This window comes from Streptomyces sp. NPDC085900 (genome assembly GCF_044540925.1).
In the GTDB taxonomy this organism is placed as follows: domain Bacteria; phylum Actinomycetota; class Actinomycetes; order Streptomycetales; family Streptomycetaceae; genus Streptomyces; species Streptomyces gilvifuscus.
The window spans coordinates 283,845-396,628 of record NZ_JBITSP010000007.1 but is presented as its reverse complement, the minus strand read 5'-3'; the positions used below and the strand labels follow the sequence as shown (position 1 = coordinate 396,628).

At 71.7% G+C, this 112,784-nt stretch carries 104 protein-coding genes, 1 pseudogene and 1 riboswitch (1 of these 106 only partly in view); of the genes and pseudogenes, 58 read left to right on the top strand and 47 right to left on the bottom strand.

Annotated elements, in window-relative coordinates; genetic code table 11:
• Positions 1-890, top strand: the 3' portion of a protein-coding gene (locus tag ACIGDI_RS25785; protein ID WP_399900863.1) for a glycosyl hydrolase. 1,744 nt of this gene lie to the left of the window's left edge; only the last 890 of its 2,634 coding nucleotides appear in the window; its start codon lies beyond the left edge, outside the window; it ends in the stop codon at positions 888-890.
• A gap of 86 nt (positions 891-976) precedes the next feature.
• Here the strand turns inward: ACIGDI_RS25785 and ACIGDI_RS25780 are convergent, their stop codons facing one another.
• Together ACIGDI_RS25780 and ACIGDI_RS25775 are read right to left on the bottom strand one after the other, a co-directional pair.
• Entirely contained in the window at positions 977-2,479 is a 1,503-nt protein-coding gene (locus ACIGDI_RS25780) for an MFS transporter (RefSeq protein WP_399900861.1), read from the bottom strand.
• A gap of 56 nt (positions 2,480-2,535) precedes the next feature.
• Positions 2,536-3,504 (bottom strand): zinc-binding dehydrogenase, encoded by a 969-nt coding sequence (locus ACIGDI_RS25775; RefSeq protein WP_399900858.1) that lies wholly within the window; start codon positions 3,502-3,504, stop codon positions 2,536-2,538.
• A 187-nt stretch (positions 3,505-3,691) separates the two neighbouring features.
• Between ACIGDI_RS25775 and ACIGDI_RS25770 the strand changes: the two genes are divergently transcribed.
• Positions 3,692-4,429: a pentapeptide repeat-containing protein gene (locus ACIGDI_RS25770; RefSeq protein ID WP_399900855.1), complete on the top strand. Its 738-nt coding sequence runs from the start codon at positions 3,692-3,694 to the stop codon at positions 4,427-4,429.
• Between the two features lie 4 nt (positions 4,430-4,433).
• Complete coding sequence (locus ACIGDI_RS25765) at positions 4,434-5,054, top strand: hypothetical protein (RefSeq protein WP_399900852.1); 621 nt, start codon at positions 4,434-4,436, stop codon at positions 5,052-5,054.
• Between the two features lie 22 nt (positions 5,055-5,076).
• Here ACIGDI_RS25765 and ACIGDI_RS25760 read toward each other — a convergent pair whose 3' ends face one another.
• Entirely contained in the window at positions 5,077-5,577 is a 501-nt protein-coding gene (locus tag ACIGDI_RS25760; protein ID WP_399900850.1) for a hypothetical protein, read from the bottom strand.
• Positions 5,578-5,615: 38 nt separating this feature from the next.
• Here ACIGDI_RS25760 and ACIGDI_RS25755 point away from each other — a divergent pair, with 38 nt between their 5' ends.
• On the top strand, positions 5,616-7,022 hold the full coding sequence (locus ACIGDI_RS25755) for a M1 family metallopeptidase (protein WP_399900847.1): 1,407 nt from the start codon (positions 5,616-5,618) through the stop codon (positions 7,020-7,022).
• Between the two features lie 37 nt (positions 7,023-7,059).
• On the opposite strand, the gene ACIGDI_RS25750 is transcribed toward ACIGDI_RS25755, so the two are convergent.
• The 4 genes from ACIGDI_RS25750 to ACIGDI_RS25735 form a co-directional block, all read right to left on the bottom strand.
• The gene (locus ACIGDI_RS25750) at positions 7,060-8,607 is read right to left on the bottom strand and encodes a M4 family metallopeptidase (protein ID WP_399901190.1); all 1,548 of its coding nucleotides are present in this window, start codon (positions 8,605-8,607) and stop codon (positions 7,060-7,062) included.
• A 313-nt stretch (positions 8,608-8,920) separates the two neighbouring features.
• Positions 8,921-9,445: a GNAT family N-acetyltransferase gene (locus tag ACIGDI_RS25745; protein ID WP_399900844.1), complete on the bottom strand. Its 525-nt coding sequence runs from the start codon at positions 9,443-9,445 to the stop codon at positions 8,921-8,923.
• 52 nt (positions 9,446-9,497) lie between these two features.
• Positions 9,498-10,085: an FMN-binding protein gene (locus ACIGDI_RS25740; protein ID WP_399900841.1), complete on the bottom strand. Its 588-nt coding sequence runs from the start codon at positions 10,083-10,085 to the stop codon at positions 9,498-9,500.
• A gap of 45 nt (positions 10,086-10,130) precedes the next feature.
• On the bottom strand, positions 10,131-11,462 hold the full coding sequence (locus ACIGDI_RS25735) for a ferric reductase-like transmembrane domain-containing protein (protein ID WP_399901188.1): 1,332 nt from the start codon (positions 11,460-11,462) through the stop codon (positions 10,131-10,133).
• A 399-nt stretch (positions 11,463-11,861) separates the two neighbouring features.
• Between ACIGDI_RS25735 and ACIGDI_RS25730 the strand changes: the two genes are divergently transcribed.
• Positions 11,862-12,266 (top strand): hypothetical protein, encoded by a 405-nt coding sequence (locus tag ACIGDI_RS25730; RefSeq protein WP_399900838.1) that lies wholly within the window; start codon positions 11,862-11,864, stop codon positions 12,264-12,266.
• Here the strand turns inward: ACIGDI_RS25730 and ACIGDI_RS25725 are convergent.
• Positions 12,245-12,718 (bottom strand): ATP-binding protein, encoded by a 474-nt coding sequence (locus tag ACIGDI_RS25725; protein WP_399900835.1) that lies wholly within the window; start codon positions 12,716-12,718, stop codon positions 12,245-12,247. The genes ACIGDI_RS25730 and ACIGDI_RS25725 overlap by 22 nt on opposite strands.
• 155 nt (positions 12,719-12,873) lie before the next feature.
• On the opposite strand from ACIGDI_RS25725, the gene ACIGDI_RS25720 reads away from it, so the two are divergent.
• Together ACIGDI_RS25720 and ACIGDI_RS25715 are read left to right on the top strand one after the other, a co-directional pair.
• Complete coding sequence (locus ACIGDI_RS25720) at positions 12,874-13,749, top strand: helix-turn-helix domain-containing protein (protein WP_399900832.1); 876 nt, start codon at positions 12,874-12,876, stop codon at positions 13,747-13,749.
• Complete coding sequence (locus ACIGDI_RS25715) at positions 13,746-13,949, top strand: DUF397 domain-containing protein (protein WP_399900830.1); 204 nt, start codon at positions 13,746-13,748, stop codon at positions 13,947-13,949. Before ACIGDI_RS25720 ends, ACIGDI_RS25715 begins: the two co-directional genes overlap by 4 nt.
• 51 nt (positions 13,950-14,000) lie before the next feature.
• Here the strand turns inward: ACIGDI_RS25715 and ACIGDI_RS25710 are convergent, their stop codons facing one another.
• Positions 14,001-14,576, bottom strand: a complete 576-nt coding sequence (locus ACIGDI_RS25710; RefSeq protein WP_048459028.1) for a TerD family protein — start codon at positions 14,574-14,576, stop codon at positions 14,001-14,003.
• A gap of 167 nt (positions 14,577-14,743) precedes the next feature.
• Between ACIGDI_RS25710 and arfB the strand changes: the two genes are divergently transcribed.
• Both arfB and ACIGDI_RS25700 read left to right on the top strand, forming a co-directional pair.
• Positions 14,744-15,181: an alternative ribosome rescue aminoacyl-tRNA hydrolase ArfB gene (arfB, locus tag ACIGDI_RS25705; RefSeq protein WP_399900827.1), complete on the top strand. Its 438-nt coding sequence runs from the start codon at positions 14,744-14,746 to the stop codon at positions 15,179-15,181.
• Between the two features lie 57 nt (positions 15,182-15,238).
• The gene (locus tag ACIGDI_RS25700; protein ID WP_399900825.1) at positions 15,239-16,114 is read left to right on the top strand and encodes a sigma-70 family RNA polymerase sigma factor; all 876 of its coding nucleotides are present in this window, start codon (positions 15,239-15,241) and stop codon (positions 16,112-16,114) included.
• Here ACIGDI_RS25700 and ACIGDI_RS25695 read toward each other — a convergent pair.
• Both ACIGDI_RS25695 and ACIGDI_RS25690 read right to left on the bottom strand, forming a co-directional pair.
• Positions 16,111-16,587 (bottom strand): GNAT family N-acetyltransferase, encoded by a 477-nt coding sequence (locus tag ACIGDI_RS25695; RefSeq protein ID WP_399900822.1) that lies wholly within the window; start codon positions 16,585-16,587, stop codon positions 16,111-16,113. The two genes, ACIGDI_RS25700 and ACIGDI_RS25695, sit on opposite strands and share 4 nt — an antisense overlap.
• Positions 16,588-16,658: 71 nt before the next feature.
• Complete coding sequence (locus tag ACIGDI_RS25690; protein ID WP_399900819.1) at positions 16,659-17,243, bottom strand: flavin reductase family protein; 585 nt, start codon at positions 17,241-17,243, stop codon at positions 16,659-16,661.
• 338 nt (positions 17,244-17,581) lie between these two features.
• Here ACIGDI_RS25690 and cdgB point away from each other — a divergent pair, with 338 nt between their 5' ends.
• Both cdgB and ACIGDI_RS25680 read left to right on the top strand, forming a co-directional pair.
• Positions 17,582-19,237 (top strand): diguanylate cyclase CdgB, encoded by a 1,656-nt coding sequence (gene cdgB / locus ACIGDI_RS25685; RefSeq protein WP_200704885.1) that lies wholly within the window; start codon positions 17,582-17,584, stop codon positions 19,235-19,237.
• Positions 19,238-19,368: 131 nt separating this feature from the next.
• Complete coding sequence (locus tag ACIGDI_RS25680) at positions 19,369-20,292, top strand: CBM35 domain-containing protein (protein WP_399900816.1); 924 nt, start codon at positions 19,369-19,371, stop codon at positions 20,290-20,292.
• A 52-nt stretch (positions 20,293-20,344) separates the two neighbouring features.
• Here the strand turns inward: ACIGDI_RS25680 and ACIGDI_RS25675 are convergent, their stop codons facing one another.
• The 3 genes from ACIGDI_RS25675 to ACIGDI_RS25665 form a co-directional block, all read right to left on the bottom strand.
• Positions 20,345-21,268, bottom strand: coding sequence for a 1-phosphofructokinase family hexose kinase (locus ACIGDI_RS25675; RefSeq protein WP_399900813.1), 924 nt, complete (start codon positions 21,266-21,268; stop codon positions 20,345-20,347).
• Between the two features lie 106 nt (positions 21,269-21,374).
• The gene (gene nagA, locus ACIGDI_RS25670; protein ID WP_399900810.1) at positions 21,375-22,520 is read right to left on the bottom strand and encodes an N-acetylglucosamine-6-phosphate deacetylase; all 1,146 of its coding nucleotides are present in this window, start codon (positions 22,518-22,520) and stop codon (positions 21,375-21,377) included.
• A complete protein-coding gene (locus ACIGDI_RS25665) occupies positions 22,520-23,461 on the bottom strand; it encodes an ROK family protein (protein WP_399900807.1) in 942 nt (313 codons plus the stop codon). Before ACIGDI_RS25665 ends, nagA begins: the two co-directional genes overlap by 1 nt.
• A gap of 157 nt (positions 23,462-23,618) precedes the next feature.
• On the opposite strand from ACIGDI_RS25665, the gene ACIGDI_RS25660 reads away from it, so the two are divergent.
• Genes ACIGDI_RS25660 through otsB form a run of 3 tightly spaced genes read left to right on the top strand, consistent with a single transcriptional unit; the run spans position 23,619 to position 25,964 of the window.
• The gene (locus tag ACIGDI_RS25660) at positions 23,619-24,836 is read left to right on the top strand and encodes an extracellular solute-binding protein (RefSeq protein WP_399901185.1); all 1,218 of its coding nucleotides are present in this window, start codon (positions 23,619-23,621) and stop codon (positions 24,834-24,836) included.
• A gap of 30 nt (positions 24,837-24,866) precedes the next feature.
• Positions 24,867-25,100, top strand: a complete 234-nt coding sequence (locus ACIGDI_RS25655) for a DUF3263 domain-containing protein (RefSeq protein ID WP_351560678.1) — start codon at positions 24,867-24,869, stop codon at positions 25,098-25,100.
• Between the two features lie 9 nt (positions 25,101-25,109).
• Positions 25,110-25,964, top strand: coding sequence for a trehalose-phosphatase (otsB, locus tag ACIGDI_RS25650; protein WP_399900804.1), 855 nt, complete (start codon positions 25,110-25,112; stop codon positions 25,962-25,964).
• 16 nt (positions 25,965-25,980) lie between these two features.
• On the opposite strand, the gene ACIGDI_RS25645 is transcribed toward otsB, so the two are convergent.
• Both ACIGDI_RS25645 and ACIGDI_RS25640 read right to left on the bottom strand, forming a co-directional pair.
• Entirely contained in the window at positions 25,981-27,378 is a 1,398-nt protein-coding gene (locus ACIGDI_RS25645; RefSeq protein ID WP_399900801.1) for a trehalose-6-phosphate synthase, read from the bottom strand.
• Between the two features lie 63 nt (positions 27,379-27,441).
• The gene (locus ACIGDI_RS25640) at positions 27,442-28,386 is read right to left on the bottom strand and encodes a glucosyl-3-phosphoglycerate synthase (RefSeq protein ID WP_399900798.1); all 945 of its coding nucleotides are present in this window, start codon (positions 28,384-28,386) and stop codon (positions 27,442-27,444) included.
• A 169-nt stretch (positions 28,387-28,555) separates the two neighbouring features.
• A riboswitch (SAM riboswitch) is annotated at positions 28,556-28,710 on the top strand.
• 18 nt (positions 28,711-28,728) lie between these two features.
• Here ACIGDI_RS25640 and thrC point away from each other — a divergent pair.
• The 6 genes from thrC (at position 28,729) to ACIGDI_RS25610 (ending at position 35,973) form a co-directional block, all read left to right on the top strand.
• The gene (gene thrC, locus ACIGDI_RS25635; protein WP_399900796.1) at positions 28,729-30,015 is read left to right on the top strand and encodes a threonine synthase; all 1,287 of its coding nucleotides are present in this window, start codon (positions 28,729-28,731) and stop codon (positions 30,013-30,015) included.
• Positions 30,016-30,129: 114 nt separating this feature from the next.
• Positions 30,130-30,405 (top strand): MoaD/ThiS family protein, encoded by a 276-nt coding sequence (locus tag ACIGDI_RS25630; protein WP_399900794.1) that lies wholly within the window; start codon positions 30,130-30,132, stop codon positions 30,403-30,405.
• Between the two features lie 442 nt (positions 30,406-30,847).
• Entirely contained in the window at positions 30,848-31,051 is a 204-nt protein-coding gene (locus ACIGDI_RS25625; protein WP_003986833.1) for a cold-shock protein, read from the top strand.
• 358 nt (positions 31,052-31,409) lie between these two features.
• The gene (gene groL / locus ACIGDI_RS25620) at positions 31,410-33,032 is read left to right on the top strand and encodes a chaperonin GroEL (RefSeq protein ID WP_142153018.1); all 1,623 of its coding nucleotides are present in this window, start codon (positions 31,410-31,412) and stop codon (positions 33,030-33,032) included.
• Between the two features lie 173 nt (positions 33,033-33,205).
• The gene (locus tag ACIGDI_RS25615; protein WP_399900789.1) at positions 33,206-34,324 is read left to right on the top strand and encodes an NADH:flavin oxidoreductase; all 1,119 of its coding nucleotides are present in this window, start codon (positions 33,206-33,208) and stop codon (positions 34,322-34,324) included.
• 125 nt (positions 34,325-34,449) lie between these two features.
• Positions 34,450-35,973 carry a carboxylesterase/lipase family protein gene (locus ACIGDI_RS25610; RefSeq protein WP_399900786.1) on the top strand — a complete coding sequence of 508 codons (1,524 nt, stop codon included), beginning with the start codon at positions 34,450-34,452 and terminating at the stop codon, positions 35,971-35,973.
• Between the two features lie 13 nt (positions 35,974-35,986).
• On the opposite strand, the gene ACIGDI_RS25605 is transcribed toward ACIGDI_RS25610, so the two are convergent.
• From ACIGDI_RS25605 to ACIGDI_RS25595, 3 genes are read right to left on the bottom strand one after another with little or no spacing between them, the layout of a single operon-like run.
• Positions 35,987-36,556 carry a hypothetical protein gene (locus ACIGDI_RS25605; RefSeq protein ID WP_399900783.1) on the bottom strand — a complete coding sequence of 190 codons (570 nt, stop codon included), beginning with the start codon at positions 36,554-36,556 and terminating at the stop codon, positions 35,987-35,989.
• Between the two features lie 49 nt (positions 36,557-36,605).
• On the bottom strand, positions 36,606-37,538 hold the full coding sequence (murQ, locus tag ACIGDI_RS25600) for an N-acetylmuramic acid 6-phosphate etherase (RefSeq protein WP_399900780.1): 933 nt from the start codon (positions 37,536-37,538) through the stop codon (positions 36,606-36,608).
• Between the two features lie 60 nt (positions 37,539-37,598).
• Positions 37,599-38,528 (bottom strand): MurR/RpiR family transcriptional regulator, encoded by a 930-nt coding sequence (locus ACIGDI_RS25595; RefSeq protein WP_142153008.1) that lies wholly within the window; start codon positions 38,526-38,528, stop codon positions 37,599-37,601.
• Positions 38,529-38,582: 54 nt separating this feature from the next.
• Between ACIGDI_RS25595 and ACIGDI_RS25590 the strand changes: the two genes are divergently transcribed.
• Both ACIGDI_RS25590 and ACIGDI_RS25585 read left to right on the top strand, forming a co-directional pair.
• Positions 38,583-38,996: a hypothetical protein gene (locus ACIGDI_RS25590; protein WP_399900777.1), complete on the top strand. Its 414-nt coding sequence runs from the start codon at positions 38,583-38,585 to the stop codon at positions 38,994-38,996.
• Complete coding sequence (locus ACIGDI_RS25585; RefSeq protein WP_272178051.1) at positions 38,993-39,271, top strand: DUF4031 domain-containing protein; 279 nt, start codon at positions 38,993-38,995, stop codon at positions 39,269-39,271. The genes ACIGDI_RS25590 and ACIGDI_RS25585 overlap by 4 nt, the downstream gene beginning before the upstream one ends.
• Here the strand turns inward: ACIGDI_RS25585 and ACIGDI_RS25580 are convergent.
• Positions 39,253-40,320, bottom strand: a complete 1,068-nt coding sequence (locus ACIGDI_RS25580; RefSeq protein WP_399900774.1) for a GNAT family N-acetyltransferase — start codon at positions 40,318-40,320, stop codon at positions 39,253-39,255. The genes ACIGDI_RS25585 and ACIGDI_RS25580 overlap by 19 nt on opposite strands.
• A gap of 10 nt (positions 40,321-40,330) precedes the next feature.
• Positions 40,331-40,993, bottom strand: coding sequence for a hypothetical protein (locus ACIGDI_RS25575; RefSeq protein WP_399900771.1), 663 nt, complete (start codon positions 40,991-40,993; stop codon positions 40,331-40,333).
• Between the two features lie 45 nt (positions 40,994-41,038).
• Between ACIGDI_RS25575 and ACIGDI_RS25570 the strand changes: the two genes are divergently transcribed.
• Both ACIGDI_RS25570 and ACIGDI_RS25565 read left to right on the top strand, forming a co-directional pair.
• Positions 41,039-41,713 (top strand): maleylpyruvate isomerase family mycothiol-dependent enzyme, encoded by a 675-nt coding sequence (locus ACIGDI_RS25570; RefSeq protein ID WP_399900768.1) that lies wholly within the window; start codon positions 41,039-41,041, stop codon positions 41,711-41,713.
• Positions 41,714-41,814: 101 nt separating this feature from the next.
• On the top strand, positions 41,815-42,513 hold the full coding sequence (locus ACIGDI_RS25565) for a copper homeostasis protein CutC (RefSeq protein WP_399900765.1): 699 nt from the start codon (positions 41,815-41,817) through the stop codon (positions 42,511-42,513).
• A 4-nt stretch (positions 42,514-42,517) separates the two neighbouring features.
• On the opposite strand, the gene ACIGDI_RS25560 is transcribed toward ACIGDI_RS25565, so the two are convergent.
• Entirely contained in the window at positions 42,518-44,578 is a 2,061-nt protein-coding gene (locus ACIGDI_RS25560; protein WP_399900762.1) for a HelD family protein, read from the bottom strand.
• A gap of 300 nt (positions 44,579-44,878) precedes the next feature.
• On the opposite strand from ACIGDI_RS25560, the gene ACIGDI_RS25555 reads away from it, so the two are divergent.
• The gene (locus ACIGDI_RS25555; RefSeq protein ID WP_200705676.1) at positions 44,879-45,061 is read left to right on the top strand and encodes a hypothetical protein; all 183 of its coding nucleotides are present in this window, start codon (positions 44,879-44,881) and stop codon (positions 45,059-45,061) included.
• A gap of 88 nt (positions 45,062-45,149) precedes the next feature.
• A complete protein-coding gene (locus tag ACIGDI_RS25550; RefSeq protein ID WP_399900759.1) occupies positions 45,150-45,530 on the top strand; it encodes a hypothetical protein in 381 nt (126 codons plus the stop codon).
• Between the two features lie 45 nt (positions 45,531-45,575).
• Here ACIGDI_RS25550 and ACIGDI_RS25545 read toward each other — a convergent pair whose 3' ends face one another.
• From ACIGDI_RS25545 to ACIGDI_RS25535, 3 genes are all read right to left on the bottom strand, one after another.
• Positions 45,576-47,219 (bottom strand): DNA repair helicase XPB, encoded by a 1,644-nt coding sequence (locus ACIGDI_RS25545; RefSeq protein WP_399900756.1) that lies wholly within the window; start codon positions 47,217-47,219, stop codon positions 45,576-45,578.
• Between the two features lie 56 nt (positions 47,220-47,275).
• Positions 47,276-48,175, bottom strand: a complete 900-nt coding sequence (locus ACIGDI_RS25540) for a UTP--glucose-1-phosphate uridylyltransferase (protein ID WP_399900753.1) — start codon at positions 48,173-48,175, stop codon at positions 47,276-47,278.
• An 80-nt stretch (positions 48,176-48,255) separates the two neighbouring features.
• The gene (locus ACIGDI_RS25535; protein WP_399900750.1) at positions 48,256-50,760 is read right to left on the bottom strand and encodes a helicase-associated domain-containing protein; all 2,505 of its coding nucleotides are present in this window, start codon (positions 50,758-50,760) and stop codon (positions 48,256-48,258) included.
• Positions 50,761-50,893: 133 nt separating this feature from the next.
• On the opposite strand from ACIGDI_RS25535, the gene ACIGDI_RS25530 reads away from it, so the two are divergent.
• Entirely contained in the window at positions 50,894-51,925 is a 1,032-nt protein-coding gene (locus ACIGDI_RS25530) for a hypothetical protein (RefSeq protein ID WP_399900747.1), read from the top strand.
• Between the two features lie 75 nt (positions 51,926-52,000).
• Positions 52,001-52,651: an HAD family hydrolase gene (locus ACIGDI_RS25525; protein ID WP_399900745.1), complete on the top strand. Its 651-nt coding sequence runs from the start codon at positions 52,001-52,003 to the stop codon at positions 52,649-52,651.
• On the opposite strand, the gene ACIGDI_RS25520 is transcribed toward ACIGDI_RS25525, so the two are convergent.
• Complete coding sequence (locus ACIGDI_RS25520; RefSeq protein WP_058924653.1) at positions 52,630-52,878, bottom strand: hypothetical protein; 249 nt, start codon at positions 52,876-52,878, stop codon at positions 52,630-52,632. The genes ACIGDI_RS25525 and ACIGDI_RS25520 overlap by 22 nt on opposite strands.
• A gap of 164 nt (positions 52,879-53,042) precedes the next feature.
• Here ACIGDI_RS25520 and ACIGDI_RS25515 point away from each other — a divergent pair, with 164 nt between their 5' ends.
• Both ACIGDI_RS25515 and ACIGDI_RS25510 read left to right on the top strand, forming a co-directional pair.
• Complete coding sequence (locus tag ACIGDI_RS25515) at positions 53,043-53,426, top strand: cold-shock protein (RefSeq protein WP_058924654.1); 384 nt, start codon at positions 53,043-53,045, stop codon at positions 53,424-53,426.
• A gap of 18 nt (positions 53,427-53,444) precedes the next feature.
• Complete coding sequence (locus ACIGDI_RS25510; RefSeq protein WP_399900741.1) at positions 53,445-53,954, top strand: hypothetical protein; 510 nt, start codon at positions 53,445-53,447, stop codon at positions 53,952-53,954.
• Positions 53,955-54,009: 55 nt separating this feature from the next.
• On the opposite strand, the gene ACIGDI_RS25505 is transcribed toward ACIGDI_RS25510, so the two are convergent.
• The 4 genes from ACIGDI_RS25505 to ACIGDI_RS25490 form a co-directional block, all read right to left on the bottom strand.
• A complete protein-coding gene (locus ACIGDI_RS25505) occupies positions 54,010-54,861 on the bottom strand; it encodes a 1,4-dihydroxy-6-naphthoate synthase (RefSeq protein ID WP_399900738.1) in 852 nt (283 codons plus the stop codon).
• Positions 54,851-55,552, bottom strand: a complete 702-nt coding sequence (locus ACIGDI_RS25500; protein ID WP_399900735.1) for a futalosine hydrolase — start codon at positions 55,550-55,552, stop codon at positions 54,851-54,853. The genes ACIGDI_RS25505 and ACIGDI_RS25500 overlap by 11 nt, the downstream gene beginning before the upstream one ends.
• Positions 55,522-56,034, bottom strand: coding sequence for a DUF2771 domain-containing protein (locus ACIGDI_RS25495; protein WP_200705153.1), 513 nt, complete (start codon positions 56,032-56,034; stop codon positions 55,522-55,524). Before ACIGDI_RS25495 ends, ACIGDI_RS25500 begins: the two co-directional genes overlap by 31 nt.
• Before the next feature lie 61 nt (positions 56,035-56,095).
• Complete coding sequence (locus ACIGDI_RS25490) at positions 56,096-57,520, bottom strand: MFS transporter (protein ID WP_399900731.1); 1,425 nt, start codon at positions 57,518-57,520, stop codon at positions 56,096-56,098.
• 334 nt (positions 57,521-57,854) lie between these two features.
• Here ACIGDI_RS25490 and ACIGDI_RS25485 point away from each other — a divergent pair, with 334 nt between their 5' ends.
• The 5 genes from ACIGDI_RS25485 to ACIGDI_RS25465 all read left to right on the top strand — a co-directional run bounded on the left by ACIGDI_RS25485 (position 57,855) and on the right by ACIGDI_RS25465 (position 65,086).
• On the top strand, positions 57,855-58,781 hold the full coding sequence (locus ACIGDI_RS25485) for a DUF3027 domain-containing protein (protein WP_399900728.1): 927 nt from the start codon (positions 57,855-57,857) through the stop codon (positions 58,779-58,781).
• A 177-nt stretch (positions 58,782-58,958) separates the two neighbouring features.
• Positions 58,959-62,078, top strand: a complete 3,120-nt coding sequence (locus ACIGDI_RS25480) for a sacsin N-terminal ATP-binding-like domain-containing protein (protein ID WP_399900725.1) — start codon at positions 58,959-58,961, stop codon at positions 62,076-62,078.
• Positions 62,079-62,264: 186 nt separating this feature from the next.
• Complete coding sequence (locus ACIGDI_RS25475) at positions 62,265-63,044, top strand: calcium-binding protein (RefSeq protein WP_200703451.1); 780 nt, start codon at positions 62,265-62,267, stop codon at positions 63,042-63,044.
• 48 nt (positions 63,045-63,092) lie between these two features.
• The gene (locus ACIGDI_RS25470; RefSeq protein WP_399900722.1) at positions 63,093-64,028 is read left to right on the top strand and encodes a hypothetical protein; all 936 of its coding nucleotides are present in this window, start codon (positions 63,093-63,095) and stop codon (positions 64,026-64,028) included.
• Between the two features lie 185 nt (positions 64,029-64,213).
• The gene (locus ACIGDI_RS25465) at positions 64,214-65,086 is read left to right on the top strand and encodes a hypothetical protein (protein ID WP_399900719.1); all 873 of its coding nucleotides are present in this window, start codon (positions 64,214-64,216) and stop codon (positions 65,084-65,086) included.
• A 16-nt stretch (positions 65,087-65,102) separates the two neighbouring features.
• Here ACIGDI_RS25465 and ACIGDI_RS25460 read toward each other — a convergent pair whose 3' ends face one another.
• Positions 65,103-67,496 (bottom strand): HAD-IC family P-type ATPase, encoded by a 2,394-nt coding sequence (locus tag ACIGDI_RS25460; RefSeq protein ID WP_399900716.1) that lies wholly within the window; start codon positions 67,494-67,496, stop codon positions 65,103-65,105.
• Positions 67,497-67,591: 95 nt separating this feature from the next.
• Entirely contained in the window at positions 67,592-67,858 is a 267-nt protein-coding gene (locus tag ACIGDI_RS25455; protein WP_399900713.1) for a DUF2530 domain-containing protein, read from the bottom strand.
• Positions 67,859-68,001: 143 nt separating this feature from the next.
• Between ACIGDI_RS25455 and ACIGDI_RS25450 the strand changes: the two genes are divergently transcribed.
• Complete coding sequence (locus ACIGDI_RS25450) at positions 68,002-69,453, top strand: NCS2 family permease (RefSeq protein WP_399900711.1); 1,452 nt, start codon at positions 68,002-68,004, stop codon at positions 69,451-69,453.
• Positions 69,454-69,460: 7 nt separating this feature from the next.
• On the opposite strand, the gene ACIGDI_RS25445 is transcribed toward ACIGDI_RS25450, so the two are convergent.
• Positions 69,461-69,643, bottom strand: coding sequence for a ribbon-helix-helix protein, CopG family (locus ACIGDI_RS25445; RefSeq protein ID WP_200703457.1), 183 nt, complete (start codon positions 69,641-69,643; stop codon positions 69,461-69,463).
• A 151-nt stretch (positions 69,644-69,794) separates the two neighbouring features.
• Here ACIGDI_RS25445 and ACIGDI_RS25440 point away from each other — a divergent pair, with 151 nt between their 5' ends.
• The gene (locus tag ACIGDI_RS25440; protein WP_200703458.1) at positions 69,795-70,232 is read left to right on the top strand and encodes a MarR family winged helix-turn-helix transcriptional regulator; all 438 of its coding nucleotides are present in this window, start codon (positions 69,795-69,797) and stop codon (positions 70,230-70,232) included.
• A gap of 27 nt (positions 70,233-70,259) precedes the next feature.
• On the top strand, positions 70,260-71,603 hold the full coding sequence (locus ACIGDI_RS25435) for an MFS transporter (protein WP_399900706.1): 1,344 nt from the start codon (positions 70,260-70,262) through the stop codon (positions 71,601-71,603).
• Positions 71,604-71,621: 18 nt separating this feature from the next.
• On the opposite strand, the gene ACIGDI_RS25430 is transcribed toward ACIGDI_RS25435, so the two are convergent.
• On the bottom strand, positions 71,622-72,140 hold the full coding sequence (locus tag ACIGDI_RS25430; protein WP_399900703.1) for a GNAT family N-acetyltransferase: 519 nt from the start codon (positions 72,138-72,140) through the stop codon (positions 71,622-71,624).
• A 26-nt stretch (positions 72,141-72,166) separates the two neighbouring features.
• Here ACIGDI_RS25430 and thpR point away from each other — a divergent pair, with 26 nt between their 5' ends.
• Entirely contained in the window at positions 72,167-72,739 is a 573-nt protein-coding gene (gene thpR, locus ACIGDI_RS25425; protein WP_399900700.1) for an RNA 2',3'-cyclic phosphodiesterase, read from the top strand.
• A gap of 126 nt (positions 72,740-72,865) precedes the next feature.
• On the opposite strand, the gene ACIGDI_RS25420 is transcribed toward thpR, so the two are convergent.
• From ACIGDI_RS25420 to ACIGDI_RS25405, 4 genes and pseudogenes are all read right to left on the bottom strand, one after another.
• Positions 72,866-73,858: an aldo/keto reductase gene (locus ACIGDI_RS25420; protein WP_399900697.1), complete on the bottom strand. Its 993-nt coding sequence runs from the start codon at positions 73,856-73,858 to the stop codon at positions 72,866-72,868.
• Between the two features lie 170 nt (positions 73,859-74,028).
• Positions 74,029-74,694, bottom strand: coding sequence for a 1,4-alpha-glucan branching protein (locus ACIGDI_RS25415; protein WP_399900695.1), 666 nt, complete (start codon positions 74,692-74,694; stop codon positions 74,029-74,031).
• Between the two features lie 17 nt (positions 74,695-74,711).
• Positions 74,712-75,295: pseudogene (locus tag ACIGDI_RS25410) on the bottom strand (Uma2 family endonuclease).
• A 114-nt stretch (positions 75,296-75,409) separates the two neighbouring features.
• Entirely contained in the window at positions 75,410-76,084 is a 675-nt protein-coding gene (locus ACIGDI_RS25405; protein WP_399900692.1) for an SGNH/GDSL hydrolase family protein, read from the bottom strand.
• Between the two features lie 120 nt (positions 76,085-76,204).
• Here ACIGDI_RS25405 and ACIGDI_RS25400 point away from each other — a divergent pair, with 120 nt between their 5' ends.
• The 3 genes from ACIGDI_RS25400 (at position 76,205) to ACIGDI_RS25390 (ending at position 80,597) form a co-directional block, all read left to right on the top strand.
• On the top strand, positions 76,205-77,185 hold the full coding sequence (locus tag ACIGDI_RS25400) for a WD40 repeat domain-containing protein (protein ID WP_399900689.1): 981 nt from the start codon (positions 76,205-76,207) through the stop codon (positions 77,183-77,185).
• Positions 77,186-77,304: 119 nt separating this feature from the next.
• Entirely contained in the window at positions 77,305-78,831 is a 1,527-nt protein-coding gene (locus ACIGDI_RS25395; RefSeq protein WP_399900687.1) for a cellulase family glycosylhydrolase, read from the top strand.
• Positions 78,832-78,998: 167 nt separating this feature from the next.
• The gene (locus ACIGDI_RS25390; RefSeq protein ID WP_399900684.1) at positions 78,999-80,597 is read left to right on the top strand and encodes an alpha/beta hydrolase; all 1,599 of its coding nucleotides are present in this window, start codon (positions 78,999-79,001) and stop codon (positions 80,595-80,597) included.
• Positions 80,598-80,664: 67 nt separating this feature from the next.
• Here the strand turns inward: ACIGDI_RS25390 and serC are convergent, their stop codons facing one another.
• The 6 genes from serC to ACIGDI_RS25360 all read right to left on the bottom strand — a co-directional run bounded on the left by serC (position 80,665) and on the right by ACIGDI_RS25360 (position 87,047).
• Positions 80,665-81,783, bottom strand: a complete 1,119-nt coding sequence (gene serC / locus ACIGDI_RS25385) for a phosphoserine transaminase (RefSeq protein WP_200703468.1) — start codon at positions 81,781-81,783, stop codon at positions 80,665-80,667.
• A gap of 87 nt (positions 81,784-81,870) precedes the next feature.
• Positions 81,871-83,124, bottom strand: coding sequence for a cytochrome P450 (locus ACIGDI_RS25380; RefSeq protein ID WP_399900680.1), 1,254 nt, complete (start codon positions 83,122-83,124; stop codon positions 81,871-81,873).
• A gap of 75 nt (positions 83,125-83,199) precedes the next feature.
• Positions 83,200-84,444, bottom strand: coding sequence for a cytochrome P450 (locus ACIGDI_RS25375; RefSeq protein WP_399900677.1), 1,245 nt, complete (start codon positions 84,442-84,444; stop codon positions 83,200-83,202).
• Positions 84,425-84,772 carry a DUF742 domain-containing protein gene (locus ACIGDI_RS25370; protein ID WP_399900674.1) on the bottom strand — a complete coding sequence of 116 codons (348 nt, stop codon included), beginning with the start codon at positions 84,770-84,772 and terminating at the stop codon, positions 84,425-84,427. Before ACIGDI_RS25370 ends, ACIGDI_RS25375 begins: the two co-directional genes overlap by 20 nt.
• The gene (locus ACIGDI_RS25365; RefSeq protein WP_200705556.1) at positions 84,769-85,188 is read right to left on the bottom strand and encodes a roadblock/LC7 domain-containing protein; all 420 of its coding nucleotides are present in this window, start codon (positions 85,186-85,188) and stop codon (positions 84,769-84,771) included. The genes ACIGDI_RS25370 and ACIGDI_RS25365 overlap by 4 nt, the downstream gene beginning before the upstream one ends.
• Entirely contained in the window at positions 85,185-87,047 is a 1,863-nt protein-coding gene (locus tag ACIGDI_RS25360; protein WP_399900671.1) for an ATP-binding protein, read from the bottom strand. Before ACIGDI_RS25360 ends, ACIGDI_RS25365 begins: the two co-directional genes overlap by 4 nt.
• A gap of 247 nt (positions 87,048-87,294) precedes the next feature.
• On the opposite strand from ACIGDI_RS25360, the gene ACIGDI_RS25355 reads away from it, so the two are divergent.
• From ACIGDI_RS25355 to ACIGDI_RS25300, 12 genes are all read left to right on the top strand, one after another.
• On the top strand, positions 87,295-90,321 hold the full coding sequence (locus ACIGDI_RS25355) for an FAD-binding and (Fe-S)-binding domain-containing protein (protein WP_399900668.1): 3,027 nt from the start codon (positions 87,295-87,297) through the stop codon (positions 90,319-90,321).
• A gap of 211 nt (positions 90,322-90,532) precedes the next feature.
• On the top strand, positions 90,533-90,664 hold the full coding sequence (locus ACIGDI_RS25350; RefSeq protein WP_272178080.1) for a hypothetical protein: 132 nt from the start codon (positions 90,533-90,535) through the stop codon (positions 90,662-90,664).
• Between the two features lie 104 nt (positions 90,665-90,768).
• The gene (locus tag ACIGDI_RS25345) at positions 90,769-92,802 is read left to right on the top strand and encodes an ABC transporter ATP-binding protein (RefSeq protein ID WP_399900665.1); all 2,034 of its coding nucleotides are present in this window, start codon (positions 90,769-90,771) and stop codon (positions 92,800-92,802) included.
• A gap of 116 nt (positions 92,803-92,918) precedes the next feature.
• Positions 92,919-93,854, top strand: coding sequence for an EamA family transporter (locus tag ACIGDI_RS25340; RefSeq protein WP_399900662.1), 936 nt, complete (start codon positions 92,919-92,921; stop codon positions 93,852-93,854).
• 90 nt (positions 93,855-93,944) lie between these two features.
• Positions 93,945-94,739 carry a TIGR03084 family metal-binding protein gene (locus ACIGDI_RS25335; protein WP_399900659.1) on the top strand — a complete coding sequence of 265 codons (795 nt, stop codon included), beginning with the start codon at positions 93,945-93,947 and terminating at the stop codon, positions 94,737-94,739.
• A complete protein-coding gene (locus ACIGDI_RS25330; RefSeq protein WP_399900656.1) occupies positions 94,736-96,406 on the top strand; it encodes an acyclic terpene utilization AtuA family protein in 1,671 nt (556 codons plus the stop codon). The genes ACIGDI_RS25335 and ACIGDI_RS25330 overlap by 4 nt, the downstream gene beginning before the upstream one ends.
• Positions 96,403-98,001, top strand: coding sequence for an acyl-CoA carboxylase subunit beta (locus tag ACIGDI_RS25325; protein ID WP_399900653.1), 1,599 nt, complete (start codon positions 96,403-96,405; stop codon positions 97,999-98,001). The genes ACIGDI_RS25330 and ACIGDI_RS25325 overlap by 4 nt, the downstream gene beginning before the upstream one ends.
• A gap of 8 nt (positions 98,002-98,009) precedes the next feature.
• Entirely contained in the window at positions 98,010-99,860 is a 1,851-nt protein-coding gene (locus tag ACIGDI_RS25320) for a biotin carboxylase N-terminal domain-containing protein (protein ID WP_399900650.1), read from the top strand.
• An 83-nt stretch (positions 99,861-99,943) separates the two neighbouring features.
• The gene (locus ACIGDI_RS25315; protein ID WP_399900647.1) at positions 99,944-101,074 is read left to right on the top strand and encodes an acyl-CoA dehydrogenase family protein; all 1,131 of its coding nucleotides are present in this window, start codon (positions 99,944-99,946) and stop codon (positions 101,072-101,074) included.
• A gap of 8 nt (positions 101,075-101,082) precedes the next feature.
• Positions 101,083-102,660, top strand: a complete 1,578-nt coding sequence (locus tag ACIGDI_RS25310; RefSeq protein ID WP_399900644.1) for a 4-coumarate--CoA ligase family protein — start codon at positions 101,083-101,085, stop codon at positions 102,658-102,660.
• Positions 102,657-103,391 (top strand): enoyl-CoA hydratase family protein, encoded by a 735-nt coding sequence (locus ACIGDI_RS25305; RefSeq protein WP_399900641.1) that lies wholly within the window; start codon positions 102,657-102,659, stop codon positions 103,389-103,391. Before ACIGDI_RS25310 ends, ACIGDI_RS25305 begins: the two co-directional genes overlap by 4 nt.
• A complete protein-coding gene (locus tag ACIGDI_RS25300; RefSeq protein ID WP_272178088.1) occupies positions 103,379-103,993 on the top strand; it encodes a TetR/AcrR family transcriptional regulator in 615 nt (204 codons plus the stop codon). Before ACIGDI_RS25305 ends, ACIGDI_RS25300 begins: the two co-directional genes overlap by 13 nt.
• Here ACIGDI_RS25300 and pdxH read toward each other — a convergent pair.
• Positions 103,983-104,651, bottom strand: a complete 669-nt coding sequence (gene pdxH, locus ACIGDI_RS25295) for a pyridoxamine 5'-phosphate oxidase (protein WP_399900638.1) — start codon at positions 104,649-104,651, stop codon at positions 103,983-103,985. The genes ACIGDI_RS25300 and pdxH overlap by 11 nt on opposite strands.
• Before the next feature lie 259 nt (positions 104,652-104,910).
• Here pdxH and ACIGDI_RS25290 point away from each other — a divergent pair, with 259 nt between their 5' ends.
• Positions 104,911-106,014, top strand: coding sequence for a citrate synthase 2 (locus ACIGDI_RS25290; RefSeq protein WP_399900635.1), 1,104 nt, complete (start codon positions 104,911-104,913; stop codon positions 106,012-106,014).
• A gap of 286 nt (positions 106,015-106,300) precedes the next feature.
• On the opposite strand, the gene iscB is transcribed toward ACIGDI_RS25290, so the two are convergent.
• Positions 106,301-107,938: an RNA-guided endonuclease IscB gene (iscB, locus tag ACIGDI_RS25285; RefSeq protein WP_399900632.1), complete on the bottom strand. Its 1,638-nt coding sequence runs from the start codon at positions 107,936-107,938 to the stop codon at positions 106,301-106,303.
• 256 nt (positions 107,939-108,194) lie between these two features.
• Between iscB and ACIGDI_RS25280 the strand changes: the two genes are divergently transcribed.
• Positions 108,195-109,016 carry a GNAT family N-acetyltransferase gene (locus ACIGDI_RS25280; protein WP_399900629.1) on the top strand — a complete coding sequence of 274 codons (822 nt, stop codon included), beginning with the start codon at positions 108,195-108,197 and terminating at the stop codon, positions 109,014-109,016.
• 163 nt (positions 109,017-109,179) lie between these two features.
• Positions 109,180-110,586, top strand: coding sequence for a PAS domain-containing protein (locus tag ACIGDI_RS25275; RefSeq protein WP_399900626.1), 1,407 nt, complete (start codon positions 109,180-109,182; stop codon positions 110,584-110,586).
• 43 nt (positions 110,587-110,629) lie between these two features.
• Here ACIGDI_RS25275 and ACIGDI_RS25270 read toward each other — a convergent pair whose 3' ends face one another.
• On the bottom strand, positions 110,630-111,385 hold the full coding sequence (locus tag ACIGDI_RS25270; protein ID WP_399900623.1) for an SIS domain-containing protein: 756 nt from the start codon (positions 111,383-111,385) through the stop codon (positions 110,630-110,632).
• Positions 111,386-111,646: 261 nt separating this feature from the next.
• Here ACIGDI_RS25270 and ACIGDI_RS25265 point away from each other — a divergent pair, with 261 nt between their 5' ends.
• A complete protein-coding gene (locus tag ACIGDI_RS25265) occupies positions 111,647-112,339 on the top strand; it encodes a metal-dependent transcriptional regulator (RefSeq protein ID WP_058924701.1) in 693 nt (230 codons plus the stop codon).
• The last annotated feature ends 445 nt before the right edge of the window (positions 112,340-112,784 follow it).

The following is a 112,784-nucleotide window of genomic DNA, read 5'->3' as shown; positions in this document are numbered from 1 at the left end:
TGGGCTCCAACTTCGGCGGCGACGGCGGCGACACGATCACCGATCCGGCCAACGGGTGCAACATCGCCCAGGAGTACGTCTACCTGGCGGTCTCCGTCACCAACAACTGCGCCGTGAACGACGGAAGCTGGGTCACCGACCCGTCGAAGGCGACGACGTACTCCGTCGCCCCGCCCGACAGCGCCACCGGCGAGGCGCGCTTCATCGCCCCGCTGAACGCCGACATCAAGGACTCGGGCACCTGGGTCGCGGGCGGCCGGCACGTGTGGATCAACACCAAGGGCTACGCGATCCGCAGCGGCACCGAGTGGTTCGGCGCCTACGACCTCGGCGAGGGCCACACGGCCACCGCCGTCGCCTCCTCCGGCGGCAGGGTGTACGCCGCCTGGTGCGGCCCCTGCAACAACCAGGGCTTCACCCGCGGCATCGCGGTGGGCAACGCCGACGGCACCGGCTGGCACCAGCTGAGCCTTCCCGTCGACGGCACGGTCCCCAACCGCTACCTCTCCGGTCTGGCCATCGACCCGAAGAACTCCGACCACGTCCTGCTCGCCGTCAACGGCTTCTCCCGCAAGTGGACCGAGGGCCCGGGCGCGGGCGTCGGCCACCTCTTCGAGACCCGGGACGGCGGAGTCACCTGGAAGGACGTCTCCGGGAACCTGCCGGACGTGCCCGCCAACTCGGTGGCCCTGCTCAGGAGCGGCACGATCGCGCTGGGCACGGACCTCGGGGTGCTGGTGCGCACGCCGGGCTCGAAGACCTGGCGGGTGGCCGGCGACAACCTGCCGACCACCGCGGTCATGCAGCTGCGCACCGGCCCGGACGGACGGCTGTACGCGGCCACGCACGGAAGGGGCATCTGGGCGATCGACACCCGCAAACTGCGGTGAGCCGCTGAGGCGGTGAACGGGAAGGGGAGGGGCCCGCGGTCCGTGCGGCCCCTCCCCGTCTCTGTGCCCCCGGTGCGGCGGTACCTCTATGCCACCGGCTCCGGCACCGGTGCCTCGGCCGGCGCCCCGTGCCTGGGCGCCCTGGCCGTCACCATCAGCCCCGCCAGCAGCCCCGCCAGCAGCATGATCCCGGCGGCGCACCAGATGGCGACCGTGTAGCCGTGCACCACGCCCTCCTTGGCGACCAGGGCCCGCTGGGCCGGGTTGTGCAGATGGGCGGCGATGTAGGTGGCGCTGCTGCTGGTGGCGATCGTGTTCAGCAGGGCCGTACCGATCGAACCGCCCACCTGCTGCGAGGTGTTGACGGTCGCCGAGGTCACCCCGGAGTCCTGCGGGGCGACGCCCGCGGTGGCGGTGGCGAAGACCGGCATGAAGGTCAGGCCCATGCCGAGACCCATCAGGAGCAGGGCGGGCAGGATCTCGGTGGTGTACGACGAGTGGATCGTCATCCGCGTCAGCAGCAGCATGCCGCCCGCCGCGAGGATCATGCCGGGGACCATCAGCATCCGCGGCGGCACGCGGTTCATCAGGCGCGCGGAGATCTGCGTGGAGCCGGTGATGATCGCGGCGGTGAGGGGCAGGAAGGCCAGACCCGTCTTCACGGGCGAGTAGCCGAGGACGACCTGCAGGTAGTACGTCATGAACAGGAACAGCCCGAACATGCCGATGGTCGCGAGCCCCATGGTCAGGAAGCAGCCGGCCCGGTTGCGGTCCTTGACGATGTGCAGCGGCAGCAGCGGCATGGGCGCCCGGGACTGCCACCACACGAAGGTCGCCAGGAGTACGGCGCCCACCGCGAACAGCGTCAGCACCAGCGGGTCGCCCCAGCCGCGCGGCTGGGCCTCGGAGAAGCCGTAGACGATCGCGACCAGTCCGCCGCAGCCCAGCAGTACGCCGGGCACGTCGAGGCGGGCGCCCGTGCGGCCCGGGCGGTCGTGCAGCAGGGCGAAGGCGCCGAAGACGGCGACGATCGCGATCGGGATGTTGACGTAGAGGCACCAGCGCCAGTTCAGGTACTCGGTCAGCAGGCCGCCGACGATGAAGCCGATCGCCGAACCGCTGCCGGCCAGCGCGCCGTAGATGCCGAAGGCCTTGCCGCGCTCCTTCGGGTCGGTGAACGTCGTGGTCAGCAGCGACAGGGCGGAGGGGGCCAGGACCGCGGCGAAGGCGCCCTGGAGCGCGCGGGCGCCGAAGAGCATGCCCGGACCGGTGGCGGCGCCGCCGAGCGCGGAGGCGGCGGCGAAGCCGATGAGCCCGATGATGAAGGTCCGTTTGCGTCCGACTAGGTCGGCGATCCGGCCGCCGAGCAGCAGCAGGCCGCCGAAGGCCAGCGTGTAGGCCGTGATCACCCACTGCCGGTTGGCGTCCGACATGCCCAGGTCGCTCTGTGCGGAAGGCAATGCGATGTTCACGATGGTCGCGTCCAGGACCACCATGAGCTGCGCGAGCGCGATGACCACCAGGCCCCACCAGCGGCGGGGATCGGCGGCCGCGGGGCTGCCGGCCTCCGCTGTTCGGGTGACGCTCATCTGGTCAGAAGACCATGTATCGGGGCGTATCGCATCTGGGAGCGGCTTCTGGCTGGTCATGGCTCCAGGACCACCTTTCCGATCGTGCGGCGTGTTTGCAGTGCGTGATGCGCGGCCGCCGCCTCGGCGAGCGGGAAGCGCGTCACGGCCGGGCTGAGCCGGCCGGCGGCGGCCTCGGCGAGGGCGCGGAGTTCGAGGGTCTGCAGGGAGGCCTTGCGCAGCATCACCGGGCCCAGGACCTGCTCGGAGACGCCGTCGACCAGGTAGGGCGAGCCGTCGCGGATGCCCTCGGCGGACCAGCCGAAGACGAGGTGCCCGCCGCCCGGCCCGAGAAGGCCGACGGCCTGCCGGGCGACCTCGCCGCCGACGCCGTCGAGGACGAGGGTGGCGGGCCGGCCGCCGAGGTGGGCGCGGACCTTGTCCGGCCACTGCGGGTCGCGGTAGTCGACGGCGAGATCGGCGCCGTGGGCCTGGACGCGGGCCGTCTTCTCCGGCCCGCCCGCGAGGCCCACGACGTGGGCCCCGGTATGCTTCGCGTACTGCACGAGCAGGGTTCCGATGCCGCCGGCGGCCGCCGGGATCACGACGACGGCGTCCGGGCCGAGCTCGGCGAACTGCACGATCCCCATCGCCGTACGGCCCGTCCCGATCATGGCGACGGCCTCGGCGAAGTCCAGGTTCCCCGGTATCTCGTGCACCCGGTCGACGTCGGCGACGGCCAGTTCCGCGTAGCCCCCGGGCGCGAAACCGAGGTGGGCGACCACACGCCTGCCCAGCCACAGCCCGGCGACGCCCTCCCCGAGGGACTCCACGACACCGGCGATCTCGCGGCCGGGCACGGTGGGCAGGGCGGGCAGCTCGGGCAGGGGGCCCTGGACGCCCTCGCGCAGGGCGGTGTCGAGCAGATGGACGCCCGCGGCCGCGACCGCGACCCGGACCTGGCCGGGGCCCGGCACCGGGTCGTCGATCTCCTCCAGGGTCAGGTTCCCGGGCGGGCCGAAGGCGTACAGGCGGATGGCGTGCATGACGGACTCCCTGTGTGCGGTGTCGTAGGCATCCGACTCTCCAACCTCGACATTGGTTGAGGTCAAGTGGTGAGCGCGCCGGTGGGGCGTTCTCGATGCATAGGACTCCTCCCGCGCCCGGAATGTGACATGTGGGGTGTCGTCGCAGGTCAGGGCGATTGTCAGTGGCGGGGTGCAGCATGGGGGCATGGTGAGGCGTGCGACGGGCAGGACGGGTGAGGACGGCGGCCCCGGGGGTGGCCCCGGTGGCGGCTTCGGGGGTGCGCGGCGTACGGCGGTGAAGGCGGCGCGCCGGCCCGAACTGCGGCTGTACGATCTACGACCCTTCGACGGCGGGGAGTTGGAGCCGGACGGGGACTACGATGGTCTGGAGTTCCGGGAGTCGGATTTCGCCGGCCAGGACGGCGGAGGCGCCCGGTTCCTGGACTGCGCGCTGACGGGGTGCGCGGTGGACGAGACGCGGTTGCACCAGGCGCGCGTACTCGACTCCGTCCTGACGGGGCTGCGGGGCGTGGGCACGGATCTCGCGGAGTCGACGCTGCGGGATGTGGAGCTGGTCGACGCCCGCCTGGGCGGGGTGCAGATGCACGGCGCCGTGCTGGAACGGGTGCTGGTCCGGGGCGGCAAGATCGACTACCTGAACCTGCGCGCGGCCCGGCTCAAGGACGTCGTCTTCGAGAGCTGTGTCCTGGTCGAGCCGGACTTCGGGGGCGCCCGGCTGGAGCGGGTGGAGTTCGTCGACTGCGTCCTCAAGGGGGCCGACCTGACCGGGGTCGAGCTGAAGGACGTCGATCTGAGAGCGGCGGCCGAGCTGGACATCTCGGCCGGGGTGGAGAGATTGGCCGGGGCGGTGATCAGTCCGTCCCAACTGATGGATCTGGCGCCGGTGCTGGCGGCCCAGATGGGGATCCGGGTGGAAGGCTGACGCAGTGGGGAGCTTCTACGGCAACGTGGTCGTGGCGCGGGCGTGCGACGAGGTGGTGCCGCTGCTCGGCGGGCCGGACGGGAGGGGGATACGGGGGTTCGCGCTGCCGGTCGGCCCCGGCCACACCGCGGTCTACCCCGATCCGGAGACCGACGCGCCGGACCTCGCCGGGCCGCTGAGCCGGCTGCTGGGGGCGCCGGCGCTGGGATCGTACGTCTTCGACTCGGACGTGCTGATCATGCATCTGTACGCGGACGGGGAGCTGAGGCACGCCTACGACTCGTGGCCCGGGTACTTCGACGAACCGGCGACCGACGAGGGCGGGAACCCGGTGGAGGTGGGGGCGTTCGAGTTCCCCGAGCCCGTCGGCGCCGCCCCCGAGGCCTTCGTTCCGCTGGCCTTCGGCCCCGTGGACCGGGAGGCGCTGGAGTCCGTGCTGCGGGGCACCCCCCTGGACCCGGGCGACGGCCAGGACGGACGGTACGTGTTCGCCAACACCCAGCACTACGACGCGATGCTCTGCCTCGGCCTGAACGCCTGCCGGCTGAGCACGGGCTACCACTACCTCTCCCTGGGCGGCCTGCCGCACGAGACGAAGGCGGAGGAACTGCTGGCGATCGGCTAGGAGATCTTCGGGGCCCTCACCGTCAGGAGACCCTCGGGAAGCGGGCCTGCAGGCTCCAGATCGCCGGGTTCTCGCCGAGGTCCTCGTGCAGGTCGACCAGGTCGGCGAGCAGGTCGTGCAGGAAGTCGCGGGCCTCGCGGCGCAGTTCGGCGTGGGAGAAGGTCAGCGGAGCCTCCTCGGCCGGCATCCAGTCGGCCTCGATGTCCACCCAGCCGAAGCGGCGCTCGAAGAGCATGCGGTCGGTGGACTCGGTGAAGTCCAGCTCAGCGCGCTGCGGCCGGGAGGCACGTGAGCCCGCCGGATCCCGGTCCAGCCGTTCCACGATGTCGCACAGGGCCCACGCGAAGTCGAGCACCGGCACCCATCCCCAGGCTGTGGACAGTTCCCGGTCCTGCTTGGTGTCGGCGAGATAGACGTCGCCGCAGAACAGGTCGTGACGCAGGGCGTGGACGTCCACGCGCCGGTAGTCCGTCTGAGGCGGATCCGGGAAGCGGTTGGAGAGGGCGTAACCGATGTCGAGCACGTACGAGATGGTGTCACGCCCCGCATAGGATCTCTGACGTGTCCCGTTTCGCGCCCGTTGTCCCGGCCGCCGTCACCCTCCTGTTGACCGTCACCGCCTGCTCCGGCGGCGTCCACGGCACCCCGGGCGGCTCCGGCGTGCACGACCCGTACTTCCCGAAGGCGGGCAACGGCGGCTACGACGTCGATCACTACGACCTGAAACTCGCCTACACCCCCGTCAAGGGCAGCCGAGGCGGCCGGCTCTCCGGCACCGCGACCGTCACCGCCCGCGCCACCAAGGACCTCACCGCCTTCGACCTCGACCTCAAGGGCATGGACGTCGAGGACGTCACCGTCGAGGGCAGGCGCGCCCGCTTCAACCGCACCGGCCAGGAGCTGACCGTCCGCCCCCACGACGACATCGACGCGGGCGAGACCTTCCGCATCACCGTCCGCTACTCCGGCACCCCCGAGACCGTCACCGACCCCGACGGCTCCCAGGAGGGCTGGCTGCCCACCGCCGACGGCGCCCTCGCCCTGGGCGAGCCGACGGGCTCCATGGCGTGGTTCCCCGGCAACGACCACCCCTCCGACAAGGCGACGTACGACATGGCGATCACCGTGCCGAAGGGCCTGCAGGCCGTCTCCAACGGCGAGCCGACCGGCGAGCGGACCGGCGGGAACCGTACGACCTTCACCTGGCACACCGCCCAGCCGATGGCGAGCTACCTCGCCACGGTCGCCGTCGGCCACTACGACATCACCCGCTCCACCATCGGCAAGGACCGCCTGCCGGTGTACGTCGCCGTCGACCCGACCGAGGCGAAGTCGGCCCGCAAGGTGCTGGCGAAGCTCCCCGAGATCATGGAGTGGGAGGAGTACAACTTCGGCCCGTACCCCTTCTCCTCCACCGGCGCGATCGTCGACCGCCCGCAGGACGCCGGATACGCCCTGGAGACCCAGAACCGGCCCGTCTTCCCCGGCGCCCCCGACACCGGCACCCTCGTCCACGAACTCGCCCACCAGTGGTACGGCGACTCCGTCACGCCGAAGACCTGGCGGGACATGTGGCTCAACGAGGGCTTCGCGACGTACGCGGAATGGCTGTGGGACGAGGACCACGGCGGCGACACCGCCCAGCGGACCTTCGACCACCTCTACGCACACGGCGAGGACGAGTACCCCGACCTCTGGTCCTTCCCGCCGGCCCGACCCAGCAGCGCCGCCCACATCTCCGACGCCCCGGTCTACGTGCGCGGCGCGATGGTCCTCCAGCAGATCCGCCGGACCGTCGGCGACGACACCTTCTACGACATCGTCCAGGGCTGGGCCGCGGCCCACCGCCACGGCAACGCGGACACCGCCGAGTTCACCGCGTACGTCGAGAAGAAGGCCCCGGACAAGGACTTCGGCGCGATCTGGAAGGACTGGCTGTACGGAAAGGGCAGGCCGGACCACCCGTGACGGCGACCCGGCCTGCTCAATACCCAGCTGTGCCGGGTTAGTTGACGTTGACGGCCTTCCAGGCGGCCGCCACCGCGTTGTACTCCGCGCTGCCCGCGCCGTACAGGTCGCTCGCCGCCTTCAGGGTGCCGGTGCGGGCGCCCGCGTAGTCGGTCGAGGACGTGAAGTACGTGCTCAGGGCCCGGTACCAGATCTGGTCGGCCTTGGCGCGGCCGATGCCGGTGACCGTCGAGCCGTCGTAGGTCGGGGAGTTGTACGAGACCCCGTTGACCGTCTTCGCGCCGCTGCCCTCGCTCAGCAGGTAGAAGAAGTGGTTCGCGACGCCGGAGGAGTAGTGCACGTCGAGGCGGCCGACGTTGCGCGACCAGTAGTCGGCGGACTTGCCGTCCTTGCTGGGCTTGTCCATGTAGCGCAGCGGGGTGCCGTTGCCGTTGATGTCGATCTTCTCGCCGATGAGGTAGTCACCGGGGTCGGAGGAGTTGTTGGCGAAGAACTCCACCGAGGTGCCGAAGATGTCGGAGGTGGCCTCGTTCAGGCCGCCCGACTCACGGCTGTACTTCAGCCCCGCCGTGGCCGCGGTCAGCCCGTGGCTCATCTCGTGCCCGGCCACGTCGAGCGAGGTCAGCGGCTTGACGTTGCCCTGGCCGTCGCCGTACGTCATGCAGAAGCAGGTGTCGTCCCAGAAGGCGTTGACGTACGCGTTGCCGTAGTGGACGCGCGAGTACGCGGCCCGGCCGTCGCCCGCGATGCCGTTGCGGTTGAAGGCGGACTTGTAGAAGTCCCAGGTGACGGCGGCGCCGTAGGCCGCGTCGACGGCGGCGGTCTGGCGGTTGGCCGCGGTGCCGTCGCCCCAGGTGTCGTCGGCGTCGTGGAAGAGGGTGCCGGTGCCGGACGTGCCGCCGTTCAGGTCGTACGTCTTGTGCCCGCCGCGTCCGCCGTCGACGAGGTCGTAGCCGCCGGAGGCGGAGGCGGTGGTGCCCAGGGTCACGCTGCCGCTGTACATGGCCGTGCCCGTGCCGGTGTCGACGGCCTGGTAGTCGAAGATCTTCTTTCCGGTGGCGGCGTCCGTGATCACGTGCAGTTCGCTCGGGGTGCCGTCGTCCTGGAGGCCCTTGACGACCGACTCGTACGCGAGGACGGGCTTGGCGCCGGCCGCCCAGATCACCTTGCGGGTGGTGGCGTGCGAGGAGCCGGTGCCCGCGAGGGCGGTCTTCCTGTCGGAGGCGGCGGACACGGAGGCGTCGGTCGACGCCACGGATATCCGGGCCTTGGTCGCCTTCGTGACGCCCTTCAGGGTGCCGTTCCTCGCCACGTGCGTGACCAGGTCGCCGCCGAGGACGGGCAGGCCGGCGTAGGTGCGCTGGTAGCGGGTGTGGACGGTGCCGTTCGCGTCCTTCACCACGTCCTGGACGACGAGCTTCTCCTGCGCGCCGAGCCCGAGCTCCCGGGCGGTCGAACCGGCGGCCTCCTGCGCCGACCTGAGCGCGGCGGCGCGGGCCGAGGCGGTGAGGGGGAGGGCGGTGGCGCCGCTGGAGTGCGCGGGCGCGGCGGTGGCGGCGCCGTTCTGCAGGGCGAGCACGACCATCGCGGCGGAGCCGATCAGGGCGGCGGTGCGGAGCGTACGGGAACGCTGTCTCACTCGGTCTCCTTCGAGCCGGCCTCATGGCTGAGGCACAGGTGTGGCACAGGCGGGGCACAGAGTTGCGGCGAGCGAGGAGAGGTTGCCATCTGAACGATCTGTTTGACAGACCGCCGTCAAGAATTTACGCGTTCGTATCCGAATGGCGTGACGCGGGGTTCGCTATGCGGACGGGGTGGAGGGGTGCAACTCCACTTAGCACAAGCGCAGTTGGCGGCGGGAACGTCACACCTGGGCGCCCCCGGGGACGAGCGCGCGCTCACGCGGGCGGCTGGTTCAGTTCCTTGCGCAACACCGCGCAGGGGCGGCCGAGGTCGCGGTCGGGGCGGTGGGCGATGACCTCGTAGCCGAGGCTGGTCCAGAAGGCGAGGGCCTTGGGGTTGTTCTCCAGGACGGCGAGGCGGACCGCGGTGCGGCCGGCCCTTCGGAAGCCGTCCTCGACGAGCGCGGCGAACCGCCGTCCGTGGCCCCGCCCGTGCAGGGTCGCGTCCACCATCAGCAGGCCGATCCAGGGGTCCGGGTCGGCCGGGTCGGGGTGGTGGGCGAGGGTGATGGCGATGCCGACCAGCCGCCCCTCGCTGCGGGCGAGCAGCACCTCGGCGTCCGGATGCGCCAGGTCGTCGGCCAGTGCGGTCGCCACCTGCTCCGGGCGGATGTCGTCCGGGTCCGGGAACTCGCCGCTGAGCGCGTGGAACGCGTGGTTGGAGGCGTACAGGGCGGTCAGTTCGGTCAGGAGCTCGCCGGGGAGGGCGCCGTCTGTGGGCACGAGCCGTTCGAGGATCATGCGGCGGACGCTACCCGGGCGGGCGGGCACAGAGCGCCCGCTTTACGCGCGCTCAGGCGCCGGCCTTGTCCAACGCGCTCTGCAGCGACTGCTTGTAGCCCCCGCTGGTGTACGTCGCTCCGGACACCGTGTCGATGTTCGCGCTCTGCGCCTGCAGCGTCTCCTGGTTGAGCTTGGGGACGGCCGTCGCGTTGATCTGCTGGCTGCGGCCTGCCCCGTCGGGGTACTGGACCGCGCTCGCCCCGGTGATCCTGCTTCCGGTGAGGGTGATCCGCACCTGGACGGGGCCGTACTGCGTCTGGGCCGTCGCCCCGGTGACGGTGCGCGTCGTGGGCGCGGCCGCGGTGGTCCTCGGGGCGGAGGGAGCGCTGCCGGTTCTGGCGGGGGCGGCCGACGCCGAGTGCGACGGCTTCGCGGAGGACGTCGGGGTGCGCTTCTTCTCGGGCGTCTTCGACGGCGACGGGGACGCCGACGCGGAGTGCGCGGACGCCGAGGCCTGTGCCGTCAGCGTGGGCGCGGGGGTGTCGGCCTTGGCCAGTCCCGGGTCGGTGGTCGGCTTCAGCGCGAGCAGCAGCACGACGCTGGAAACGGCGCCGGCGCCGGCCAGCAGGGCGTGGCGGAACGGATGCTTCTTCCTCACGGCAGCTCCAGCGCGTCAGCGGTAGGACGTGTCACAGGTCGCGCCTCAGAACTCGAAGGACTCGTGGTGGATACGGCGGTGCGGCACACCTGCCTCGCGCAGTGCGGTGTACGACTCCTCGGCCAGCCCCGGCGGCCCGCACAGATACACGTCGTGGCGGGCGATATCCGGCAGAATCCGGCGCAGCATCTTCGCGGTGATCGCCGGCCGCCGTCCGTCCGGGCTGTTGACCGCGTAGAGCAGCTGGGCGCCGCGTTCGTCCGCGATGGCCTCCAGTTCCTCGCGCAGCGCCAGTTCCTCGGCCGTGCGGGCCCGGTAGAGCAGCGTCAGGTCCCCGGCCGCGCCGGGCAGCGTCTCGAACAGGGCGCGCAGCGGGGTGATGCCCGCGCCGCCCGCGAGCAGCAGCACCTTGCCGCGGCTGCGACGGGCCGCCGTCATCGCCCCGTACGGGCCCTCGGCCCACACCCGTGTGCCTGGCCTGAGGCCGGCCAGCGCCGAGCTGTGCCCGCCGACGGCCTTGACGGTGATCCGCAGCAGGTCGGGGCGGGGCGGTGCGGAGAGGGAGTAGGGATTGGCTGTCCACCGCAGGCCCTTGGTGAGGAACCGCCAGCGGAAGAAGTGCCCGGCCTCGGCGCCCAGCCGGTGCAGCCGCCGGCCGCGGATCAGCACCGAGACGATCTCCGGCGCCTCCCGCACCACCGCCTCGACCCGCATCCGGTGCCGGAGGTTGAGCCGCACCGGAGTGAGCACGCGGTACCACAGCACCAGGACGCCGACGGTGACGTACAGGGCGTACCAGGCCGTCCGGGCGGTCGCGTCGCCGACGAACTGGTCGCCCGTCGTCAACTGGTGCCAGAAGGCGAGGTAGACCGCGGCATAGGTGAGCAGGTGCAGGTAGTACCAGGTCTCGTAGCGCATACGGCGCCGTACGGCGCCTGCGGAGACGAAGCCGACGAGGAGCAGCAGCACGGTGCCCACCGTCGCCTCGACCATGTCCGGGTAGCCGGTGACGACGGAGACCGTCTGCGTCACGATGCCGGTGTTCGCCTGGAGGGCGTACCCGTACAGGATCAGCACGACGTGGGCGAGGGTCAGCGAGAGGGCGTAACGGCCGCCGCGGGCGTGCCAGCGCACCACGCGGTCGGAGCCGACGCGGCGTTCCAGCGCGGGGACGCGTGCCATCTGGGCGATCACGAGGGCGATCGCGTATCCGGCGAGCAGTCCGGTGATGCGGCCCGCGTTCACCAGCCGGTCGGCCGTGGTCGCCGCGACGGCCGGGGTGCTCCGCCACCACAGCCACACCACGGCGGCGGCTCCTGCCCAGAAGAGCAGGAGCAGGGGTGCGGCGGGTGAACGCCGGCGGCGGATCCGGCGCATGGTCTGCCGCCGTCCCGCCCGGCTGTGCTGGATGGTCGTCAAGGCCGTCTTTCCTTTGCTCGCCTTGGCCCCCGTCCTTGCTCAGTGCCCGGCACCGTACACCGGCCAGATGGCCGAAAACAGTCGGTGGGGGTGGGGTGCGGCCGCTGTGCCGTCTGCCGTGCGAGGTGCCCAGCGGGCCCGCTTTCCCCGGCGTCCCCCCTGCTCCAGCGCAGCGGAGGAGCCGGGCGTCACCGTCCCCGCGCCTCGACGGCCGCCGCGCGCAGCCCCCGTCCGCCTGTGATCGACGTCACTCGCCGGCTCCTCGTCGCCGTTGCCGCGGGACGGGCCCTAGGTGTGCCGGCCCGACCTGAGCGAAGATGCTCCCAGGAGCCACACCGCATACGGGGACGGAAGCAGATGACCACCCAGCCACCGCCGTACGGAAACCAGCCCGCGTACGGTCAACAGCCCCCGCCCCCGCCGCAGTACCCACCGGCCGCGGCCCCGATGGGCTTCGGCCCACCCCAACCTCCGCCCGAAGGGCCGGAGTTCATGGCGGTCGACGTCCACAACTCGATCGTCGTCGATGTCACGGGCGTCGCGTTCGAGGATCACGGCGCGGCCGTGGAGTTCTCCTGGCCGGAGATCCAGAGCGTCCACTACAAGGCGAGCCCGAACGGCAAGGCGCTGATGATGGCGGTGATCCTGCCGAACGGGCAGTTCTACGAGTGCGTGGTCCAGGCGAAGCCGAGGGCCCAGCTCGGGCAGTGGTTCGCGCAGCTGGCGGCCGTGCTTGGGTACTACCGGCCGATGGGCTGGTAGCGGGTCCTTTCACCGGGTTGTTTCTCGGGGACCCGGTCCGCCGCGCTTCGGTCGATGCGGATCTCCGCCCACACCGTCTTGCGCGGCGGCAGGCCCGGTGCGACTCCCCACTTGTCGGCGAGCGCGTCCACGAGTACGAGGCCGCGGCCCGACTCCGCTTCGGGAGAGGGGAGTTGTGCCCGCGGCGCACTGTCACCCCGCGTGTCCGTGACCTCGATGCGCAGGGTGTCGGCGACCACGTAGAGCGTCAGGCGGAAGTCGCGGCCCGGTACGCGGCCGTGCGTCGCCGCGTTCGCCGCCAGCTCCGCCACGATGTGCTCCGCCGGGTCCAACGGCAGCTCCCAGGCACGGAGTCGCTCCGTGGCCAGCAGCCTCGCCAGCCGTGCTCCCCGCGGAGTGGGGGAGAGCTGCACGCTGAAGTTGCGGATGGGGGTGGAGGTTTCCTCGTTCACGTCACTCAGCGTGGCCGCCCATGTCTACCGTGAGTAGTGACTGCGCCGTTGCGTACGGTGACTGTCCGGAGCTTGTCCGGTGCTGTCCGGACTGTCGGGACGGGCCGTACGGGCAGGGCGTGCGGTAGGGCCAGTACGACGGAGGGGCACGCGGGATGTCGGTGGACGCGGAGGCGGGACGGCTCAGGACCGAGGCGGACGAGCCGGGTTGGGAGGTCGATCCGGACGACGAGTGGGGCGTCGCGGTCATCGCCACGGTCGGGCGGCAGCTCAAGCTGCGGCGAGAGGCGGTGGGGATGCGCGCCGCCGACTTCGGCAAGGCCGTGGGGTACGGCGAGGACCTCGTCTACAAGATCGAGGGAGGGAAGCGGATTCCCCGGCAGGAGTATCTGGACAGGGCCGACGAGGTGTTGGGGGCCGGTGGGCTCGTCTCGGCGACCTGGGAGGACGTGAAGAAGGTCCGGTACCCGAAGAAGGTGCGGGAGCTGGGGAAGATGGAGGCTCAGGCGGTCGAGTGCCAGTTGTACGACCCGCTCAACATCCACGGGCTGTTGCAGACGCCCGAGTACGCGCGCGGGCTGCTGATGATGCGGCGCCCCGCGTACACCGAGGACGAGGTGGAGCGGTTCATCGCCGCTCGCGTGGCCCGCAAGGCCGTGTTCGAGAGGGATCCGGCACCCGAGCTCAGCTTCGTGCTGGAGGAGTGGACGCTACGCCGTCCGCTCGGTGGCCGGGCGGGGCTGCGTCGCGAGCTCGAACACCTCTTGGAGGTGGCGCAGTTGCGGAACGTCGAGCTTCAGGTGATGCCGATGGATCGTGAGGAGCATGCCGGGCTCGCGGGTGGCATCGAGGTGCTGAAGTTCGAGGATGGATCTGCTGTGGGTCGCTCGCCGGCGGTGGCCAACGGGCGGCCGGTCACCGAGCCCAAGCAGCTCCGTATCCTTGAACTGCGTTATGGCATCATCCGGGCGCAGGCGCTCACCCCGCGTGAGTCGACAGCCTTCATCGAGCAACTGCTGGGGGAAACATGATCCGCAACGCCTCTGCCGGAGAGACCTCCGAGCTGGCGTGGTTCAAGAGCAGCTACAGCAGCAGCAGCGAAGGCGACTCGTGCGTCGAGGTCGCCAACACCCCCCGCACGATCCACGTCCGCGACTCCAAGCACGACACCGTCGGCCCCCGCCTGGCCTTCACCCCGGCGACCTGGTCCGTGTTCGTGTCCCAGGCGTGAGCCCCCGGCCGCGGCGCACCGCGGCCAGGGGCCCGCTCAGCGAAGCGTGACTCAGACGTTGACGCCGAAGTCCTGCGCGATGCCGACCAGGCCGGACGCGTAGCCCTGGCCCACGGCGCGGAACTTCCACTCCGCGCCGTTGCGGTACAGCTCGCCGAAGACCATCGCCGTCTCCGTGGCCGCGTCCTCGGAGAGGTCGTAGCGGGCGATCTCGGCGCCGCCGGCCTGGTTGACGATGCGGATGTAGGCGTTGCGGACCTGGCCGAAGTTCTGCGAGCGGTTCTCCGCGTCGTAGATCGAGACCGGGAAGACGATCTTGTCGATGTCGGCCGGGAGGGCCGCCAGGTTGACGTTGATCGCCTCGTCGTCGCCCTCGCCCTCACCGGTGCGGTTGTCGCCGGTGTGGACGATGGTGTTGTCCGGGGTCTGCTTGTTGTTGAAGAACACGAAGTGGGCGTCCGAGTAGACCTTGCCCTGCGTGTTGACCGCGATGGCCGAGGCGTCGAGGTCGAAGTCCGTGCCGGTGGTGGTGCGGACGTCCCAGCCGAGGCCCACGGTGACGGCGGTCAGGCCCGGAGCCTCCTTGGTGAGCGAGACGTTGCCACCCTTGGACAGGCTTACAGCCATGGTTGGGAGTCCTTTCCCTCGTTTATGTACGGCAGTGAACCTACAGCTACCGGTATGAACGCCAAGAGGGGTACCGAAGGTTCCAGCTCTCTTTACTTTCTTTACCAACTTCGGGTGAACGACCGCCGAAGTTAATCGCGTGACGTGTGCGGGTCAGGCGAGAGACGATGGGGGACATGTCCGGTCCCTACCTCATCCGCGGCTCCGTCTCGCTCCCCGAGGCCGAGCTCCTGTGGCGTTTCTCGCGTTCCTCGGGGCCCGGCGGTCAGCACGTCAACACCAGTGACTCACAGGTGGAGCTCCGTTTCGACCTGGCCCGGACCGAGGCGCTGCCGGAGGTGTGGAAGGCGCGGGCGCTGGAGCGGCTCGCCGGGCGGCTCGTCGACGGTGTGATCGCCGTCCGCGCGTCCGAGCACCGCTCGCAGTGGCGCAACCGCGAGGCCGCGGCCGTACGCCTTGCCGCGCTGCTGGCCGAGGCGACCGCGCCGCCGCCCAAGCCGCGCCGCCCGACCCGTATCCCGCGGGGGATCAACGAGCGCCGGCTGCGGGAGAAGAAGCAGCGCTCCGACACGAAGCGGGGGCGTACGGGCCGCGACTGGTCGTAGGGCGACCCCGGCCGGGATCGTCTGTCACATCGGCGTCGCGCCGTCCGTCATACGACCATGAGCGACAACCTGATTCCCTCGGACGACGAACTCCTCGCCCGGCGCTTCGAGGCGCACCGCCCGCACTTGCGTGCCGTCGCCTACCGCATGCTCGGCTCCGCCGCCGAGGCCGACGACGCGGTGCAGGAGACGTGGTTCCGGCTGAGCCGTTCCGACACGGGCGCGGTGGAGAACCTCGGGGGATGGCTGACGACCGTCGTCGGACGGGTGTGTCTCGACATGCTCCGCTCGCGCAGGTCGCGCGCGGAGGAGCCGCTGGAGCCGCTGGCGGGGCACGCGCGCGTGGCGGACGTCTCCGGCGGGGCCGACCCCGAGCAGCACGCGGTGCTCGCCGACTCGGTGGGCGTGGCGCTGCTGGTCGTACTGGAGACGCTGACGCCCGCCGAGCGGCTGGCGTTCGTGCTGCACGACCTGTTCGCGGTGCCGTACGAGGAGGTCGGGGAGATCGTGGGGCGCAGCCCCGTGGCGGCCAGGCAGTTGGCGAGCCGGGCGCGGCGGCGGGTGCAGGGGGCCGACCGGGTACGGGACGGCGATCCCGGGCGGCGACGGGCCGTCGTGGACGCCTTCCTCGCCGCCGCGCGGGAGGGCGACTTCGAGGGGCTGGTGGCGCTGCTGGACCCGGATGTCGTCGCCCGCAGCGATGCCGGTGTGAACACGGGAGCGATGGCGGTCGCGAAGGGCGCCTCCAGCTTCCGGCACTTCGCGGCCATGGCGCGGCCCGCGCTGGTCGACGGTGCCACCGGGCTGGCCGTGTTCGTCGACGGCCGCCTGGACCGGACGCTGGCCTTCACGTTCGTCGGGGACAAGATCGCCGCCATCGACATCGTGACCGCCCCGGAGCGCGTCGCCGAGCGTGAGGTGACCCTCGTCTAGAGGTCCAGGACGCCGACCGTCTCGCCGCCGCTCGTCTCTCCCGTGGTGCGGAAGCCGAGGCCCAGGTAGAAGTTCTCGGGGCCGTCCGGGCCGGGATGCCAGGTGACGTGGCACTGCTTCCCGCCGCGGCGGCGGATCTCCGCGGCCACGGCCTCGACGGCGAAGCGGCCGTAGCCGCGGCCCTGTTCCGCCGCCGCGATGTTCAGCCGCCACAGCCCGGAGCGGAAGAGGCTGCCGTCCTCGTTCCAGTCGATGTCGAGGAAGGCCATCAGGAAGCCGACCGGGCGGTCGCCGTCGACGATCAGGCGGGGCCAGGCGACGCCAGGGGGATGCACGTACGCCTCCGCCAGCGAGTGCGCGACCGGCTCGACCGCGTGCTCCTGGTCCGGGCGGACGCGGACGCCGAGGGCGGCCTCGAGATTGCCGGGGGTGATCTCCACAAGGCGGGGGCCGGGCGGCTCGGGCGTCGTCATGCGCCGACCTTAAGAAGCACCCACGCGCGCGTGCCACGCAATTACGCGGCCTGACCACCGCGTGACGGCTCTCACCCCAACTGCCGGTACCGCCCCCGGAAGTACGCCAGCGGGCCGCCGGTCGCGCTCGGTACGTCGGCCGTGAGGACGCGGCCGATCACCAGGGTGTGGTCCCCGGCGATCACCCGCTGCTCGGTGCGGCACTCCAGGGTGGCCAGCGCGCCGCCCACCAGGGGGGCGTTCGTGGCCTTTCCGCGGATGTACGGGATGTCGTCGAACAGGAGGCGGTCGCTGATGCGGCCCTTCATGGCGAAGCGGCCGGCGATGTGGCGCTGGCTCTCCGAGAGGACCGAGACCGCCCACAGGGGCTGCTCGTCGAGGAGGTCGTCCATGCGGGAGCCGTTGCGCAGGCTGACCAGGACCAGGGGCGGGTCCAGGGAGACCGAGAGGAACGCCGTGGCCGTCATGCCGACGTCCTCGCCGGCCGGCGCCGACGGGTCGTCGGGGTCCAGCGGCGGCTCCTGCGCGGTCACCAGGACCACGCCGGCGGCCAGCCGGGACATGGCGGCGCGGAACTCGTCGTTGCTCACCCCCTCAGCATGCCCGGAGGCGGGCTCGGCAGTGATCGGGGATGCGGCAAGGGGAGTCTTCAGCACACCGGGAACGCTAATCTCCGGCCCTCGCGGGCCGCATCGGGCGGGGGTCCGAGAACGGACCTAGGTCCTTCGGCGGACGGCGGGCGGCCCGATCACGTACGCTTCTGCGTCATCTCCACATACGCACAAAGTTTGCGTTCAGTAAACGCACAGGGAAAACGCAGAAACACCACTCAATTGTTCATCTTTCGCTGTGACTTGAGTCACAAGGGCCATGAATTGTTGACCCTGTGTACCGAGTGGGCAGCGCGCTGTGATTCAGTGGCTGGGAAGCTGCCAGAACGATACGCCGATGAGAACCCTTGATTCGCTGCGAGGTCTCGGGGGGAGGGCGAGCAATGGAGACCGAGTCGGAGCCCTACGTCCGCCTTGCGACCCTGCGGCAACTGCACCAGGTCATGGCCGACATGAACACCGCACGCAGTCTCGCGGACACACTGCAGACCGTCGCCGACGGCGTGGTCACCGGGCTCGGCTACGAGCTGGCGTGCGTCAACCTGGTCCGCCCCGACGGCGACCTCGTCGTCGCCGCGTTCGCCGGTAATCCCGCGGCCGAGGCGCTGATCACCGGCCGGGTCGGCTCCCGCGAGTCCTGGGAGCGCCGGCTGAGCATGGGCGAACACTGGGGCGACCTGGTCTTCATATCGCACACCGAGGGCTGGGTCCTCGACGACGACGACGTACCGCAGTGGTACACCGACGGGCCCGCGCCCCGCTTCGAGGACGAGTGGCACCCCTCCGACCGGCTCTTCGCCCCGATGTACACGCCCGCGGCGCCCGGCGGCTCCTGCGGTGAGCTGATCGGCGTGCTGTCCGTGGACCGGCCGCGCAACGGCCGCCGACCGGGCGCATGGGGACGCGAAGCGCTCCAGATGTACGCGTTCCAGGCCGCCATCGCGATCAGCAACGCGCGTCTTCGCTCCAACATGCAGCGGGCACTCGTCAGGCTCGAAAGGGAGCAGCAGGCGCTCAGGGCCAGCGAGGAGAGCTTCCGGCAGGCCTTCGAGTACGCCCCCTCCGGCATGGCCATCGCCGAGATGGGCGGCGACCAGCACGGCCGAATACTGCGGACCAACGACGCCCTGTGCCGGCTGCTCGGCCGACCCGCCTCCGCGATGCGCCGCTACTCCTTCTCCGACCTCGTCCACCCCGAGGACATCGGCACCCTGCTCAGGACCTCGGCGGAGGGCGGACGCGCGGAACTGCGCCTCGGCCGCCGCGACGGCACGTACGTGTGGGTCTCCCTGCGCAACAGCGTCGTCGCGGACGCCGCCGACGGGCCGCGCTTCCTGCTCACCCACGTCGAGGACATCGAGGAGCGCAAGCGCCGCGAGCTGCAGCTCGCCCACCGCGCCTCCCACGACTCCCTCACCGGCCTGCCGAACTCCGCCGAGCTGCGCTCGCGCCTGTCCTCGCGGCTGTGCCGGCGCGCCACCCACCCCGGCGCCCTGGAGTCCCTGGACGCGGCCTACGGACACCCCGCCTACGACGTCAACGGCCACGGCTTCGACCTCCTGCCGGGCGGCACCGAGGCCTACGACGCCTTCGACCACCATGTGCACACCGTCGCCCCCGAGGGCGAGCGCGACGACGGCACCAAGGGGCTCGCGGTCCTCTTCTGCGACCTCGACGGGTTCAAGTCGATCAACGACCGGTTCGGGCACAACGCCGGTGACGCGGTCCTCATCGAGGTCGCCCGGCGGCTGACCCGGGGCGTGCGCGACGGCGACACCGTGGCCCGGCTCGGCGGTGACGAGTTCGTCGTCCTCGCCGACGGCCTCGGCCGCGCCGACGCGCAGGACCTGGCCGTACGGCTGCGGAACGAGATCATCCAGCCCATCCGGGTCGACGGGCGGGCCATGCGGGTCGGCGCCAGCTTCGGCATCGGGTGGGCGCACTGCGGAATGACTGCGGACGAAGTGTTGAAGTCTGCCGACGAGCGGATGTACGTAGAGAAACGATCTCGTCCCAAACAGCACAGACGGGCGGGGTGAACCGCAGGTCAGGGCCGGGGTGGCGGAACGGTGCGATCCGAGTCACCCGTTTGGGGCACGGGGAGCGGGTAGGCTCGCAAGTCTGACCCCCCGAATCGCGATCGACCCGCACCGCTGAGGAGTACCCAGGGATGACGTCCGGCAACAACGGCGCCAGCACGCCCGAGGACGACGACCCGTTCGGCTACCTCTACGCCGATGGGCAGGCCAATGGCGCCCAGCCGCCGTCCGGTGGTTACGGCTACCCGAACTCGGTCAACCGTGTGCGTGCCGTCGGTCAGCGGCAGTACGGCCAGCCGGCCCAGGGGCAGCAGCAGACCGCCGCCTACGGACAGATGCCGCAGCAGCAGGGCGCGTACGGCCAGTCGAACGCCCACTACGCGGCGCCGGAGACCTTTCCCGGCGGCGGCGCTCCCACGGCACCGCAGCAGCCGGCGCGCGGCGGCGGCAGCGGCCGGCGCGGTCCCAACACCAAGGGTCTGCTGATCGGCGCGATCGCCGTGGTCGCCGCGGTCGTCATCGGCATCGGCGTGGCCATGATGAACGGCAACTCGGACGACAAGGCGGGCGGCAACGCCTCCCCGACCCCGACGACGTCCCAGAACACCAAGCCCAGCAAGTCCCCGACGGGCGCGTCCTCGACGGACCTGCCGAAGACCGACGCGAAGGACCTCCAGCTGGGAGGCGGCGCGACCACGGCCTCGGACATCAAGGGCGCCAAGGCGGACGGCGGGACCTATGTGACGGGGTTCAACAACGTCGGCGCCTCGATGACCTGGACCGTCGACATGCCGAAGGCCGGCTCCTACCGCCTTTACGTGCACTACAGCATTCCCGCGGCGGACGCCAACGCGACGCTGACGGTCAACGGCAAGTCCAACCAGCAGCCGCTGGGCATGAAGAACTTCATCAAGTCGTCCGACACCGACTTCGCGAAGAACTGGCAGTCGACCTGGGCCCCGGTGACCCTGACCAAGGGCACCAACACCCTGACCCTCTCCTGCGGCCAGGGCAACCAGTGCAACGCCCTCATCGACCAGCTCTGGGTGCAGTAGTAGGCCGACTCGGGCCGAGGCGGTTGTCGTCAGGCGTGCGGCTGTGCCGCCGTCAGGCCGCCGTCACCGACTTCGACACCGGTGTCAGGAGTTCCTCGTAGGTCGCCCGGTCGAATTCCCCCGCTGCGCGGGCGTGGACCGTCGCCGCCGACAGGGCCACCGCTCGGGACAGGCGGTCGGGCCAGGGGAGGTGTTCCACCAGGCCCGAGAGCAGGCCCGCTACCGCTGAGTCGCCCGCGCCTGTGGGGTTGCCGTGGATGTGGGTGGGTGGGGTGGCGCGCCAGCGGCCCTCCGGGGTGACCGCGAGGAGGCCGTCCCGGCCGAGGGAGGTGACGACCGCCCGCGCCCCGCGCCTGCGGGCGTCCTGCGTGGCGCGCAACGGCTCGTGGGAGCCGGTGAGTTCGGCCAGTTCCTCGGCGTTGGGCTTGATCAGGTCGGGGCGCGCGGCGACCCCGCGGCGCAGCGGTTCCCCGCTGGTGTCGAGGAGTACGGGGACGCCGGCCGCCTTCGCCGCGCGGACCAGACCCGCGTACGCGCCCACCGGCACCCCCGGCGGCAGGCTGCCGCACAGGGCCACCGCCGACATCGACGGCAGCAGGTCCTCGTAGACCTCCTGGAAGGCCGCCCACTCGGCGGGTGCGACCGTGGGGCCTGGTTCGTTGAGCTGGGTCGTGTCGCCGGTGCGCTCGTCGACCACGGCGATCGTGCGCCGGGTCGAGCCGCCGACCGGGACGAGCGCGTCCACCACCCCGGGCGTGCCGGTGAGCTGCTCCTGGACGCTGCGGCCGGTCGCGCCGCCCGTGAAGCCGGTGACCGTCACCTCGTGGCCGAGGGCCGCGAGCACGCGGGCCACGTTCAGGCCCTTGCCGCCCGGTCGTTCCGTGACCTCGGAGACCCGGTGGGAGGCGTGCGGGCGCAGGCCCCGTACCCGATAGGTGATGTCGAGAGCGGTGTTCAGCGTGACCGTGAGGATCACCTGGGCCGACCTCCCCCGAAGACAGTTGCCGATGCGTGAGCCGGCCGGACGGACGGCGGCCGTCATATTTTCGCAGGACGACCGCCGTACTCAACAGCCGGACACATCACCCCAGTTGTGGATCGACCACCCATTCACCCCGGCGCATCACGCCCTTGAGGTCGAATTGATGGTCCAGCAGCACCAGGTCGGCGTCCTTGCCGGGCTCCAGGGAGCCGATCCGGTCGTCCATGCCGAGCAGCCGGGCGGGGTTGGCGGAGATCGCGGCGACCACGTCCTCGACGGGGAGCCGGTCGACGGTCACCGCACGTTTGAACGCGCGGTCCAGGGTGAGGGTGGACCCGGCGATCGAACCGCCCTCCACCAGGCGTGCGACGCCCTCGCTGACCTCCACCTCCAGCGGGCCGAGCATGTACCTGCCGTCGCCGAAGCCGGCCGCGTCCATGGCGTCCGTGATGAACGCCACCCGTCCCGCGCCCGCGCGGTGGAACGCCAACTGGAGCGCGGCCGGGTGCAGATGCGTGCCGTCGTCGATGAGCTCGACCGTGATCCGCTCGTCCTCCAGGAGGGCGGCGATCGGGCCGGGGGTGCGGTGGCCGAGGGTCGGCATGGCGTTGAAGAGGTGCGTGGCGACCGTGGCGCCGGCGTCGATGGCCTGGACCGTCTGCTCGTAGGTGGCATCGGTGTGCCCGACCGCCGCGATGACGCCGTGCTCGACGAGGAGGCGTACGGAGTCGATGCCGCCCGGCAGTTCGGTGGCGAGGGTGACCATCCTGGCCCTGCCGCGCGCCGCGTCGATCAGCTTGCGCACGTCGGCGGGGTCGGGGTCGCGCAGGAGTTCCTCGGAGTGCGCGCCCTTGCGGCAGGGCGAGATGAAGGGGCCCTCGAAGTGGATGCCGGCGATGTCGCCCTGCTCGGCGAGTTCGCTGAGCAGCCCGGCGCGCTGGGCGAGGAAGTCCATGTCGCCGGTGACGGTCGAGGCGACGAGGGTGGTGGTGCCGTGCAGGCGGTGGGTGTGGATGCCGTGGAGGACGTCCTCGACCGTGCCGGAGGTGAAGGAGGCTCCGCCGCCCCCGTGGTTGTGGATGTCGACGAAGCCGGGCACCAGCCAGTGGCCGGTCACGTCGACGACGTCGGCGTCTTCGGGAGCCGCGCCGAGGATCCGCGTGCCGTCGACGATGACGCGGCCGTCGTGCACGACCCCGGTGGGAAGCACCACCCGGGCACCGGCGAGAACCTTGCGAGAACCCATCAGGTGGTTACCTCCGTACGGTCGGTTGTGGTCAGCAGGTCCCAGGCCAGCAGCCCGGCACCGAGACAGCCCGCCGTGTCCCCCAGTGCCGCGGGGACGATCGACGGGAGTTTCTGGAAGGTCACCCGGCGTTCGACGGCCTCCCGCAGCGGTGTGAACAAGGTTTCCCCCGCCTCGGCCAGGCCGCCACCGACGATCAGGGTGCGCGGGTCCAGCAGGGTGAGGGCGGTCAGCAGGCCGTCGGCGAGGGCGTCGATCGCGCCCTGCCAGATCCGGACGGCGTTCGGGTCGCCGGACGTGACGGCCCGCGCGCAGCCGGCGGCGTCCGCGTCCGGGTCGCCGCACGCCTTCGCCCACGCCTCGCCGACGGCCGCCGCGGAGGCGTACCGCTCCAGGCAGCCGGCCTGGCCGCACGGACAGGGGGTCCCCCCGGGCCGTACGACGATGTGGCCGATCTCTCCCGCGAAGCCGTGCGCGCCCGACTCCACCCGGCCCGCCATGCCGATCGCGCCCGCGATGCCGGTGCCCAGGGCGACGAACAGGAAGCGGTCGGCGCCCCGGCCCGCGCCGATCCGGCCCTCGGCGAGCCCGCCGGTGCGCACGTCGTGGCCGAGGGCCACGGGCGCGCCGAGCCGGTGCGACAGCAGGTCGCGCAGGGGGACGTCGCGCCAGCCGAGGTTGGCGGAGTAGGCGGCCAGGCCCAGCGGTTCGTCGACGATGCCGGGGACGGCGACCCCGGCGGCCGAGGCGGGCTCGCCGAAGTGCTCGATGCCGTACCCGCGCAGCTCGGCGGCGAAGTCGAGGATGCCCTCGACGACGGCGTCCGGCCCGCGCTCGCGTCCGGTCGCGCGGCGGGCCCGGTGCAGCAGTTCGCCGCCCGCGCCGACGAGGGCGGCCTTCATCCCGGTGCCGCCCACATCGAGGGCGATGACATGTCTCACGGAGGACAGTGTGACCCCACTACCCTTGAGAGGTCTAGTCCACTTGCGTGGTGTAGACCTTAGAGAGTCCACATATTGAACGGCGAGACAGTTGGAGCGTGGCGTAGCAGTGCAGCGGCGCAAGGCGGGAACGGTCGCGGCGGTCGCCGCGCTGGGGATGACGGCGGTCCTGGGGGGCTGTGGTGTCACCGGCGGTTCGGGAGATGTCACGCTGAGACTGGTCGCGGCGGACTACGGAGACTCCGCCGCCAACAGCTCCCAGAAGTACTGGGACAGGCTGGTGAAGGAGTACGAGAGCAAGCACTCCGGCGTGAAGGTCGACGTCACCGTCTACTCCTGGAACGACGTCGACCGCAAGGTCAAGGAGATGGTCGACGCCGGCAAGGCCCCCGACATGGCGCAGATCGGCGCGTACGCCGACTACGCCGCGAAGGACGAGCTCTACACGGCCGACGACCTGCTCTCCATCAGCACCCAGGCCGACTTCGCCTCCCAGCTGGCCACCGCGGGACAGGTCAAGGGCGTGCAGTACGGGATGCCGTTCGCGGCCTCCACGCGGCTGCTCTTCTACAACAAGACCCTCTTCGCGAACGCCGGCCTCACCCCGCCGAAGACGTGGAAGCAGCTCGCCGCCGACGCCGCGGCGCTCAAGGCGCGCGGCGTGAAGTACCCGTACGCGCTGCCGCTCGGCCCGGAGGAGGCGCAGGCCGAGACCATGCAGTGGATGCTCAGCGGTGGCGGCGGCTACACCGACACCGTCGGGTCCTACGGAATCGATTCGGCACAGAACGTCGCCACCTTCGACTGGCTCAAGGACGACCTGGTCGGCAAGGGGCTGACCGGGCCGGTCGCGCCGGGCAACCTCAACCGCGCCGCCGCGTTCTCCGCCTTCGCCAAGGGCGAGGTGGGCATGCTCAACGGCCACCCCTCGCTGATGAAGATCGCCGCGAAGAAGGGCGTGAAGTTCGGCATGGTGCCGATGCCCGGCTCGGGCGGCCGGAGCAGCACCTCGATGGGCGTGGCCGACTGGATGATGGCCTTCAAGAAGAACGGCCACGCGCAGCAGGTCGGCGACTTCCTCGACTTCGTCTACGACGAGAAGAACGTCCTCGACTTCTCGCGCGAGTACGACCTGCTGCCGGTCACCAACTCGGCGTCCGAGGTGATGAGCTCGGACGAGCGGGACGCCGACCTCAAGCCGTTCCTGGACGAGCTTCCGCAGTCGGAGCTGTACCCGGTCGGCAAGACGTCGTGGGCGGCGGTCAGCGCGGCGGTGAAGAAGCGGATAGGCCAGGCGGTCGGCGCGAACGGCAGCCCCGCCGCGACCCTCTCCCAGCTCCAGGCGACGGCCTCGACGGCGGAGAGCGCGGACTGACTGTCAGTGGCGGGGGCTACGGTTCGCCGTATGGAACCGGAGCAGCTGGGGGAGCGTGAGCGGGCCGTCCTCGCCCTGGAGCGCCGGGGCTTTCCCGGCCCCGGCGCCAAGGAGCGCGCCATACGGGAGGAGCTGGGCCTGGCCCCCGTCCGCTACTACCAGCTCCTGAACGCCCTCCTGGACGACGAGCGGGCCCTCGCCCACGACCCGGTGACGGTGAACAGGCTGAGACGGGTGCGGGAGCGGCGCCGAGGCGAACGTTAGGGTCGCGGTATGGGTACCCACACGGACATGGACTCCTTGCCCGTTCCGGTCACGCGGGCCGGGCGGGAGGGGCTCGCCGCGATTCTCGACGATCCCGGGAAGGCGGTGCTGGCCTTCGACTTCGACGGCACGCTCGCGCCGATCGTTCCCGACCCCGAACAGGCCCGCGCCCACCCGGACGCCGTTCCCGCGCTGGCCGCCCTCGCCCCGAAGGTCGCCTCCGTCGCGGTGGTCACCGGACGGCCGGCCGAGGTCGCCGTCCGCCACGGCGGTTTCGCGGGCGTCCCGGGCCTGGAGCACCTGGTCGTCCTCGGCCACTACGGCGCCGAGCGCTGGGACGCCGTCAGCGGCGAGGTCAGCGCGCCCGCACCGCACCCCGGTGTCGCCGCCGTCCGCGCCGAACTGCCGGGCCTGCTGGAGCGGTCCGGCGCCGGAGAGGGCGCGTGGATCGAGGAGAAGGGCGGGTTCGCGGTCGCCGTGCACACCCGCCGTGCCGCGGACCCCCAGGCCGCCTTCGAGGCCCTGCGTGAGCCGCTGACCGGCCTGGCCACCCGCCACGGGCTGATCGTCGAGCCGGGGCGTCTCGTCCTGGAGCTGCGCCCGCCGGGCATGGACAAGGGCGTGGCGCTCACCCGGTACGTCCGCGAGACCGGCGCGTCGGCGGTTCTGTACGCGGGCGACGACCTGGGCGACCTGCCGGCCTACGCGGCGGTGGACGGACTGCGCTCCGAGGGCACGCCGGGGCTGCTGGTGTGCAGTGGCAGCGACGAGGTGACGGAGCTGAGCCGGAGGGCGGACCTGGTGGTCGACGGACCGGCCGGGGTGGTCCGTCTGCTGTCCGCCCTCACCGCTCAACTCGGCTGACAAGCGTCCCCGCGGTTCAACTCGACTGATCGAGAAGCGCGTTCAGCTGGTCGAGGAACCACTGCGCCGGGGGCAGCGCGGTCGCCGAGGCGGCCAGCCGCTTGCTGCGCTCGGCGCGTTCCCCGGCCGGCATGGTCAGCGCGGTGTGCAGGGCGCGCGCCGTGCCGATCACGTCGTAGGGGTTCACCGTCACCGAGTCCTCGCCCAGCTCCTCGTACGCCCCCGCCTCCCGGGAGAGCACCAGCACGCACCCCTCGTCGGAGACGACCGGGACCTCCTTGGCGACCAGGTTCATGCCGTCCCGGATGGGGTTGACCAGGGCCACGTCGGCCAGCCGGTAGGCGGCCAGGGAGCGCGCGAAGTCGTCCATCACGTGGAGCACGACCGGGGTCCAGCCGGGCGTCCCGTACCGGGAGTTGATCTCGTCCGCCACGCGCTGCACCTCGGCCGTGTAGTCCCGGTAGACCGCCAGGTCCTGCCGGGAGGGGTAGGCGAAGGCCACGTGCACCACCCGCTCGCGCCACTCGGGGTGGTCCTCCAGCAGCTGCCGGTAGGCCAACAGACCGCGCACGATGTTCTTCGACAGCTCGGTCCGGTCGACGCGCACGATCGCCTTGCGGCCCGCCCCGATCTGCTCCCGCAGCGAGGCCATCCGCTCGTCGACGTCCGCCTCGCGCGAGCGGCGGCGCAGGAAGTCGGCGTCCGCGCCGAGGCCGTGCACCCCGACGCGGGTGTCCCCGAGGCCGCCCACGAGCGCCGTGCAGGCCGTGAACGCCTCCGCCCAGCGGCGGGTCAGGAAGCCCAGCCGGTCGGCGCCGAGCATGCCGCGCAGCAGCTGCTCGGCGATGTCGTCGGGCAGCATCCGGAAGTACTCCACCGGCGCCCACGGCGTGTGCGAGAAGTGCGCGATCCGGAGGTCCGGCCGCAGCTCCCGCAGCATCCCCGGCACCAGGCACAGGTGGTAGTCCTGCACCAGCACCGCGGCGCCCTCGCCCGCCTCCTCCGCCAGCGCCTCGGCGAAGGCCTGGTTGTACGTCTCGTACGACGCCCACTGGCGCCGGAACTCCGCGTCGAAGACCGGCTCCAGCGGCGTCTGGTACAGCATGTGGTGGACGAACCAGAGCACGGAGTTGGCGATGCCGTTGTACGCGTCCGCGTGCACGTCCGCCGGGACGTCGAGCATGCGCACGCCGGACTCGCCCTCCCCGCGCCGCACCGCCTCCCGGTCGCCGTCGGACAGCGCCGAGCACACCCACAGCGCGCCCGCGTCCGGCCCGATCGCCGACAGACCTGAGACGAGCCCGCCGCCGCCCCGCTTGGCGGCCAGCGAGCCGTCCTGCTGGAGTTCGTACGAGACCGGGCCGCGATTGGACGCGACCAGCACCTGATGGGCAGCGCCGTGCGAGGAAGCCATACGCCTCAACGTAGCCCGGTCCGGAAACGCATAAACGTACGGACCCCCCGGTCCACGTATGCCCTACGCCACCTTGCGGCTCGCGTACTCCGCGATCTCCGCCATCGGCGGCCGCTCCTCGGTGTCCACGGAGTAGGTGCGCGGCTCGAAGCCGTCGGTGCTCCGTTCGAACTGGGTGAGTGAGGGGCGGACGAGGTGGCCGCGGGCCAGGCGGAGCTGGGCCGTGCGGTAGATGGCCGCCGCCATCCGGCCGAGGGCCTGGCCGTCCTGGTGACGGTGTTTGCGGACACCGACGTCGACCTGGGCGAGCGCGTCGAGGCCCACCAGATGCAGGGCGTCGACCAGCATGCCCAGCTCGATCCCGTACCCGACGGGGAACGGCAGCTGTTCCAGCAGGCTGCGCCGGGCCGCGTACTCGCCGCCCAGCGGCTGTACGAAGCCGGCCAGCTGCGGCCAGTGCATGTTGAGCAGGGGGCGGGCCATCAGCTCGGTGACCCGGCCGCCCTGTCCCTGCGCTCCGCCGAGGGGGCGGTCGTACATGCCCTTGACCAGGTCGATCCCGGGGTCGGTGAGCAGCGGGCCGACGATCCCGGAGACGAAGTCGGAGGAGAACTCCTTCAGGTCGGCGTCGATGAAGCAGACGACGTCCCCGGTCGTGACCAGCAGCGAGCGCCACAGGACCTCGCCCTTGCCGGGGACCGTCGGGATGCGGGGCAGGATGTCGTCGCGGTGCACGACCCGCGCGCCGGCCGCCGCGGCGACCTCGGACGTGCGGTCGGTGGAACCTGAGTCGACGACCACGATCTCGTCGACGAGCGGGACCTGCTGCATCAGGTCGTGGCGGATGATCGCGACGATGTCGCCGACCGTCTCCTCCTCGTTGAGCGCGGGCAGCACGACACTGACCGACTGGCCCGTGCGGTGTTTCGCGGCGAGGATCTGGTGCAGCGGGCGGTCGGTGACGGACCAGGAGTGGGTGCTCAGCCAGCGCTCGACTTCTTCCAGCACGTAGGCGGCTCCTCTGCGTTCTCTCGGCGAAAGGACCGGATTGTGATCCATCTCGCGGTTCGGACGGCTATCTCAACTGTCCTGGCCTTCGGTTACAGTCTTGAACAACGCTGATGACCATCGCATGTCGGGGGTCGTCTCGCGTTCAACGAGTTCAACAACCACATACCGCTCATCCAGAGGGGCAGAGGGATACGGCCCGATGAAGCCCCGGCAACCCTCCAGCCGGTCTCGTAGATCAGTGTTGATCATTCCGCGAGGCTCCCGGCTAGGGAAGGTGCCAAATCCGTCTCACGGCGAGATGCGTCGTGAGGAAGATGAGGAGAAAGGGCCTCGCCTCACATGGCTGCGCAGACTGTTGCAAGCACCACCGACCCCACGACCGTGGACCTCGGCCCCGCCTCGGCGCTTTCCTGCCGCGAGTGCGGTCACCGGGTGCCGCTCGGCCCGGTCTTCGCCTGCGAGGAGTGTTTCGGCCCGCTCGAGATCGCGTACGACTTCTCGGCCTACGACACCGAGGAACTCCGCAAGCGCATCGAGGCGGGACCCGCGAACATCTGGCGCTACGCGCCGCTGCTGCCCGTCCCGGCGGACGTGGCGGACAAGCCGAACATCAACCCCGGCTGGACCAAGCTCGTCAAGGCCGACAACCTCGCACGCGAGCTGGGCGTCACCGGCGGACTGTATGTGAAGGACGACTCCGGCAACCCGACGCACTCCTTCAAGGACCGCGTCGTCGCCCAGGCCCTGGAGGCCGCGCGCGCCTTCGGCTTCACCACGCTCTCCTGCTCCTCCACCGGCAACCTCGCGGGTGCCGTCGGCGCCGCCGCGGCCCGCGCCGGCTTCCGGTCCTGCGTGTTCATCCCGCACGACCTGGAGCAGGGCAAGGTCGTCATGGCCGCGGTCTACGGCGGCGAGCTCGTCGGTATCGAGGGCAACTACGACGACGTGAACCGCTTCTGCTCCGAGCTGATCGGCGACCCGGCCGGCGAGGGCTGGGGCTTCGTCAACGTCAACCTGCGGCCCTACTACGCGGAAGGGTCCAAGACCCTGGCGTACGAGATCTGCGAGCAGCTCGGCTGGAAGCTGCCGGACCAGATCGTCGTGCCGATCGCCTCCGGCTCGCAGCTGACGAAGATCGACAAGGGGCTGCAGGAGCTGATCAAGCTCGGGCTCGTCGAGGACCGGCCGTACAAGATCTTCGGCGCGCAGGCCGAGGGCTGCTCGCCGGTGTCAGTCGCCTACAAGGCGGGCCACGACGTGGTCCGGCCGCAGAAGCCGAACACCATCGCCAAGTCCCTCGCCATCGGCAACCCGGCCGACGGGCCGTACGTCCTGGACATCGCGCGCCGCACGGGCGGTGCCGTGGAGGACGTGAACGACGAGCAGGTCGTCGACGCCATCAAGCTGCTGGCCCGCACCGAGGGCATCTTCGCCGAGACCGCCGGCGGCGTGACCGTGGGCGTGACGCGCAAGCTCATCGAGAACGGCGTGCTGGACCCGGCCCTGACCACGGTCGTGCTCAACACCGGCGACGGCCTCAAGACGCTGGACGCGGTGGCGGGCACGGGGCTGACCGCGACCATTCGCCCCAACCTCGACTCGTTCCGTGAGGCCGGGCTCGCCTAGCCGATCTTGTCGTCCGCGGGCTGGCGGGGGCTGGTCGCGCCCACGCGGCGGCAGCCGCACATCGAACACAGCCCCGCGCCCCTCGGGGCGACTACCCGACCGGAGGTCCTGAACATGAGCGTGTCCGTCCGTATCCCCACCATCCTGCGCACCTACACCGGCGGCCGGGCCGAGGTGAGCGCCGAGGGCGCCACCCTCGCCGAGGTCATCGCCGACCTGGAGAAGAACCACACCGGCATCGCCGCGCGCGTGCTGGACGACCAGGGCAAGCTGCGCCGCTTCGTCAACGTGTACGTCAACGACGACGACGTGCGGTTCGAGCAGGGACTGGAGACGGCGACCCCGGACGGCGCGGGCGTGTCGATCATCCCGGCCGTCGCCGGCGGCTGACCGAATGACCGATCATTACCTTCGGTAACGCCGGTTACGAAGAGTTCATCGAATTGCCCCCTCCGTGAGAGAAGCGGAGGGGGCAATTCAGTGTGGTTGAGCGCGGTACAGTTGGGGAACGCGCTGCTGATCCCCGGATCGGAAGCCCGGAATTCCTGCCGAGTGCCCGTCGAGATGTAGCCAAAGTGCGCATGTCTTTCGCGGCATTTGTTCCTTTTATGGGGCCCGAATTGCCCTGAATTCGGGCGAATTCTCACTACATTCCGGACCCCTTCCGTCCAGAATTCTCGTCCGATTGACCTGTTGCAGACGGCAGTTGGACAGATACATTCAGCCGCGGTCGACGCGTTCCGGCGCACGCCCCCAAACCGTGGGGGGTGAGGTCTGACCCGGATCCGCGAAGTGCGGATCCGCGCAAGGGCCAGTAATAGGGGAGTTAGGCATGGCTCAGGGCACCGTCAAGTGGTTCAACGCGGAGAAGGGGTACGGCTTCATCGCGGTCGACGGTGGTGCGGATGTTTTCGTCCACTACAGCGCCATCCAGATGGACGGGTACCGCACCCTGGAAGAGGGCCAGCGGGTCGAGTTCGAGATCTCGCAGGGCCAGAAGGGGCCGCAGGCGGACATGGTCCGCGTGGCCGGCTGAAGCACGCGCCGGGTAATCGCAGCGTCGTTCTTCTTTTCTTCGGAGGGCTCGTACCCCATGGGGAGTCATGGGTGCGGGCCCTTCGGCATGCCCGCACGCCACACCGCCCCGCGCGCCCCGTCGGCGCCCCCGCGCCCGGCGCCCCCGGCGCCCAGTCCACGGGAGGCGCTTGCACTCGGCAGGGGCGAGTGCTAATCATTGGCGTTAGCACTCTGAAGGTGAGAGTGACAAAGAAGGACCGGGTCGGTGAGGCCCGCAGGCCGGGTGGGGCAAGGAACCCACGGGTCGGCGAGCCGTCCGTCGCGGGCGCGGGCGCGGTCCGAAGGAATCACCCCCAGTCCTGGAGGGACCACTTCACATGGCCAAGATCATCGCGTTCGACGAGGAGGCGCGGCGCGGCCTCGAGCGCGGCATGAACCAGCTCGCGGACGCCGTGAAGGTGACGCTCGGCCCCAAGGGCCGCAACGTCGTCCTCGAGAAGAAGTGGGGCGCCCCCACGATCACCAACGATGGTGTCTCCATCGCCAAGGAGATCGAGCTCGAGGACCCGTACGAGAAGATCGGCGCCGAGCTGGTCAAGGAAGTCGCCAAGAAGACGGACGACGTCGCCGGTGACGGTACGACCACCGCGACCGTTCTCGCCCAGGCCCTGGTCAAGGAGGGCCTGCGCAACGTAGCCGCCGGCGCCAACCCGATGGCCCTCAAGCGCGGTATCGAGAAGGCCGTCGAGGCCGTCTCCGGTGCCCTGCTGGAGCAGGCGAAGGATGTCGAGACCAAGGAGCAGATCGCTTCGACGGCCTCCATCTCCGCCGCCGACACCCAGATCGGCGAGCTCATCGCCGAGGCCATGGACAAGGTCGGCAAGGAAGGCGTCATCACCGTCGAGGAGTCCCAGACCTTCGGTCTGGAGCTGGAGCTCACCGAGGGTATGCGCTTCGACAAGGGCTACATCTCGGCGTACTTCGCCACCGACATGGAGCGTATGGAGGCCGTCCTCGACGACCCGTACATCCTGATCGCCAACTCCAAGATCTCCTCGGTCAAGGACCTGCTCCCGCTGCTGGAGAAGGTCATGCAGTCGGGCAAGCCGCTGCTGATCATCGCCGAGGACGTCGAGGGCGAGGCCCTGTCGACCCTGGTCGTCAACAAGATCCGCGGCACCTTCAAGTCCGTCGCCGTCAAGGCCCCGGGCTTCGGCGACCGCCGCAAGGCCATGCTCGGCGACATCGCCATCCTCACGGGCGGCGAGGTCATCTCCGAGGAGGTCGGCCTCAAGCTGGAGAACGCCACCCTCGACCTGCTGGGCAAGGCCCGCAAGGTGGTCATCACCAAGGACGAGACCACCATCGTCGACGGTGCCGGCGCCAGCGACCAGGTCGCGGGCCGCGTGAACCAGATCCGCGCCGAGATCGAGAACAGCGACTCGGACTACGACCGCGAGAAGCTGCAGGAGCGCCTGGCGAAGCTCGCCGGCGGTGTCGCGGTCATCAAGGCCGGTGCCGCCACCGAGGTGGAGCTCAAGGAGCGCAAGCACCGCATCGAGGACGCCGTCCGCAACGCCAAGGCCGCCGTCGAGGAGGGCATCGTCGCCGGTGGTGGCGTGGCGCTCATCCAGGCGTCCTCGGTCTTCGAGAAGCTGGACCTGGAGGGTGACGAGGCGACCGGCGCCAACGCCGTGCGCATCGCGCTCGAGGCCCCGCTGAAGCAGATCGCCGTCAACGCCGGCCTCGAGGGCGGCGTCGTGGTGGAGAAGGTCCGCAACCTCACCCCGGGTCACGGCCTCAACGCCGCGACCGGCGAGTACGTCGACCTGGTCAAGGAAGGCATCATCGACCCGGCGAAGGTGACCCGCTCTGCCCTGCAGAACGCCGCCTCCATCGCCGCGCTCTTCCTCACCACCGAGGCCGTCATCGCCGACAAGCCGGAGAAGGCCGCCGCGCCCGCCGGTGGCGGCATGCCGGGCGGTGACATGGACTTCTGATCCGCCTGACGGCTGATCAACGTCCTTACTGAGGGCGGCACTTCCTGCTCGCAGGAGGTGCCGCCCTTCGGCGTGTCCGGTGTCACAGGGCGGGCCGGAAATGCGGTGGCGCGTGTGTCGGTTGACGTTGACGCAGTGTCTATGCGTATGCACATACCGAGGAGTTTCCCCACGTGACCGCCACCACCTCCCGCGCCGCCGAGATCCTGTCCCGGCCCACCGCGATCAATGGCCTGACCGTCCCCAACCGCATCGTGATGGCGCCGATGACCCGCCAGTTCTCCCCGGGCGGCATCCCCGGCGAGGACGTGGTCTCGTACTACGCCCGCCGTGCCGCCGCCGGGGTCGGCCTGATCGTCACCGAGGGCACCTACGTCGGCCACGAGTCGGCCGGGCAGAGCGACCGCGTCCCGCGGTTCCACGGCGAGGAGCAGCTGGCGGGCTGGCAGAAGGTCGCCGAGGCCGTGCACGCGGCGGGCGGCACGATCGTGCCGCAGCTGTGGCACATCGGCATGGTGCGCGAGCAGGGCCAGCCGCCCTTCCCCGACGCCCCCGCCGTCGGCCCCTCCGGCCTGGTCACCGCCGGTGCCGAACCGACCGGCCGGGCGATGACCCAGCGCGACGTGGACGACGTCATCGGCGCGTTCGCCGAGGCCGCCGCGGCCGCCGAGCGCATCGGCTTCGACGGCGTGGAGATCCACGGCGCGCACGGCTACCTGGTCGACCAGTTCCTGTGGGCGGGGACGAACCGCCGCACGGACGCGTACGGCGGTGACCTCGTCGCCCGTACGAAGTTCGCGGCGGAGATCGTCGCGGCCGTGCGGGAGACCGTGTCGCCCGAGTTCCCGATCATCTTCCGCTACTCGCAGTGGAAGCAGCAGGACTACACCGCGCGGCTAGCCGAGACCCCCGAGCAGCTGGAGGCGATCCTCGCCCCGCTGGCGGCGGCGGGCGTCGACGCCTTCCACGCCTCCACCCGGCGGTACTGGCTGCCCGAGTTCGACGGCGCCGACCTGAACCTGGCCGGCTGGACGAAGAAGCTGACCGGCAAGCAGGTGATCACGGTCGGGTCCGTAGGGCTCGACGGCGACTTCATCCGCGGGTTCGCGGGCGAGGGATCGCCGGTGCGGGGCATCGACGACCTGCTCGACCGGCTGGAGAGCGACGAGTACGACCTCGTGGCCGTGGGACGGGCCCTGCTGCAGGACCCGGAGTGGGCCGCGAAGGTGCTGGCCGGCCGCTTCGACGAGCTGAAGCCCTACGACGCGGCGGCGCTGAAGTCCCTGAGCTGACCGGCGAGTCCGCACCGTCCGCCGACCGCGGGCGGCGCGGAGTCCGCTGGTTTGCTTGATTCCAGCAGGCTTGTTCGTTTGAGTGGATCGGCAGCCCTCCATCCCCCATGCGTGAGGAGCCCACGATGACGACAGCGGAAGGTCCGGTCGTACGCACCGGAGCCGGTGCGGTGCGCGGACGTCAGGAGGGCGGGCTGACCGTCTTCCGGGGCGTCCCGTTCGCCGAACCGCCGGTGGGCGAGCTCCGGTTCCAGGCGCCGCGGCCCGTGCGGGCCTGGGACGGGGTGCGGGAGGCGTACGCGTTCGGGCCGCCGCCCCCGCAGGATCTCGGCATCCAGGGCCGCAGGGGCGTGCTGGACACGCCCGACGGCGACGACTGGCTCACCGTCAACGTCTGGACACCGCAGGCCGATCCGGCCGCGCTCCGCCCGGTAATGGTGTGGATCTACGGCGGCGCCTACAAGCTGGGCCACTCCGGCAGCCCCGGCTACGACGCCCGACGCATCGCACGCGACGGCGACCTGGTCGTCGTCACCCTCAACTACCGGGTCGGCATCGAGGGGTTCGCGAGCATCGAGGGCGCGCCCCCCAACCGGGGCCTGCTCGACCAGGTCGCCGCCCTGGAGTGGGTACGGGACAACATCACGGCGTTCGGCGGCGACCCCGGCCGGGTGACCGTGTTCGGGGAGTCGGCGGGCGCGGGATCGGTGGCGGCGCTGCTGGCGATGCCGAGTGCGCGGGGTCTGTTCGGGCGGGCGATCGCCCAGAGCGTGCCGGGCACCTTCTTCACCGACGAACTCGCCCGGGACATCGCCGCCGAGATCGCCAAGGAGGCCGGCCTGCCGCCGACGGCGGCCGCGCTGTCCGCCGTGGACCCCCGGCTGCTCACCTCGGCGGGCGAGGCGCTGAGCGCCAAGATGCGGCAGTACGAGGACCGGTGGGGGCGGGCGGCGCCCACGGTCACGCCCTTCTCGCCGGTCGTCGACGGCGAGGTGCTGCCCGTCACTCCCTGGCAGGCGCTGGCCGCGGGCGCGGCCCGGGACGTGGATCTGCTCGTCGGGCACAACCGCGACGAGTGGCGGCTGTTCCTCGTCATGGGCGAACTGCTCGGCAAGGTCACCGAGGAGCAGGCGGCCTGGGCACTGCGGACGTTCGGGCCCGGCCCCGACGCGGAGCGGGCCTATCGCGCCGCCCACCCCGACGCGACCCCGAGCGACCTGTACGAACGCGTCCAGACGGACTGGCTGTTCAACATGCCGAGCCTGCGGCTGGCGGAGGCGCAGGTGGCGGGCGGCGGCCGCGCCCACTTCTACGAACTGACCTGGCCCGCGCCCGGCGCCGGCGGCGTCCTCGGCGCCTGCCACGGCCTGGACATCCCTCTGCTGTTCGGCACGTTCGAGGCCGACCTCGGCAACCTGCTCTTCGCGGGGAGCGGTGTGCCGGCGGAGGCGGAGGAGCTGTCGGCGCGCTTCCGCGCGTCGTGGACGGCGTTCGCGCGCACCGGCGACCCGGGCTGGCCGGCGTACGGGGAGGCGGACCGCCCGGTCCAGGTACTGGACGTCCGGCCCGAGGTGCGGGCGTACCCCGAGGAGGCCACACGGCGGCTGTGGGAGGGCTACGAGTTCACGGCGCTGCCGCTGCTTCCCTAGGGCCCCTCGTCGCTCAGAGGTTGCCCAGGGGCTCGATGTCGACCTTCACCGGGGTGCCCCACACCCGCAGCACCTCGTAGTCGGTGAACTCGTGCACCAGCCGGTAGGCCATGGCGGCGCGGGGGCCGCGGCGCTGGGCGGCGAGATACAGCTCCGCCTCGCGCCGGTCCCTTCTCGGCGTACCGCACAGCTGCCACTCCTGCCCCGTCCACAGCTCCGGCAGCCAGCGCTGCTGGGGCTGGGGGCGGTCGCCCCGGACGCCGTAGCGGGAGGGCGCGGACTCGGTGGGGTGCACGGGCAGGGGTCCGCCGTTGAACTCGGCGCGGCGGGCCGCCCGGCGCCGGGTCTCGCAGAGCAGGCAGCGGTCGGGGGCGCTCTCGTCGACCGGGCCGTTCGGGTGCTCGGCGCAGCGGGTCGCGGGGGCGGCCGTGGAGACGCTCTCGTCAAGGAGGTCCAGGGCGCGCCGCAGGTCGGCCCTGACCTCGTGCAACCTGGCGTCCGGGGTGTCGGCGCCGAGGGCCTCGCCGTGCTCGCCGAGGAGGCGGAGGGCTCGGCCCAGGGCGGTGAGCTGGGCGTGGTTCATGGGTATCAGTCTGCACCGACAACGGCTGCCGGCGTCCGGCGCCGGTCTCTCAGCGGGCCGCCGCCAAAGCCGCCCGCAGGTGTCCGCCCGACTCCTCCAGCAGCCGGGCCGCCGTGTGGCCGTCCACGTCCGCCAGGAGGGTGAGGATCGCGTTCTTCACCTCGCCGTCCGTGGCCGCCAGCGCCCGCTCGATCTCCTCGTCCGGCGCCCCCGTGGCGAGGGCGACGATACGGCGGGAACGGGCCCGCAGCTTCTCGTTCGAGGCGCGTACGTCGACCATCAGGTTCCCGTACGTCTTGCCCAGCCGGATCATCGTGATCGTCGAGAGCATGTTGAGGACCAGCTTCTGCGCGGTGCCCGCCTTGAGCCGGGTGGATCCGGTGATCAGTTCGGGTCCGACGACGATCTCGATGCCGTGCTCGGCGGCCGCGGCGAGCGCGCTGTCGGCGTTGCAGGCGAGCCCGACGGTCAACGCGCCCTGCCGGCGGGCGTGTTCGACGGCCGCGATGGCGTACGGGGTGCGGCCGGAGGCGGAGATGCCGACCACCGTGTCGGCGGAGGTGAGGGCGAGGGCGTCCAGGTCGGCGCGGGCGAGGTCGGCGGAGTCCTCGGCGCCCTCGACTGAGGTGACCATGGCGGCGGGACCGCCCGCGATGAGCCCCACCACCTGCTCCGGATCGGTGTTGAAGGTCGGCGGGCATTCGGAGGCGTCCAGCACGCCGAGCCGGCCGGCGGTCCCGGCACCGGCGTAGATCAGCCGCCCGCCGCGGGCCATGCGGTCGGCGATGGCGTCGATGGCGGCGGCGATCGCCGGCAGTCGTGCGGCGACGGCAGCGGGGACGGTGGCGTCCTCGCCGTTCATGAGCCGGGCGATCTCCAGGGTGGGCAGCCGGTCGATGTCGGCGAGGTCGGGACGGAAGGCCTCGGTGGTGAGCGATTCCAACTCGGCGCGCAGATCACGGGGGTTGGAGGTGGAGGTCATGGCGGAGCGGCTCTTTCGTGAAGTGCGGCCGGAGAACGTGAGAGAAGGGAGGTGCGGGGTCTACCGCCGGTGCCGGTGGGCGAGCGCCTCGTACGACGCGGCCAGCGAGGGCGCCGCCGTCTCGTACGTCTTCTGCGCCACTCCCACGAACAGGCAGTCCACGACCAGCAGTTGACTGGTCCGGGACGACATCGCGGCCGGCCGCAGCTCGCTCTCCCGGGCGATGGACGTGGTCAGCACGTGATCGGCGTACTGCGCGACCGCCCCGTCCGGCCGCCCGGTGATCGCCACGGTCGTCGCCCCGCGTTCGAAGGCCACCCTCAGCGGCTCCACGACGTCCCCCGTCGACCCGGAGTGCGTGATGGCGATGGCGACGTCACCCGCCCGCAGCTGCACCGCGTTCGTCACGGCCAGGTGCGGGTCGCTGTGCGCGTGGGCTATCAGCCCTATGCGCAGCAGCTTCTGCGTGAGGTCCTGGGCGACCAGCCCCGACGCGCCCACCCCGTACACGTCGATGCGCCGCGCGACGGCGGCCGCGGCGACCGCGGCCCCCAGCTGCACGGTGTCGAGTCCGGCCGCCGTGTCGGCGAGCGTCTGCTGCTCGTCGTAGGCGAGTTTGGCAACGACGTCGGCGATGGGGTCGTCGACGGCGATGTCGGTGGTGATGGCGGGCGCGCGCCCCGACTGCTGCTGCGCCGCGAGTCCGGCGAGGGCGAGCCGCAGATCCCGGTACCCCGGGTAGCCGAGCAGCCGGGCGGTGCGGACCACCGTCGCCTCGCTGGTGCCGGTGAGCTCGGCGAGCCCGGTGACCGTGAGGGCGGCGCAGCCGGCCGGGTCGCCCGCGACCGCCTCGGCGACGCGCTGCATGGAACGTGTCATGGAGGGGGCGAGCGTGCGCACCTTGGCGGCGAGGGCCGCGGGGGCGGGAGGTGCGGTGCCCGGCGTCCCCGCACCATGGCCGGCGAAAATTTCCTTCACGTTCTGGGTCACGTATGAAAGATATTTTCGGCCGGGGCACCGGTCAAGAGTGCGCACAATGGGTGCATGGATCCCTCCGACACCCCTGAAACCCCGGGCCCCCCGGTCACCCCTCTGGAGCGGGCGCTGCACGTGGCGCGCGCCCTCGTGCTCGCCGACCTGGCCGCGGGGCGGGTCGCCGCGGCGGACGTGGTGTCCATGGTCGAGGACTCCGTCGCCGAGCGGCGCTGGTGGGTCGAGCAGTGGCCGCAGGGCGCGGAGTTCGTGACGGGGCTGGTCGCCCAGGACGTCCAGGACGCCCTGCTGGAGACCTACGGCCGCTGGCCGCTGTGCCCGGTCTGCGGCTCCGGCGACCCGCACGCGCTGGAGGTCGAGCCCGAACTGGGCGCCGACCCGCACTGGGTCTGCCACAAGGCGGGCGTGCGGGTCGCGGCCGTCGGGGCGCTGGACACGGCGACGGGCGGGACGCCCGCGCCGTGACCGTCTACATCGACCCGCCGGACTGGCCCGGCCACGGCCGCATGTGGTCCCACCTCATCAGCGACGTCTCCTACGACGAACTGCGGCTGTTCGCCGACCGGCTGGGCGTGCCGCGGCGCGCCTTCGAGCGCGACCACTACGACATCCCCTCGCACCGGTACGCGGACGCGGTGGCCGCCGGGGCCGTGCAGGTCAGCAGCCGTGAGGTGGTGCGGCTGCTGACGGAGGCGGGGCTGCGACGGCCCAAGGGCCGCGTTCAGCGCCCGAGTTCGTAGGCGAACGTCTCCTCTTCCTCGCTCACCTTGCGGAACCCGGCGCGGGTGACGACCGCCTGGGAGGGGAGGTTGTCGCGGTCGACCGTCGCGAACAGCGCGCGGACGTCGTCCCGGGCGAACGCCCAGTCGGCGAGGGCACGCAGTGCCTCGGTCGCGTAGCCGTGGCCGCGGGCGGCCTCGACCAGGTCGTAGCCGACCTCCGCCCGCCCCTCCTCGTCCGGGACGCCGTGGAAGCCCATGCCGCCGATCGCCCGGCCGTCCTCCCGGCGGACGAGGACGAAGACGCCGAACTCCGGCCGGTGGACGCCCTCCTCGTAGGCCTTCAGCAGGAAGCCGGCGGCCTCCCGCGTGCCCGCGAACGGGCCGTCGGCGAGCCAGTCGAAGCCGCCGTCCCCACCGAGGACCAGGTCGCGTGCGGACGCCGGCGTGATCCCCTCCAGGGTGAGGCGGTCCGTGGTGTGGACGAGGTTGTTGTTCCAGCGCCACTCGGTGACCGGGGTCCGGCCGGACAGTTCGCCGCGCCCGGTGGCCCACAGCAGGGTGCGCCAGGCGTCCGCGTCGGGCCGGACGTGCGGGAAGATCGTGGCGAGGACGAACTCCGCCAGGGCGGACGGCGGTTCGTAGGCCATTCCCAGGGCGCCCGCGATGTCGTACGTGTGCAGCAGTACCTCGGCGACGCCCATCGCGGCGAAGCCCTCGCGGTTCGCGCTGCGGAAGGGATAGGGGTGGAAGGCGCGGGCGTCGCGCGGGGCGGTGCGGACCGCCGCGGCGAGCAGGGCGCCCATCGACTCGACGAGGTGCAGCAGGCCCGTGTTGTCGGTGCCCTCGTCGAGCGTGATCTCGAAGGGGACGTAGCCGTCGCGGGCGCGTCCGGCGAGGTTCGCCCCGTACCCGACGAGGCACTCCGCGATGTGGAACGCCGTCTCGTGGGCGGTCCAGTCCATCCCGGCTGCCCGCACCGCCGTCCAGTCCCGGTCCACCGCAGGCCGCAGTGCCGCGAGACAGCTCGCGACGGCCTCTTCCACCTGATCCCCGCCCAATGCACGCATGGGCCGAAGGCTATTCGGCCCCCTCCGCGGCGGTCGACAGGATTTCCAGCTCGGAGGAGAGGTTGTAACGGGCCGTCGCCTCCCACTTCCGTCGTCCGTACGGCGTCCTGAACAGCTGTGGCAGTGCGAGGAGCTGACGCAGGACGTCGGCCCGTCCCGCGCGGAAGGCGTCGTTCGGCACGAAGTGGTACTCCTCGCGCACGGCCGCGGTGTAGGCGGCGTACGCGGCGGGCGGCGAGGCGAGGATCGCGAGGTCGGCGTCGCACAGGACCTGGCCGTCGCGGTCGTCGTCGGCGGGGTCGTGGGTGACGGTGAGCCGGACGAGCCGGGCGACCTCGGCGGTGGTGTCGTCGGGGACGCCGGCCTCGGTCAGGGCGCGTTCGGCGAGGCGGGCGGAGCGCTCCTCGTTCTCGGACCGGTCCGGGAGGTAGACGGCGTCGTGGAACCAGGCCGCCAGCCGCACCGCGTCCGGATCGTCCGCGTACTCCGCCAGCGTGTCGACGTGGTCGAGGACGGCGACCAGGTGGGCGAGCGTGTGGTACCGGCGCTGCGGCTCCTGCCAGCGGGCCAGCAGGTTGTCGGCGTACGGCACCGGGTCGGGGCCGGCGGCGGAGCCTCGGGCTCCGGCCAGGGCGCGGGTCCAGCGGGAACGCAGGGCGTCGAGATCGGCCATGCGCCCATTCTCCCGCCGATCACCTCCCGCCCCTAGCGTGACCCCATGACTACTACGACTCCCGAAGCACGCGACCCCGAACTTCCCGGACGTCTCCTGGTCGCCGAGCGCGACGCCCTCGTACCGCTGCTGCGGGCCCGCCCGGACGCGGACTTCGCGCTGCCGACCGCCGGGTGCCCGGGGTGGAGCGTGCGGGACGTGCTCGCGCACTGTTCGTCCGCGCTGATGCGGGTGGTGGAGAGCCGGTTCGAGAAGGGCGTCTTCTCGCCCGAGGCCAACGACCGCGACATCGCCGAGCGGGCCGAGTGGACGAACCGGCAGGTCGTCGACGAGCTGGAGCGCGGGATGACCGAGGCCGGACCGGTGATCGCCAAGGCCGGCGGGATTCTGGACATGGTCGCACTGGGCGAGTGGGTGCACGCCGGCGACGTGCGCGAGGTGTGGGGCGAGCCGGGCGCCTACGCCGGCGCCGGGCTCCCGGACGCGCTCACCCTGCTGGCCCGCATCACCCGCGAGAAGGGCCGGGCGCCGCTCCACGCCGACCTGGAGGACGTGGACGAGCCGCTGCTGCTGGGCGAGGTGAGCGGGGAGCGGACGCCGGCCCGTTTCATCGGCGACGCCGCCACCCTCGTACGGCTGTACGCGGGGCGTCCGGTGCCGCAGGGGGTGTCGTACGAACTGGCGGGAGCGGAGGCGGGGGACCTGAACATCTTTGGCTGAGGGGCGTCGTCGTGCGGGCGGCCGCAGGGGCGTAGTCTTTGAATTGGACTAGACCTGTGCATCGAGGTCGTACCGCCTGCCCACACGACGAATGGGGTCCCATGAGCAAGCGTGCAGTCCTGGAGGTGATCGCCCTCGACGCCGAGGACGCGGTCGCCGCCCAGGCCGGAGGCGCGGACCGCCTCGAACTGGTCACCGACATGGCGGCCGACGGCCTGACCCCGCAGGCCGCCACGTTCACCGCGATCCGCGCCGCCGTCGACATCTCGCTGCGCGTGATGCTGCGGCTGGCGGACGGGTTCGCCGCCGGAGACGTGGAGCGGCTGGCCGGGGTCGCACGGGACATGCGGGCCGCGGGCGCCGACGAGTTCGTGCTCGGGTTCCTCGACGGCGAGGGCTGCGTGGACCTCGCCGCGGTGGAGCGGGTCGTCGCCGAGCTGGACGGCTGCCGCTGGACCTTCCACCGGGCGATCGACCACACCGCCGACCGGGACGGGCTGCGCAAGCGGCTGGACGGCCTGCCGGGCCTGGACACCATCCTCACCGCGGGCTCGGCCACGGGCGTCGACGACGGGCTCCCGACCCTGCTCGCCGAGGCGGCCAGGGGCGGGGAGCCCGGCTACGAGCAGCAACTTCTGGTGGGCGGCGGCCTCCGGCTGGACCACGTACCGCACCTGCGCACCGCCGGCATCGACGCGTTCCACATCGGCGGTGCGGCGAGACCCGGCGGCTGGGACGCCCCGGTCTCCGCGGAGGCCGTGGGCCGGTGGCGCCGGGTCCTGGACGGCTCCGCCGCCTAGCCGCTCACCCTTCGAGCTGGGGTGGCAGCGGCGCCGCGTGCGTGACGATCAGGCCGGAGACGGCTCGGGTCAGGGCCACGTACAGCCGGCGCAGCCCCGTCCGCTCGTCCGGCTCGCCGTCCACCACGGCCTGCGGTTCGTCCAGTACGACGTAGTCGTACTCCAGGCCCTTGGCGAGCGAGGCCGGGACCAGGGTGAGCCGGGTCTCGGCCGTCGTCTCCTCGCCGGGGGCCAGGTAGCCGATGCCGGCCGCCGTCAGTGCCTCGGCGAGTGCCGGAACGCGGGCGTCGGCCGCGATGAGACCGGTCGAGCCCTCGTTGCGCAGCAACTCCGCGCAGGCGGCGACGACTTCATCGGTTGCCGCGACCGTCCGCAGAGCGAAGAAGCCGGGGTTCTCACGGACCGACGCGACCGGGGTGAGACCGGGGGCGATGTGCGGCAGGAGGCGGGAGGCGTAGGTGATGACGTCCGTCGGGACACGGAAACCGGCCGTCAGCTCCTCGATCACACCGTCCGCCTTGCCGAGGTGAGCGAGGGCCTCGTCCCAACTCCGGGTCGCCCAGGGCGTGGTGCCCTGCGCCAGGTCGCCGAGGACCGTCGCCGAGCCCGTGGTGCAGCGCCGGCCGACGGCGCGGTACTGCATGGGGGACAGGTCCTGCGCCTCGTCCAGGACCACATGGCCGAGGGAGTGGGTGCGCTGGACGATGTCCGTCGTCTCGTCGATCAGCACGGCGTCCGCCGGCGACCACCTGGCCGCCTTGACGCTGCGCACCGGCTTCGCCCACAGGATCGTCTTGCGCTCCTCCTCGCTGAGGACGCCCTCCGCGTGCTCGGCCAGGAAGTCCGCGTCCGTCAGCAGCCGCAGCACCAGCTTCGCCGGGTCGACCGGCGGCCAGATCTGCTTCACCGCCGCCTTCACCGCCGCGTTGCGGGCCACCGCGTCCTGCACCCGGTCGTCCGGCGCCTCACCGGAGCGCTCCATCTGCACCAGCACGGCGTGCGCGATGCGCTGCGGAAGGGCCTCACGGGCGGCGCCGTAACGGATGTCCCGGTCCAGCAACTCACGGACGATGTCCGACAGTTCGTACGCCGGGACGCGCCAGCGACGCGAGCCGCGCACCACGACCACCGGCTCGGTCGGCATGGTCACGTGCGCGTACACGGCCCGTCGCAGCACCTCGGCCATCCTCGCGTCGCCCTTGACCACCGCGGCCGCCGCGTCGTCCGTCCCGCGCACCTCCACCTGCGCCACCAGGTCGTCCACCGTCGCCTGCTGCACGGTCAACTCGCCCAGTGCGGGCAGCACTTGCTCGATGTAGTGCAGGAAGGACCGGTTCGGCCCGATGACGAGCGTCCCGGTGCGGGCGAGGCGCTCGCGGTGGGCGTACAGGAGGTAGGCGACCCGGTGCAGGCCGACGGCCGTCTTCCCGGTGCCCGGGCCGCCCTGCACGCACACCGTGCCGCCGAGCCCGGACCGCACGATCTCGTCCTGCTCCGGCTGGATGGTGGCCACGATGTCCCGCATCGGACCGACGCGCGGGCGCTCGATCTCCTGCTGGAGCAGCTTGCTGGTGCGCGCCGCCTCCGCCGGGTCGGAGAGGTGCTCGTCCTCGTACGCCGTGATGTCGCCGCGCGTGTACCCGAAGCGGCGGCGCAGCGCGATGTCCATCGGGTCCTTCTTGGACGCCCGGTAGAACGGCTGCGACACCGGCGCCCGCCAGTCGATGACCATCGGGTCGCCGTCGTGGTCGTGCACGTGCCGGCGCCCGATGTAGAAGCGTTCCCCGTACGCCCCCTCGGCCTGGTCCGCGCCGGGAGCGTGCAGGTAGTCGAGGCGGCCGAAGAACAGCGGGGTGTCGCTGAGATCGGCCAGCGCCTTGATCCGCTCGTCGATCTGGCGGGCCAGCACCTCGGCGTTGACCCAGTTCGCGGTGACGTCGCGGATGTCCAGCGACTCGACGTCCTCGCGCATGGCGCGCAGCGCCGCACGGGACTCGGCGAGGTGGGCGCGCTCGCGGGAGAGGGGATCGTCCAGGGGCGCGGGGTCGTCGACGGACGTGGACAAGGGGGTGCCTCCGAAGGTGCTGCGGGCCGGGTGACTGCTGCTGCGAGATGCCGTCCGGTTTCCGGCCGGTCGGCGGCGCTCCGTCGAGGGAGGCGGGCAAGAGCGGAGATTTTAGGCGAGGGGGCGCTCCGGTGGCCAACCGTTTTTCGGGCCGGTCCGGCTCGGTTCCCGGCTCCCCCTAGGGGTTCACCCTTCCATCCCCGGGTGGAGGCTCTCACCCATGGGGGGTACCCAGGTATCACAGCAAGTGGGGACCTTGGACCGATGCTCTCCTTATGTCCGTGGCGCCACCATGGATACATGAGTGCAGCGACCATCACCCCAGCCCCCGGTCGCCCGTCCGGTGCGACCCCAGTCTCCGACCTCCACGGCACGCACCGCCTCGGCAACGCCCTTCGCGCGATCCGTGTCTTCGCCGGCGCCGCCTTCGATGTCGTCATACTCGGCGAGTACGGCGAGGAAGCGGGCGTCCGCCGCAAGTGATCCGCGGGACCACCTGAGTAGGTGGCCCCGCGTGGGATGAGTATCCGTACCGGTGCCCCGCAGTCCGGCGCCCCGGTTCACTGCTCGTATGACCACACAGCACTTCGCGGCACAGCCCCCGGCCTCGTCGGACACGGCCGGGCGGGACCCCAGGGCGTGGATCGCGCCGCTGGTCGCGACGGTGCTCCTGGTGTTCCTGGGGCCCGCGGCGGTGCTCTTCGGCGGACTGTCCGCCATGGCGACGGACGCCTGCGGCCCCGACGACTGCTCGTCGGCGCTGACTACCCACCTGTCCCTGATCTACGGCACCCTCGAGTACGGCACGCTGCCCACCCTCGCCGCGCTCGTCACGGCCTGGGCCCTGCCCTGGAAGCTGCGCTGGCTGCCCGTCCGTGTCTGCGCCGCACTCGCGGCCGTGCTGCCGGCGCTGTTCGTCCTGCTGCTGGTGTTCACCCTGCCCGCGCCCTGACGGCGGGGCTTCAGCCCGAAGCCCTCAGCTCTCAGCTCTCAGCTCTCAGCTCTCCGCCAGGATCTCGTCCGCGTCCACGATCCGGTAGGCGTACCCCTGCTCCGCCAGGAACCGCTGCCGGTGGGCGGCGAAGTCCTGGTCGATGGTGTCCCGGGCGACCACCGAGTAGAAGTGGGCCTGGTGGCCGTCGGCCTTCGGCCGCAGCACCCGCCCCAGCCGCTGGGCCTCCTCCTGCCGCGACCCGAAGGTGCCGGACACCTGGATCGCGACCGTCGCCTCCGGCAGGTCGATGGAGAAGTTCGCGACCTTCGACACCACCAGCACGCTGATCTCGCCCTCGCGGAAGGCGTCGAAGAGCCTCTCGCGCTGGGCGTTGGAGGTCTCGCCCTTGATGACGGGCGCGTTCAGGTGCTCGCCCAGTTCGTCGAGCTGGTCGATGTACTGGCCGATGACGAGGATCTGCTGCCCGGCGAACCGGCGCACCAGGGCCTCGGTGACCTTCCGCTTGGTCGCGGTCGTCGCACAGAAGCGGTACTTCTCCTCCTGCTCGGCGGTGGCGTACGCGAGCCGCTCGGAGTCGGTGAGGTTGACCCGGACCTCCACGCAGTCGGCCGGAGCGATGTAGCCCTGCGCCTCGATCTCCTTCCACGGCGCGTCGAACCGCTTCGGGCCGATCAGCGAGAACACGTCCGACTCACGGCCGTCCTCGCGCACCAGGGTCGCCGTCAGGCCCAGCCGCCGCCGCGCCTGCAGGTCCGCGGTGAACTTGAACACCGGAGCCGGCAGCAGGTGCACCTCGTCGTAGACGATCAGCCCCCAGTCCCGGGAGTCGAACAGCTCCAGGTGCGGATAGACGCCCTTCCGCTTCGTCGTCAGCACCTGGTAGGTGGCGATGGTGACGGGCCGGATCTCCTTGCGCGTCCCGCTGTACTCGCCGATCTCCTCCTCGGTGAGCGAGGTCCGCTTCACCAGCTCGTGCTTCCACTGCCGGGCGGAGACGGTGTTGGTGACGAGGATCAGCGTCGTGGACTTGGCCTGCGCCATCGACCCGGCGCCGACCAGCGTCTTGCCGGCCCCGCAGGGCAGCACGACGACGCCGCTGCCGCCGTGCCAGAAGTTCTCCACCGCCTGCTTCTGGTACGGCCTGAGCGCCCACCCGTCCTCGGCGAGCTCGATCGGGTGCGCCTCGCCGTCCACGTACCCGGCGAGGTCCTCGGCCGGCCAGCCCAGCTTCAGCAGCGTCTGCTTGATCTGCCCGCGCTCGGAGGGGTGCACGGCGACCGTGTCCGGGTCGATGCGGGCGCCGACCAGCGGCGCGACGCGCTTGGAGCGCAGCACCTCTTCCAGCACCGGCCGGTCGGTGGTGGTCAGCACCAGGCCGTGCGCGGGGTGCTTGCTCAGCGTCAGCCGGCCGTACCGGTCCATCGTCTCGGCGACGTCCACGAGCAGCGCGTGCGGCACCGGGTAGCGGCTGAACTGCACCAGCGCGTCGACGACCTGCTCGGCGTCGTGCCCGGCGGCACGCGCGTTCCACAGGCCCAGCGGAGTCACCCGGTAGGTGTGGATGTGCTCGGGCGCCCGCTCCAGCTCCGCGAACGGCGCGATGGCCCGGCGGCACGCGTCGGCCTGCTCGTGGTCGACTTCCAGGAGCAGGGTCTTGTCGGACTGGACGATGAGAGGACCGTTCACCTACGCGCACTTCCCTTCGCACGGCCAAACGTCCAGTGTGCCTCAATCGCGGGCGATCAGGGCCGGTCGGCCGGAGGCTCCGCCAGGCGGCGCAGGTGCGGGCCGTACTCGGGGTCGGCGAGGGCGTGCGCGAACTGGGCGGTCAGATAGGCCAGCGGGTTGCCGGTGTCGTACCAGCGGCCCTGGATGACCTGGCCGTAGGCGGCCTTGGTGGCGGCGTAGGCGTTGATGGCGTCGGTGAGGTAGATCTCGCCGGTGCGGTGCTCGTACCAGGCGCTGGTCTGCTTGCGCAGCTCCTCGACGATCCCCGGGGTGATGACGTAGCCGCCGATGGCCGCGTAGGCGGAGGGCGCGTCCTGCGGCTTGGGCTTCTCCACCAGGCCGGTGATGCACAGCAGGCCGTCGCCCAGGTTCTCCTTGACTCGGGGGACGCCGTAGCGCTGGGAGTCGGACGGGTCCATGGGGAGCAGGGCGAGGACGGGGCAGCTGGTGGCCTCGTAGGCGCGGATCAGCTGCTGGGCGCGCGGGACCTCGGCGACGAAGACGTCGTCCGGCCACAGGACGAGGATCGGCTCGTCGCCGACGTTGCGGGCCGCGTTGAGCACGGGGGTGCCGTTGCCGTACGGGCCGTGCTGGTCGAGGTAGGTGATGTGGCCGCGCCGGGACAGTTCGGCGACCTCCTCGACGGCGTCGGCGTAGGCCGTCTTGCCGTCGGCCCGCAGCTGGTCGACCAGTGCGGGATTCGGCCGGAAATGGTCCTGGATCAGGCCCTTGCCGCCGGAGACGACGATCGTGATGTCGGTGATCCCGGACGCCACCAGCTCGCGGACGGTGTGCTCGATGACCGGCTTGTCGCCGACCGGCAGCATCTCCTTCGGGATCGCCTTGGTGAGGGGGAGGAGGCGGGAGCCCAGCCCGGCGGCGGGGATGACTGCGCGGCGGATCGTCGTGGCCATGGGGTCGGTCCCTTTCGTCGGTCGCGGTCCGTCAGGAGACTGCCCGTGTCAGGCCGCGCGGAGGCATGCGGAGGTCGGGTTCACGCCTCGTCGGCGAGCTCGGCCACCCCCGTCACCCGGTGCAGCGGGTACGTCCGTACCTCGTCCGCGGTGTGGTCGTACGCCGTCACGAAGCCGCCCTCGACGCGGATGGGGGCGATGACGCGCTGGCTGGCGGAGCCCTCGGCGTTCACGTAGCCGATCCACAGCGCCTCGCCGGTCAGTACGGCGGCCTGCATGGTGGCGAGGGTCTCGGCGGAGCTGGTGCGGGGCAGGTCGCCGCCGGCGAGCGGGGCGGCGGTGGGCTTGCGCGGGGTCGTGGCGGCGAGGTCACCGGCTCGGATGGCGCGGATCGCGGCGGCGAGCAGGGTGGCGTCCGGGGCCGGGGGCCCGTCGGGGACCGGCTCGGGGGGTGTGCGCGGCGGGGTGCGGTGGGCGTCGGCGCGGGTGATCAGGACGTCGCCCTCGGCGGACTCGGCGGCCGGTGCGAAGCCCATCGCGCGCAGGCCCTCCAGGAGGGCGGCCGGGTCGGCCTGGGTGGCCAGCACGGTGGGGGCGAGGCGGCGCAGGCGCAGGGCGGCGGCCCGCTTGTCGGCCATGATCTCGTTGAGCAGGGCGTCGTCGTCGCAGCGCACGTACGCCGAGGCCGCGCCGACCCTGAGGTGCCCGTGCCTGCGGGCCACGTCGTCGATGAGGTACGCCAGCGGCTGGGGGACCGGCGTACGGGAGTGCGCGGTGAGGAAGGCGTGCAGGTCGGCGGCGGTCTGCCCGGCGTCCAGGGCGCGGCGCACGGAGCCGGGCGTGAACCGGTAGACGGTCGCCCCGCCCTTCGACTCGACGTCCGCGAGCACCCCGAGCATGGCGGCGAGCGGCCGCTGCAGGGGGCCGGGTGCCACGGCCGTGAGGTCGGCCTGGAGCAGGACGTGGTCGAGGGGTTCGGGCAGCAGCGGGGCGAGCAGCCGGGCGGCGGCCGCCGAGGCGACGGCCTGCTCGGCGGGGGAGAGGGGCTCCACGACGACCGGCGTGTGGTGCACGGGGAGCTTGTCGCCGGGTCCGGAGGACTCCGCCGCCTTGGCGGTGGGCGCCGGCGCCCCGAGCAGGGCGCGGCCGTGGGCCGACAGCGCTCCGCGTCCCGTGATCCCCAGCAGCTCCGCCTCCGACAGCGTCCAGCGGGCGAGCCGGGCGCGCAGGTCGTCCTCGCGGCGCTGCGGGCGTTCCCAGGCCAGGCGGGCCAGCACCGACTCGGCCGAGGGCGCCGTGCCCTCCGGCAGCCCGGCCAGCAGGGTCAGCACCCGGTGGCGTACCTCCGGCGCGGCGGACCGGTCGAGGTTGGGGCCCAGCGCCGACAACGTACGGTCCTTCGCGTCCCGCCCGCCCACCAGCCCCGCCGTCCGCGTCGCCGTCAGCCAGGCCTCCGCGAGCCGGGTCCAGCGCAGATCGGCGGGCTGCTGGAGCCACTCGTCGTGGGCCGGGGTCGCCGCGAACCGCTCGTCGGCCTCCCCGTCGGACGCCAACAGCCCGGCGGCGTAGGCGAGTTCGACCCAGAAGGCGGCGACGGGCTCGGCGACGTCGAGGGCGACGGCGGTCCGCTTGAGGTCCCGCACGCTCAGGCCGCCCGCGCGCAGCACGGCGGGGCCGCCCTCGTCCCAGTCCTTCAGCAGCTCCTCGACCGTGGCCAGCGCGGTGTACGCCTGCCCGGCCGCCGTCGCGTCCACAACCTGTGGACGGTGCGTGGCCGTCGCCTCCAGGGCCGGCGGCATCGGCTCGGTCGTGCGGTGCGCGCGGCCGGATCGCAGGTGCAGGGCCACCTCGCGGGGCAGGACGACGGTGCCGGGCGCGGTGGGCAGCAGCAGCCCACGGTCCAGCAGCCAGCGCAGTCTGGGCGCCGGGTCCGCGGTGACCTGTCCGTAGGGCGGCCCCCACACCAGCCGGTCGAGCACCTCCCGGGACTCCGCCGGCGCCTCGGCGAGCAGGGCGGCCATACGGGCGCGGTCGCTGAACAGGCCGGTCAGCGCGGCGACGGCGGAGACCGAGTCGTGCGTCGAGGCGAGCCCCGCCTTCGCCACGATCTCCTGGACGCGGCCCGGCGACATGCCCGCCGTGGCCTCCTGCACCGTGGGCCCGAGCCCCGTCGGGGACGGGTGCTGCGCGGAGGGCGCGAGCAGTTCGCGGGCCGTCCGTACGAGCCGCAGCCGCTCGTCGTCGCCCCACACCAGGGCCTGTGCGCGCAGGGTGCCCAGGGCGCGGGGGAGCGCCGCCGCGACGGCCGGGTCGCCCTGGTCGCCGGTCATCAGTCCGAGCAGTTCCCCGTACGACGCCGGGTCCCCGGCGACCGCCAGCGCCTGTGCCGTCTGCTGCGCGAACCGGTCCAGCCGTTCCAGGGCGCGCACGACCGAGGCCCGGGTGCCGGCCCGGGTGGCCAGCTGGGTGAGGTCGGTGGGCACGGGGGTGATGAGATCGGGGCGGGCACGCAGCAGCTCCGACAGGGAGGCGTCGTCCCTGAGCCGGAGCGCCTCTGCGAGGGAACGTGGGCCGGGGGTGCTCATCTGACCCACGTTAGCGGGTACGAGATGAGGGCGTTCCGCTACGAAAGGGGCGGACAGGCGGAGAACGGGGTGTTCACCTGCGCTACCGTCGTTGCGACGGGGTATCCAACGCACCCGCCCCGGAGGGGACTTCGTGGGTATCGAGAGCGACAAGGTCGTCTACGAGTATCTGAGCCGCGTCGGCGACGTGGCGCAGCAACGGCAGTTGCCCTCGGCCGCCCGGATGCGGCTGGTCTCGGAGCTGCGCAACGAGATCGACCGGCGGCGGGCCAAGGCGACCGTCGACAGCCCGGCCGCGGTGCGCCGGATCATCAACCGGCTCGGCAGCCCCGACGAGGTCGTCGACGCGGCCGGGGGAGCCCCCTCCGGGGGAGCCCCCTCCGGGGGAGGCGCCGCCACCCCCACGCACGTGCCGGTGCAGCGGGACGACGAACCGGCGGGAGAGGAACCGCGCAAGGGCCTGCGCCGGGTCGTACCGCGCCCCCGCCCGAGCGGACCGGTGCCCCTGGACAAGCCGTCCGCCCCCTCCGACGCCCCCTCCCCGCCGCACCTCGCCGGAGCCCATGAACTCGGCGGCAGCGCGACCCGGCCCGACTGGTGGCGGGTGGACAGCGCACGGTTCGGCGACAGTCTGCCTCCGGGCTTCGTCGGCGGCGTGGAGATCCCGGACCTGCTCAGCGCCCCGCGCCCGCAGGAGGAGCGGGAGCGGACGCCCGCGACCGAGAAGGCCGAGAAGGCCGGGAAGACCGCCGAGCCCGTGGCGGAGGCCGTGCCCGAGGCCGGGGCGCCCGTCGCCGCCCGCCGCCGGCTCCTCCCGCTGTCCTCCGGCCGCTGGAGCAACCCCCTCCTGCTGATCGCCGCCGGACTGCTCGTCGCCGGCGCGGTCCTCGGGAACTGGTTCGCCCTGCTGCTCGGCTGGCTCATCGCCTACGCCTCCCGCCGCCTGACCCAGAACGAGTCCAAGTGGGCGGTCGCCGGCATGCCGGGCCTGGCGGTGACGGCGGGTGTGGTGTGGCTGTGGGGCCGCAACGACGGCCGCTGGGGCGACCCCATCGCGCAGGGGCACATGAACGACGCGATCTCCCAGACCTGGCCGTGGGTGGTGCGGGGCGCGGCCGTGCTGTCGGCGCTGTATGTCGTATGGCGCTCGCAGCGCAAGGCGTAGGCGCGCGGACGAGGTACGTGTAGGTCACACCCGGCGGACGCCTGAGCGTCGTACGGGCCGGGCACAATGGCCCATATGGCCACCACGACCCAGCCCGCCCTCACCGTCGGCTTCGATCTCGACATGACCCTCATCGACTCCCGGCCCGGCATCCACGCCTGCTACCGGGCGCTGTCCGAGCGGACGGGGACGTACATCGACGCCGACCTCGCGGTCACCCGGCTCGGGCCGCCGCTGGCCGAGGAACTGGTCAACTGGTTCCCGGCGGAGCGCATCGGGGAGATGGCCGATCTGTACCGGTCGATGTACCCGACGATCGCGATCGCCGCGACGCCCGCGATGGCCGGCGCGCGCGAGGCCATCGACGCGGTGCGGGCGGCCGGCGGACGGGCGATCGTCGTGACCGCCAAGTACGAGCCGAACGCCAGGCTGCACCTGGAACACCTCGGCATCCGGCCCGACGAACTGGTCGGTGACCTGTGGGCCGAGGGCAAGGCCCGGGCACTGCGCGAGCACGGCGCCGGGGTCTACGTCGGCGACCACACCGGCGATGTGCGCGGGGCGCGCACGGCCGAGGCCCTGTCGGTGGCCGTGGCGACCGGACCGTGCAGCGCGGAGCAACTGGCGACGGCCGGGGCGGACGTCGTTCTCGGGGATCTCCTGGAATTCCCGGCCTGGCTGGCCGAATACGAGCGGTCCGACTCCTATCGGCCGGCCCGCGCCTGACGCCGCCCGGCCGCGATCGAACGCAGTACTCCGGCGGCGGCGATCAGGAAGCCGACGCCCATGAGCATGCTCAGTCCGAACATGAACGTGGGAAATGGCTTCGCGTGCAGGAGCAGCGGAGCCACTGTGACCAGAGTGGCCACGGCGCCGATGAAGAACACGATGGCTCCGGCACGGATCAGTCGGTCACCGGGCGCGGCGGAATTCGTTTGGGTTTTGTCACGCACCGGACCAGGGTAGTTCCCAGCGCGAAGGAACAACCCGGCGACGTCTTGTCACCGGCCTGAAGACCATTAGCCTTGGTACCGGCGGGTCCGTGACGACCCGCCCGAGTGCTATCAAGAGCCGTTTCCGAAGCAGTTTTCCGACGAGTACGAGGACGAGGACAGACGTGCCTACCGGCAAGGTCAAGTGGTTCAACAGCGAGAAGGGCTTCGGCTTTCTCTCCCGTGACGACGGCGGTGACGTCTTCGTCCATTCCTCGGTCCTTCCCGCCGGAGTGGAGACGCTCAAGCCCGGCCAGCGAGTCGAGTTCGGCGTGGTCGCCGGACAGCGCGGTGACCAGGCCCTCTCGGTGACGGTTCTGGATCCGACCCCGTCGGTCGCGGCGGCCACCCGCAAGAAGCCGGACGAACTGGCGTCCATCGTCCAGGATCTGACGACCCTTCTCGAGAACATCACGCCGATGCTCGAAAGGGGCCGCTACCCCGAGAAGACCGCAGGCAAGAAGATCGCCGGGCTGCTGCGCGCGGTGGCCGACCAGCTCGACGTGTGACACCGCGGACCGGCCGACATGGGCGAGACACGGACCGACTCCGGCGCCGGGGCCACCACCGGGGCCCCGTCCGCCGAGTTGCTGGAGCGCATCCGCAAGCAGCGCCGGCAGACCCTGGAGCTGCTCACGGTGTCCGCCGTCGGCCTGGTCCCGTGGACGATCCTGCTGTGGTTCACGCTGCCCAGCGGCTACACGGTCCGCCAGTGGCGCACGGCCTGGGTCGGCTTCGACGCCCTGCTGGTGCTCGCGATGGCGAGCACCGCCGTCCTCGGCTGGCGCCGCCACCGCGCGGTCGCCGTGGCGGCCACCGCGACCGCGGCCCTGCTGCTGTGCGACGCGTGGTTCGACGTGTCCCTGGCGCTGGGCACCCCGGACGTGTGGCTCTCGGCGGCCCTCGCGGTGGTCGTGGAGGTCCCCCTGGCCGTCTTCCTCATCCGCAAGGTCCTCTCCATGCTGTCCCTGGCCCACTGGCCCCCACGCACTCCCCTGGCAGACGGTGACCAGGAGGCTTTGCAGGGGCGCGACTAGCCATCACGGACCCGCGGCCGCCGGACGGCACGCCGCGGCACCCCGGTAAGCGTCGTCAGGGAAAACTCAGCGCCTCCGGCCCCAGCGCCGGGACCAGTCCCTCGGCCGCCGCCCGCGTCAGCAGGCCCCGGACCGCCGCGTAGCCGTCCGCTCCCAGGCCGGCCGTGAACTCGTTGACGTACAGCCCGATGTGCTGGTCGGCGACGGCCGGATCCATCTCCTGCGCGTGCTCCATGACGTACGGCCGGGACACCTCGGGCGCGTCCCAGGCGGCCCGTACGGACGTACGGATGGACTCGGCCAGCGACTCCAGCGTCCGCGCGCCCAGCGACCGCTTCGCGATGATCGCGCCCAGCGGGATCGGCAGCCCGGTGGTGTCCTCCCAGTGCTCGCCCATGTCCGCGAGCTTGTGCAGCCCGTAGTTCCGGTACGTGAAACGCGCCTCGTGGATGACGAGACCGGCGTCGACCTTCCCGTCCCGCACGGCGGGCATGATCTCGTGGAAGGGCATGACGACGATCTCGCCGACCCCGCCCGGCAGGGTGTCCGCCGCCCAGAGCCGGAACAGCAGGTACGCCGTCGACCTCTCGCTCGGCACCGCCACCGTGCGGCCGGTCAGGTCGGCCCCGGGCTCCCGGGTCAGCACCAGCGGCCCGCAGCCCCGCCCCAGCGCACCGCCGCACGGCAGCAGGGCGTACTCGTCGAGGACGTAGGGCAGGACCGCGTAGGACACCTTCAGCACGTCGAACTCGCCGCGCTCGGCCATGCCGTTGGTGACGTCGATGTCGGCGAAGGTGACGTCGAGGGCGGGGGCGCCGGGCACCCGGCCGTGGGCGAGGGCGTCGAAGACGAAGGTGTCGTTCGGGCAGGGCGAGTACGCGATCCGCAGGGGCTGCTCACTGGTCATACGGGTTCCAACTCTCCAGGACGGGCGCGAGCTTCCCGAAGGCCGTCGTCAGGACGGCGAGGGCGTCGCCGATGCGCCAGGCGGCGCGGTCGCGCGGGCCGACGGGGTTGGAGACCGCCCGGATCTCCAGCACGGGCACATGGTGGGCGGCGGCCGCCTCGGCCACCCCGAAGCCCTCCATGGCCTCGGCGAGGGCACGGGGGTGGCGGGCGCGGAGCTCGGCGGCGCGCTCGGCGGTGCCGGTGACCGTGGAGACCGTGAGCACCGCGCCGGGGCGTGCGCCGGTCGCGCTCACGATGTCTCGTACGAGTGTTTCCGGCGGACGGTGGGTGACGGTCCCGAAGCCGAGTTCCGTCACCGGCACGAACCCGTCGGCCGTCTCCGCCCCGAGGTCGGCCACGGTGATCTCGTCGGCGACGACGAGCGAGCCGACGGGCGCCTCGGGCGGGAAGCCGCCGGCGATACCGGCCGAGACGACCAGGCCGTAGGGGGCGCCTTCGAGGGCGGCGGTGGTGAGCGCGGTCGCGGTGGAGGCGGCCGCGAGGGCGGGTCCCACCCCGGCGGCGATCACGGTCACCGCGTCACCGGTGAACGCCCTGGCCACCGCGTCCCGTTCCGCGGGGACGGCGGTGGCGACCAGGACACGTACCGAGGACGTGATCAGTCGTCCTTCTTCAGCTTGAACGACCACAGGCCCGTCACGCCGGTGCCGTTCTTCTTGCCGTCGCCGGCCTTGATCGACACGAGCGTGGAGTTGCCCGTGGCGCCGTACTGCTGGTTGAAGAAGACGCTGCCCGGGATGGTGCGGTAGGTCTTGTCGCTGTCCTCGGTGAGCGGCTGACCGTTCATCAGGATCGTCCACCGCTTGTCGGCGATCTTCGGGTCGACGCCGAAGCGGACCGTCTCGTCGGGGTCGACCTTGATGGACTTGATGTCGGAGTCCTTCAGGCACTTCGCCAGGTCAGTGGTGTTGAGGTTCTTGCTCTCACCACCGCACGTGGCCTCCGAGCTGACCGAGGAACGGCCGACCGTGACCGTCGACAGCGGCGTCGGCTTGTCACAGGCCGACAGGACGAGCAGTCCGGCGGAAACGGCGCCGGCGGCGGCGACGGCACGGCGGCGTCGCACAACGGCGCGGACATGTGCGGCTCCGCCGCGTGGCATGGAGGTCATGGCGGAAGGCTATAGGGAGCGCCTGACGCTCTCCTTACCTGGGGTGCGACGTGCCTGTGTGTTACGCCACGCGGGGCTTCGTCCCGCCCCCGTGCCGGGCCGAGCCCAGCAGCCCGCGCACCGTCGTCAGCCACCCCGCGGCGAGGACCGCGGCGGCCAGGCACAGCCCCGCCGTGCCGTTCAGCGGCATCACGATGCCGACCGCGCCGCCCAGCACCCAGGCCATCTGCAGCATGGTCTCCGAGCGGGCGAACGCCGAGGTGCGCACCAGCTCCGGCACGTCCCGCTGGATCAGCGCGTCCAGGGACAGCTTGGCCAGCGCCAGGCAGAAGCCGGTCGTCGCTGTGAGACACGCCACGAGGAACGCGCCGAAGAAGATCGCCGCGACGATGTCCGCGGCCAGCACCACGGCCAGGACGGTGACGATGATGATCTCCGGTGCCCGCTGCTTCAGCCATGCCCCGGCCGCCGTGCCGAGCGCGTTGCCCGCGCCGGCCGCGATCGCCACCATGCCCAGCGACACGGCCGCGCTGGAGCCGGTCAGCGGGTGCTCGCGGAGCAGGAAGGCGAGGAAGAAGGTCAGGAAGCCGGAGAGCCAGCGCAGGGCGGCGTTGGCGCCGAGCGCGTGGGTGACCGCGATGCCGACGGTCCGCAGACCGGGCCGCTTGACGGGCTGCCGGTGCGGGCCGTGCAGGTGGGCCTCGTCCGCGGCCAGCAGCGCGATGTCCTCGCCCTTGGCCGAGTCGACCTTGGGGGCCAGGGTGAAGGACAGGAACATGCCCCAGATGTAGATCACGAAGGCGCCGTAGAGCGGCCAGCGCGGTCCGATGGCGTGCAGTCCGGCGCCGATGGGGGCGGCCACGCCGGTGGCGAGGAGACCGCCGAGGGTGACCCGGGAGTTGGCCTTCACCAGGGAGAAGTGGGGTGGAAGCAGCCGGGGCACGACGGCACTTCTGACCACGCCGTACGCCTTCGACGCGACCAGCACGCCCAGCGCGGCCGGATACAGCTGCAGGCTGCCGGTGGAGACGGCACTGGCGATGATCAGCGCGAGCAGGGCGCGGGCGAGCATGGAACCGGCCATCGCGGCGCGGCGGCCGTGCGGGAGCCGGTCCAGGAGCGGTCCGATGACGGGGGCCAGCACGGTGAACGGCGCCATCGTGATGGCGAGGTAGAGCGCGACGCGCCCGCGTGCCTCGTCCGTCGGCACGGAGAAGAAGACGGTGGAGGCCAGCGCGATGGTGATCATCAGATCGCCGGCGCCGTTCACGGCGTGCAGTTCGATCAGCTTGCCCAGACCCGACTCGCCCGCCCCGTGCGCGTGCGTGGCCTTTCTGATGCCCCGGGCGGTTCCGGTCAGCGGGAAGTGCAGGGCACGCCCGACGGCGCGGACGGACCCGCCGAACCGGCCCGAACCGCCACCACGACTGCTGCCCTTGATCCCACCGACCCCGGTGGCTCCTTGGGGCGTCCTTGCGGCTGCCACTCCGTCATAGTGCCCCGAGAAAGCCGTGTGTAGTGCGGTTACCGCGCGTATGGCCGTGTACTTGCCGCGTCGCGGGACCATCGCGGGACGAGTGGACGGGGCCAAACGTCCCGTCGGTGTAGGCCAAGAGGTCGCGAGAAGGTAGCGTGCGTAGCGCGTCGTGGCGAACGTTCTCGGCCGCGCGCCTCACGGACATCCCGCAGAATGGATGCATGAGGTGCGCCCGAGCGCGATCGGGTGTGGACGTCGACGCGGTCCTTCGGTCCGCTCCGTCCGCTCCCGCCGCCTTCAGGCCGGCGCACCCGAGTGACGGCGTAGGAGAGAAGCGATACCTGTGAGCGCAGCGACAACGCGAAGCCGCACCCCCGACCGCCTGTGTGCCGAGGCCGTCGACCTCGCCCGCGCCGCAGCCGAGGAGGCCGCCGCGCCCGGCGTGGTGGGTGAGCACGCCGGACTCGTCTCCGAGGGCGACCGTGTCGTCACGCACTTCTTCGAGTGCAAGGAGCTCGGGTACCGCGGCTGGCGCTGGGCGGTGACGGTGGCGCGCGCGTCCCGCGCGAAGATCGTGACCCTGGACGAGGTGGTCCTCCTCCCCGGCCCCGACGCGCTGCTCGCCCCCGAGTGGGTGCCGTGGAGCGAGCGTCTGCGCCCCGGCGACATGGGGCCCGGCGACCTGCTGCCCACCGACGCCGAGGACCTGCGCCTGGAGCCCGGCTACTCCGGCGAGGACGAGCCGCCGCCGGCCTCCCCGGTCTCCGAGGAGATGGCGGAACTGGTGGAGGCGGAGGACGCGGAGGTCACCGAGGGCACCCCGGCGCACCTTCCCGTCGTCCCGTCCCGCGGCACGATCGCGTCGGTCGCGGAGGAACTCGGCATGCGCCGGGCCCGCGTCCTGTCGCGCTACGGCCTGCACATCGCCGCGGACCGCTGGGAGGAGGCGTACGGCGCGAAGACGCCCATGGCCCAGGCGGCCCCCGCGGCCTGCGTCAGCTGCGGCTTCCTGCAGCCGATCGGCGGCTCGCTCGGCCAGGCCTTCGGTGTCTGCGCGAACGAGTTCTCCCCGGCCGACGGCCATGTGGTCTCCCTCGCCTACGGCTGCGGCGGTCACTCGGAGGCCGCGGTCATGCCCAAGCCGCCGGTCCCGCCGCCACCGGTGATCGACGAGACCAGGGTCGACCCCTTCCCCCTCCGCCCGTCCGCGGACTCGGGCTCGGTATCGGTACTCCCGGACGAGGACGCGGCAGAACTGGGCCACTCCTAGCCGACGGCCCGGACGGGCGCGGTTCAGGCTGGGGTGGGCGGCCGCCCGAGCGGCTCCCACTGGCGTCGAGGCCGGGGCACGCCACCGGGTGTCGGGGCGGTCGCCCGGAGCGGCCTGTGGACGTGTCGCGTGCCGTGCGGCGGTACCTTCGTGCTCACGTCGACGAGGAGAGTGAACGTGAGCAAGTTCGTGCGGCCCGCCGCCGAGGGCGCGGACCCCTTCGGGACCGCCCGTCTCAGGCGCGGCGTCCTCGATGCCTGGGCCACCAGCCCCGCCCGCTTCCGTGAGGACGCCAACGCCGAGGAGGACCTGGTCCTCGGCGGGTACCGGGACCGGCTCGTCGTCGAGCTCGCCCAGAACGCCGCCGACGCCGCGGCCAGAGCGGGAGTTCCCGGTCGGCTCCGGCTCACCCTCCGCGAGGGCGTCCTCGTCGCCGCCAACACCGGCGCCCCGCTGGACGCGGCCGGCGTCGAGTCGCTGGCCACCCTGCGCGCCTCCGCCAAGCGCGACACCGGCGAGGGCGCCGTCGGACGGTTCGGCGTCGGCTTCGCCGCCGTACTCGCCGTCACCGACGAGCCCGCCGTGGTCGGCCGGCACGGAGGCGTGCGCTGGTCGCTCGCCGAGGCCCGCGAACTGGCCGCCGACACCGCCCGGCACAGCCCCGGGCTCGGCGACGAGATCCGCCGCCGGGACGGGCATGTGCCGCTGCTGCGGCTGCCGTTCGCCGCCGAGGGCACCGCCCCGGACCCGTACGACACCGCCGTGATCCTCCCGCTGCGCGACGCCGCCGCCACCGACCTCGCCGAGCGGCTGCTGAACGCCGTCGACGACGCCCTCCTGCTCGCCCTCCCCGGCCTGGCGGAGGTCGTGGTGGAGACGGACACCGTCCGCACCCTCGTCCGCACCGCCGACGGCCCCTTCACGGTCGTGGAGGACTCCCGCGACGGCACCACCCGCTGGCGCACCTCCTCCGCCCACGGCCCCCTCACCCCCGACCTCCTCGCCGACCGCTCGGTGGAGGAACGCCTGCGCCCCCACTGGTCCGTGACCTGGGCCGTGCCCGCCGACACCGACGGCAGCCCAGCCCACCCGCGCACCAGCGCCGTCCTGCACGCCCCGACGCCGAGCGACGAGCCGCTGGGCGTGCCCGCGCTGCTCATCGCGTCCTTCCCGCTGGACACCACCCGCCGCCACGCCGCCCCCGGCCCGCTCACCGACTTCCTCGTGCAGCGCGCGGCCGACGCGTACACCGAACTGCTCGCCGGCTGGCGGCCCGTGGGGGAGGGCATCATCGGGCTCGTCCCCGGCCCGCTGGGCAAGGGAGAGCTGGACGGCGCCCTGCGCGCCGCGATCCTGGAGCGGCTGCCGCGCACCTCCTTCCTCCCCCCGGCCCTCGAACCCGCCGGCGACGACCCGGACCTGCCCGAGTCCCTGCGCCCCCGCGACGCCGAGGTCGTCGAGGGTGCCGGTGCCGACACCGTCCGGGTGCTCGCCGAGGTTCTCCCGACCCTGCTGCCCGCCGGGCTCGAACGGCGCGTGGAGCTGCGGACGCTGGGCGTCGCCCGGGTGCCGCTGACGGACGCCGTGGACCGGCTGGCCGGGCTGGAGAAGGAGCCCGGCTGGTGGCGGCGGCTCTACGACAGCCTCGCCGGCGTCGACCCCGACCGGCTCTCCGGCCTTCCGGTACCGCTCGCCGACGGCCGGACCACCATCGGCCCCCGGCAGGTCCTGCTGCCCTCCCCGGACGCGGCCCGCATCGACCCGGAGGTCCTCGCCCGCCTCGGCCTGAAGGTCGCCCACCCGGACGCCGCCCACCCCCTCCTGGAGAAGCTCGGCGCGCTGCCCGCGACGGCGCGCGCCGTCCTGACCACCCCGCAGGTCCGTGCCGCGGTCGCCGCCTCCCTCGACGACGAGGGCGGCATCGACTGGGAGCAGGACGCGCCGGACGCGGAGGAGCTGGCCGACACCGTCCTCGCCCTCGTGCGGGACGCCGGGCTGGAGCCGGGCGACGAGCCCTGGCTGGGCGCGCTGGCCCTTCACGACGAGGACGGGGAGCTCGCGCCCGCGGGCGAGCTCGTGCTGCCCGGCAGCCCCTTCCACCAGGTCATGCGCGAGGACGAACTGGCCTGTGTGGAACCCGAGTTGGCGGAGCGGTGGGGTGAGCAGCCGCTGGCCGCCTGCGGTGTGCTCGCGAACTTCGCGCTGGTGCGGGCCACGGACGTCGTCCTCGACCCGGACGAACTGGAGCCGCGCGACGGTGACTTCGCCGAGCCCGACGACGCCGGTCTGCTCGACGCCGTGGACGTGTGGAGCGAGGACGTCCTCGACCGCTTCCCGGACTCGCCGGTGCCGCCGGTCGCCACCGAGCTGGTCGCCGTACGCGACCTGGACCTGGTGGACGACGACAAGTGGCCGCAGGCGCTGTCGTTGCTGGCCCGGCCGCCGCTGCGGGACGCGCTCACCCAGCCCGTGCGGATCCTGCTGCACGACGGCACGCACGAGGTCGTACGGCCGTACACGGCGTGGTGGCTGCGCGGGCACCCGGTCCTCGACGGCCGCCGCCCCGCCGGCCTGCTGGCCTCCGGCGGCGACCCGCTGCTGCGCGGCCTGTACGACGAGGCCGACGCGACCGGCTTCGACGACGAGCAGGTGCTGCGGGCGCTGGGCGTACGGACGTCGGTCGCCGCGCTGCTCGACGAGCCGGGCGGCGCCGCCGAACTGCTGGACCGTCTCGCCGACCCCGACCGGCAGGTCACCGGCGCCCAACTGCACGCCCTGTACGGCGCGTTGGCGGATCTGGACCCCGAGCAGGTGACCCTGCCCGACGAGCTGCGGGCCGTCGTCGACGGGCGGGTGGAGGTCGTGGACGCGGCCGACGCGGTGGTCTGCGACTCACCCGACCTGCTGCCCTTCACCGAGGGCGTCCCGCTGCTGCCGGTGCCGCCCGCGCGGGCGGCCGAGTTGGCGGAGCTGTTCCAGGTGCGGCGGCTGAGCGAGTCGGTGACGGGAGTGGTGGACTCCGAGGGCGCCGAGCACGACGTACCGGAGTCGGTGCGGGTGCTGCTGGGCGCCCGTACCCCCTCGACGTACGTCGAACACGACGAACTCGTCGTGGACGGCGTGGCGTTGGACTGGCGTCTGACCGGCGACGGCGTCCTGCACGCGGCCACCCTGGAGGGCGTCGCCGCGGGCCTCGCCTGGGCGGCCGGTCAGTGGCCGCGCCGCTTCGAGGTGGCGGCCCTGCTGGAGGACCCGTCCCGCACGGAGGAACTGGCCCGGGACCGCTGGTTCGACTGACGCACCCCGTCGCCGTAACCAGAGGTCCATGATCTCAAAATTTCCCGCACAAATTTTTTACGTCCGTACAACCATTCACTTCTCTCGTGGATCTGATCACGCGAGTCAACAGACTCCCTGATCACTTGGGCCCCGGCCGGCCGGGGGACGACCACCGTCCGGGGTCCCACTCCACGTGGGGAACACATGCGTATTCGTGCCACCGTGGCCGCCCTCTCCGGCGCCCTGGCCATCACCGCCCTCGCCGTGCCCGCGGCGCACGCCGACGAGGTCGAGGGCGACACCGCCATCTCGAACGTCGTGGTGAACGGCGGCAAGGCGGTCGTCGTCGGACCGACCGCCACGAAGACGATCACCGTCAGCTTCACCGTCAAGGACGCCTCCGGCGTCGACTGGGCGCAGGCCATCCTGTACCACGGGGCGAACATCGACTCGTCCGACAGCGGCGCCGTCGCCAACAGCAGCGACCACCGCGCCACCTGCACCGCCGTCAACGCCACCACCTCGACGTGCAAGTCGACCTTCGACATGGAGCCCGGCTACAACCTGATCAACAAGGTGGCCGGCAGCTGGAAGGTCTGGGCGATCGCCACGGGCAAGGACGCCGACTACGTCCAGAAGGACAACGCCAAGTCCTTCTCGGTGCAGCGCGCCTCGAAGCTCACGGTCAACGCCTCGCCGGAGCCCGTGACCAAGGGCAAGACCATCACGGTCACCGGCAAGCTCTCCCGCGCCAACTGGGAGACCGGCGCCTACGCCGGCTACTCCGCCCAGCCGGTGAAGCTGCAGTTCCGCAAGAACGGCTCCAGCACCTACACGACGCTGAAGACCATCACGTCGAACTCGACGGGCAACCTGAAGACCACGACGAAGGCCACGGCCGACGGCTACTTCCGGTACTCCTTCGCGGGCACCTCGACCACCCCGGCGGTCAGCGCCGGCGGTGACTACGTCGACGTGAGGTAAGCGGCGTCACCCGCCTGCTCCACCCCCTCCTTTCATCCGAGGACACACATGCGTATTCGCACCACCGTGGCCGCCGTCTCCGGCGCCCTGGCCCTGGCCGCTCTCGTCGTGCCCGCCGCCCAGGCCGCCGACGGCCCCTCGATGGGCAAGGACGACATCGCCCGGGCCACGCAGGCCGTCAAGCAAGCCGCGCACACCAAGTCCGCCTTCACCTCGGCCACCGCCGACACCGGCACCCCGTACGCGATCAACCTCACGTTCTCCGACGTGAAGATCAACAGCGGCAAGCCGATCGTCGTGGGCGTCGCGAACAAGGTCTCCGTCCCGGTGACGTACACCGTCACCCACGACGCCGACTTCGACGTCAACGACCCCGCCGTCTGGCTGGACGTGGAGATCTACCGCGGCTCCTACGACAACCCGGACAACCTGCTCTTCGGCGACGACTGGCCGACGTGCACCGACACCTCGTCGACCACGGCCAGCTGCAAGGGCACCGTCGACGTCTACCCGGACATCGACCTGCTGGGCAACGCCGACGCCACCACCTGGAAGGCCGACGGCTACGCCATCGACTGGAACGACCAGGACCCGACGTCCGAGGACATCGACTACAGCAAGGTCGGCTTCGCCTCCCAGGACAACCTCGGCACCACCAAGCTGCAGCGCTTCTCGAAGCTGACGGTCAACGCCTCGCCGGAGCCGGTGACCAAGGGCAAGAGCATCACGGTCACCGGCAAGCTGTCCCGCGCCAACTGGGACGACTTCGCGTACCACGGCTACACCAACCAGTCGGTGAAGCTGCAGTTCCGCAAGAAGGGCTCCAGCACCTACACGACGCTGAAGACCATCACGTCGGACTCGACCGGCAACCTGAAGACGACGACCAAGGCCACGGTCGACGGCTACTTCCGGTACTCCTTCGCGGGCACCTCGACCACCCCGGCGGTCAACGCCACCGGTGACTACGTCGACGTGAAGTAGTCCCGAAGGAGTCCTGAAGCAGGCACGCAGCAGGCGTGTTGGGGCGGATTTCATCCGGGATTCGCAATGAGTTCGCAATCCCCGGACAAAGATCCGCCCCATCCGTACAACCCCCCACATCCGTCACGGATCTGATCCCGTGGGCCAACAGGCTCCACGATCACTTTTCTCCAACTGGGGAACACATGCGTATACGTGCCACTGTGGCCGCCGTCTCCGGCGCCCTGGCTCTCACCGCCTTCGCCGCGCCGGCCTCGCAGGCCGCCGGCTCCGCCACCTCGTACCAGGCGGAGGCCGCGAAGGTTCTCGCCGCGCACGGCAGGACCACGTTCGGCGCCACCACCGCCACCACGGCGGCCGACCTCGGCGTCACCTTCTCCGACCTCAAGATCGCCTCCTCGGTCAAGGTCGGCACGACGAACCACGTCAGCACCACGGTCACCTACACGCTGACCCACGGGGCGAACTACGACCTCTCGTCGGACGACTTCGACAGCGGCCCGCTCATCTACAAGGGCACGCTCGACAACCCGACCAACATGCTCGGCGGCGTGGACCCGGCGACCTGCACCCCGGTCACCGACACCACCGCCACCTGCTCGGGCAAGATCGACATCTACCCTGGCGACGGCGACCTGATGAACGCCGACGCGGGCAAGTGGTCGGCCGCCGCGCTCGCGCTGCAGTACAGCACCAGCGACTACTCCCTGCAGGGCGACCTCGGCTCCACGCTGGTCCAGCGCTACTCCAAGCTGACGGTGAACGCCGGTCCCGAGCCGGTCTACAAGGGCAGGACGATCACCTCGACCGGCAAGCTCTCCCGGGCCAACTGGGAGGACAACGCCTACCACGGCTACACCAACCAGCCGGTGAAGCTGCAGTTCCGCAAGGCCGGTACGAGCACCTACACCACGGTCAAGACGGTGTACTCGGACAAGTACGGCAACGTGAAGGCCACCGCCACCGCGCAGTCCGACGGCTACTGGCGCTTCCGTTTCGAGGGCACCTCGACCACCCCGGCCGTCTCGGCGACCGGTGACTACGTCGACGTGAAGTAACCCCGGCACGCGCCCGCTAGGCGGGAAAGCGGCGGTCGACCCACTTCCACAGGAACTCCAGGACGACCGCCGCCACCGCGGCGATGCCGACCGCGATCCACGGCATCGCCACGCCGACCAGCTTCAGCGCGAAGAAGTGCTGCAGCGACGGCACGACGAGCACGAAGAGGAACGCCACCCCCATCGAGGCGACCAGCAGGATCCGCCACCAGGTGTAGGGGCGCGCGATGATCGCCAGAACCCACATGGAGATCAGGAAGAGCGTGAGGGTCGCCGCGCTGGTCTCCGCGTCCAACTGACCCGCGCCGGTGTAGTGGTGACGAGCGATCAGATACGTCACGAAGGTCGCGACCGCGGCCACCACCCCGCCCGGCACCGAGTACCGCATCACCCGCCGTACGAAGTGCGGTTTCGCCCGCTCCTTGTTGGGCGCCAGGGCGAGGAAGAAGGCCGGGACACCGATGGTCAGGGTGGACAGCAGCGTCAGGTGACGGGGCAGGAACGGGTACTCGACCTGCCAGCAGACCACCAGGATCGCCAGCAGCACGGAGTAGACCGTCTTCACCAGGAACAGGGTCGCCACCCGCGTGATGTTGCCGATGACCCGCCGGCCCTCCGCCACCACCGAGGGCAGTGTCGCGAAGCTGTTGTCGAGCAGCACGATCTGCGCCACGGCCCGCGTCGCCTCGGACCCCGACCCCATCGACACCCCGATGTCGGCGTCCTTCAGCGCCAGTACGTCGTTCACCCCGTCGCCGGTCATGGCGACGGCATGCCCGCGCGACTGAAGCGCGCCCACCATGTCCCGCTTCTGCTGCGGGGTGACCCGTCCGAAAACGGTGGCCTCGTCGAGGGACTTCGCCATCTCCTCCCGCTCGGACGGCAGCGCGCGGGCGTCGACCGTGGTGCCGGTGAGCCCGAGTTTCGCCGCCACCGCGCCCACCGACACGGCGTTGTCGCCGGAGATGACCTTGGCCTGGACGTCCTGCTCGGCGAAGTAGCGCAGGGTGTCGGCCGCGTCGGGCCGCAGCCGCTGCTCCAGCACGACGAGGGCGGTCGGGCGGGCGCCCCGGGCCGGCTCGGGGTCGCCCAGCTCGCGCCGGGCGCGGGCCAGCAGCAGCACGCGCAGTCCCTGTTGGTTGAGGCGCTCGGTCTCCGCGAGGGCCGGGTCGTCGTCGGCGAGCAGGACGTCCGGCGCCCCCAGCAGCCAGGTACTGGACTCGCCGTTGCCCTCGCTGAAGGCGGCCCCGCTGTACTTGCGGGCGGAGGAGAAGGGCAGCGCCTCGGTGCAGCGCCAGTCGTCGACGTCCGGGTAGGCGTCGATGACGGCCTGGAGCGATGCGTTGGGGCGCGGGTCGGACTCGCCGAGCGCGCCGAGCACCTTGCGGACGTAGGGCTCGTCGGCGCCCTGCAGCGGCCTGAGCTCGGTGACGTCCATGCCGCCCTCGGTGAGGGTGCCGGTCTTGTCGAGGCACACGGTGTCGATGCGGGCCAGGCCCTCGATGGCCGGAAGCTCCTGGACGAGGCACTGTTTTCGGCCAAGTCGGATGACGCCTATGGCGAAGGCGACGGAGGTGAGGAGCACCAGCCCCTCCGGGACCATGGGCACGATCCCGCCGACCGTGCGGGCGACGGAGTCCTTGAACCCGTGCTGCTTGACGAAGAGCTGGCTGACGACCAGGCCGATCGCGGTCGGGATCATCATCCACGTGACGTACTTGAGGATCGTGGAGATGCCGGTGCGCAGCTCGGAGTGGACGAGGGTGAAGCGGGAGGCCTCCTCGGCCAGTTGGGCGGCGTAGGCCTCGCGGCCGACCTTGGTGGCCTGGAACGCGCCGCCGCCGGCGACCACGAAGCTGCCCGACATCACCTGGTCCCCGGGCCGTTTGACCACAGGGTCGGCCTCGCCGGTCAGCAGTGACTCGTCGATCTCCAGCCCGTCGGCCTCGACGCACACCCCGTCGACGACGGCCTTGTCACCGGGCCCGATCTCGATGAGGTCGTCCAGCACGATCTCCGAGGTGCCGACGTGGGCGGTCACCCCGTCCCGCCGCACCGTGGGCCGGGCCTCCCCGATCACGGCGAGCGAGTCCAGGGTCCGTTTCGCCCGCCACTCCTGGATGATCCCGATGCCGGTGTTGGCGAGGATCACGTACCCGAACAGGCTGTCCTGGAACGGTGCGACGAACAGCATGATCAGCCAGAGCACGCCGATGATCGCGTTGAACCGGGTGAACACGTTCGCCCGGACGATCTCGCCGATCGACCGGCTGCTGCGCACCGGTACGTCGTTGACCTGCCCCCGGGACACCCGCTCGGCGACCTCGGCCGCGGTCAGACCGCGTGCCGCCGCCGGCCTGCCGGGCGGGTGCACGGGGTCGAGTTCGGCGCCCGCGTCGATGTGGGTCATGCATTCGACGGTACGTGCGGATTTACGGCTTCACCCGCCGAGTGCGCGGAAGATCCGACCTGGGGAGGAGCGAACTCGTGCGGTGGTTGTACGGCCTACTCGGCCGGTTTCGGCTCCGCGGCGGCCGACCGCTTGATCGCCGCGTCCCGCTTCCTGACGAAGTAGACGCCGTACAGGCCGAGCACGCCCCCGGCCAGACATGTCCACAGCCACCAGGTGTGTCCGTGGTCGTCGAACCAGCCGTAGAAGGGGAGCTGGACGAGGAAGAGGACGAACCAGAGGATCGTGCCGCCGGTGATGACCGGGACGACGGGCCCCTCCAGGGGCTCCGGCGCCTCGTGCTTGGGGGTCCACTTCGCCATGGGCACAGCTTACGAGGCGCAAGGGTGCGGGAGGAGGCGGGCGGGGTCAGGACGGGTCTACGCGCGGAGATAGCGTTTGCGGGATTCATATGTTCATACTGAAACCGTTTCCGTCTGTCCACTTCTGCTCGTAGGAACATCCAATGCCCACCTCGGCTCCCGCCAAGGCCACCGCCCCGCAGCAGCCGGGGAACACCCCCGCCTCGGGTGCGCTCGACCGCTACTTCAAGATCTCCGAGCGGGGCAGCAGCCTCGCCCGCGAGGTCCGCGGCGGCTTCGCCACCTTCTTCGCGATGGCCTACATCATCGTGCTGAACCCGATCATCCTCGGCAGCGCGAAGGACATGTACGGGCACCACCTGGACAACGGTCAGCTGGTCACCGCCACCGCCGTGACGGCCGCCTTCACCACCCTGCTGATGGGCGTCATCGGCAACGTGCCCATCGCGCTGGCCGCCGGCCTCGGCGTGAACTCGGTCGTCGCGCTCCAGCTGGCGCCCCGGATGTCGTGGCCGGACGCCATGGGCATGGTCGTCCTGGCGGGTCTCGTGGTGATGCTGCTGGTCGCCACCGGCCTGCGTGAGCGTGTCATGAACGCCGTCCCCTACAGCCTGCGCAAGGCGATCTCCATCGGTATCGGCCTGTTCATCATGCTGATCGGGCTCGTCGACTCCGGCTTCGTCTCCCGCATCCCGGACGCCGCCCAGACCACCGTCCCGCTCCAGCTCGGCGCCGACGGTCACCTCAACGGCTGGCCGGTGCTGGTATTCGTCCTCGGGGTGCTGCTCACCCTGGCGCTCATCGTGCGCAAGGTCCCCGGCGCGATCCTGATCTCGATCGTGACGATGACCGTCCTCGCCGTGATCATCAACGCGGTCGCGAAGGTGCCGTCCTGGGGCCTGACGACGCCCAAGTGGCCCGGCAACCCGGTCGCCACCCCCGACTTCGGCCTCATCGGCAAGGTCAGCCTGTTCGGCGGCTTCTCCAAGGTCGGCGTGCTGACCGGTGTCCTGTTCGTCTTCACGGTCCTGCTGTCGTGCTTCTTCGACGCGATGGGCACGATCATGGGCGTCAGCGACGAGGCGAAGCTGACCAATGCCAACGGTGAGATGCCGGGCATCAACAAGGTCCTCTTCGTCGACGGCATCGCGGTCGCCGCGGGCGGCGCCAGCTCCTCCTCCGCCACCACCTGCTTCGTGGAGTCCACGGCCGGCGTCGGCGAGGGCGCCCGCACCGGCTTCGCGAACGTCGTCACCGGCGGGCTGTTCGCCGTCGCGCTGTTCCTGACCCCCGTGGCCACCATGGTCCCGTCCCAGGCGGCCACCCCGGCCCTGCTCGCGGTCGGCTTCCTGATCCTGGCCGGCTCGGTCAAGGAGATCGACTGGGCGGACTACACGATCGCCATCCCGGCCTTCGTGACGATGGTGATGATGCCGTTCACCTACTCGATCACCAACGGCATCGGCATGGGCTTCCTCACCTTCGCCGTCCTGCGCCTGGCCGCCGGCCGAGGCCGTGAGGTCCCGGTGGCGATGTACGTCGTCGCGGCGGTGTTCGGCTTCTACTACCTGATGCCCGCGCTGGGTCTCACGTGAGCACCGCTCACGTGACGCCGTAGAACTTCTCCGTCTCCTCGACGGCGGTCTGGAACCGCTCGTCGAAGTCGTCCCGAATGAGCGTCTGGATCACATAGTCCTGGACGCTCATTCCCCTTTTGGCCGCACGGTCCCGGAGCCTTTCGAGCAGCTCCCCGTCCATCCGCAGGCTGAGCACGCTGGTCCCCATGAGGACGAGGGTCGCGGGCGGGTGTGGCGCGGCGTTCACTTTCCGCTCTCGTATCACTCGTACGGGTGATGGTTCGGTTGAGTGGCCGGACTCACGGGAATCCTCCCGCGCGCCAGCTTGTTTAGCGAGAGTAATGAGTTACGCTAAGGACATGCCGGACCTCACCCATGGCGACGACGTAGCCGCCGTGAACTCCCTTCGCTCAGGCGTCATGCGACTGTCCCGTCGCCTCAAGCACCAGCGGGTCGACGAGTCGCTCAGCCCCACCGAGATGTCGGTGCTGGGCACCCTGTCCCTCTGCGGACAGGCCACCCCGGGCGAGCTCGCCCGCAAGGAGCACGTCCAGCCGCCGTCGATGACCCGCATCGTCGCGCTGCTGGAGGCCAAGGGACTGGTCCGGCTGGAGCCGCACCCCGAGGACCGGCGCCAGAAGGTCGTCACCAAGACCGAGCAGGCCGAGGCCATGCTCGCGGAGAGCCGCGCCAAGCGGAACGCTTTCCTGGCCGATCTGGTCGAGGGCCTGGACGAGGACGAGTGGGCCAGACTGCGCGCCGCCGCCCCCGTGCTGGAGAAGCTCGCACACCTGTAAGCAGTCCTACGCAAGGAGGCGACCCTTTTGAGTTCGGGATCCGGAGCAGCTTCCGCCCCCGCACCGACCGCTACTACCCCCTCCCGCAAGTCCTCGATGTTCAGCTCCCTGAGGGTCAGGAACTACCGCCTGTTCTTCCTCGGTCAGGTCGTCTCCAACATCGGCACCTGGATGCAGCGCATCGCCCAGGACTGGTTGGTCCTCAGCCTCACCGGCTCCGCGACCGCCGTCGGCGTCACGACGGCCCTGCAGTTCCTGCCGATGCTGCTCTTCGGCCTCTACGGCGGTGTCCTCGTCGACCGTCTGCCCAAGCGCCGCGCACTGCTGTTCACGCAGTCCGCGATGGGCGTCAGCGGGATCGCGCTCGCCGTGCTCACCCTGTCCGGCCACGTCCAGGTCTGGCACGTCTACCTGGCCGCCTTCTTCGTCGGCCTCGCCACGGTCGTCGACAACCCGGCCCGTCAGTCCTTCGTCACCGAGATGGTCGGCCGGGACCAGCTGCAGAACGCGGTCAGCCTGAACTCCGCGAACTTCCAGTCCGCCCGCCTGATCGGCCCCGCCGTCGCCGGCCTGATGATCACCGGCGTGGGCACCGGCTGGGCGTTCCTGTTCAACGGCCTGTCGTTCATCGCCACCCTCACCGGCCTGGTGATGATGAGGTCGCGCGAGCTGCACGCCGTCGAGCGCGCCCCGCGCGGAAAGGGCCAGCTGCGGGAGGGCCTGCACTATGTCGCCGGGCGTCCGGAGCTGATCTGGACGATCGTCCTGATCGGGTTCGTCAGCACGTTCGGCTTCAACTTCCCCGTCTACCTCTCGGCCTTCGCCGACGACGTCTTCCACGCGGGCGCGGGCTCCTACAGCCTCTTCAACACCCTCATGGCCGTCGGCTCCCTGGCCGGCGCCCTGCTCGCGGCCCGTCGCGGCACGGCCCGGATGCGGGTGCTGGTGGCGGCCGCGGCGGCCTTCGGCGCGCTCGAGGTCGTGGCCGCGGTCGCCCCCTCGCTGTGGCTGTTCGCCCTGTTCATGGTCCCGATCGGCATGTTCGGCATGACGGTCAACGTCACCGCGAACACCAGCGTCCAGATGAGCACCGACCCGGCCATGCGGGGCCGGGTGATGTCCCTCTACATGATGGTGTTCATGGGCGGCTCGCCGGTGGGCGCGCCGATCGCCGGCTGGGTCACCGACACCTACGGCGTCCGCGCGGGCCTCGCGGCGGGCGGCGCGATCGCCGCGGGCGCGGCGATCGTCATCGGCCTCGTCCTGGCCCGCGTCGGCAACCTGCGCCTGTCGGTCGGCTGGAACCGCGGCCACCCGCACGTCCGCTTCGTGCCGAGGGAGACACAGGAGCAGCTGGCGCCCGCCGCCTGACGGCCGCCCCGGCCGGGGCTACAGGCGCCGCTCCAGCACCTGTCCCGGCCAGTCGCCCGCACCGAGGTAGGTCTCGGTGCGGGTGAAGCCGTTGTCCTCGTAGTAGCGGACGAGCCTGCCGTCACCGCCCGCGTAGCAGTCGACCCGCAGCAGGCCGACGCCCGCGCCCCGGGTCACCTCGGCGGCGTGCGCGAGCAGGGCGCTGCCCACGCCGTGGCCCTTGAAGCGGCGGTCGGAGGCCAGCCAGTGGATGTACCGCTCGGGCTCGCCGACCGGCGGCAGGTGGGACAGATAGGCGCCGGGCGCGTCGGTGAGGGTCAGGGTGGCGGCCGGCCGCCCGTCGGCCTCGGCGATGTAGGCGGCGCCCTCCTCCATGTACCGGACGACCGACTCGACCGTCCTCGGGCTCTGCGACAGCGGCTTCGTCCCCCACTGGCCGGTCCGCCCCTGCCCGGCCAGCCACTCCACGCAGCTGTCGAGCATGCCGAGTATCACGGGAACGTCGTCGGCTCCGGCGTCTCTGATGGTGATCTCCATGCGCCCATGGTGGCAGGCTGGTGCTCATGAGACTCTTCGCCGCGGTGCTGCCTCCGGAGGAAGTGTCGGAGGAACTCGCCGCAGAACTGGCCGAGTTGAGGCGGCTCCCCGGTGCGGACGGCCTGCGCTGGACCGGCCGCGCCGGCTGGCACTTCACGCTCGCCTTCTACGGGGAGGTCGACCACGACGTCGTACCCGAGCTGTCGGCACGGCTGGAGCGGGCGGCGCGGCGGTCCGGGGCGTTCCCGCTCGCCCTGCGCGGCGGCGGGCAGTTCGGGCACGGGCGGGCGCTGTGGGTGGGCGCCGAGGGCGAGACGGCCGCGCTGCGGCTGCTGGCCGACCGGGCGGAGGCGGCGGGCCGGAAGGCCGGGGTCGACATGGGGGAGCACCGCCGCTACAAGGCGCACCTGTCGGTGGCGCGCAGCCGGGACGCGGTGGACGTACGCCCGTACCTGACGGCCCTGGAGGACTTCCGCAGCCGCACCTGGACGGTGGCGGAGCTGGTGCTGGTCCGCAGCAACCTGCCGAGGTCCGGGGTGCCGGGGGAGCAGCCCCGCTACGAGGCGGTCGCCCGCTGGCCGCTCGGCGGGGCCGGTTAGGCTCGGGGACGTGGACCCGAAGACCCGGAACCGGATCATGGCCGGTGTGCTCGTGCTGTTGTTCGTCGTGGTGGCGCTGGCGGCGCTCGGAAAGTGACCCCGACCGCCGCCGCACACCCGTGACGCCTACCAGGCGAAGGCCTCCGGGGACGGGCCGGGGCCCGGGAAGATCTCGTCGAGGCCGGTCAGCAGTTCCTCGCTCAGCTCCACCTCGGTCGCGCGGACCGCGGAGGCGAGCTGCTCGGCCGTGCGCGGGCCGACGATCGGGCCGGTCACGCCCGGGCGGGTGAGCAGCCAGGCCAGAGCCGTCTCGCCCGGCTCGACGCCGTGCTTGTCGAGCAGGTCCTCGTAGGCCTGGATCTGGGCGCGGATGGTGGTGTTGGCGAGGGAGTCGGCGGCCCGGCCGCTCGCCCGGCGCCCGCCCTCGACCTCCTTCTTGATCACACCGCCGAGCAGGCCGCCGTGCAGCGGGGACCAGGGGATGACCCCCAGGCCGTACTCCTGCGCGGCCGGGATGACCTCCATCTCGGCGCGGCGCTCGGCGAGGTTGTAGAGGCACTGCTCGCTGACGAGGCCGATGGTGCCGCCGCGCCGGGCGGCGATCTCGTTCGCCTGGGCGATCTTGTAGCCGGGGAAGTTCGACGACCCGACGTAGAGGATCTTGCCCTGCGTGATCAGGGTGTCGATCGCCTGCCAGATCTCCTCGAAGGGGGTGGCGCGGTCGACGTGGTGGAACTGGTAGACGTCGATGTGGTCGGTCTGGAGCCGCTTGAGGCTGGCGTCCACGGCCCGCCGGATGTTCACGGCGGACAGCTTGTCGTGGTTGGGCCAGGCGTCGCCGTCGGCGGCCATGTTGCCGTACACCTTGGTGGCGAGGACGACCTTGTCGCGCCGGTCGCCGCCCTTGGCGAACCAGTTGCCGATGATCTCCTCGGTACGGCCCTTGTTCTCGCCCCAGCCGTACACGTTCGCGGTGTCGAAGAAGTTGATGCCGGCGTCCAGCGCCGCGTCCATGATCGCGTGGCTGTCGGCCTCGTTCGTCTGCGGTCCGAAGTTCATGGTGCCGAGGACGAGTCGGCTTACCTTGAGTCCCGTGCGTCCGAGCTGCGTGTACTTCATGACCACCTAGCCAACGGCGTGGAGTGCACTCTAGGCAAGGTGGTTCCGGTGCGCTGTGAGGGGATGTCATGGACAAGGGGATCCCCGGGTTCGTACGGCTGCCGTCACCCCGCCGTACCGGCGGCCGCCCGGGCACCGGGGTGGGCCACCGGCCCGGGCGGGGGTTCGCCCTACCCCGCGCTCGGGCCGTACAGGACGGCGAACAGCGCCCGTGCGCGGGTGCCTTCGGGGGCGTCCGGGGACTGCCAGGCGCCGGTGACGTGGCCGATCGCGTCCACCGGGCGGGTGTCGGGGGCGGTGGGGTCGAGGACGCGGTGGACGCGCAGGGTCGTGCCGCCGGGGGCGGGGAGCGTGGTGCCGTGCTCGTCGTCGGTGACCTCGACCGGCCAGGAGGGGGCGCCCATGGCGGTGCCCGTGAAGGAGTGGGCCACCTCGTGGTCGGCGGTGTCGGTGATGCTCTGGGCCATGGCCGGGGCCCGGCCCTCGATCAGGGCGAGGAGTTCGGTGTACAGCACCGGGTCGTGGCAGCCGTCGTAGGCCCAGCGCGGGCCGAGGACGCCGTGCTCCATGGTGCCGACCAGGGCGTGTTCGGCGCCGGGGAGAGGGGCGCCGCGGTAGGTGAGGGGCACGTGGTAGGCGACCGGTTCGGGGCCGGAGGTGTCGACGGCCACCATGAACTCGATCCCGACCTCACCCTCGGGGTCGTCCAGCCGGAACCCACCGGCCCTGACCAACTCCGGTGTGCCGGCCCCGGCGTACCACGGGCGGGTGGGCAGCCAGGGGGCGAGCAGTTCGAGCTTCGTGGGCTTGACAGTGGTCCTGTGGATGATCGCCATGCGGCGGATTGTGTCAGTCAGTCGCGGGGGAACTCATCCGTTTTGAGCGTGAGACCGACGTCCGTGCCGGTGAGGTCGACGTCCCCTCCGAAGCTGACGGTCGTCTCCGTCACGTAGTCGCCGTCCTTGGCTGGGTGAACAAGTGGCACTTGCCCTGGTAGGGGTCGGCGATGAGGTAGACGGGGACTTCGGCGACGGCGTAGGCGGTTTTCTTGGGCCCGTAGTCGTTGTGCGCCGTGCCCTTCGAGATGACCTCGGCCACGAACTCGACGTCCTGGTGGCTCCAGAGCCCCTTCTCGTCCTTCTCGGCGTCCTCGGACACGAGGGTCACATCGGTGGCGAAGCCGTTGAGGTGACCGGGGTAGTCGATCCGGACATCGGACTTCACGCGCCTGCGCGGGTACTTGGTGCGCAGTTGTTCGACGATGTCCAGGATGATCTCCCAGTGCGTGTCCCGCTGCGGCGTCATGAAGATGGCCCCCTCGACGATCTCGACCTTGTAGCCCTCGGGGGTGGTCCGCTCAAGCGACTCGAACAGCTTGTCCAGAGTCAGCTCGCCGCTGTGGTCGGCCATCTCGATCCTGTCTTCAAGGACGGTCATCGTGGCGCTCCTCCCCGGCTGCCCCACGCACAGGTACAGCCGCGCGGTACCACGATACGCACGGTGACCAGGTCACGAGGGGCGGAACGGGCGTCCGATCGCCGCCGTGCCGGTTCAGCCCCCGTAGGGCTTCCCGACCCCCCACGCCTGGTGCATGGCGTCCGCGAAGGCCGCCGCGATCTTGTGTTCGCCGCTCGCGTTCGGGTGGGTGCCGTCGTAGGTGTCGAGGTGGATGTCGTACGACGGCGGGGGCGAGGCGAGCAGGAGCGGGGAGCGGGGCTCGTCCAGGTCGGCGACCGCCTTCGCGAGGAGTTCGTTGAAGCGGGTCACCTGGGCGGCGAAGGGCGCGTCCTCGGCGGCGCGGACGTTGGGGATCACCGGCAGCACGGCCATGCGGACGCGCGGGTTCGCCGTGCGGGCCTCGGCCACGAAGCGGCGCACGTTCTCCGCCGTCTGCTCGGCGTTGGTGTAGAAGCCCAGGTCGATCAGGCCCAGCGAGACCAGGAGCACGTTCGCGCGCTGTGCGCGCACCGCCTCCGCGATCAGCGGCGCCATGTGCAGCCAGCCCTCGCCCCAGCCGGCCAGATGGGCGCGGGGGAAGTCGGGGTCGGCGTACTCGTACGACGTCGGGGCGTCCGTCGCCTTGTCGTACAGCGTCTCGCGGGGGCCGACGAGGGCGTAGGGGCCGCCGTGAGTGTCGCGCAGGTGCTGCCACATGCGGTAACGCCAGGTGTGTTCCCCCGCGCTCCCGATCGTCATGGAGTCACCGACCGGCATGAACCTAAGCATCCGCTCATGATGGACGATCCGGGAGGGATCAATGGGACGGGCGGGGTGTGAGGCCCGCCACCCGTCGGTCCTGCGGTCTCCCCGCCCGTGAACGCCCGGCGGGGATGGCAGGCTTGGGGCATGCGCCGACCGTTCGCTCTCCTCGCCGGGGTCCTCCTCGTGGGCGCCTTCGCCGTGCCCGCCTCCGCCTCCGACGGCAAGGGGGACAAGGGGTTCACGATCTCCGACCCCCGGATCACCGAGTCCAGCGGACTCGCCGCCTCCCGCCTGCACCCCGGGGTCTACTGGACCCACAACGACAGCAGCGACGGGCCGTACATCTACGCGGTCGACAGCGCCACCGGCAAGACGGTCGCCCGCGTCGCCCTCAGCGGCATCGGCTCGCCGCGCGACGTCGAGGCCATCTCCATCGGGCCGGACGACCACATCTACGTCGGCGACATCGGCGACAACCTCGGCGGCAAGTGGCCGTACGTGTGGATCTACCGGCTGCCCGAGCCGAAGAAGCTGGTCGACCAGACCGTGCGGGCCACGCAGTACGTCGTGAAGTACACGGACGGCGCCCGCAACGCCGAGTCGCTGGTCGTCGACCCGAAGACCGGGCGCGTGTACATCATCGACAAGAACGAGAACGGCGGGCACCTGTTCGAGGGCCCCGCCGAGCTCTCCGCCTCCGGCACCAACTACTTCCGCCCCGTCGCCACCGTCGACCTCTGGGCCACGGACGCCGCCATCTCCCCGAACGGCGGACAGCTCGCCGTGCGCGGCTACTTCGGCGGCATCTACTACGACTGGAACGGCGGCAGGATCAAGCGCGAGGGCCGGCTGGAGGTGCCGTTGCAGCGGCAGGGCGAGTCCGTCAGCTACTCGCCCGACGGGACCCGGCTGATGTACGGCAGTGAGGGCGAGGACAGCCCCGTCCAGGCGAAGGAGGCCCCCGGCGGTGCCGCCGCCGCCAAGACGCCCTCCGGCGGCGGCAGTTCGAGCGCCTCCGGCAGCGACGGCGGCAGCTCGGGCGGCAACCTGAAGGTCGGCGCCCTCGCCGTGGTCGTCGTGGCGGCGCTGGCGTTTGGGGCGCGGAGGCTGTTCCGGCGCCGGTGACGCGGGCCCTGTCATAGCACTTGACGTGTTCATGTGGCTTGGCTTCCATGGGAGGCGCCGGGTTGTGGGAGCGCTCCCACTCGTTCCGGGCCCGCGCCTCCCGAGGAGGAAGCAGCGACATGTTCCGCAGCCTGCGTAGAGCGTTGTGCGCGGTGGCCGCAGCGCTTGTGCTGCCGCTGGCCGGTGTCGGTGTCCAACCGGCCGACGCGGCGGCCGAGGCGGCCGGCGCCGGGTACTGGCACACCAGCGGCCGTCAGATCCTCGACGCGGCCGGGCAGCCGGTCCGGATCGCCGGGATCAACTGGTTCGGCTTCGAGACCGGCAACTACGTCGTCCACGGCCTGTGGTCCCGCGACTACAAGTCCATGATCGACCAGATGAGGTCACTGGGCTACAACACCATCCGGCTGCCCTACAGCGACGACATCTTCAAGTCCTCCACCGTCCCCAACAGCATCGACTTCAGCGGCGGCAAGAACGCCGACCTGCAGGGGCTCAACTCCCTCCAGGTCATGGACAAGCTCGTCGCCTACGCCGGCCAGGACGGGCTCAAGGTCATCCTCGACCGGCACCGCCCGGACTCCGGCGGCCAGTCGGCGCTCTGGTACACCTCGGCGGTCCCCGAGTCGACGTGGATCGCGAACCTCAAGGCGCTGGCCGCCCGTTACAAGGGCCAGGACACCGTGGTGGGCATCGACCTGCACAACGAGCCGCACGATCCGGCCTGCTGGGGCTGCGGGGACACGGCGACCGACTGGCGGCTCGCCGCTCAGCGCGCCGGGAACGCGGTGCTCTCCGTCAACCCCGACCTGCTGATCTTCGTCGAGGGCGTGCAGACGTTCAACGGTGTGTCGGGGTGGTGGGGCGGCAACCTCATGGGAGTCGCCCAGTACCCGGTCCAACTGAACGTCGCGAACCGGGTGGTGTACTCCGCCCACGACTACGCCACCAGCGTCGCCCAGCAGCCCTGGTTCAGCGACCCGTCGTTCCCGGCCAACATGCCGGGCGTCTGGGACAAGTACTGGGGCTACATCTTCAAGCAGAACATCGCGCCGGTGTGGGTGGGCGAGTTCGGTACCACGCTGGCCTCCACGACCGACCAGAAGTGGCTGGCGGCGCTGGTGAGTTACCTGCGCCCGACCTCGACGTACGGAGCCGACTCCTTCCACTGGACCTTCTGGTCCTGGAACCCCAACTCCGGTGACACCGGGGGGATCCTCAAGGACGACTGGCAGACCGTGGACACCGCGAAGGACGGATACCTGGCGAGCGTCAAGGCGCCGCTGTTCCCGGGCACCGGCACCGGTGGCGGTGGCGGAGGCGGTGGTGGTGGCGGCGGGAGCACCGCCGCGTGCAGTGCCGTCTACACCGTCAGCAGCGACTGGGGGAGCGGGTTCAACGCCGAGGTGAAGGTGACCAACACCGGTACCACGGCGATCGGTTCGTGGAAGGTGACCTGGACCTGGAGCGGTTCGCAGCAGGTCGCGAACATGTGGAACGCCTCGTACACGCAGACCGGTTCGACGGTCACCGCCGTCAACGCCGCTCACAACGGCAGCGTCGCGGCGGGGAGTTCGGTGACGTTCGGGTTCGGGGGCGCTCCCGGCGGCGGAAGCGTGCCGGCCGTGAACTGCACGGCGTCGTAGGGGCCTTGTGGGACGGGGGCGCCCAAGTGTGGAACGGGCGCCTCCAGATCACAGGAGATTCAAATCTTTACCCAAGTTGTTCCATGTGTTCGTGCTTCTTCGAAAAGATCCGGACAGGACCGTGAACTTTCCGGTCCTTCCAACCCCCCATCTCGCGAGGGAACTTCATGAGAAGAAGCGCAGCCGTGCTGTGCGGCACGGCCGTCGTCCTTGCCGGATCGCTCACGGCCGTCCCCGCCGAGGCCGGCACCTCCTCCTCCGCCCCCTCCTTCCAGCCGGCGAAGGTCACCTGGAAGAAGTGCGGCACGGACGACTCGCCGACCCTGCAGTGCGGGACGGTGAAGGTGCCCCTCGACTACGCCAAGCCGCAGGGCCGGAAGATAACCCTGGCCCTGACCCGGGTCCCGCACACCGCCACCAAGTTCCAGGGCCCGCTGCTGGTCAACCCCGGCGGCCCCGGCGGCAGCGGCCTGAGCCTGGCCTCCTTCGTCGCCTCCTCGCTGCCCAAGGCGGTCGCGGCCCAGTACGACGTCATCGGCTTCGACCCGCGGGGCGTCGGCGAGAGCAAGCCCGCCCTCGACTGCAAGCCGGGCTACTTCAACCCCGTCCGCCCGGCCAGCGTCCCCAGCAGCCCGGCCATCGAGAAGGCCAACCTGGAGCGGGCCAAGTCCTTCGCCGCCGCCTGCGCCCGCAAGTACGCGGACGTGCTGCCGTACATCGACACGGTCAGCGCCGTGAAGGACATGGACTCGATCCGCAAGTCCGTCGGCGCCAAGAAGATCAACTACTTCGGCTACTCCTACGGCACCTACCTGGGCCAGGTCTACGCCAAGCTCTTCCCGCACCAGGTGCGCCGCCTGGTCCTGGACTCGATCGTCGACCCCGACGGGGTCTGGTACGACGACAACATCGGCCAGGACTACGCCTTCGACGCCCGCCACAAGGCGCTCATGGCGTGGATCGCCAAGTACGACTCGACGTACAAGCTCGGCACCGACCCGGCCAAGATCGAGGCCAAGTGGTACGCGATGCAGGCCGAGCTCGCCAAGAAGCCCGCGAGCGGCAAGGCGGGCGCCGCGGAGCTGGAGGACACCTTCCTGCCCGGCGGCTACTACAACGGCTACTGGCCCTACCTGGCCCAGGCGTTCGCCGCGTACGTCAACGACCACAACTCCGCCCCGCTGCTGACGGCGTACCAGAACTTCGCCGCGATCGACGCCTCCGGCGACAACGGCTACAGCGTCTACGCCGCCGTGCAGTGCCGGGACGTGTCCTGGCCGCGGGACTGGAAACAGTGGGAGAAGGACAACTGGGCGGTGTACGCCAAGGCGCCCTTCAACGCCTGGAACAACGCCTGGTACAACGCGCCGTGCGCGTTCTGGCCCACCAAGTCGCTGAAGCCGGTGAACGTCGCCAACTCCAAGCTGCCGCCGGTGCTGCTGTTCCAGGCGACGAACGACGCGGCCACCCCGTACCAGGGCGGTGTCACCGTCCACCGTCTGCTCAAGCACTCCAGCCTGGTCGTCGAGCAGGGCGGCGGCAACCACGGCATCACGCTGAGCGGCAACGCCTGCCTGGACAAGTACCTGGCGAAGTACCTGACCGACGGCACGGTCCCGCGCGGGCACGGCACGGCCGACGCGGTCTGCCAGAAGACGGCCGACCCGAAGCCGCTGAGCACGGCGAAGTCCGCGCTGACGGCGGAGCAGCCGGCCGCCGGGGCGCGCGGTGAGGCCCTGCACGGCCTGCTCGGCTTCCGCGGCTGAGCGACACGCGAGAAGGGCGCCCGGTGTTCACCGGGCGCCCTTCGTCGTCGTACGGGGTGGGGAGCGGTTACAGCTTCTCGATCACGTAGTCGATGCACTTCGTCAGCGCCTCGACGTCCGCCGGGTCGATCGCCGGGAACATCGCGACGCGCAGCTGGTTGCGGCCGAGCTTGCGGTAGGGCTCGGTGTCGACGATGCCGTTGGCGCGCAGCACCTTGGCGACGGCGGCCGCGTCGATCTCGTCGGAGAAGTCGATCGTGCCGATGACCTGGGAGCGCTTGGCCGGGTCGGCGACGAACGGCGTCGCGAACTTCACGTCCTCCGCCCAGCCGTACAGCGTGCGCGCGGAGGTGGCGGTGCGGCGCACCGAGAAGTCCAGGCCGCCCTGGCCGTTGAGCCACTCCAGCTGCTCGTTCAGCAGGAACAGGGTGGCGAGCGCCGGGGTGTTGTACGTCTGGTTCTTGCGGGAGTTGTCGATCGCCGTCGGCAGCGAGAAGAACTCCGGGACGTGGCGGCCGGAGGCGTGGATCCGCTCGGCGCGCTCGATCGCGGCCGGGGAGAAGACGCCGATCCACAGGCCGCCGTCGGAGGCGAAGGACTTCTGCGGGGCGAAGTAGTAGACGTCCGTCTCGGCGACGTCCACCGGCAGGCCGCCGGCGCCGGAGGTGGCGTCGACCAGGACCAGGGCGCCCTCGTCCGCGCCGGCCACGCGCTTGATCGGCATGGCGACGCCGGTGGAGGTCTCGTTGTGCGTGAAGGCGTAGACGTCGACGCCCGCCTCGGCCTGCGGCTCCGGGTGGGTGCCCGGGTCGGAGGCGATCACGGTCGGCTCGGCCAGCCACGGGGCCAGCTTGGCGGCCTTGGCGAACTTGGAGCTGAACTCGCCGAAGTTGAGGTGCTGGGACTTGTTCTCGATCAGCCCGTGCGTCGCGACGTCCCAGAAGGCCGTCGAGCCGCCGTTGCCGAGGATCACCTCGTAGCCCTCGGGCAGGGAGAACAGCTCGGAGATGCCCTCACGGACCTTGCCGACCAGGTTCTTCACCGGAGCCTGGCGGTGGGAGGTCCCCATGAGGGACGTACCGGTGGCGGCCAGCGCGTCCAGCGCTTCCGTCCGCACCTTGGAGGGGCCCGCGCCGAAACGTCCGTCGGCGGGCTTGATGTCAGCGGGAATCTGGATCTCAGCCACGAGCCGGAGCGTATCCCCTCGGCGAAACCGCACGGAAACGTGTCCGTTCGATGAGACGGGTTCTCCGGCCCGTGGACTTGTGGTGATCTACGAGAGCGTGAGGCGGACCGGCAGCTCGAACAGGTCGTTCTGGGTCACCACCGGCTTGTTGCGCAGTTCGCCGGCGGGTACCGCCAGGTCGAGGTCCGGGAAGCGGCCGTACAGGGCGGGCAGCGCGATCCCGGCCTCCAGGCGGGAGAGTGCGGCGCCGGGACAGACGTGGGGGCCGTGCCCGAAGCTGATGTGACGGTTGGCCGAGGTCCGGGTGATGTCGAAGTCCCCGGCGGTCGGGCCGTGCGCCTTCTCGTCGCGGCCGATGGCGGCGTACGACACGATCAGCGCGTCGCCCGCCGGGAGGACCTTGCCGCCGACCGGTACGTCCTCGGTCGCGAAGCGGATCAGGACGTGGGAGGTGGGGGTGGAGTGGCGCAGGGTCTCCTCGGTCACCTGGGACCAGTCGGCCGCGCCGGACAGCACCAGGGACCGCTGATCCGGATGGAGTGACAGCTGGACCACCGCGTTGACGATGAGCGAGATCGTCGTCTCATGGCCGGCCGCGACCATCAGCTGGAGCGTGGAGACGATCTCCTCGTCGGTCAGGTGGTCGCCGTTCTCCGAGGCCAGGATCAGCGCCGAGGTCAGGTCGTCGCCCGGCTCGGCACGCTTGGCGGCGACCGTGCCGGCCATGACGCCCGCGAGCTCGGTGAGGGTGGCGACGACCTCGGCCGGCGGGGTCTGGGTGGAGAAGAACTTCTCGAAGAGCTCCTTCAGACGGGGGAGGCGTGCCTGGTCGATGCCCATGAGATCGGCCACGACGTACATGGGCAGCGGGTAGGCGAAGGCGGCCTTCAGGTCGACGACCCCGTCGGTGGCCGCGGCGGCGAGGTCGTCGAGCAGCCGCTCGGTCAGCTCCGTGATCCGGCCCCGCATCTCCTCCACCCGGCGCGGGGTGAGCGCCTGGGCGACCAGCGCGCGCATCCGCCGGTGGTCGGCGCCGTCCACGGTCAGCATGGAGCGGCCCGGGTTGGCGAGGCCGATGAGCGGCCAGTCCGGCGGGATCTCGCCGCGCCGCCAGGCACCCCAGACGCCGATGTCCTTCACCAGACGCGGATCGGTGAGCAACTGCTTGGCCTCGGCATGACGGGTGACCGCCCACACGGGCACGCCGCCGGGCAGCTCCACGGCGGCCAACGGCCCCGCCGCCCGCAGCCGCGCGCTCTCGCCGTCCAGATCGCTCACGAAGGGATCGAGCGCGATACGCGTCTCCTCCGCGCGGGGCTGCTCGACACCGGTCGTGGTCATACGGGCCTCCTGGGCAGGGGGGTCGGGAATGGCGCACGGGTGGGGTTTCGGTGCGGGGCCGGTTTCGGTCCGCGGTCAGAGGGTGGGGACCGGGGTGAAGCGGACCGGCAGACGGGAGAGGCCTCTCAGCCAGGGGGAGGGGCGGCGGGTCAGGGACTCGGCGGGGACGGCCAGGTCGATGTCGGGCAGGCGGTCCAGGACGACCTCGATGCCGGTGCGCGCGATGACCTCGGCGATCTCCTGCGCCGGGAACGGGCACCGGTGCTCGCCGTGCCCGAAGGAGAAGTGCGCGCTGTTGCCGCCGGTGAGCGCGGAGCCGTCGGTGCGCACCTGCGGGTCGGAGTTGGCGCCCTGGAGCCCGAGCAGGAGCAGGTCGCCGGCGCGGATGCGGCGGCCGCCGAGCTGGGTGTCGCGGGCGGCCCAGCGGCCGGCCACGTTCTGCGTGGGCGCGTCCTCCCACAGCACCTCGTTCATGGCGTCGGCGACGCTGTTGCGGCCGCCGAAGAGGGAGGCCGCGAAACGCTCGTCGGTCAGCATCAGGCGCAGCGAGTTGCCGATCCAGTCGGCCGTCGGTTGGTGGCCGGCCGCCATCATCACCATCAGGTCCTGGACGATCTCCTCGTCACCGAAGCCCGAGCGGTCGGCGAGCATCCTCGACACCACGTCGTCGGCGGGGTGGGCCTTGCGCTCGGCCACCAGCCGGGCCATGGAGCCGGCCAGGTGGGTCTGCCCGGCGAGCGCCCGCTCCCGGCCGTCGATCATGTCGTTCAGCGCGGTCACCAGGCCCGGCCCCTGTTCGTCGGGGAAGCCGAAGAGCCGGGCCAGGACGCGCACCGGCAGCAGCATGGCGTACTCGGTGACGACGTCCGCCTCGCCCCGCCCGCACACCGCGTCGATGAGTTCGTCGGCGAACTTCTCGGCGTGGCCGCGCAGTTCGGAAGGGGCGACGGCCTCCAGCGCGTCACTGATCATCGCGGCGCGCTCGCGGTGGCGTTCGCCGACGGTGTAGAGGATCGAGGGCTGCCCGCGGCCGATCATCGGCAGCAGCGGCCAGTCGGCGGGGATGCGGTCCCACTGGTTCCACAGCCCGGAGTCCCGGCTGAACAGCACCGGATCGCCGGTGACCTGGTGCAGCTCGCGATAGCCCAGCACCAGCCAGGCCGGTACGCCGCCGTCGAGCACGACGGGGGTGACGGCACCGTGCTCGCGCCGCATCTCGCGGTACAGCCGGGCCGGTTCGGTCTGGAACCTTGGTCCACCGAGCGGTACGGGGACGGTCGCACCCGAGGGGATGCGGGCGTCAGAGGTTGCGGAGTCCAACGAGCACCTGTTCCAGGACGTCGGGGTCGATGACGGCGGCCTTCTTCGGGTGGCGGGCACTGACGCGGCCGGCCGCGAGGAGGTCGGAGAGGAGGATCTTGGTGATGCCGACGGGGAGCCGCAGCTCGGCCGCCAACTCCACCACGGCGATGGGGAGCCGGGCCGCGCGCAGGATCGTCACGTGCTCCGACTGCATGCCGGGCGCCGGATCGCACTCGGCGACCACGAGGGTCACCAGGTCGAAGGGGCTGCCCGGCGCGGAGCGGGCGCGGCCCTGGGTGAGGGTGTAGAGGCGGTCGGGTGAGTCGTCCCTGCCGGGGCGGCTCATGACGTCCGGGGCTGTGCGGTCAGATGCAGGCCGAGCTGTTCCACGAGTTCGCTCATGTTGTGCCCGACCAGTCCCGCGTCCGTGTCCTCCTCCGTGAGCACGGCCAGATGCGCGCCGTCGCCCGCCTCCACGATGTACAGCACGCCGCCGTGGAACTCGGTCATCGCCGACCGTATGCCGCCGCTGCCGTCCCCGAACTCCATGGACGCGCCGTGCGCCAGCGACTGGATCCCGGCGGCGATCGCGGCGAGCTGGTCGGCCCGGTCGACGGTGAGCTCCGGCGTCCGGCACAGCCTCAGCCCGTCCCGCGACAGCACGAGCGCGTGCCGCGCCCCCGGGGTGCGCTCCAGCAGCCCCTCGATGAGCCAGGTGAGCTTCTCGTCGACGGTGGTCGCGCCGGTGCCGGTACCGGTCATGAGGTGGCGTTGCCTTCCGGGTGGGGGCGGGAGGTGCTGGTCGGGTCGGGGACGGCCCGGGCGTCAGTGCCGGGGCCGGGTGTCTGTTCCGTGGGGGTGACGGCGCCCTCGGTCGGCGGTGTCGACCCCAGGTCGGAGAGCGAGCCGCGGACGGCCCGCTGGAAGCTGCTGAAGCGGGCGGCACGGGCCAGCGGGTCGTCCAGGGAGACGACGTCGGGGCGCGGCGGCTCGTCGTCCGGGGCGCCGGCGGCACGCGCGCGGGTGCGGTCCCACTGGCGCTCCTGCTCGGTCTGCGCGGCACGCGCGCGTGCCCGCTCCTGCTCGACCTCCGCGAGCGCGCGGCCACGGCGCCGCTGGGGCAGGCCGTCGCTGAGGGAATCCGCGACCCGGTCGGACGCTTCGTGGCCGGGCAGGGGGCTCTGCTCGGAGGAGGCGGGGGCGTGGTGGGTCTCCGCGGGGACGAGCGACGTGGAGTGCCCGTAGGACACCGGCCACTCCTCGCCGTAAGGGACCAGCGCCGTGCCGCCGTTGCCGGGCCACGACCCCTCGCCCTGGGGGGTGCCCTCGAACCACGGCCAGGTGGGTGGGTCGGTGTCGGTGGGCCCGGTCCGCTCGCCGTCGCCCCACTCCGCACCCTCGACCGGACGTGCCGTCGCAGGTTCCGTCGGGGGGTCCGGCGGGGGTTCCGGGAGGGCGAGCGGGACGGGTGCGGGTGCGGCGGGGTGTTCCGGTACGAGGATGTCCTGCGGTACCAGCATCAGCACACCGGTGCCGCCGCGGGCGGACGGGCGGTAGGAGACCTTCAGGCCGTACTTGAGGGCGAGGCGGCCGACGACCGCCAGGCCGAGGCGGGTGCCGGTGAGGCCGCCCAGTCCGCCGAGGTCACCGGAGACGGCGCGCTCGGCGCGGCGCAACTGCACGTCGCCCATGACGAGCCCGCTGTCCTCGACGGACAGGATGACCCCGGCCGGCACCTCCTCGACGTAGACGTGCACCTCGGCGGTCGGCGGCGAGAAGTTGGCCGCGTTGTCGAGCAGTTCGGCGAGCGCGTGCATGACCCCCTCGGCGGCGTGTCCGGCGACCGCTGCCTCGCACGCGGAGTGCACGCGCACCCGCCGGTAGCCGCTGATGCGCCCCATCGCGCCCCGCAGGATCGACTCCATGCCGATCGGGCGGGCCCAACGGCGCCCGGAGCGGGCCCCCGCGAGGACGGCGACGGAGTCGGCGATCCGGCCCGCCTGCGCGGTGCGGTGGTCGAGGTGGAGCAGGTCGGCGAGGACGTCCTCGTCCTCGTGCCGTTCCTCCATGGCGCGCAGGTCGGCGAGCATCCCGGTGGCCAGGGCCTGCAGCCGGCCGGCCGCGTTGGCGGTGGCGGAGATCGCGGCGGCGCGCTCCTGCTCGGCCCGCCGGGCCCGCTCGGCGAGATCGGCGTGCTCGGCGGCCAGCCGCGCCCGCTCCGCACCGATCGCGGCGGCCGACCGGGCACGCTCCTGGGCGAGTTCGGCGGCGTAGCGGGCGCGCTCCCGGGTCAGCTCCTCCGTCAGCCGCACCCGTTCCTGGTCGAACTCCGCGCTCTGCCGGATCCGGTCCTGCAGCAGCCGCCCGGTGTCCGCGGTGACGGCCTCCAGCCGGCGGCGGGTGATCCGGGCCGTCCGGACGGAGCGGGTGGCCACGGCGACGGCCACGCACAGCAGCAGGGCCCCGGCGCCCGCGCCGAGGCCGACCGGCACGCGCTGCGCCTGGGGGGTCCGGGCGACCGCGCCGGCCACCACGAGGGCGGCCAGTACGGCGGTGAGCAGGGGGACGGGCGCGAGGGAGCGCAGGGAGGGACGTTCGCCGGGCTGGAGGGGGGCGGTCATGAGTCGGGTCCTCGGTCGGGGGTCCTCGGTGGGGGTCCTCGGTCGTCCTTGTCCGTGTCCGTGCCGTGAGCCTGTCCATCTCCTGAGCGCGTAGAGACACCTGGTGCTCAACTGGCGGTCACTATATGGGAGTTCGTGATCGAATTGGGAAGGTTCGGAATCCGTTCACAGTTTCCGTCCACCCATCGGTGAGAGTCCGGTGGACAGAACCGTCGTCACTGTCAGTGGCGGGATGCATGCTGGGGGCATGACGGATCTCGAGGCGGAGCTGCGGGGGGCCGTCCGGGGTGAGGTCGGTTTCGACGTCATGGCCCGGGCGCTGACGACGATGGACGCGTCGAACTACCGGCGCGTCCCGCTGGGAGTGGTCGCGCCCCGGGACGCGGACGACGTGGCGGCCGTGCTGGCGGTGTGCCGGGAGCGCGGGGTGCCCGTCGTGGCGCGCGGCGGGGGCACGTCGATCGCCGGACAGGCGACCGGCACCGGAGTCGTACTGGACTTCACCCGTCATATGAACCGCCTGCTGGCCGTCGACCCCGAGGCGGGTACGGCCGTGGTCCAGCCCGGTCTCGTCCTGGACCGTCTGCAGGAGGCCGCCGCGCCGCACGGCCTGCGCTTCGGCCCCGACCCCTCCACGCACAGCCGCTGCACGCTCGGCGGAATGATCGGCAACAACTCGTGCGGCTCCCACTCGGTGGCCTGGGGGACGACGGCGGACAGCGTGCGGGAGCTGGACGTGGTCACCGCGCGCGGCGAGCGGCTGCGGCTCGGGCGTGAGTGGGCCGGTGCGCCTCAGGGCCTGCGGGCGCTGGTGGAGGGGGAGTTGGCGCTGCTGCGGACCGGCTATCCGGAGCTGCCCCGCCGTATCTCCGGCTATGCGCTGGACGCGCTGCTGCCCGAGAAGGGCGCCGACGTCGCCCGGTCCTTCTGCGGCAGCGAGGGCACCCTGGGGGTGCTCACGGAAGCGGTCGTACGACTCGTCGAGGCACCCCGCGCGCGTGCGCTGGCCGTGCTGGGTTACGCGGACGAGAGCGCGGCAGCCGAGGCCGCGGCGGGACTGCTGCCGTACCGGCCGCTCACGGTGGAGGGGATGGCCGCGGACCTGGTCCCCGCGGCGTCGGCCGGGCTGCCCAGGGGCGGCGCGTGGCTGTTCGTGGAGGCGGGAGGGGAGTCGCCGGGCGAGGCACGCGCGCGTGCGGAGGCGATCGTGCGGGCGGCCGACGTCCTGGACTCGCTCGTCGTGACCGACCCGGCCGGGCAGCGGGCTCTGTGGCGGATCCGCGAGGACGCCAGCGGCACGGCGACGCGGATGCGGGACGGCACCGAGGCATGGCCCGGCTGGGAGGACTGCGCGGTGCCGCCCGCGCGGCTCGGCGCGTATCTGCGCGATTTCCGGGGGCTGTTGACGAGCCACGGCCTGCGCGGGACGCCGTACGGCCACTTCGGGGACGGCTGCATCCACGTCCGCATCGACTTCGACCTCCTGACCGGGGCGGGCGTCGCCCGCTTCCGGCGCTTCTCGGAGGAGCTGGCCGAACTCGTCGTTGCCCACGGCGGTTCGCTGTCCGGCGAGCACGGGGACGGCCAGGCCCGGGCGGAGCTGCTGCCGAGGATGTACGGCCCCGAACTGGTCGCCCTCTTCGAGCGGGCGAAAGCGGTCTGGGACCCCGACGACCTCCTCAACCCCGGGATGCTGGTCCGCCCCGCGCCCCTCGACACCAACCTCCGCTTCGCCGTCCTGCCGCGCGAGCCGGTCGACGTGGCCTTCGGCTACCCGGCGGACGGCGGCGACTTCTCGGCCGCGGTACGGCGCTGCGTGGGAGTCGCCAAGTGCCGTACGACGTCCGCCGCCGGCACCTCCGTCATGTGCCCGTCCTTCCGGGCGACCGGCGCGGAGGAGCACTCCACGCGCGGCCGGGCCCGGCTGCTGCACGAGATGCTGGCCGGCGAGGTGATCACCGACGGCTGGCGGTCGACGGAGGTGCGGGACGCGCTGGACCTGTGCCTGTCCTGCAAGGGGTGCCGTTCCGACTGCCCGGTCGAGGTCGACATGGCCACCTACAAGGCGGAGTTCCTGCACCATCACTACGCAGGACGGCGCCGCCCGGCCGCGCACTACAGCATGGGGTGGCTGCCGCTGTGGCTGCGCTGGGTGACGCGGACCCGGACGGCGGGCCCGGTCAACGCGCTCGCCTCGGTGGGCCCGCTGGCGGCACTCGCCAAGCGGCTGGGCGGGATCGCGCCCGAGCGGGAGCTGCCGCGGATCGCGCCGGAGACCTTCAGCCGGTGGTGGCGGCGCAGGTCCGTGGAACAGGCGCGGCGGATGATGGCCGAGTGGAGGAAGAGCGGCGGCCGGCCCGGCGCCCGGCACCCGCACGACACCGGTGACACGGACGGCCCCGACGCCACCGACGGCGTCACGGACAACACCGAAGCCGCCGATGACACCGACACCGACGACGACTTCCCGCCCGTCGTCGCCCTGTGGCCCGACACCTTCACCGAGCACTTCGCGCCGGAGGTGGGGAAGGCGGCCCTGCGCGTCCTGGAGGCGGCCGGGCTGGTGGTGATGCAGACGCCGTGGATGAAGTGGAAGGCGGAGGTCGAGCAGACGCCCGACGGTGAGACGTGGGGGTACAGCGCGAACCCGCTGACCTCCCGCGGCGCCCGCGTCTGCTGCGGGCTGACCTACCTCTCCACGGGCCAACTCGACCGCGCGCGAACCGTGTTGCGGCGGACCCTGGACCTGCTGGACCCCTTCCTGGACCCGCGGCTGGGCGAGAGTGTTCCGGCGTTCGTCGTCCTGGAGCCGAGCTGCGCCGCGGCCCTGCGCACGGACCTGCCGGAGCTGCTGCACGACGACCCGCGCGCGGCCCGCCTCGCCGCCTCGGTCGTCACCCTCGCGGAGGCGCTGGAGCGGTACGCCCCCGACTGGAACCCGCCCGCCCTCGACCGTCCCGTCGCCGGGCAGACCCACTGCCACCAGCACGCGGTCCTCGGCGACGCCCCCGACCGCCGTCTGCGCCAGGCCGCCGGCCTCACCGGCGAACTGACCGGCGGCTGCTGCGGCCTCGCGGGCAACTTCGGCTTCGAGAAAGGCCACTTCGAGGTCTCGGCGGCCTGCGCCGAGGAGCGGCTGCTGCCCGCCGTCCGTGAGGCCCCGGAGGGAACCGTGGTGCTGGCGGACGGCTTCTCGTGCCGGACCCAGCTGGAGCAGCTCGCGGGAGTGCGGGCCCGGCACCTCGCACAGGTGCTGGCCGAGGGGCTCGACTGACGTCCCTTCAAAAGGTTCCTCTCAGGTTCATAAGAGAAATCTCAGGTTCGGCGGGCGCTCCAAGGATTCTCCAAGGTATTCACAGCGCCTGCTTGCCATTACATCGCCGACTTTGCCGTTGCTTGAGTTGCGGGGCGTGTAGGTTCATCGGTGTCGGGGAGCCGGACGCGGAATTCCCGAACCACTGAACTGCGAAACACTAGGAGTCGGAATGAGCCTCAAGAAGCTCGCCCCGCTGCCCCCGAAGTCCAACAAGCACCTTCCCCCGCCGCCGCCGAAGCCCAAGAAGAAGCACCCCAAGCCCCCGGTGCCGAAGCCGATCCCCGGCGGCGACGACAACTGAGTGAGTCCTGAGAGGGCCGACGGTATTCCGTCGGTCCTCTCTGCTTGCGGAATTCGTCGACTTCCGCAGCAAATTCTCGCGACAGAAAGCGGAGGAAATGTGAAATGGATAGGGAAGAGGATGACGAGGAGTACGAGTACGGCACTCCCACGATTCCGGCCCGTACCGCGTTCCGCCGTTTCTGGCCGCTGACCGGAGGGCTGCGCCGCTGGCTGCTGCTGGTCTGGGCGTGCACCGTGCTCGCCGCCCTCGCCGAGACCGAGGCGATCCTGGTCTTCAGCGACCTGACCGACAACGCCCTGCAGAAGGGGTCGCTGGACGCCTTCTGGGGGCCGGCCGCGAAGTGGCTGGCGGTCGCGGTCGTCGGCGCGGTCGTCGCCTACGCCGGCAACTCCGTCGCCGCCTGGGTCACCGAACGCTTCGTGATGAGACTGCGCGAGCACGTCTTCGACCACGTACAGCAGTTGCCCCCGCACTTCTTCCAACGCCACCGCCAGGGCGACCTGTTGTCCCGGCTGACCAGTGACGTCGAGGCGATCGAGACCATGGTCGTCTCCGGTCTCGTCGGTGCCGCGTCCGCCGTCTTCTCCGCCCTCTTCTACGCGGCCGCCGCCTTCTGGCTGCGCTGGGACCTGGCCGCCGCCACCTTCGTCCTGGCCCCCCTCTTCTGGCTGGCGGCCCGCCGGTTCTCCGGCTCCATCAAGGACGTGTCCAGGGACGGCCGGGTCGCCGACGGCGCGATCACCTCCGTCGTCGAGGAGTCCCTGTCCAACATCGTGCTCACCCAGGCGTACGACCGACGGGACGCCGAACGCCGCCGGCTGGGCGAGGAGGCGAACGCCTGGTTCCGCGCCTCGGTTCGCTCCACCCGCCTCAACGAGGCGTACCAGCAACTCGTCGCCGTCATCGAGACGGTCTGCGTGCTCGCGGTGATCGGCATCGGTGCCTGGGAGATCTCCACCGGCCGGATGACCCTGGGCCAGCTGCTGGCCTTCTCCGCCTTCCTCGGCTACCTCTACCCCCCGGTCCGGGGCCTGGCCCAGCTCGGTCTGACGGTCACCGCCGCGACCGCCGGCGCCGAGCGGCTCATCGAGATCCTGGACGTCCGCCCCTCGGTCGCCGACCCCCGCCACGCCGCGGTGACCGGCCGCCCCGACGGCGCCGTCGAGGTCCGTGACGTCTCCTTCACCTACCCGGGCGCCGAAACCGTCGCCCTGCAGGGCCTGTCCTTCACCGTCGCCCCCGGCGAGCTGGTGATCGTCACCGGCCCGAGCGGCGCAGGCAAGTCCACGGTCTCCAAACTCCTGCTGCGCTTCTACGACCCGGACACGGGCGACGTACTCCTGGACGGCGTACCGGTCAGGGACCTCCCCCTCGCCCGGCTGCGCGAGTACGTCACGCTCCTGCCGCAGGAGACGCTCGTGCTGCACGACACCGTTCGCGCCAACATCGCCTGCGGCCGCCCCGGCGCCAGCGACCACGCGATCGAGGAGGCCGCGCGGGCGGCGGACGCGCACGACTTCATCGTCCGGCTCCCGGACGGCTACGACACCCGGGTCGACCCCAACTCGGCCCGGCTGTCCGGCGGCCAGCTCCAGCGCCTCGCCATCGCGCGGGCGATCCTGCGCGACTCCCCGGTCCTCGTCCTGGACGAGCCCACGACCGGCCTCGACGCCATGGCCGCCCGCCGGGTGGTCAAGCCGCTGCGCCGCCTGATGGCGGGCCGCACGACCATCATGATCACCCACGACCTCAACCTCGCCCCCGACGCCGACCGCATCCTGGTCGTCGACCGCGGCCGGATCGTCGAGACCGGCCGGCACGAGGAGCTGCTCGCGCGGGGCGGCGCGTACGCGCGGCTGCACCGCTCGCAGAACAACGCGGTGATGGACACCGGCGAGCTGCGCATGCCCCTGTTCGTGGAACAGCGGCCGGCCGCCGAACCGGCGCAGCCGGTCTACCTGTACGAGGGACACGGCACCTGGCAGGAACCGGCGTACCCCTACGAACAGGCCGCCTACGAGCAGTACGCCCACGACCAGTACGCCCACGACCTGTACGCCCACAGCGCGGTCCCCATGGCCCTCGACGACGGGCGCCCCCTCTTCCGTGACGAGGCACCCTGGCCCGGCATCTGAGGTCCACCATGCGGGACAGCCGCATAAGCGGTTTACGGGCCTGACGAAGGCTATTAGCCTGGACTCGGCAGTACATCACGTTGAACGAAACCCGAGCCGAGCACCCTGGACCGCCCGTGACCAGCTCCAGCACGACCACCCCCGCCGCGTCGCAGGCCGTCGGCGGTCCGCCGCGCCCGAGCGGTTCCCTCGGTCCGGTCGGCCTGGTGCTGGCGGGCGGCGTCTCGGTGCAGTTCGGTGCCGCGGTCGCGGTGAACCTGATGCCGAGGGCCGGCGCGCTGGGCGTGGTCACGCTGCGGCTGCTCGCGGCGGCCGTCGTGCTGCTGCTGTTCTGCCGCCCCCGGCTGCGCGGCCACTCCCGTGCCGACTGGAGCACGGTGATCGTCTTCGGCGTCACCCTGGGCGCCATGAACGGCCTCTTCTACCAGGCCCTCGTCCGCATCCCGCTGGGCGCCGCGGTCACCCTGGAGGTCCTCGGCCCGCTGGCCCTGTCGGTGCTGGCCTCCCGCCGGGCGATCAACGCCGTGTGGGCCGCCCTCGCCCTCGCCGGCGTCTTCCTCCTCGGTGGCGGTGGCTTCGGCGACCTCGACCTCGTCGGCGTGGCCTTCGCGCTCGGCGCGGGCGCCATGTGGGCGACGTACATCGTCTTCAGCGCGCGGACCGGGCAGCGGTTCCCGCAGGCCGACGGGCTGGCGCTGGCCATGGCGGTCGGGGCGCTGCTGGTCCTCCCGCTGGGCGTCGCCGAGTCCGGGTCCAGGCTGTTCGACCCGGTGACCGTCGGGCTCGGCGCGGCGGTCGCGATGATGTCGTCGGTGCTGCCGTACACCCTGGAGCTCCTGGCCCTGCGCCGGCTGCCCGCCTCCACCTTCGCCATCCTGATGAGCCTGGAACCGGCCCTCGCGGCCGCGGCCGGCTTCCTGGTCCTCGGGCAGACCCTGTCCGTGGTGCAGGTCTCGGCGATCGCCCTGGTCATCGCGGCGAGCATGGGCGCGGTCAGGACGCAGGTGGGACGGGGCAGGGCGAAGGTGCCGGCGCCGGCCCCGGAAGCCTGACGCTCGCGCGCGGGGTGCCCGGGAGCACCCGTCGTACAAATTAATGCAAGCATGCTTGCTTGTTTCTGGGGCCGCTGCCATGCTCGCCCCATGGCTGACCCGACGCCCGTCATCGACGACCTACGTGCGGAGAGCGAGGAACTCGACCTGCTCGTGGCCGAGTTGAGCCCCGCGCAGTGGGCACTCGCGACCCCCGCCCCCGGCTGGACCGTCGCTCATCAGATCGCGCACCTGGCCTGGACCGACCACTCCTCCGTGCTGGCCGTGACCGACCACGACGCCTTCTCCCGCGAGGTCGAGAAGGCCCTGGCCGCACCCGGGGACTTCGTGGACGAGGGCGCGGAGGAAGGCGCGCGGAAGCCGCCCGAGCGGCTGCTCGCCGACTGGCGGGCCGGACGGACGGCGCTGGAGGAGGCCCTGCGCGCCGCGCCCGACGGCGCCCGCTTCCCCTGGTACGGGCCGCCCATGTCCACCGCCTCCATGGCCACCGCCCGCCTCATGGAGACCTGGGCCCACGGCATGGACGTCGCCGACGCCCTCGGTGTCGAGCGCACCCCCACCGACCGGCTCCGCCACATCGCCCGCCTCGGCGTCCGCACCCGCGACTTCGCCTTCGGCGTGCACGGCATGCCGGTGCCGTTCGAGGAGTTCCGCGTCGAACTGACCGCCCCCTCCGGCGAGGTCTGGACCTACGGCCCCGAGGACGCCGCCGACCGCGTCACCGGCCCCGCCCTCGACTTCTGCCTCCTGGTCACCCAGCGGGCCCACCGCTCCGACCTCGCCCTGCGCGCCGCCGGCCCCGACGCGGACCGCTGGCTGGACATCGCCCAGGCCTTCGCGGGCCCGCCGGGCAAGGGCCGCCAGGCGAAGGGGGAGACCCCGTGACGGTGCTGCGCGTCGGCAACGCGTCCGGTTTCTACGGCGACCGCTTCGACGCCGTGCGGGAGATGCTCACCGGCGGCGAGCTGGACGTCCTGACCGGCGACTACCTCGCCGAACTCACCATGCTCATCCTGGCCCGGGACCGCCTCAAGGACCCCGCCGCCGGGTACGCCCGCACCTTCCTGCGCCAGCTGGAGGAGTGCCTCGGCCTGGCCCACGAGCGCGGCGTCCGGATCGTCACCAACGCCGGCGGCCTCAACCCGGCCGGGCTCGCCGACGCCGTACGGGAGCTGGCCGACCGGCTCGGCATCCCCGTGCGCGTCGCCCACGTCGAGGGCGACGACCTCAAGCCCCTCCACCCCGACAGCCTCGCCGCCCACGCCTACCTCGGCGGTTTCGGCATCGCCGAGTGCCTGCGGGCCGGCGCGGACGTCGTCGTCACCGGGCGGGTCACGGACGCGGCGCTGGTCACCGGGCCCGCCGCCGCCCACTTCGGCTGGGGGCCCGGCGACCACGACCGGCTCGCGGGCGCCGTCGTCGCCGGGCACGTACTGGAGTGCGGGACCCAGGCCACCGGCGGCAACTACGCCTTCTTCCAGGAGGGCGACGTCCGCCGCCCCGGCTTCCCGCTCGCCGAGCTCCACGAGGACGGCAGCTGCGTCATCACCAAGCACCCCGGCACCGGCGGCCTCGTCGACGTCGGCACGGTGACCGCGCAGCTGCTGTACGAGACGGCGGGCGCCCGCTACGCCGGACCCGACGTCACCGCCCGCCTGGACACCGTCCGCCTCACCCAGGACGGCCCCGACCGCGTCCGCGTCGAGGGCGTGCGCGGCGAGGCACCGCCCCCTGTCCTCAAGGTCGGCCTCAACCGCCTCGGCGGCTTCCGCAACGAGGTCGCCTTCGTGCTCACCGGCCTCGACATCGAGGCGAAGGCGGCGCTGGTGCGCGAGCAGATGGCGCCCGTGCTCGGCAAGGTCGCCGACGTGCGCTGGGAGACGGCCCGCACCGACCGGCCCGACGCGGACACCGAGGAGACGGCGAGCGCCCTGCTGCGACTCGTCGTGCGCGACCCGGACGAGCACCTGGTCGGCCGGGCGCTGACCGGGGCGGCCGTGGAGCTGGCGCTGGCCAGCTACCCCGGCTTCCATGTGCTCGCCCCGCCCGGAAAGGGCACGCCCTTCGGGGTCTTCGAGGACGTGTACGTCCCCCGGGACACCGTCGACCACGTGGCCGTCCTGCACGACGGGCGCCGGGTGGCCGTGACACCGGCCCCCGACACCCTCGTACTCGAGGACCCGCCCGAGCCCGAGACGCCGGAGCCGCTTCCCGCCGGGCCCCTCCGCCGCGCTCCGCTCGGGCTCGTCGCCGGCGCCCGCAGCGGGGACAAGGGCGGCAACGCCAACGTGGGGGTGTGGGCGCGGACGGACGCGGCCTGGCGCTGGCTCGCCCACGAGCTGACGGCGGAACGCTTCCGGGAGCTGATCCCGGAGAGCCGGGGCCTGCCCGTCACCCGGCACGTCCTGCCGAATTTGCGCGCCCTGAACTTCGTCGTCGAGGGCATCCTCGGCGCGGGCGTCGCTGCCCGGCACCGCTTCGATCCGCAGGCCAAGGCCCTCGGCGAATGGCTGCGCTCCCGCCACCTGGACATCCCGGAGGACCTGCTGTGACGGTGATCAACTCCGGCTTGGACACGGCCGGTCCCGACTACCGGGCGAACCGCGAGGCCATGCTCGCCAAGCTCGCCGACCTCGACGCCGAGCACGCCAAGGCCCTGGCGGGCGGCGGCGAGAAGTACGTCGCCCGGCACCGGGGGCGCGGCAAGCTGCTCGCCCGCGAGCGCATCGAGCTGCTCCTCGACCCCGACACGCCGTTCCTGGAGCTGTCGCCGCTCGCCGCCTGGGGGAGCGAGTACGCGGTGGGCGCCTCGCTCGTCACCGGGATCGGCGTCGTCGAGGGCGTCGAGTGCCTGATCACCGCCAACGACCCGACCGTGCGCGGCGGCGCCAGCAACCCCTGGTCGCTGAAGAAGGCGCTGCGCGCCAACGACATCGCGCTCGCCAACCGGCTGCCCTGCATCAGCCTGGTGGAGTCGGGAGGCGCCGACCTGCCCTCCCAGAAGGAGATCTTCATCCCGGGCGGCGCGATCTTCCGCGACCTGACCCGGCTGTCGGCCGCCGGCATCCCCACCGTCGCCGTCGTCTTCGGCAACTCCACCGCGGGCGGCGCGTACATCCCCGGCATGTCCGACCACGTGATCATGGTCAAGGAGCGCGCCAAGGTCTTCCTCGGCGGACCGCCCCTGGTGAAGATGGCGACCGGCGAGGAGAGCGACGACGAGTCGCTGGGCGGCGCCGACATGCACGCACGCGTGTCGGGGCTCGCGGACTACTTCGCCGTCGACGAACAGGACGCCCTGCGCCAGGCGCGGCGCGTGGTGGCACGCCTCAACCACCGCAAGGCGTACGGCGATCCGGGACCGGCCGAGCCCCCGAAGTACTCCGCCGACGAACTGCTCGGCATCGTCCCCGGCGACCTCAAGATCCCCTTCGACCCGCGCGAGGTGATCGCCCGCATCGTCGACGCCTCCGACTTCGACGAGTTCAAACCGCTGTACGGCACCAGCCTGGCCACCGGCTGGGCCACCCTGCACGGCTATCCCGTCGGCATCCTCGCCAACACCCAGGGAGTGCTGTTCAGCGAGGAGTCGCAGAAGGCCGCCCAGTTCATCCAGCTCGCCAACCAGCGCGACATCCCCCTGCTCTTCCTGCACAACACCACCGGCTACATGGTCGGCAAGGAGTACGAGCAGGGCGGGATCATCAAGCACGGCGCGATGATGATCAACGCGGTCTCCAACTCGAAGGTGCCGCACCTGTCGGTCCTCATGGGCGCCTCCTACGGCGCCGGGCACTACGGCATGTGCGGGCGCGCCTACGACCCCCGCTTCCTGTTCGCCTGGCCCAGCGCCAAGTCCGCCGTGATGGGCCCGCAGCAGCTGGCCGGCGTGCTGTCGATCGTCGCCCGCCAGTCGGCGGCCGCGAAGGGGCAGCCCTACGACGACGACGCGGACGCCGCCCTGCGCGCCATGGTCGAGCAGCAGATCGAGTCCGAGTCGCTGCCCATGTTCCTGTCCGGGCGGCTCTACGACGACGGCGTCATCGACCCGCGCGACACCCGCACCGTCCTCGGCCTGTGCCTGTCGGCCGTCCACACGGCACCGTACGAGGGCGCGCGCGGCGGCTTCGGCGTCTTCCGGATGTGAGGGATCACGTGATTTCGACTCTGCTCGTCGCCAACCGGGGCGAGATCGCCTGCCGCGTCTTCCGCACCTGCCATGAGCTGGGCATCCGGACGGTCGCCGTGCACTCGGACGCCGACGACGGCGCGCTCCACACGCGCGTGGCCGACACGGCGGTACGGCTGCCGGGCGCGGCGCCCGCGGACACCTACCTGCGCGGCGACCTGATCGTGAAGGCCGCCGTCGCCGCCGGCGCGGACGCCGTGCACCCCGGCTACGGCTTCCTCTCCGAGAACGCCGACTTCGCCCGCGCGGTCCTCGACGCGGGACTGCTCTGGATCGGGCCGCCGCCGGAGGCCATCGAGGCGATGGCGTCCAAGACCCGCGCCAAGGACCTCATGGGCATCGCCCCCCTGGCCACGGAGAACGTGACCGAGGCCGACCTGCCGGTGCTGGTGAAGGCGGCCGCGGGCGGCGGGGGGCGCGGAATGCGGATCGTGCGCCGCCTGGCGGAGCTGGACGCCGCCCTGCAGGCCGCGCGCGCCGAGGCCGCGAGCGCCTTCGGCGACGGAGAGGTGTTCGTCGAGCCGTACCTGGAAGGCGGACGCCACGTCGAGGTCCAGGTGCTCGCCGACACCCACGGCACGGTGTGGACGCTGGGCACCCGCGACTGCTCCCTGCAGCGCCGCCACCAGAAGGTGATCGAGGAGGCGCCGGCGCCGGGCCTCACCGAGGCGCTCACGGAGGAACTGCGCGCGCTGGCGGTGCGCGCCGCACGCGCCGTTGACTATGTGGGCGCCGGCACGGTCGAGTTCCTGGTCGCCGGCGACCGGGCGCACTTCCTGGAGATGAACACCCGCCTCCAGGTCGAACACCCGGTGACCGAGGCCGTGTTCGGCATCGACCTGGTGGCCGAGCAGATCCGCGTCGCCGAAGGCCACGCCCTCGCGAGCGACCCGCCGCGCCCGCGCGGCCACGCCGTCGAGGCCCGCCTCTACGCCGAGGACCCCGCGGCGGACTGGGCGCCGCAGACCGGCACCCTGCACCGCCTCACCGTCCCCGGCGACGTCCGCCTGGACACCGGCTACGACGACGGCGACACCATCGGCGTCCACTACGACCCCATGCTCGCGAAGGTGATGGCCCACGCCCCCACGCGCGCGCAGGCGGTGCGCGCACTGGCGGGCGCCCTGGAACGCGCGGCCGTCCACGGCCCGGCCACCAACCGCGACCTCCTCGTCCGCTCCCTGCGCCACGAGGAGTTCACCGGCGGCCGGATGAACACGGGCTTCTACGACCGCCACCTGCCCGAACTGACCACCCCCGCGCCCGACCCCCACGCCCCGCTGGCCGCCGCCCTCTCCCAGGCCCGTGGAGCATCCCGCTTCGGCGGCTGGCGCAACGTCCCCTCCCAGCCACAGGTGAAGCGGTACACGATGGCCGGCGAGGAGCACGAGGTCCGCTACCGGCACACCCGCGAGGGCCTGGAAGCCGACGGCGTCCGGGTCGTGCACGCCGCCCCCGATCTCGTCGTACTCGAAGTGGACGGAGTGCAGCGGAAGTTCGAGGTGGCGTGGTACGGCGACGAGGTGTACGTGGGCGCGTCCGCCCTGCGCGCCCTGCCCCGCTTCCCCGACCCCACCGCCCAGCACGCGCCGGGGTCCCTGCTGGCCCCCATGCCGGGAACCGTCGTCAGGGTGGCGGACGGGCTGGCCGTGGGAGCGGTCGTACGGGCCGGGGAGCCGCTGCTCTGGCTGGAGGCGATGAAGATGCAGCACAAGATCGCCGCGCCGGTCACGGGAACGCTGAGCGAGCTGCGCGTGGCGCCGGGGCAACAGGTCGAGCCCGGCGCTCTGCTGGCGGTGGTGCAGGCGCCTCTGTAGGGGCGCGGGGCCGTATCGGACATGCGGCTACCGCCGCGTGAGCGCGACCAGCCACACACAATCCGCACCCCGAAGGAGTCCAGATGACCCTCCTCGAATCCGAAGAACACAAAGCCCTCCGCTCCGCCGTCGCCGCCCTCGGCAAACGCCACGGCCGCGACTACGACCGCGAAGCCCTCTGGGCCGAGGCGGCCAAACTCGGCTACCTCGGCGTCAACCTCCCGGAGGAGCACGGCGGAGGAGGCGGCGGCATCTCCGAACTCTCCATCGTCCTGGAGGAGTTGGGCGCCGCCGGCTGCCCGCTGCTCATGATGGTCGTCTCCCCGGCCATCTGCGGCACCGTCATCGCCCGCTTCGGCACGGACGCCCAGAAACGCGAGTGGCTCCCCGGCCTGGCGGACGGCACCCGCACCATGGCCTTCGGCATCACCGAACCCGACGCCGGCTCCAACAGTCACCGCATCACCACCACCGCCCGCCGCGACGGCACCGACTGGCTCCTCACCGGCCGCAAGGTCTTCATCTCCGGCGTCGACATCGCCGACGCCACCCTCATCGTCGGCCGCACCGAGGACGCCCGCACCGGCACCCTCAAGCCCTGCCTGTTCATCGTCCCGCGCGACACCGAGGGCTTCCAGCGCCGTCGCATCGACATGGAACTGAGCGCCGCGGAGTGGCAGTTCGAGCTCACCCTCGACGACGTACGCCTCCCCGCGGACGCGCTCGTCGGCGACGAGGACGCCGGACTCCTCCAGCTCTTCGCCGGCCTCAACCCCGAACGCATCATGACGGCCGCCTTCGCGATCGGCATGGGCCGCTACGCCCTCGCCCAGGCCGTCACCTACGCCCGCGAACGCACCGTGTGGAAGACCCCGATCGGCGCCCACCAGGCCATCGCACACCCCCTCGCCCAGGCCCACATCGAGCTCGAACTCGTCCGCCTGATGATGCAGAAGGCCGCCGCCCTGTACGACTCCGGCGACGACGTCGGCGCGGGCGAGGCGGCGAACATGGCCAAGTACGCGGCCGGCGAGGCCTGCGTGAAGGCCGTCGACCAGGCCGTGCACACCCTCGGCGGCAACGGCCTCACCCGCGAATTCGGGCTCGCCCGGTTGATAACGGCGGCGCGCGTGGCTCGTATTGCTCCGGTGAGCAGGGAGATGATTCTCAACTACGTCTCCCACCAGACCCTGGGCCTGCCCAAGTCGTACTAGGAGGAACCGTGTTCCGGAGCGAGTACGCAGATGTAGCCGCAGTCGAACTCCCCACCCACGACGCGGTCCTGGGCCGGGCCGCCGAGTACGGAGACGCGCCCGCCCTCATCGACGGCACCGACGGCACCACCCTCACCTACGAACAGCTCGACCGCTTCCACCGGCGCGTCGCGGCCGGCCTCACCGAGATCGGCGTGCGCAAGGGCGACGTACTGGCGCTGCACAGCCCCAACACCATCGCCTTCCCGACCGCCTTCTACGCCGCCACGCGCGCGGGCGCCGCCGTCACCACCGTGCACCCCCTCGCCACCGCCGAGGAGTTCGCCAAGCAGCTCAAGGACTCCGCCGCCCGCTGGATCGTGACCGTCTCCCCGCTGCTGGAGACCGCCCGCCGGGCCGCCGAACTCGCCGGCGGCGTCGAGGAGATCCTCGTCTGCGACAGCGCCCCCGGACACCGCTCCCTCATCGACATGCTGGCCTCCGCCGCACCCGAACCGGTCGTCGACATCGACCCGGCCGAGGACATCGCGGCCCTGCCCTACTCCTCGGGCACCACCGGCATCCCCAAAGGCGTGATGCTCACCCACCGCCAGATCGCCACCAACCTCGCCCAGCTCGAGTCCGCCATGCCGGCCGGCCCCGGCGACCGCATCCTCGCCGTCCTGCCCTTCTTCCACATCTACGGCCTGACGGCCCTGATGAACGCCCCCCTCAGGCTCGGCGCCACCGTCGTCGTCCTGCCCCGCTTCGAACTCGACACCTTCCTCGCCGCCATCCAGAACCACCGCATCACCGGCCTGTACGTCGCCCCGCCCATCGTCCTGGCCCTCGCCAAGCACCCCCTGGTCGAGCAGTACGACCTGTCGTCCCTGACACACATCACCAGCGCGGCGGCCCCGCTCGACGCGAGCCTCGCCGAAGCCTGCTCCCGGCGCCTGGGCCTGCCGCCCGTCGGCCAGGCCTACGGCATGACGGAACTGTCCCCCGGCACCCACGTCGTACCGCTCGACGCCATGCGCGACGCCCCTGCCGGCACCGTCGGCAAGCTCATCGCCGGCACCGAGATGCGCATCGTCTCCCTCGACGACCCCGACAAGGACCTCGGCGTCGGCGAGTCCGGCGAGATCCTCATCCGCGGCCCCCAGGTCATGAAGGGCTACCTCGGCCGCCCGGACGCCACCGCCGCCATGATCGACACCGACGGCTGGCTGCACACCGGCGACGTCGGCCACGTGGACGCCGACGGCTGGCTGTTCGTCGTCGACCGCGTCAAGGAACTCATCAAGTACAAGGGCTTCCAGGTGGCCCCCGCCGAACTCGAGGCGCTGCTCCTCACCCACCCAGGCATCGCCGACGCGGCCGTCATCGGCGTCTACAACGACGAGCACAACGAGGTCCCGCACGCCTACGTCGTCCGCCAGCCCACCGCCCCGGACCTCTCCGAGGGCGAGGTCATGATGTACGTCGCCGAACGCGTCGCCCCCTACAAACGCGTCCGCCAGGTCACCTTCATCGACGACGTCCCCCGGGCCGCCTCCGGCAAGATCCTGCGCCGCGAACTGCGGGCACCGAAGGAGCGCACATGACCCTGGTCGGACGCACCCGCGCCCGGGGCGTCGAGACCCTCAGCCTCGACTCCCCGGCCACCCGCAACGCGCTCTCCGCCGCCCGCGTCGGCGAACTCGCCGACGCGCTCACGGACTGCGCCAAGGACACCGACGTACGCGCGGTCGTCCTCACCCACACCGGCAACACCTTCTGCGCCGGCGCCGACCTGCGCGACCCGCCGCCCCCCGACGCGCTGGTCGGACTGCTGCGGCAGATCGTGGAACTGCCCAAACCCGTCGTGGCCCGGGTCACGGGACACGTCCGCGCCGGTGGCCTGGGCCTGCTGGCGGCATGTGACATGGCACTGGCCTCCTCCGACGCCACCTTCGCCTTCACCGAGGTACGCATCGGCGTGGCCCCCGCGGTCATCTCACTGCCGCTGCTGCCCCGCACCGACCCCCGCGCCCTCGCCCGCTACTACCTCACCGGAGAACGCCTCGACGCCGCCGAGGCCGCCCGCATCGGTCTGCTCACGGCGGCCGGGGACGACGTCGACGCCGTACTGGCACCCGTCCTCGACGGCCTGCGCCGAGCCGCACCCCAGGGCCTGGCCGAGACGAAGGCCCTGCTCACGGCTAAGGTGCTGGAAGCCTTCGACCGGGACGCGGCCGACCTGACCGCGCTCTCGGCCAGGCTGTTCGCCTCCCCGCAGGCCCGCGAGGGAATGACGGCCTTCCTGGAACGACGGGATCCCACATGGGTGCTGTGACCACAGCCGACCGCGGCGAGCGCGCCCCCAAGCAGGACCGCAGCCGGGCCACCCGGCAGCGCCTGCTGGAGGCCGCCGTCGCCTGCCTCGCCGAACACGGCTGGGCCGGCTCCACGGTCTCCGTCGTCGCCGAACGCGCCGGCGTCTCCCGCGGCGCCGCCCAGCACCACTTCCCGACCCGGGAGGACCTGTTCACGGCGGCCGTGGAGTACGTGGCGGAGGAGCGGTCCACGGCCATCCGCGCCCTGTTCCCCGACGGCGCGGGGGACGACCGGCAGGCCGTCGTCACGGCCCTCGTCGACCTCTACACCGGGCCCCTGTTCCGCGCCGCCCTGCACCTGTGGGTGGCCGCGTCCAACGAGGAGCCGCTGCGCCCCCGGGTCACCGAACTGGAGGCGCGGGTCGGCCGCGAGACCCACCGGATCGCGGTGGAACTGCTGGGCGCCGACGAGACCCGCCCCGGCGTACGCGAGACCGTGCAGGGTCTGCTGGACATGGCCCGGGGCCTCGGCCTGGCGAACCTGCTCACCGACGACGCCGGGCGCCGCGACCGGGTGATCGCCCAGTGGTCGCAGATCCTCGACCGGATCCTCACGGACTGAGCCGCTCCACCCGCCAGCTCCCGTCCGCCTCCGCCACGTACCTGAGCCGGTCGTGCAGCCGGTTCTCCCGGCCCTGCCAGAACTCCACCGTCCGCGGCGCCACCCGGAAGCCGCCCCAGTGCGGCGGCACCGGCACCTGCTCGCCCTCCGGATAGCGGGCCTCCAGCTCCGCGTAGGAGGCGTCGAGTTCGGTCCGGGAGGCGACGACACTGGACTGGGCGCTGGCCCAGGCGCCGAGCTGCGAGCCGTGCGGACGGGTGCGGAAGTACGCGGCCGTCTCGTCACGGCCGGTGCGGCGGGCGACGCCGCCGACGATCACCTGGCGGGCCATGGGGTGCCAGGGGAACAGCAGCGAGACGTTCGGATTCTCCGCGAGATCGCGGGCCTTGCGGGAGCCGTAGTTGGTGTAGAACACGAACCCCTGCTCGTCGAAGCCCTTCAGCAGCACCGTACGAGAGCTCGGCCGGCCCTGCGCGTCCGCCGTGGAGACGACCATCGCGTTCGGCTCGAAGAGATGGGCCTCCGTCGCGGCCTGCGCGAACCAGTGCGCGAACTGTGCCACCGGAGTGGCCGCCAGATCGGACTCGGCGAGCCCTTCGGCCCGGTACTGCTTGCGCATGGCGGCGGGATCGAGGGGGACGGCGTGTCGATCGGTCACGCGGTCATCTTGCCGTACGCACGTGTACCGTCCGGCACGGCGTCCGGCATCGAAGAGCCGGCACATGGCACTGAGTGCCATGAAGACTCCCCAAATATGGCACTGGGGGATATCGTGCTGGTGTCGTTCCGGTTGAGCGACCAGCCGCACGGGGCATCACCAGGGTGGCTACCAGGACCGCGAGTCGCACGACCGACCGGGGATCCAGTGGCCGAGCCGCCCGTCACTTCTGCCCGTACCCACCACGAGGAGCCGCCTGATGTCCGACTTCGTACCCGGACTCGAGGGAGTCGTCGCGTTCGAGACGGAGATCGCCGAACCGGACAAGGAGGGCGGCGCCCTCCGCTACCGGGGCGTCGACATCGAGGACCTGGTCGGTCACGTCTCCTTCGGCAACGTCTGGGGGCTGCTGGTCGACGGGGCCTTCAACCCCGGCCTGCCGCCCGCCGAGCCCTTCCCCATCCCCGTGCACTCCGGCGACATCCGGGTGGACGTCCAGTCGGCGCTCGCCATGCTGGCACCGGTGTGGGGCCTGAAACCGCTGCTCGACATCGATGCCGAACAGGCCCGCCAGGACCTGGCCCGGGCCGCCGTCATGGCCCTGTCCTACGTCGCCCAGTCCGCCCGCGGCCAGGGCCGCCCCATGGTCCCCCAGAGCGAGATCGACAAGGCCCACTCCGTCGTCGAGCGGTTCATGATCCGCTGGCGGGGCGAGCCGGACCCCAAGCACGTCGCCGCCGTCGACGCCTACTGGACCTCCGCCGCCGAGCACGGCATGAACGCCTCGACCTTCACCGCGCGGGTCATCGCCTCCACGGGCGCCGACGTGGCCGCCGCCCTCTCCGGCGCCGTGGGCGCCATGTCCGGCCCGCTGCACGGCGGCGCCCCCTCCCGCGTCCTCGGCATGATCGAGGAGATCGAGCGGACCGGCGACGCCGAGGCGTACGTCAAGCAGGCCCTCGACAAGGGCGAGCGCCTGATGGGCTTCGGCCACCGCGTCTACCGCGCCGAGGACCCCCGCGCGCGCGTCCTGCGCCGCACCGCCCGCGAACTCGGCGCCCCCCGCTTCGAGGTGGCCGAGGCGCTGGAGAAGGCCGCCCTGGCCGAACTGCACGCCCGCCGCCCCGACCGGGTCCTGGCGACGAACGTCGAGTTCTGGGCGGCGATCGTGCTGGACTTCGCGGAGGTTCCGGCGCACATGTTCACGTCGATGTTCACCTGCGCCCGTACGGCGGGCTGGTCGGCGCACATCCTGGAGCAGAAGCGCACCGGACGCCTGGTCCGGCCCTCCGCCCGCTACGTGGGGCCGGGCGCCCGCTCGCCGCGCGAGGTCCAGGGATACGACGGCATCTCCGCCGGCTGAACCCGACGAACGCAGACGACCCGCGAGCTCTGGTTCCTCCGCCTCGGCGGAGGAGCCGGCCGGACGTACCGGCGAGCTCGCGGGTCGGGTGACTGCTTGGGATTGGGCCGGCTGCGCGCTTCTCTCACGCGCTGGTCCGGCACCGCACTCGATGTGGTGTCGGGCCGCTAGCCCGCAGCCACCTCGCACGTCCGGGATTCATACATGTACCGGATCACCTCCTTTCAGCGATGAGCCTCACCCTAAGAACCGCTCGGCCACCGATCAACCGGTTTTTCCATGAACTTCATGGCACCGCCTCCGGGCAGGTGCGGTATTCGTATCCGTCGCCCCGCTGGAGGAGCTGCAGGTTCCTGTGACAGACGTTGATGCGTCCTCCGGGCGTGGCGAGACTGTGCTGGCCCCGGGCTCGGACGGAGATGCGGCCGCTCCACGTGCCCTTCCACTTGCCCGTTGGCACGATGGCCCGCACCAGGTCCCCTGTGACGTATCCGAAGTGGTGCTTGGCACGAGCCCGTCGCAGGCGGGGGAAACCGAAGCGGTCCGGAGTGGTACGGGCGTAGGAGCCGCGGCCGGTGGCTTTGGCGACGAGGACGAGCTCGGGAACACGTACGATCGCGTCCCCGCTCCCATGACCGAGACGGCCGACGCACAGTGCATCCAGGGTGTGCGTCTTGCGGAGGCCCGTGACGTCCCGGTTCGCCTTCGTCAGGCTGCCCGGCCAGGTGTACAGGGGTCTCCCGAGCATCTGAAGTTCCGCCGTGAGGGCGTGCTGGGTTCCGTTCATGGCGGCAGCGTCGCGGAGTGATGCCCGGGTCTGCTCGAGGATCTGCTCCAGGCGGCCGGGATCGTCGGCGAGGAATGCCTCGACGGGCCTGCTGCCCTTGGCCTTGTTGCAGGACACACAAGCAAGGACGAGGTTGGCGATGCGGCTCGAACCGCCTCGGCTGCGAGGCCGCAGGTGCTCGATGTTCAGAGGCACGTCCGTCGCGCCACAGTAGGCGCAGGAGCCGTTCCACTCGGCACGAAGGTAGGAGCGGACCGTGGTCCCGGCGAGGGGGCCTTGAGCGTATTGACTGCCGTACAGCCGCCTGCCGGCACTCATGGCATGCGTATCGAACGGGCCGCTCTCCAGATGGATCTCGGCGACGGGCGCGTAGCGGCACATACGAGTCGCCTGGGACAAGGTGGTGTCCACCCGGTGTCGCAGCGAGGGGGGCAGCCATCCGGCCCGACGGCCACGGTTGTTCGAACGGGGAGCTCGATGACGGCAGTTGGCCGAGCGCCGTCTGTGCCGGTAACCCACGCGCTGCTGCATGCAGACGTGAATCCGATCGCCGCGATGCCGGAGTTCGACGGATATCAGACCACGTCGGACGGTCCCGGTGGCACTGCCTGCCCTGGGTTCCCTCTTCTCGTCCGTGAGCACCAGACCTGTGCCCTTCGAACCGGGGTCGATACGCAAGTGGACGCCTTCGACTTCCGAGTCGGCGAGCGTGCGGTCTTTCAGCCGAACAGTGAACGGAACCTGGCGGGCGACCACCGCCCTTCCTCTGCGCAGGAGTTCGCGGGCACGGGCGGGGTGGCAGGGCATGAGGGGCCGACCGTCCTTGGAGAGGACGAACACCCGGCTCGCGCCCACACCGACCGTGTATGGCTGGTCGCGGGTGGGAACGTCACCGTTCCCGCTCTCTGCCTTCTCCGCCGCCGCGGCAGCGGGCTCGGCGTGACGCCGACGGGCTCTGGTGCGGCGCCCGTCGGTCTCCCCTCGCCCATGTTCCCTGCCGGTGCCCCGCCTAGTGGCGGGGTGTCCGTGAGCCGTTTCGTCCCTGCTCCCGGGGGTGTCTGCTCTCACGGATTCCAGAGCAGGCTGCTGAGGAAGCACAGCCTGGTGGGTCTGCTCGCCCACAGGAAACGTAGTCATCGGGTACACCTCCCTGATCGTCCGATCGTGATGACTCGGGCTGGTCACTCGACGGCTGTCGCCGGGGAGCGAGTGACCTCCTTTCTCGTGTGCAAGTGAAGTTAGTGATCACTGGAGGAAAGTGGGGGAGAAAAACGTGGGACAGCGCTCATTCGTGCGACGGGCGGCCAATCTTCGAACGCATCACCGATCTTCGTGCTACAGCGTGATCCGTATGCGATGGACGTATCTCCACTGCTCACCTACGTTTCCCCGCATGACGAACCGACGTGCCATTCTCAGCGGCTCCGCCTTCGAGGAGCGGATCGGGTATGCCCGGGCCGTGGTCGACGGGGAGTGGGTGCATGTGTCCGGGACCACGGGGTTCGACTACGCGGCCATGACGATCTCCGAGGACGTCGTCGAGCAGGCCGAGCAGTGTCTGCGGAACATCGGGGACGCGCTCGCGCAGGCCGGGTGCGGGTTCGAGGACGTCGTACGGGTCCGGTACCTGCTGCCCGAGCGGGAGGACTTCGAACCCTGCTGGCCGGTGCTGCGGCGGGCGTTCGGAGAGGTGCGGCCGGCCGCGACGATGATGGTGTGCGGGCTGGCCGATCCCCGGATGAGGATCGAGATCGAGGTGTACGCCCGGCGGCGCGAGCTGCGGATCGAGGCCGTGCACGGGGTGGAGATGCTCGAGGAGTGGCGGCACGTGCACAACGAGATCGTGCCGCCCGCCGCGATGTCGCTCGACGACGCGCGCAAGCGGCTGGGGCGGTACCGGATGGAGAACGCCTACCTGGGGGACGTGCTCGTCGGGTGCTCCACTGTGCGTCCGCCGCAGGGCGAGGAAGCGGTGGCGACGGTGATCGCCCGCGTGCTGCCGGAGTACCGGGGGCGGGGGTTCGGCACGGCCCTGTACGAGCGGGGTCTCGCCCACGCGCGCGTGCTGGGCGCGAGGGCCGTCGAGACGTGTGTGCTGGCGGCCAACGAGGACGGCCTGCGGTTCGCCGTGAAGCGCGGCTTCGTGGAGACCGAGCGGTACGTGCTCGACGGCGAGAGCGATCTGTGGGTGGATCTGCGGCTCGGAACGGATTGATCTTCTGCCGTCGGTGGGCTGATCCTGGAGACGGAGGCGGCTTGCAACGATTCCTTCAATCTTGTGGGAACTCGGTGTGTGCTGCGTCACGTTCCAGTTAGATGATTGCGAGTGAGCGAACCGGCGTGCCGTACGTGCGGACGCAGCTTGGCAGGGGGTCCAGGTGAGTGCTTCCCGGCGTAGTGGGACCACCGACGAGCTGGGGCCCGATGAGCCCGAGCGGGAGGGTCCCGTGGGTCCCGACGGCTCGGATCTGCTCGCGGCGCTGCTCGACGGGATGGACGCGGCCCTGTGCGCCTTCGACGCGGGCGGTGTCGTCACGCACTGGAACCGCGAGGCCGAGCGGATCCTGGGCTGGACCGCGGCGGAGGCCGTGGGACGGCACGGGTTCGCCGGGTGGGCCGTGCGGGAGGCGGACGCCGAGGAGGTCGAGGGGCGGCTGATGTCCGCCATGGAGGCCCCCGGACGGCAGGTGCACGAGTTCGCGCTGCTGACCAAGGACGGCGGCCGGGTGCTCGTACGGACGCAGTCGGCGGCCGTGCGGGGGCCGGACGGCAAGCCCGCCGGGGTGTACTGCGCCTTCAGCGAGGTGCACACGCAGATCGACCTGGAGCGGTCGATCGCGCTGAGCGAGGCGCTGTTCGAGGACGCGAGCTGGGGTGTCGTGCTGGTCGACGCCGATCTGCGGCCGGCCGTGGTGAACGCGCATGCCGCGCGGTCGCTGGGCATCGGCCGTACGTCCGCGCTGGGACGGCCGCTGGGCGAGCTGCTCGCGCAGGGCGTGGAGGAGCTGGAGAGCGCGCTCACGCATGTGCTGGCGGAGGGCGCGCCGCCCGCACCGGCCGAGATCTGGGTGAGCGTGCGCACGCCGGAGGGCGAGCAGCGGCGCTGCTGGCGGTGCGGGTTCGTGCGGCTGGCCTCGCCGCTGGCCGAGGAGCCGGTGCCGCTCGGGGTGGGCTGGCTGTTCGTGGACGTCACCGAGGGCAAGCAGGGTGAGCAGGAGGCGTCGCTGCTGCGGTTCCGGGCGAACCAGCTGCACCGGGCGGCCCGGGCGGCGGCTGAGTGCGAGGACCCGCGGGAGGCGGCGACGATCCATCTGGACTTCGCGCTGGCCGGGTTCGCCGATCACGCGCTGATCGACCGGGTGGCGGGGGGCCCGGTGGCCGACGCGGAGGCGGAGGGACCGGTGCGGCTGGTGCGGGTCGCGGCGACGCCCTCCGGGGCGCCGGGGCCGAGTCTGCTGACGGGCGCGGCGGGGCTGCCGGTGCGGTACGGGCAGGGGCACCCGGCGTTGCAGTGCGTGGAGCGGGCGGGGTCGGTGCGGGCCAGTGTCGGGTCGGTGTCGGCGGAGCAGGCGCGGGACTGGGCCGTGGGCCGGCAGTGGCCGGCGGACGCGGTGCACGCGTTGTGCGCGGTGTTGCGGAGCCGGGGCCGGACGCTGGGGGTCGTGACGTTTCTGCGGGGGGCCGGCCGGAGTTCGTTCGAGCGGAGCGACGCGGTGTACGCGGAGGACGTGGCGGTGCGGATCGCGACGGCGCTTGATCTGGCGGGGGTCGTGGGACGGGAGTAGGCGGGCGGGCCGTGTCCGCGTCCGGGGGCTGCCCGGCGAGGTCCTACTGCCGGTAGAAGATCCGGTCCCCGTACTCCTTCATCACCCGTCCGTTCCACTCGTGCCCGCCGTCCACGTTCCCCGACCTGAGCAGCGGCGGCTCGATGCCGCGGTCCGCCAGGGAGCCGGCCGCCGTGGCCATCACCGCCTGCATGATCGCGCTCGTGACGACGGTCGAGGCGGGGGCGAAGGGGGCGGGGACGGTGTCCAGGGCGAGGGTCGCGTCGCCGATGGCGATCTTGGAGTCGAGGACGATGTCGCAGTGGTCCTTCAGATAGGTGCCGGAGGTGTGCCGGGAGCGGGTCTCCGTCGCGTATGCCACCGACGTGACGCCGATGACCTTCACGCCGAGGGCGCGGGCGTTCATGGCCATCTCGACGGGCAGGGCGTTGCGGCCGGAGAGCGAGATGATGACCAAGGCGTCGCCCGCGCGCAGCGGGGAGGTGTCCAGGACCGCGCTCGCGAGTCCGTCGACGCGCTCCAGGGCCGAGCCGAGCGTGGCCGGCATGACGTCGACGCCCACGACGCCGGGCACGACGAGGAGGTTCATCAGGGCGAGGCCGCCGGCGCGGTAGACGACGTCCTGGGCGGGCAGGGAGGAGTGGCCCGCGCCGAAGGCGAAGAGGCGGCCGCCGTCGGCGACGGTGTCGGCGAGCAGGGTGCCGGCCGCCGTGATGGACTCCGTCTGCTCGTCACGTACGCGCCGGAGGAGGTCGATCGCGGCGTCGAGGAACTGGTCGGCCAGGCTGCCGTCGCTCATGCGGGTCCTTTCGGGGCGCACCGTGCGGAGTCCGTGTCGCGGATCACGGTGCGGTCTGGACCAGTGCCGTGTCAATACGGCCGTCGGACCGTCCCGGGGCCCGGGCGGCCGGACCCGGCCACCGGGCTGTACGCGTCCGTAACCCCGTGGTCGCAACGGTGCGGCACGGTTGTCAGTGCTATGCGTCAGAATTGAGTCCAGGGCCAGCGCACGCGCCGGGTAGCCGTTCGTGCTTCCGGCAGATCTCATCGAGGGGCACGTATGTCCGGACTGATCGACACCACGGAGATGTATCTCCGCACCATCCTCGAGCTGGAGGAGGAAGGTGTGGTCCCCATGCGTGCCCGGATCGCCGAGCGGCTCGACCAGAGCGGGCCGACCGTGAGTCAGACGGTGGCGCGGATGGAGCGGGACGGTCTCGTCGCCGTGGCCGCCGACCGGCATCTGGAGCTGACGGACGAGGGCCGTCGGCTCGCCACGCGCGTGATGCGCAAGCACCGTCTCGCCGAGTGTCTGCTCGTCGATGTGATCGGCCTGGAGTGGGAGCAGGTGCACGCGGAGGCGTGCCGCTGGGAGCACGTGATGAGCGAGGCCGTGGAGCGGCGTGTGCTGGAGCTGCTGCGGCACCCGACCGAGTCGCCGTACGGCAACCCGATCCCGGGGCTGGAGGAGCTCGGGGAGAAGGACGGCGCCGACCCGTTCCTGGACGAGGGCATGGTGTCGCTGGCGGACCTGGACCCGGGCGCGGACGGCAAGACGGTGGTGGTGCGCCGTATCGGCGAGCCGATCCAGACGGACGCGCAGCTGATGTACACGCTGCGGCGGGCGGGGGTGCAGCCCGGTTCGGTGGTGAGTGTGACGGAGTCGGCGGGCGGTGTGCTGGTCGGCAGCGGGGGAGAGGCGGCCGAGCTGGAGGCGGACGTGGCCTCCCACGTCTTCGTCGCCAAGCGCTGAGGGGCGGGTCGGGTCGACTCCGGGGGCCGGCAAGGCGGTTGGGGCGTCTTGACGGTCCGTGGAATCCGAGATTCAGTGCGTCGAATCGCAGCGCTCCGACGGGACGCGTGCGAGGCTTGCCCGTGAGGCATATGACCGGAGGGGGCGGAGGATGTGCCGCAGTCGCGTGGAGGGCCCCGGCGCCGTGCGGCGCCGGGGCCTGTCCTCCCCTGTGCTGACCCGGAGCCCCGAGCTCTCAGGGTCATTCCCCTCGGACCGGTTTCCCCGAGCGGTCCGCCTCCCGCAGAAGATCTCCCCTCGGCGGCGGCGATCATTCCTTGAGTGTGGTCACTCGAACGAGGGGTGTTGTCGGCAGACGAGGCATTTTCGAATACCCATTCGATAGTCTGCGGGTGACAGGACGGGCGGAATCCGCGCTTCAGCAGTGAGTGCATCTCAGGAAGCA

Bases quoted from the DNA above. Each gene is read 5' to 3' on its own strand.
- iscB (WP_399900632.1), bottom strand. From the start codon at position 107,938: ATGACTACGTTTCCTGTGGGCGAGCAGACCCACCAGGCTGTGCTTCCT.
- ACIGDI_RS25270 (WP_399900623.1), bottom strand. From the start codon at position 111,385: ATGAGCGACGGCAGCCTGGCCGACCAGTTCCTCGACGCCGCGATCGAC.
- ACIGDI_RS25525 (WP_399900745.1), top strand. From the start codon at position 52,001: ATGGCCACCACGACCCAGCCCGCCCTCACCGTCGGCTTCGATCTCGAC.
- ACIGDI_RS25540 (WP_399900753.1), bottom strand. From the start codon at position 48,175: ATGGCCACGACGATCCGCCGCGCAGTCATCCCCGCCGCCGGGCTGGGC.
- ACIGDI_RS25440 (WP_200703458.1), top strand. From the start codon at position 69,795: ATGCCGGACCTCACCCATGGCGACGACGTAGCCGCCGTGAACTCCCTT.
- ACIGDI_RS25430 (WP_399900703.1), bottom strand. From the start codon at position 72,140: ATGGAGATCACCATCAGAGACGCCGGAGCCGACGACGTTCCCGTGATA.
- thpR (WP_399900700.1), top strand. From the start codon at position 72,167: ATGAGACTCTTCGCCGCGGTGCTGCCTCCGGAGGAAGTGTCGGAGGAA.
- ACIGDI_RS25455 (WP_399900713.1), bottom strand. From the start codon at position 67,858: ATGGCGAAGTGGACCCCCAAGCACGAGGCGCCGGAGCCCCTGGAGGGG.
- ACIGDI_RS25590 (WP_399900777.1), top strand. From the start codon at position 38,583: ATGGATCCCTCCGACACCCCTGAAACCCCGGGCCCCCCGGTCACCCCT.
- ACIGDI_RS25680 (WP_399900816.1), top strand. From the start codon at position 19,369: ATGACGTCCGGCAACAACGGCGCCAGCACGCCCGAGGACGACGACCCG.
- ACIGDI_RS25630 (WP_399900794.1), top strand. From the start codon at position 30,130: ATGAGCGTGTCCGTCCGTATCCCCACCATCCTGCGCACCTACACCGGC.
- ACIGDI_RS25445 (WP_200703457.1), bottom strand. From the start codon at position 69,643: ATGGGGACCAGCGTGCTCAGCCTGCGGATGGACGGGGAGCTGCTCGAA.
- ACIGDI_RS25360 (WP_399900671.1), bottom strand. From the start codon at position 87,047: ATGACCGCCCCCCTCCAGCCCGGCGAACGTCCCTCCCTGCGCTCCCTC.
- ACIGDI_RS25700 (WP_399900825.1), top strand. From the start codon at position 15,239: ATGAGCGACAACCTGATTCCCTCGGACGACGAACTCCTCGCCCGGCGC.
- ACIGDI_RS25315 (WP_399900647.1), top strand. From the start codon at position 99,944: ATGACCCTCCTCGAATCCGAAGAACACAAAGCCCTCCGCTCCGCCGTC.
- ACIGDI_RS25580 (WP_399900774.1), bottom strand. From the start codon at position 40,320: ATGCGTGCATTGGGCGGGGATCAGGTGGAAGAGGCCGTCGCGAGCTGT.
- ACIGDI_RS25345 (WP_399900665.1), top strand. From the start codon at position 90,769: ATGGATAGGGAAGAGGATGACGAGGAGTACGAGTACGGCACTCCCACG.
- ACIGDI_RS25775 (WP_399900858.1), bottom strand. From the start codon at position 3,504: ATGCACGCCATCCGCCTGTACGCCTTCGGCCCGCCCGGGAACCTGACC.
- ACIGDI_RS25495 (WP_200705153.1), bottom strand. From the start codon at position 56,034: ATGACCTCCATGCCACGCGGCGGAGCCGCACATGTCCGCGCCGTTGTG.
- ACIGDI_RS25335 (WP_399900659.1), top strand. From the start codon at position 93,945: ATGGCTGACCCGACGCCCGTCATCGACGACCTACGTGCGGAGAGCGAG.
- ACIGDI_RS25750 (WP_399901190.1), bottom strand. From the start codon at position 8,607: ATGGTCGTGCTCGCCCTGCAGAACGGCGCCGCCACCGCCGCGCCCGCG.
- ACIGDI_RS25415 (WP_399900695.1), bottom strand. From the start codon at position 74,694: ATGGCGATCATCCACAGGACCACTGTCAAGCCCACGAAGCTCGAACTG.
- ACIGDI_RS25575 (WP_399900771.1), bottom strand. From the start codon at position 40,993: ATGGCCGATCTCGACGCCCTGCGTTCCCGCTGGACCCGCGCCCTGGCC.
- ACIGDI_RS25265 (WP_058924701.1), top strand. From the start codon at position 111,647: ATGTCCGGACTGATCGACACCACGGAGATGTATCTCCGCACCATCCTC.
- ACIGDI_RS25300 (WP_272178088.1), top strand. From the start codon at position 103,379: ATGGGTGCTGTGACCACAGCCGACCGCGGCGAGCGCGCCCCCAAGCAG.
- ACIGDI_RS25645 (WP_399900801.1), bottom strand. From the start codon at position 27,378: ATGGCTTCCTCGCACGGCGCTGCCCATCAGGTGCTGGTCGCGTCCAAT.
- ACIGDI_RS25390 (WP_399900684.1), top strand. From the start codon at position 78,999: ATGAGAAGAAGCGCAGCCGTGCTGTGCGGCACGGCCGTCGTCCTTGCC.
- cdgB (WP_200704885.1), top strand. From the start codon at position 17,582: ATGGAGACCGAGTCGGAGCCCTACGTCCGCCTTGCGACCCTGCGGCAA.
- ACIGDI_RS25735 (WP_399901188.1), bottom strand. From the start codon at position 11,462: ATGCGCCGGATCCGCCGCCGGCGTTCACCCGCCGCACCCCTGCTCCTG.
- ACIGDI_RS25305 (WP_399900641.1), top strand. From the start codon at position 102,657: ATGACCCTGGTCGGACGCACCCGCGCCCGGGGCGTCGAGACCCTCAGC.
- nagA (WP_399900810.1), bottom strand. From the start codon at position 22,520: ATGGGTTCTCGCAAGGTTCTCGCCGGTGCCCGGGTGGTGCTTCCCACC.
- ACIGDI_RS25475 (WP_200703451.1), top strand. From the start codon at position 62,265: ATGCGTATTCGTGCCACCGTGGCCGCCCTCTCCGGCGCCCTGGCCATC.
- ACIGDI_RS25780 (WP_399900861.1), bottom strand. From the start codon at position 2,479: ATGAGCGTCACCCGAACAGCGGAGGCCGGCAGCCCCGCGGCCGCCGAT.
- ACIGDI_RS25395 (WP_399900687.1), top strand. From the start codon at position 77,305: ATGTTCCGCAGCCTGCGTAGAGCGTTGTGCGCGGTGGCCGCAGCGCTT.
- ACIGDI_RS25465 (WP_399900719.1), top strand. From the start codon at position 64,214: ATGCGTATACGTGCCACTGTGGCCGCCGTCTCCGGCGCCCTGGCTCTC.
- ACIGDI_RS25605 (WP_399900783.1), bottom strand. From the start codon at position 36,556: ATGAACCACGCCCAGCTCACCGCCCTGGGCCGAGCCCTCCGCCTCCTC.
- ACIGDI_RS25355 (WP_399900668.1), top strand. From the start codon at position 87,295: ATGACGGATCTCGAGGCGGAGCTGCGGGGGGCCGTCCGGGGTGAGGTC.
- ACIGDI_RS25380 (WP_399900680.1), bottom strand. From the start codon at position 83,124: ATGACCACGACCGGTGTCGAGCAGCCCCGCGCGGAGGAGACGCGTATC.
- ACIGDI_RS25280 (WP_399900629.1), top strand. From the start codon at position 108,195: ATGACGAACCGACGTGCCATTCTCAGCGGCTCCGCCTTCGAGGAGCGG.
- ACIGDI_RS25710 (WP_048459028.1), bottom strand. From the start codon at position 14,576: ATGGCTGTAAGCCTGTCCAAGGGTGGCAACGTCTCGCTCACCAAGGAG.
- ACIGDI_RS25370 (WP_399900674.1), bottom strand. From the start codon at position 84,772: ATGAGCCGCCCCGGCAGGGACGACTCACCCGACCGCCTCTACACCCTC.
- ACIGDI_RS25505 (WP_399900738.1), bottom strand. From the start codon at position 54,861: ATGACCAGTGAGCAGCCCCTGCGGATCGCGTACTCGCCCTGCCCGAAC.
- ACIGDI_RS25350 (WP_272178080.1), top strand. From the start codon at position 90,533: ATGAGCCTCAAGAAGCTCGCCCCGCTGCCCCCGAAGTCCAACAAGCAC.
- ACIGDI_RS25510 (WP_399900741.1), top strand. From the start codon at position 53,445: ATGGGCGAGACACGGACCGACTCCGGCGCCGGGGCCACCACCGGGGCC.
- groL (WP_142153018.1), top strand. From the start codon at position 31,410: ATGGCCAAGATCATCGCGTTCGACGAGGAGGCGCGGCGCGGCCTCGAG.
- ACIGDI_RS25290 (WP_399900635.1), top strand. From the start codon at position 104,911: ATGTCCGACTTCGTACCCGGACTCGAGGGAGTCGTCGCGTTCGAGACG.
- ACIGDI_RS25660 (WP_399901185.1), top strand. From the start codon at position 23,619: ATGACGGCGGTCCTGGGGGGCTGTGGTGTCACCGGCGGTTCGGGAGAT.
- ACIGDI_RS25365 (WP_200705556.1), bottom strand. From the start codon at position 85,188: ATGACCGGTACCGGCACCGGCGCGACCACCGTCGACGAGAAGCTCACC.
- ACIGDI_RS25770 (WP_399900855.1), top strand. From the start codon at position 3,692: ATGGTGAGGCGTGCGACGGGCAGGACGGGTGAGGACGGCGGCCCCGGG.
- ACIGDI_RS25400 (WP_399900689.1), top strand. From the start codon at position 76,205: ATGCGCCGACCGTTCGCTCTCCTCGCCGGGGTCCTCCTCGTGGGCGCC.
- otsB (WP_399900804.1), top strand. From the start codon at position 25,110: ATGGGTACCCACACGGACATGGACTCCTTGCCCGTTCCGGTCACGCGG.
- ACIGDI_RS25450 (WP_399900711.1), top strand. From the start codon at position 68,002: ATGCCCACCTCGGCTCCCGCCAAGGCCACCGCCCCGCAGCAGCCGGGG.
- ACIGDI_RS25470 (WP_399900722.1), top strand. From the start codon at position 63,093: ATGCGTATTCGCACCACCGTGGCCGCCGTCTCCGGCGCCCTGGCCCTG.
- ACIGDI_RS25535 (WP_399900750.1), bottom strand. From the start codon at position 50,760: ATGAGCACCCCCGGCCCACGTTCCCTCGCAGAGGCGCTCCGGCTCAGG.
- ACIGDI_RS25610 (WP_399900786.1), top strand. From the start codon at position 34,450: ATGACGACAGCGGAAGGTCCGGTCGTACGCACCGGAGCCGGTGCGGTG.
- ACIGDI_RS25730 (WP_399900838.1), top strand. From the start codon at position 11,862: ATGACCACCCAGCCACCGCCGTACGGAAACCAGCCCGCGTACGGTCAA.
- arfB (WP_399900827.1), top strand. From the start codon at position 14,744: ATGGGGGACATGTCCGGTCCCTACCTCATCCGCGGCTCCGTCTCGCTC.
- thrC (WP_399900796.1), top strand. From the start codon at position 28,729: ATGGCTGCGCAGACTGTTGCAAGCACCACCGACCCCACGACCGTGGAC.
- ACIGDI_RS25720 (WP_399900832.1), top strand. From the start codon at position 12,874: ATGTCGGTGGACGCGGAGGCGGGACGGCTCAGGACCGAGGCGGACGAG.
- ACIGDI_RS25420 (WP_399900697.1), bottom strand. From the start codon at position 73,858: ATGAAGTACACGCAGCTCGGACGCACGGGACTCAAGGTAAGCCGACTC.
- ACIGDI_RS25570 (WP_399900768.1), top strand. From the start codon at position 41,039: ATGACTACTACGACTCCCGAAGCACGCGACCCCGAACTTCCCGGACGT.
- ACIGDI_RS25715 (WP_399900830.1), top strand. From the start codon at position 13,746: ATGATCCGCAACGCCTCTGCCGGAGAGACCTCCGAGCTGGCGTGGTTC.
- ACIGDI_RS25745 (WP_399900844.1), bottom strand. From the start codon at position 9,445: ATGATCCTCGAACGGCTCGTGCCCACAGACGGCGCCCTCCCCGGCGAG.
- ACIGDI_RS25555 (WP_200705676.1), top strand. From the start codon at position 44,879: ATGAGTGCAGCGACCATCACCCCAGCCCCCGGTCGCCCGTCCGGTGCG.
- ACIGDI_RS25695 (WP_399900822.1), bottom strand. From the start codon at position 16,587: ATGACGACGCCCGAGCCGCCCGGCCCCCGCCTTGTGGAGATCACCCCC.
- ACIGDI_RS25655 (WP_351560678.1), top strand. From the start codon at position 24,867: ATGGAACCGGAGCAGCTGGGGGAGCGTGAGCGGGCCGTCCTCGCCCTG.
- ACIGDI_RS25550 (WP_399900759.1), top strand. From the start codon at position 45,150: ATGACCACACAGCACTTCGCGGCACAGCCCCCGGCCTCGTCGGACACG.
- ACIGDI_RS25565 (WP_399900765.1), top strand. From the start codon at position 41,815: ATGAGCAAGCGTGCAGTCCTGGAGGTGATCGCCCTCGACGCCGAGGAC.
- ACIGDI_RS25625 (WP_003986833.1), top strand. From the start codon at position 30,848: ATGGCTCAGGGCACCGTCAAGTGGTTCAACGCGGAGAAGGGGTACGGC.
- ACIGDI_RS25460 (WP_399900716.1), bottom strand. From the start codon at position 67,496: ATGACCCACATCGACGCGGGCGCCGAACTCGACCCCGTGCACCCGCCC.
- ACIGDI_RS25405 (WP_399900692.1), bottom strand. From the start codon at position 76,084: ATGCTTAGGTTCATGCCGGTCGGTGACTCCATGACGATCGGGAGCGCG.
- murQ (WP_399900780.1), bottom strand. From the start codon at position 37,538: ATGACCTCCACCTCCAACCCCCGTGATCTGCGCGCCGAGTTGGAATCG.